The organism is Xanthomonas sp. WHRI 8932A, from assembly GCF_035012785.1.
Taxonomy (GTDB): domain Bacteria; phylum Pseudomonadota; class Gammaproteobacteria; order Xanthomonadales; family Xanthomonadaceae; genus Xanthomonas.
The window spans coordinates 1-115,343 of sequence record NZ_JAYGQQ010000012.1 but is presented as its reverse complement, the minus strand read 5'-3'; the positions used below and the strand labels follow the sequence as shown (position 1 = coordinate 115,343).

At 63.3% G+C, this 115,343-nt stretch carries 89 protein-coding genes, 2 other RNA genes and 3 pseudogenes (1 of these 94 running past the window's edge); 41 read left to right on the top strand and 53 right to left on the bottom strand.

Translation table 11 applies throughout. The features are described from left to right. Together treS and VC212_RS19320 are read right to left on the bottom strand one after the other, a co-directional pair. Positions 1-1,982, bottom strand: the 5' portion of a protein-coding gene (gene treS, locus VC212_RS19325; protein ID WP_323526593.1) for a maltose alpha-D-glucosyltransferase. 1,369 nt of this gene lie to the left of the window's left edge; 1,982 of the gene's 3,351 nt are visible here — the first part of the coding sequence; it begins with the start codon at positions 1,980-1,982; its stop codon lies beyond the left edge, outside the window. Beyond that, on the bottom strand, positions 1,979-5,092 hold the full coding sequence (locus VC212_RS19320; protein WP_323526591.1) for a maltotransferase domain-containing protein: 3,114 nt from the start codon (positions 5,090-5,092) through the stop codon (positions 1,979-1,981). Before VC212_RS19320 ends, treS begins: the two co-directional genes overlap by 4 nt. Before the next feature lie 396 nt (positions 5,093-5,488). Between VC212_RS19320 and VC212_RS19315 the strand changes: the two genes are divergently transcribed. Continuing rightward, a complete protein-coding gene (locus tag VC212_RS19315) occupies positions 5,489-6,379 on the top strand; it encodes a hypothetical protein (protein ID WP_323526590.1) in 891 nt (296 codons plus the stop codon). A 460-nt stretch (positions 6,380-6,839) separates the two neighbouring features. On the opposite strand, the gene VC212_RS19310 is transcribed toward VC212_RS19315, so the two are convergent. The 20 genes and pseudogenes from VC212_RS19310 to VC212_RS19215 form a co-directional block, all read right to left on the bottom strand. Then, positions 6,840-7,274, bottom strand: coding sequence for a hypothetical protein (locus VC212_RS19310; RefSeq protein WP_323526589.1), 435 nt, complete (start codon positions 7,272-7,274; stop codon positions 6,840-6,842). A 91-nt stretch (positions 7,275-7,365) separates the two neighbouring features. Continuing rightward, entirely contained in the window at positions 7,366-7,776 is a 411-nt protein-coding gene (locus tag VC212_RS19305) for a hypothetical protein (protein ID WP_323526587.1), read from the bottom strand. Positions 7,777-8,135: 359 nt separating this feature from the next. After that, a complete protein-coding gene (locus VC212_RS19300) occupies positions 8,136-8,495 on the bottom strand; it encodes a hypothetical protein (protein ID WP_323526585.1) in 360 nt (119 codons plus the stop codon). 936 nt (positions 8,496-9,431) lie between these two features. Next, on the bottom strand, positions 9,432-9,752 hold the full coding sequence (locus VC212_RS19295) for a hypothetical protein (RefSeq protein WP_323526584.1): 321 nt from the start codon (positions 9,750-9,752) through the stop codon (positions 9,432-9,434). A gap of 2,540 nt (positions 9,753-12,292) precedes the next feature. Further along, a complete protein-coding gene (locus VC212_RS19290) occupies positions 12,293-12,898 on the bottom strand; it encodes a hypothetical protein (RefSeq protein WP_323526583.1) in 606 nt (201 codons plus the stop codon). Positions 12,899-13,550: 652 nt separating this feature from the next. After that, entirely contained in the window at positions 13,551-13,799 is a 249-nt protein-coding gene (locus VC212_RS19285) for a hypothetical protein (protein ID WP_323526582.1), read from the bottom strand. Between the two features lie 551 nt (positions 13,800-14,350). Then, positions 14,351-14,794, bottom strand: coding sequence for a lysozyme inhibitor LprI family protein (locus VC212_RS19280; protein ID WP_323526580.1), 444 nt, complete (start codon positions 14,792-14,794; stop codon positions 14,351-14,353). A 161-nt stretch (positions 14,795-14,955) separates the two neighbouring features. Beyond that, positions 14,956-15,072: pseudogene (locus VC212_RS19275) on the bottom strand (SymE family type I addiction module toxin); the annotation flags it as partial. A gap of 654 nt (positions 15,073-15,726) precedes the next feature. Next, positions 15,727-16,080 carry a SymE family type I addiction module toxin gene (locus tag VC212_RS19270; protein ID WP_323526579.1) on the bottom strand — a complete coding sequence of 118 codons (354 nt, stop codon included), beginning with the start codon at positions 16,078-16,080 and terminating at the stop codon, positions 15,727-15,729. Positions 16,081-16,550: 470 nt separating this feature from the next. Next, the gene (locus tag VC212_RS19265; protein WP_323526577.1) at positions 16,551-17,837 is read right to left on the bottom strand and encodes a hypothetical protein; all 1,287 of its coding nucleotides are present in this window, start codon (positions 17,835-17,837) and stop codon (positions 16,551-16,553) included. A gap of 527 nt (positions 17,838-18,364) precedes the next feature. Further along, the gene (locus VC212_RS19260; protein WP_323526575.1) at positions 18,365-19,192 is read right to left on the bottom strand and encodes a DUF4393 domain-containing protein; all 828 of its coding nucleotides are present in this window, start codon (positions 19,190-19,192) and stop codon (positions 18,365-18,367) included. A gap of 78 nt (positions 19,193-19,270) precedes the next feature. Continuing rightward, positions 19,271-19,735 (bottom strand): hypothetical protein, encoded by a 465-nt coding sequence (locus VC212_RS19255; RefSeq protein WP_323526573.1) that lies wholly within the window; start codon positions 19,733-19,735, stop codon positions 19,271-19,273. A gap of 94 nt (positions 19,736-19,829) precedes the next feature. After that, complete coding sequence (locus VC212_RS19250) at positions 19,830-20,189, bottom strand: hypothetical protein (RefSeq protein ID WP_323526571.1); 360 nt, start codon at positions 20,187-20,189, stop codon at positions 19,830-19,832. A gap of 443 nt (positions 20,190-20,632) precedes the next feature. Further along, positions 20,633-21,106 (bottom strand): hypothetical protein, encoded by a 474-nt coding sequence (locus tag VC212_RS19245; protein ID WP_323526570.1) that lies wholly within the window; start codon positions 21,104-21,106, stop codon positions 20,633-20,635. A gap of 68 nt (positions 21,107-21,174) precedes the next feature. Beyond that, on the bottom strand, positions 21,175-21,681 hold the full coding sequence (locus VC212_RS19240) for a hypothetical protein (protein ID WP_323526568.1): 507 nt from the start codon (positions 21,679-21,681) through the stop codon (positions 21,175-21,177). 617 nt (positions 21,682-22,298) lie between these two features. Further along, positions 22,299-26,144, bottom strand: a complete 3,846-nt coding sequence (locus VC212_RS19235) for a LamG-like jellyroll fold domain-containing protein (protein ID WP_323526567.1) — start codon at positions 26,142-26,144, stop codon at positions 22,299-22,301. A 207-nt stretch (positions 26,145-26,351) separates the two neighbouring features. Beyond that, a complete protein-coding gene (gene pelA / locus VC212_RS19230; protein WP_323526565.1) occupies positions 26,352-27,380 on the bottom strand; it encodes a pectate lyase in 1,029 nt (342 codons plus the stop codon). Beyond that, positions 27,380-28,357 (bottom strand): pectinesterase family protein, encoded by a 978-nt coding sequence (locus VC212_RS19225; protein ID WP_115526657.1) that lies wholly within the window; start codon positions 28,355-28,357, stop codon positions 27,380-27,382. The genes pelA and VC212_RS19225 overlap by 1 nt, the downstream gene beginning before the upstream one ends. Before the next feature lie 13 nt (positions 28,358-28,370). Continuing rightward, positions 28,371-31,571 carry a TonB-dependent receptor gene (locus tag VC212_RS19220; protein WP_323526563.1) on the bottom strand — a complete coding sequence of 1,067 codons (3,201 nt, stop codon included), beginning with the start codon at positions 31,569-31,571 and terminating at the stop codon, positions 28,371-28,373. 184 nt (positions 31,572-31,755) lie between these two features. After that, positions 31,756-34,536, bottom strand: coding sequence for a TonB-dependent receptor (locus tag VC212_RS19215; protein ID WP_115552486.1), 2,781 nt, complete (start codon positions 34,534-34,536; stop codon positions 31,756-31,758). A 285-nt stretch (positions 34,537-34,821) separates the two neighbouring features. Here VC212_RS19215 and VC212_RS19210 point away from each other — a divergent pair, with 285 nt between their 5' ends. Then, a complete protein-coding gene (locus VC212_RS19210) occupies positions 34,822-35,844 on the top strand; it encodes a sugar kinase (RefSeq protein WP_323526562.1) in 1,023 nt (340 codons plus the stop codon). Between the two features lie 157 nt (positions 35,845-36,001). Here VC212_RS19210 and VC212_RS19205 read toward each other — a convergent pair whose 3' ends face one another. Both VC212_RS19205 and fabV read right to left on the bottom strand, forming a co-directional pair. Beyond that, entirely contained in the window at positions 36,002-36,301 is a 300-nt protein-coding gene (locus tag VC212_RS19205) for a hypothetical protein (RefSeq protein WP_323526561.1), read from the bottom strand. Between the two features lie 426 nt (positions 36,302-36,727). Further along, entirely contained in the window at positions 36,728-37,936 is a 1,209-nt protein-coding gene (fabV, locus tag VC212_RS19200; protein ID WP_323526559.1) for an enoyl-ACP reductase FabV, read from the bottom strand. Positions 37,937-38,252: 316 nt separating this feature from the next. Here fabV and VC212_RS19195 point away from each other — a divergent pair, with 316 nt between their 5' ends. Continuing rightward, positions 38,253-41,591, top strand: coding sequence for a winged helix-turn-helix domain-containing protein (locus tag VC212_RS19195; RefSeq protein ID WP_323526558.1), 3,339 nt, complete (start codon positions 38,253-38,255; stop codon positions 41,589-41,591). After that, positions 41,588-42,001 (top strand): hypothetical protein, encoded by a 414-nt coding sequence (locus VC212_RS19190; protein ID WP_323526556.1) that lies wholly within the window; start codon positions 41,588-41,590, stop codon positions 41,999-42,001. The genes VC212_RS19195 and VC212_RS19190 overlap by 4 nt, the downstream gene beginning before the upstream one ends. A gap of 4 nt (positions 42,002-42,005) precedes the next feature. Here VC212_RS19190 and VC212_RS19185 read toward each other — a convergent pair. From VC212_RS19185 to VC212_RS19170, 4 genes are all read right to left on the bottom strand, one after another. Continuing rightward, positions 42,006-42,078, bottom strand: a non-coding RNA gene (locus VC212_RS19185) — sX9 sRNA. A 394-nt stretch (positions 42,079-42,472) separates the two neighbouring features. Then, complete coding sequence (locus VC212_RS19180) at positions 42,473-42,724, bottom strand: hypothetical protein (RefSeq protein WP_323526555.1); 252 nt, start codon at positions 42,722-42,724, stop codon at positions 42,473-42,475. Between the two features lie 746 nt (positions 42,725-43,470). Further along, positions 43,471-44,103 (bottom strand): response regulator transcription factor, encoded by a 633-nt coding sequence (locus VC212_RS19175; RefSeq protein WP_323518237.1) that lies wholly within the window; start codon positions 44,101-44,103, stop codon positions 43,471-43,473. Continuing rightward, the gene (locus VC212_RS19170; protein ID WP_323526554.1) at positions 44,100-45,326 is read right to left on the bottom strand and encodes a sensor histidine kinase; all 1,227 of its coding nucleotides are present in this window, start codon (positions 45,324-45,326) and stop codon (positions 44,100-44,102) included. Before VC212_RS19170 ends, VC212_RS19175 begins: the two co-directional genes overlap by 4 nt. Before the next feature lie 33 nt (positions 45,327-45,359). Between VC212_RS19170 and VC212_RS19165 the strand changes: the two genes are divergently transcribed. The 4 genes from VC212_RS19165 (at position 45,360) to lldD (ending at position 49,481) form a co-directional block, all read left to right on the top strand. Continuing rightward, complete coding sequence (locus tag VC212_RS19165) at positions 45,360-45,926, top strand: PEMT/PEM2 methyltransferase family protein (RefSeq protein WP_323526553.1); 567 nt, start codon at positions 45,360-45,362, stop codon at positions 45,924-45,926. Positions 45,927-46,164: 238 nt separating this feature from the next. Beyond that, on the top strand, positions 46,165-46,557 hold the full coding sequence (locus VC212_RS19160; RefSeq protein WP_115515098.1) for a DUF2141 domain-containing protein: 393 nt from the start codon (positions 46,165-46,167) through the stop codon (positions 46,555-46,557). Positions 46,558-46,582: 25 nt separating this feature from the next. After that, on the top strand, positions 46,583-48,100 hold the full coding sequence (locus VC212_RS19155) for a carotenoid oxygenase family protein (protein ID WP_323526552.1): 1,518 nt from the start codon (positions 46,583-46,585) through the stop codon (positions 48,098-48,100). A gap of 220 nt (positions 48,101-48,320) precedes the next feature. After that, the gene (gene lldD, locus VC212_RS19150) at positions 48,321-49,481 is read left to right on the top strand and encodes an FMN-dependent L-lactate dehydrogenase LldD (protein WP_323526551.1); all 1,161 of its coding nucleotides are present in this window, start codon (positions 48,321-48,323) and stop codon (positions 49,479-49,481) included. 247 nt (positions 49,482-49,728) lie between these two features. On the opposite strand, the gene ligD is transcribed toward lldD, so the two are convergent. Genes ligD through VC212_RS19135 form a run of 3 tightly spaced genes read right to left on the bottom strand, consistent with a single transcriptional unit; the run spans position 49,729 to position 53,204 of the window. Then, entirely contained in the window at positions 49,729-51,810 is a 2,082-nt protein-coding gene (gene ligD / locus VC212_RS19145) for a DNA ligase D (protein ID WP_323526550.1), read from the bottom strand. Between the two features lie 39 nt (positions 51,811-51,849). Beyond that, the gene (locus VC212_RS19140) at positions 51,850-52,806 is read right to left on the bottom strand and encodes a Ku protein (protein ID WP_323526549.1); all 957 of its coding nucleotides are present in this window, start codon (positions 52,804-52,806) and stop codon (positions 51,850-51,852) included. Then, complete coding sequence (locus VC212_RS19135; RefSeq protein ID WP_323526548.1) at positions 52,806-53,204, bottom strand: hypothetical protein; 399 nt, start codon at positions 53,202-53,204, stop codon at positions 52,806-52,808. Before VC212_RS19135 ends, VC212_RS19140 begins: the two co-directional genes overlap by 1 nt. 152 nt (positions 53,205-53,356) lie before the next feature. On the opposite strand from VC212_RS19135, the gene VC212_RS19130 reads away from it, so the two are divergent. Beyond that, complete coding sequence (locus VC212_RS19130) at positions 53,357-53,530, top strand: hypothetical protein (RefSeq protein WP_164497826.1); 174 nt, start codon at positions 53,357-53,359, stop codon at positions 53,528-53,530. A 33-nt stretch (positions 53,531-53,563) separates the two neighbouring features. Here the strand turns inward: VC212_RS19130 and VC212_RS19125 are convergent, their stop codons facing one another. The 5 genes from VC212_RS19125 to VC212_RS19105 form a co-directional block, all read right to left on the bottom strand. After that, positions 53,564-53,956, bottom strand: coding sequence for a DUF779 domain-containing protein (locus tag VC212_RS19125; RefSeq protein ID WP_323526547.1), 393 nt, complete (start codon positions 53,954-53,956; stop codon positions 53,564-53,566). A 198-nt stretch (positions 53,957-54,154) separates the two neighbouring features. After that, positions 54,155-55,684 carry an aldehyde dehydrogenase gene (adh, locus tag VC212_RS19120; RefSeq protein WP_055852878.1) on the bottom strand — a complete coding sequence of 510 codons (1,530 nt, stop codon included), beginning with the start codon at positions 55,682-55,684 and terminating at the stop codon, positions 54,155-54,157. Between the two features lie 254 nt (positions 55,685-55,938). Beyond that, the gene (locus VC212_RS19115; RefSeq protein WP_323526546.1) at positions 55,939-56,583 is read right to left on the bottom strand and encodes a hypothetical protein; all 645 of its coding nucleotides are present in this window, start codon (positions 56,581-56,583) and stop codon (positions 55,939-55,941) included. Further along, positions 56,519-56,815, bottom strand: coding sequence for a hypothetical protein (locus tag VC212_RS19110; RefSeq protein ID WP_323526545.1), 297 nt, complete (start codon positions 56,813-56,815; stop codon positions 56,519-56,521). Before VC212_RS19110 ends, VC212_RS19115 begins: the two co-directional genes overlap by 65 nt. A gap of 150 nt (positions 56,816-56,965) precedes the next feature. Further along, complete coding sequence (locus VC212_RS19105; RefSeq protein WP_323526544.1) at positions 56,966-59,086, bottom strand: TonB-dependent receptor; 2,121 nt, start codon at positions 59,084-59,086, stop codon at positions 56,966-56,968. Between the two features lie 156 nt (positions 59,087-59,242). Here VC212_RS19105 and VC212_RS19100 point away from each other — a divergent pair, with 156 nt between their 5' ends. From VC212_RS19100 to VC212_RS19030, 15 genes are all read left to right on the top strand, one after another. Continuing rightward, positions 59,243-60,445: an amino acid aminotransferase gene (locus VC212_RS19100; RefSeq protein ID WP_323526543.1), complete on the top strand. Its 1,203-nt coding sequence runs from the start codon at positions 59,243-59,245 to the stop codon at positions 60,443-60,445. 485 nt (positions 60,446-60,930) lie between these two features. Next, entirely contained in the window at positions 60,931-61,941 is a 1,011-nt protein-coding gene (locus tag VC212_RS19095) for a class 1 fructose-bisphosphatase (protein ID WP_055852866.1), read from the top strand. Positions 61,942-62,509: 568 nt separating this feature from the next. Next, the gene (locus VC212_RS19090) at positions 62,510-62,815 is read left to right on the top strand and encodes a hypothetical protein (protein ID WP_323526542.1); all 306 of its coding nucleotides are present in this window, start codon (positions 62,510-62,512) and stop codon (positions 62,813-62,815) included. Between the two features lie 250 nt (positions 62,816-63,065). Then, positions 63,066-63,455, top strand: a complete 390-nt coding sequence (locus tag VC212_RS19085) for a hypothetical protein (protein ID WP_323526541.1) — start codon at positions 63,066-63,068, stop codon at positions 63,453-63,455. A 179-nt stretch (positions 63,456-63,634) separates the two neighbouring features. Continuing rightward, a complete protein-coding gene (locus VC212_RS19080; protein WP_323526540.1) occupies positions 63,635-65,263 on the top strand; it encodes a TldD/PmbA family protein in 1,629 nt (542 codons plus the stop codon). A 694-nt stretch (positions 65,264-65,957) separates the two neighbouring features. Continuing rightward, positions 65,958-66,425: a LuxR family transcriptional regulator gene (locus VC212_RS19075; RefSeq protein WP_323526692.1), complete on the top strand. Its 468-nt coding sequence runs from the start codon at positions 65,958-65,960 to the stop codon at positions 66,423-66,425. A 1,446-nt stretch (positions 66,426-67,871) separates the two neighbouring features. Next, a complete protein-coding gene (locus VC212_RS19070; protein ID WP_161962972.1) occupies positions 67,872-69,506 on the top strand; it encodes a TldD/PmbA family protein in 1,635 nt (544 codons plus the stop codon). Between the two features lie 14 nt (positions 69,507-69,520). Continuing rightward, complete coding sequence (locus VC212_RS19065; RefSeq protein ID WP_323526539.1) at positions 69,521-70,855, top strand: TldD/PmbA family protein; 1,335 nt, start codon at positions 69,521-69,523, stop codon at positions 70,853-70,855. Continuing rightward, positions 70,852-71,664, top strand: coding sequence for a DUF4159 domain-containing protein (locus VC212_RS19060; RefSeq protein ID WP_323526538.1), 813 nt, complete (start codon positions 70,852-70,854; stop codon positions 71,662-71,664). Before VC212_RS19065 ends, VC212_RS19060 begins: the two co-directional genes overlap by 4 nt. Positions 71,665-71,875: 211 nt before the next feature. Next, positions 71,876-72,868 carry a MoxR family ATPase gene (locus tag VC212_RS19055; protein ID WP_323526537.1) on the top strand — a complete coding sequence of 331 codons (993 nt, stop codon included), beginning with the start codon at positions 71,876-71,878 and terminating at the stop codon, positions 72,866-72,868. 10 nt (positions 72,869-72,878) lie between these two features. Further along, positions 72,879-73,775, top strand: coding sequence for a DUF58 domain-containing protein (locus tag VC212_RS19050; protein ID WP_323526536.1), 897 nt, complete (start codon positions 72,879-72,881; stop codon positions 73,773-73,775). 124 nt (positions 73,776-73,899) lie between these two features. Further along, positions 73,900-74,421 carry a hypothetical protein gene (locus tag VC212_RS19045; protein WP_323526535.1) on the top strand — a complete coding sequence of 174 codons (522 nt, stop codon included), beginning with the start codon at positions 73,900-73,902 and terminating at the stop codon, positions 74,419-74,421. Beyond that, the gene (locus VC212_RS19040; protein WP_323526534.1) at positions 74,418-75,608 is read left to right on the top strand and encodes a BatA domain-containing protein; all 1,191 of its coding nucleotides are present in this window, start codon (positions 74,418-74,420) and stop codon (positions 75,606-75,608) included. Before VC212_RS19045 ends, VC212_RS19040 begins: the two co-directional genes overlap by 4 nt. Further along, positions 75,605-77,869 (top strand): hypothetical protein, encoded by a 2,265-nt coding sequence (locus VC212_RS19035; protein ID WP_323526533.1) that lies wholly within the window; start codon positions 75,605-75,607, stop codon positions 77,867-77,869. Before VC212_RS19040 ends, VC212_RS19035 begins: the two co-directional genes overlap by 4 nt. Next, positions 77,869-79,665, top strand: a complete 1,797-nt coding sequence (locus VC212_RS19030) for a carboxypeptidase regulatory-like domain-containing protein (protein ID WP_323526532.1) — start codon at positions 77,869-77,871, stop codon at positions 79,663-79,665. The genes VC212_RS19035 and VC212_RS19030 overlap by 1 nt, the downstream gene beginning before the upstream one ends. Positions 79,666-80,150: 485 nt before the next feature. On the opposite strand, the gene VC212_RS19025 is transcribed toward VC212_RS19030, so the two are convergent. The 4 genes from VC212_RS19025 to VC212_RS19010 form a co-directional block, all read right to left on the bottom strand. Beyond that, positions 80,151-80,786 (bottom strand): DUF938 domain-containing protein, encoded by a 636-nt coding sequence (locus VC212_RS19025; RefSeq protein ID WP_323526531.1) that lies wholly within the window; start codon positions 80,784-80,786, stop codon positions 80,151-80,153. Then, entirely contained in the window at positions 80,783-81,022 is a 240-nt protein-coding gene (locus VC212_RS19020) for a hypothetical protein (RefSeq protein ID WP_311238098.1), read from the bottom strand. The genes VC212_RS19025 and VC212_RS19020 overlap by 4 nt, the downstream gene beginning before the upstream one ends. Before the next feature lie 73 nt (positions 81,023-81,095). After that, entirely contained in the window at positions 81,096-81,491 is a 396-nt protein-coding gene (locus tag VC212_RS19015) for a DUF4431 domain-containing protein (protein ID WP_323526530.1), read from the bottom strand. A 63-nt stretch (positions 81,492-81,554) separates the two neighbouring features. Beyond that, complete coding sequence (locus VC212_RS19010) at positions 81,555-82,349, bottom strand: EcsC family protein (RefSeq protein ID WP_055852826.1); 795 nt, start codon at positions 82,347-82,349, stop codon at positions 81,555-81,557. A gap of 167 nt (positions 82,350-82,516) precedes the next feature. On the opposite strand from VC212_RS19010, the gene VC212_RS19005 reads away from it, so the two are divergent. After that, positions 82,517-82,975: an SRPBCC domain-containing protein gene (locus tag VC212_RS19005; RefSeq protein WP_323526529.1), complete on the top strand. Its 459-nt coding sequence runs from the start codon at positions 82,517-82,519 to the stop codon at positions 82,973-82,975. A 13-nt stretch (positions 82,976-82,988) separates the two neighbouring features. Here the strand turns inward: VC212_RS19005 and proP are convergent, their stop codons facing one another. Next, complete coding sequence (gene proP / locus VC212_RS19000; protein ID WP_323526527.1) at positions 82,989-84,479, bottom strand: glycine betaine/L-proline transporter ProP; 1,491 nt, start codon at positions 84,477-84,479, stop codon at positions 82,989-82,991. Positions 84,480-84,927: 448 nt separating this feature from the next. On the opposite strand from proP, the gene VC212_RS18995 reads away from it, so the two are divergent. Next, positions 84,928-85,002, top strand: a non-coding RNA gene (locus VC212_RS18995) — sX9 sRNA. An 88-nt stretch (positions 85,003-85,090) separates the two neighbouring features. Here VC212_RS18995 and VC212_RS18990 read toward each other — a convergent pair. From VC212_RS18990 to VC212_RS18965, 6 genes and pseudogenes are all read right to left on the bottom strand, one after another. Continuing rightward, positions 85,091-85,420, bottom strand: coding sequence for a thioredoxin family protein (locus tag VC212_RS18990; protein WP_115552523.1), 330 nt, complete (start codon positions 85,418-85,420; stop codon positions 85,091-85,093). A gap of 157 nt (positions 85,421-85,577) precedes the next feature. Continuing rightward, on the bottom strand, positions 85,578-85,976 hold the full coding sequence (locus VC212_RS18985) for a host attachment family protein (protein ID WP_055852817.1): 399 nt from the start codon (positions 85,974-85,976) through the stop codon (positions 85,578-85,580). A gap of 106 nt (positions 85,977-86,082) precedes the next feature. Next, a pseudogene (locus VC212_RS18980) lies at positions 86,083-86,220 on the bottom strand (alpha/beta hydrolase); the annotation flags it as partial. A 227-nt stretch (positions 86,221-86,447) separates the two neighbouring features. Beyond that, a complete protein-coding gene (locus VC212_RS18975; RefSeq protein ID WP_323526690.1) occupies positions 86,448-90,170 on the bottom strand; it encodes a M48 family metallopeptidase in 3,723 nt (1,240 codons plus the stop codon). Between the two features lie 279 nt (positions 90,171-90,449). Next, positions 90,450-90,890: an NUDIX domain-containing protein gene (locus VC212_RS18970; RefSeq protein ID WP_323526526.1), complete on the bottom strand. Its 441-nt coding sequence runs from the start codon at positions 90,888-90,890 to the stop codon at positions 90,450-90,452. A gap of 216 nt (positions 90,891-91,106) precedes the next feature. Next, positions 91,107-92,318: an MFS transporter gene (locus VC212_RS18965; RefSeq protein ID WP_115552448.1), complete on the bottom strand. Its 1,212-nt coding sequence runs from the start codon at positions 92,316-92,318 to the stop codon at positions 91,107-91,109. A 213-nt stretch (positions 92,319-92,531) separates the two neighbouring features. On the opposite strand from VC212_RS18965, the gene VC212_RS18960 reads away from it, so the two are divergent. The 4 genes from VC212_RS18960 to VC212_RS18945 all read left to right on the top strand — a co-directional run bounded on the left by VC212_RS18960 (position 92,532) and on the right by VC212_RS18945 (position 95,628). Continuing rightward, positions 92,532-93,146, top strand: coding sequence for a TetR/AcrR family transcriptional regulator (locus VC212_RS18960; RefSeq protein ID WP_115552447.1), 615 nt, complete (start codon positions 92,532-92,534; stop codon positions 93,144-93,146). Positions 93,147-93,488: 342 nt separating this feature from the next. Continuing rightward, positions 93,489-94,145 (top strand): SDR family oxidoreductase, encoded by a 657-nt coding sequence (locus VC212_RS18955; RefSeq protein ID WP_115552446.1) that lies wholly within the window; start codon positions 93,489-93,491, stop codon positions 94,143-94,145. A 110-nt stretch (positions 94,146-94,255) separates the two neighbouring features. Next, positions 94,256-95,320, top strand: coding sequence for a M4 family metallopeptidase (locus VC212_RS18950; protein WP_323526525.1), 1,065 nt, complete (start codon positions 94,256-94,258; stop codon positions 95,318-95,320). Continuing rightward, the gene (locus tag VC212_RS18945; RefSeq protein ID WP_055852801.1) at positions 95,317-95,628 is read left to right on the top strand and encodes a protealysin inhibitor emfourin; all 312 of its coding nucleotides are present in this window, start codon (positions 95,317-95,319) and stop codon (positions 95,626-95,628) included. The genes VC212_RS18950 and VC212_RS18945 overlap by 4 nt, the downstream gene beginning before the upstream one ends. A 410-nt stretch (positions 95,629-96,038) precedes the next feature. On the opposite strand, the gene VC212_RS18940 is transcribed toward VC212_RS18945, so the two are convergent. Beyond that, positions 96,039-96,515 carry an SRPBCC family protein gene (locus VC212_RS18940; protein ID WP_238691690.1) on the bottom strand — a complete coding sequence of 159 codons (477 nt, stop codon included), beginning with the start codon at positions 96,513-96,515 and terminating at the stop codon, positions 96,039-96,041. 225 nt (positions 96,516-96,740) lie between these two features. Between VC212_RS18940 and VC212_RS18935 the strand changes: the two genes are divergently transcribed. The 3 genes from VC212_RS18935 to VC212_RS18925 all read left to right on the top strand — a co-directional run bounded on the left by VC212_RS18935 (position 96,741) and on the right by VC212_RS18925 (position 100,587). Continuing rightward, complete coding sequence (locus tag VC212_RS18935; RefSeq protein ID WP_115552443.1) at positions 96,741-97,913, top strand: HDOD domain-containing protein; 1,173 nt, start codon at positions 96,741-96,743, stop codon at positions 97,911-97,913. A 504-nt stretch (positions 97,914-98,417) separates the two neighbouring features. Next, positions 98,418-100,145 carry a peptidase S10 gene (locus tag VC212_RS18930; RefSeq protein ID WP_323526524.1) on the top strand — a complete coding sequence of 576 codons (1,728 nt, stop codon included), beginning with the start codon at positions 98,418-98,420 and terminating at the stop codon, positions 100,143-100,145. 34 nt (positions 100,146-100,179) lie between these two features. Continuing rightward, a complete protein-coding gene (locus VC212_RS18925) occupies positions 100,180-100,587 on the top strand; it encodes a 2-oxoglutarate dehydrogenase (protein ID WP_153066706.1) in 408 nt (135 codons plus the stop codon). Positions 100,588-100,695: 108 nt separating this feature from the next. Here VC212_RS18925 and VC212_RS18920 read toward each other — a convergent pair whose 3' ends face one another. Together VC212_RS18920 and VC212_RS18915 are read right to left on the bottom strand one after the other, a co-directional pair. After that, positions 100,696-102,987: an ATP-binding protein gene (locus tag VC212_RS18920; RefSeq protein ID WP_323526522.1), complete on the bottom strand. Its 2,292-nt coding sequence runs from the start codon at positions 102,985-102,987 to the stop codon at positions 100,696-100,698. 344 nt (positions 102,988-103,331) lie between these two features. Next, on the bottom strand, positions 103,332-104,297 hold the full coding sequence (locus VC212_RS18915) for a hypothetical protein (protein WP_115552440.1): 966 nt from the start codon (positions 104,295-104,297) through the stop codon (positions 103,332-103,334). A 164-nt stretch (positions 104,298-104,461) separates the two neighbouring features. On the opposite strand from VC212_RS18915, the gene VC212_RS18910 reads away from it, so the two are divergent. Together VC212_RS18910 and VC212_RS18905 are read left to right on the top strand one after the other, a co-directional pair. Further along, positions 104,462-105,982 (top strand): helix-turn-helix transcriptional regulator, encoded by a 1,521-nt coding sequence (locus VC212_RS18910; protein WP_115526603.1) that lies wholly within the window; start codon positions 104,462-104,464, stop codon positions 105,980-105,982. 131 nt (positions 105,983-106,113) lie between these two features. Continuing rightward, positions 106,114-106,293, top strand: a complete 180-nt coding sequence (locus tag VC212_RS18905) for a CsbD family protein (RefSeq protein WP_115514837.1) — start codon at positions 106,114-106,116, stop codon at positions 106,291-106,293. Between the two features lie 1,273 nt (positions 106,294-107,566). On the opposite strand, the gene VC212_RS18900 is transcribed toward VC212_RS18905, so the two are convergent. Beyond that, complete coding sequence (locus VC212_RS18900) at positions 107,567-108,190, bottom strand: dihydrofolate reductase family protein (RefSeq protein ID WP_323526521.1); 624 nt, start codon at positions 108,188-108,190, stop codon at positions 107,567-107,569. A 453-nt stretch (positions 108,191-108,643) separates the two neighbouring features. Here VC212_RS18900 and VC212_RS18895 point away from each other — a divergent pair, with 453 nt between their 5' ends. Both VC212_RS18895 and VC212_RS18890 read left to right on the top strand, forming a co-directional pair. Continuing rightward, positions 108,644-109,825 (top strand): MFS transporter, encoded by a 1,182-nt coding sequence (locus VC212_RS18895; RefSeq protein WP_115552439.1) that lies wholly within the window; start codon positions 108,644-108,646, stop codon positions 109,823-109,825. Between the two features lie 240 nt (positions 109,826-110,065). Further along, the gene (locus VC212_RS18890) at positions 110,066-110,512 is read left to right on the top strand and encodes a hypothetical protein (protein ID WP_164497825.1); all 447 of its coding nucleotides are present in this window, start codon (positions 110,066-110,068) and stop codon (positions 110,510-110,512) included. A gap of 164 nt (positions 110,513-110,676) precedes the next feature. On the opposite strand, the gene VC212_RS18885 is transcribed toward VC212_RS18890, so the two are convergent. Together VC212_RS18885 and VC212_RS18880 are read right to left on the bottom strand one after the other, a co-directional pair. Next, positions 110,677-111,903, bottom strand: coding sequence for a M35 family metallo-endopeptidase (locus tag VC212_RS18885; protein ID WP_161964570.1), 1,227 nt, complete (start codon positions 111,901-111,903; stop codon positions 110,677-110,679). Positions 111,904-112,177: 274 nt separating this feature from the next. Next, positions 112,178-112,684: an RNA polymerase sigma factor gene (locus tag VC212_RS18880; RefSeq protein WP_238691689.1), complete on the bottom strand. Its 507-nt coding sequence runs from the start codon at positions 112,682-112,684 to the stop codon at positions 112,178-112,180. A gap of 307 nt (positions 112,685-112,991) precedes the next feature. On the opposite strand from VC212_RS18880, the gene VC212_RS18875 reads away from it, so the two are divergent. The 4 genes and pseudogenes from VC212_RS18875 to VC212_RS18860 form a co-directional block, all read left to right on the top strand. Next, positions 112,992-113,213, top strand: a complete 222-nt coding sequence (locus VC212_RS18875; RefSeq protein WP_055852768.1) for a hypothetical protein — start codon at positions 112,992-112,994, stop codon at positions 113,211-113,213. A 60-nt stretch (positions 113,214-113,273) separates the two neighbouring features. Then, a complete protein-coding gene (locus VC212_RS18870) occupies positions 113,274-113,993 on the top strand; it encodes a hypothetical protein (protein ID WP_323526520.1) in 720 nt (239 codons plus the stop codon). Positions 113,994-114,143: 150 nt separating this feature from the next. Next, the gene (locus tag VC212_RS18865; protein WP_323526519.1) at positions 114,144-114,821 is read left to right on the top strand and encodes a hypothetical protein; all 678 of its coding nucleotides are present in this window, start codon (positions 114,144-114,146) and stop codon (positions 114,819-114,821) included. After that, positions 114,818-115,270 (top strand): annotated as a pseudogene (locus tag VC212_RS18860) (hypothetical protein); the annotation flags it as partial. The gene VC212_RS18865 and the pseudogene VC212_RS18860, both read left to right, overlap by 4 nt. Positions 115,271-115,343 lie beyond the last annotated feature (73 nt).

The following is a 115,343-nucleotide window of genomic DNA, read 5'->3' as shown; positions in this document are numbered from 1 at the left end:
CCGATCGGCAGCATGTAGGACGCGTGGTGGCCGTCTTCCAGCTCCACGTCCAGCTCCAGCAAACTCATTGGCTCATCGCCCGGCAATGGCGTGCGGCGCGAGATACGCACGCTGCGCAGCGCCTGATCCTTGGCCGAGAACCAGCGCCGCGCCGACAGCCACGCCGGCAGGATTTCACCTTCCAGGGTGGGCAGATGCGGCAGCAGCGCGTTGCTTTCGTCGGTGTCGCTGCGCAGTACCAGCGTGCGGTAGTCCGGCAACGGCACCGGGCTAGGCACATGCCAATCCGGCAAGGTGCCTTCGCTGACCAGCTGAAACGCGTAGAAGCCGAACGGCGGCACCGTGAGCAGATAGGTCAGCCGGCCGATCGGCGGGAAGCTGCCGCCGCCGATGATGTCCACCGGCACGCGGCCTTCGAACTCGGACAGATCCAGTTCCACCGCCTGTAGTGTGTGCGACAGGTTGGCCACGCACAGCACGGTTTCGTCCTGATAGCAGCGCAGATACGCCAGCATGCGGCGGTTGCCCGGGTACAAGAAGCGCAGCACGCCGCGGCCGAACGCCTGGTAGCGCTTGCGCACGCTGAGGATGCGGCGGGTCCAGGTCAGCAGCGAATGCTGGTCGCGGATCTGCGCTTCCACATTCACCGCCTGAAAGCCGTACAGCGGGTCCATCACCGGCGGCAGCACCAGCTGTGCCGGGTCGGCGCGCGAAAAACCGCCATTGCGGTCGACCGACCACTGCATCGGGGTGCGCACGCCATCGCGGTCGCCCAGATGGATGTTGTCGCCCATACCGATCTCATCGCCGTAATACAGCACCGGCGTGCCCGGCATGGTCAGCAACAAGGAGGTCATCAATTCGATACGGCGGCGGTCGCGCTCAAGCAGCGGCGCCAGGCGGCGACGGATGCCCAGATTGATGCGTGCGCGACGGTCCGAGGCGTAGGTCTGCCACAGATAATCGCGCTCCGAATCGGTGACCATTTCCAGCGTCAACTCATCGTGGTTGCGCAGGAAGATCGCCCACTGGCAGCTCTCCGGAATCTCCGGGGTTTGCCGCATGATGTCGGTGATGGGAAAGCGGTCTTCGCGCGCGATCGCCATGTACATGCGCGGCATCAGCGGGAAGTGGAACGCCATATGGCATTCGTCGGCGTTCTGGCCGAAATACTGCTGGGTATCTTCCGGCCACATATTGGCTTCGGCCAGCAGCATGCGGTCAGGGTATTCGGCATCCAGGGTGGCGCGGATCTTGCGCAGGATGGCGTGGGTCTCGGGGAGATTTTCGTTGGAGGTACCGGAGCGCTCGATCAGGTACGGCACCGCGTCCAGACGCAGGCCATCCACACCGCGGTCCAGCCAGAAGCGCATCACTTCCAGCACCGCCTCAAGCACCGCGGGGTTGTCGAAATTCAGGTCCGGCTGATGCGAATAGAACCGATGCCAGAAGTACTGGCCGGCCACCGGGTCCCAGGTCCAGTTGGACTTTTCGGTATCGCAAAAAATGATGCGTGTGCCTTCGTATTCCTGATCGGTGTCCGACCAGACGTAGAAGTCGCGCTCCGGCGAGCCGGCCGGCGCGTTGCGTGCACGCTGGAACCACGCATGCTGATCGGAGGTGTGGTTGATCACCAGCTCGGTGACCACACGGATGCCGCGCGCATGCGCCTGCGCCACCAGCTGTTCGAAGTCAGCGATGGTGCCGTAGTCCGGATGCACCGCCATGTATTCGGCGATGTCGTAACCGTCGTCGCGGCGCGGGCTGGGGTAGAACGGCAGCAACCAAATGGTGTCCACGCCAAGTTCGGCGATGTAATCCAGCTTGGAAATCAGTCCCGGAAAATCGCCGATGCCATCGTCGTTGGAGTCGAAAAACGACTTGACGTGCACCTGGTAGATGATCGCGTCCTTGTACCAAAGCTGATCTGCGATCACCGCCGATTGTTCTGCGTCGGCCTGTAAAGCGGGAACTGCATTCATGCGACCTCTCCTGCGCGGATGCGCCATAACGCGAACGGTCGCGCTGCCTCTACACGGATGTGCTGGTGTTTGCCTTGCCACTCGAACCGATGCCCGTCCCACAGATCTTCCACCGCAACGGTGGCGTGATCGGGCAAGCCCAGTTCCCACAACGGGATTTCGATATCCGCCTCCTGGCCGGCATGCGGGTCCAGGTTGATCGCCACCAGCACCATGCTGCGGCTGCGCGACAGATACCCGGCATCCAGGAACTTGCCGAAATACAGCACCTGGTCGTTATGCGCCTGATAGAAGCGCGTCCCCAGATGCGATTGCAGTTCCGGGTGCATGCGGCGCAGCTGATTGAAGCGGGTGATCTCATCGACGATGTCGCCGGGCGCCCGCTCGGGCCACGCACGCAACTGGAATTTCTCCGAGTCCAGATACTCTTCCTTGCCCGGTGCCAGCGGCGTGGCCTCGCACAGTTCGAAGCCCTGGTACATACCCCACAACCCGGACAACGTCGTCGCCAATGCAGCGCGGATCAGATGCCCGTTGCGCCCGCTGGTTTGCAGGAACAAGGGATTGATGTCCGGCGTATTGACGAAGAAGTGCGGGCGGAAGCACTCGCGCGGCACGCCTTCGTTCAACTCTTCCACATAGTCCTGCAGTTCGTGCTTGTGGTTGCGCCAGGTGAAATAGGTGTACGACTGCGAAAAGCCGCACTTGGCCAAGCGGTACATCATCTTCGGCCGGGTAAAGGCTTCGGACAAAAACACCACGTCAGGGCGACGCCCGCGCACATCGGCAATCAACCACTCCCAAAACGGGAACGGCTTGGTGTGCGGGTTGTCCACCCGAAACAGCGTGACACCTTCATTGACCCAGAACAGCACTGCGTCGCGCAGCGTGTTCCACAAGTCCGGCACCGCGCCGCTGGCGTAGAAATCGACGTTGACGATGTCCTGGTATTTCTTCGGCGGATTTTCCGCATACGGGATGGAACCGTCCGCGCGCCAGGTGAACCAGTCCTTGTGATCGCGTAGCCACGGATGGTCCGGCGCACACTGGATCGCAAAATCCAGCGCCACTTCCAGACCATGCGCACGCGCAGCCTGGATCAAGCGACGGAAACCCTCCAGCCCACCGAGCTCGGCATGCACCTCGGTGTGGCCGCCATCGGTGGCACCGATCGCGTACGGGCTGCCCGGCTCGCCATCGACGGCGGTGACCGAGTTGTTGCGGCCCTTGCGGTTTTTCGCCCCGATCGGATGGATCGGCGGCATGTACAGCACATCGAAGTGCATCGCGCGGATATGCGCCAGGCGTTCGATCACGTCGTCGAAGGTGCCGTGCCGCGCCACATCGCCGCTTTGCGAACGCGGGAACAGCTCGTACCAGCTGGCAAAGTGCGCCGCGCGACGTTCCGATTCCACCCGGTAGGTCACCGGCGTCTCGGAGCGGAACGGCTTGTCGTCGGCCAGCGCCATCGCCTGCGCGGTGTCCGGTTCCAGCACGATGGCCAGCTGTTGCAGCGGCTCACTCTGCGCACCGATGCGGGTAAGCAGGGCCTGCAAGCGCTCGGCCAACGCACCGGTGCTGCGTGCATGCGCAGCCTGCACCACGGCCACCGCCTCCTGCACGTCTACCGGCAACACCGTGTTGGCCGCGCGCTTCTTTTCCAGATCGGCATGCAAAGTGGCGAAGACATCGCGCCAGCCCTCCACACGGAATTCATAGGTACCGATGCGCTCCAGCGGGAACTCCGCGCGCCACCGGTCGTTGCCCAGCGCACGCATCGGCGCGCTGGACCAGGTCTTGGCATCGGCCGGCCGCCACAGCACCGCCACCGCGATGCGGTCGTGCCCGTCGCAGAAGGCATCCGCTTCCACGCAGATGCGGTCGCCCACCGTGCGTTTGACCGGGAAGCGACCGTTATCGACCGAGGGCGTCACCGATTCGATGCACACCCGCGGCCAGGCAGCCGCGGTCTGCGCACGCGGCCGCATGCGCGGCACTGCCAGCACATGGCTTGCCGGCACGCTGCGGTACACGCGCACTTCGCTAGGTTCCAGTGCGTCGAGCGTTGCGCCGGACAAGGTGCGGCCATCTTCGGCCACCAACGCCTCGGCATCGCCAAGCAGCCGCAACAGATCCGATGCCGGCACCGGCACCACATGTCGCGTATCGCCATTGATCAATAACAAGGCGGGTAAACCGCCCAACGGGTCGACCGCAACCGCTGTCAGGCCGGTGGTTTCGCGTAGCAGCGGGCGCAGCCGCATGCCGGCATTGCTGGTCGGCAACCCATCGGCCGCGCGAATCGACTGTGGCAAAGCATCCAGCTGCGCATCGTCCAGCAACCAGGCGCCACCCAGGGCCAGCGCCAGCTGCCAGTGCTGCTCGGGCGATGCCGCACGCTTGCCATCGGGCGCATCGAGCACAGCAATGACCTGCGATGCCAGCGCACGCAGCGCAGTGTCTTCATCGAAGAACCAACTGCCGCGCCCGTCCCACCACGCCAGCGACGAAAACGCCGCATCGAAGCCGGCACCAGACAACTGCTGCAAGGCTTCCAGACCCAACCCAGGCGTCCACGCCGCAAACACCACCTCCGGCGCCTGCGCATGCACGCGCGCGATCAACTCGCGCCAGCGCTGCACCGGCACCTGTTGCGGCTGCAATAGCCGGAAACCGCCAACTCCCTGCCCGGCCCACTCCAGCAGGCGCACACTCCACCACTCCACCAGCGCCGCGCCTTCCTGCGCATAAGCAAAGCGCGCCTCGGCCACCTCCGGCGTGCCCCGCGGCTGGCGCGGGTCCGGCACCGCCGTGCTGCGTGCACGAAACCACTGCGGGTTATCGCGCACCACCGCGCTGGCGCCACCGATTTCATCCAGGCGCACATCGATCAACAGCTTCACGCCCGCGCGGTGCGCCGCCTGCGCCGCCTCGCGCAGGTGGCCGTCGTGGACATCGGCCCCAGCCGCCGGCTCGATCAACCGACCTTCCGCATCGCGCGCGAACGGCGCCGCCATCACCACGTAGTCGCAGCCCGCCTCGTGGGCCACACTGCAGCGCTGCTCCAGCCCGGCAGACGAAGACGCCTCATTGAGAACACAGATCCGCATGGCGCCTCCTCAGCAGACCACGGCGCGCGAACGCACCGTGACGGTGGGAGACATATCGCACGCGTCATGTCGCCACGCCGCAGCGACTCGCGGAGGAAGCGCCGGTCCAACACCCGCCTGGATCACGCCTTGCCGCCCCGACCCCTGCCAGCGCGACGCCCGACCGACCCTGCTACCTGTGACTGCACTCATGCGCAACTCCGCAACGATTCTTGACCCATGCAGTCAAACACTCCCATTGCGAATTTCATGTGTCGGTCGAATTGACGAAAATCAAACAAGCGCGGCGGTGCGGGATGCCGGTCATGCATGGAATCCGGTACTTGGGTTGAACGTCGGCCACACCCTTCACGCTGCTGCAGTAAGCTGGATGCCCACCCTGCAAGGAGAGCGAGGATGCGGATCTATTTTGCGATGGCACTGCTGATTGTCGCCCTGGTTGCACACGCAACAGAGCCGAAGCTGGACTTAAAGCGCGCTCAGGAGATCGCCACGCGTTGGCAGGACTTCAGTGTTAACGATGACATCGTGAAGGAAGACTACGTAGGTTTCCTGCAGGTGGTCGATCTGGACCAGGACGGTGTCGATGAGATCGTCTATCTCAGCGCGTCGTATTGCTCCGGGTCCACGGCCGAATGCCCGAATGGCATTACCGTTCTCAGCAAACTCGTTCCCAGGAAGACACAAACGCTCAGCGTTCCCATGGATGAATGGGAAACCAGGGCGCGCAAGACCGGCTATACGCCGGATGCGAATGAGCAGATTCCCGGCGAAGTGATGAGCCTCAGCATCAAGGACAAGCGCATTGAGGTTGTCTTTGTCGTGCAGAAGCAATCGCCCATCTGCAACCGGGAACAGCGCAATCCCGACGGATCCGAGCGCTGCCCGGCGCCAGGGCGCTACACCTGGGCCTATACCTGGAAGCGCGGTACGTTGACACGTGTCGCCCAGGGCGAGCGTTACGAACGAAACACATCGACGGCCAACTTTCCGGTCCCTGTTCTGGGCACATGGGTCACTGCGGGCACCGCGTGTGGCGATCTGGATGCGGCCGACCCAAAGCACACCATCCAGGTGGAGTGGAACACCATGACCGGCAAAGGCGAGGAACGATGGCCCACGTCGGTCACCCTGCTGGCGCGCACGCCATGGACATGGCGGGTGATTACGACATCGGCACGAGCACCACACGAGGAAGTGCCTGCCGTCTTCATGCTGACCGAGACGGAATCACGGCTGATCATTGCCGAACGGGCACGGGTCAGGACGTTTGATCGCTGCCGCTGAGGCGCTGCGCCTGAGCGGGATCGTTGCCGTAGTTGGTTGGTGTCTTCAAGCCCTGTTGCCAAGTGTTTCACAAGGTTTGCGGGCTGTTCGGCCAGGAAGTTTCAAAGAGAACGGCCCTGCTCGAATGCGTGTTGCGGAAGCTCCCGCGCACACCACGGGTAGAAACGCGCAAACACTGGCCGTGCATTGATCGACCCGCATGGGTCGCCCCGAAACAGTTCGAATGAAAAGCGCACACGCGGCTCAAAGTCTGTGACCGCATCAAAAAAATAGATGCAGCACTATTTATCGCGATGTTTACGCTACTTAAAGCGGGCGGGACCCTGCACATCTAACCAAACGTTCGTCCACGCTTGGCAGCTGCGCAGGCCTTCACACGCACCACCGCCTCATAGCTCTCCCGGCCACAAGTTCACGGGCGAAGAGCCTATCAAGTTAACCAATTCCGCAGATCCCAATTCTAAGGAAAATTGTTTTCGCGATTCTTACTGGATAACCGTTCAAGCGCACGAAGGTCGTGCGTGCTTTCCAGCATCGAAGTCCTTGAGCAACTACCAAGGATTAGAGGTTGCTCGCCATGGGAATACACGAGCACATTAGAACCCTGGAGAGGAACGAAGCCATCACTGACAAAATTGACTGATTCTTCCGCCGTTGTCGTGACAGTATCGCCACGATGCAAGCTTCCCTTCCAGACTTCGAGAACACGAAGCTGCGCGAACTGAAAATTCTCTCGGCTAAAGCCAGGTGATGGATAAATCCTCTCGACACGCGCTGAGAACACATCTTGTGCGGCCGAATAAGCGTGTGTCACAGATATCGACCTGCCACATGACACGGCGGCAGCGGGCGCGGCCATCAGGGATAAAGCAAGAAGTGCGAAGACTTTCAGCATGCTTGAAATGCACCTAGGCTGATCCAGCTCACGCAGCAGGCGGGGGCCCAATGAGTTCGTTCTTCTTGTCCGGGCCGGTTTGAATCGTTGATCAGGGATCAGCCCGGTCACGAGAATTGCGCTTGAATATTGCTGCCAGCCAGCCAAACCCAAACAAAACCAAAGCTGGACCTATACCAAGACCCACGAAGCCACCTGTGTATTCGGGTTGACGCTGCACAAAGGTGTTGTAAAGGACCCAGGCAATAATGCACAGCCCGATACCAGCGCACAGCAGGCCGAACAAGGCTTGCGGCACTCCCATGACAACGCTTGCCAGCCGTAAGCGTCGGCTGGGGTTCGGAGTGTCCCGCAGTTCCTGCGCCAGATCAAACCAATAGAGGATGGAAAGAACCAGGCCAACCGGAACACCCAGGAAAAACCAGCCATTTAGGCTGACAAGCGGCAACGACAGCACTAATACAGCCAGGGAGAGCAAAAGCCTGCGCGTGGTACTGGACATCAACCTAGCACCTGAGTTAAGCCGCGCCACGAAGTGGCGCTGGTCTGCGGGAAACAGAGGCAGTTTGGTTCTCCGGCCTATTCCAAGCGTTCTGCAGCATCTTTTGCAAGCTCAGCTTTCGCTCCCTGTCTGCAAAGAAAATTCATCTGGCCACTTTAGCTGCTCTTTTTAGCACACGCCCTTTTTAGCATAGCTCCGCTCACTATCAGCTCGGCGCATCTGCTACACCCGCTGCATCTCACGCGACGGCTTGACTGCATCGAAGATACCCCGGACGAATGCTGCGAGGGTCTGCGCATGCAGGCGATCGACTGTTCTCTTGGCAAAATGTGCTGCTTGGGCGTGGTGCGCCTCGATTTTTACAATGCAGTCGTCCGGAGAAGATCATGAAGGTCTTGCGGCCCAGGCGAGATGATTGAGGTTGAACCGTTACATGTGGCCGTCAGCATGAACTCAGACTTGATTGGCTGATCCTCGATAGTGCGAACACCGTCGATGACGCATAAGACGCCGAAGAGTGTTGCATCAGCCGCTATTGCCAATGCGGCGGCAACATTCTCTTGGTCGGCAGGATCAAGACCACGATACCAAGCGGACAAGCTCACCAGAGATTGAGAGGACCTACGACCCGGCGAAGCGTTGAGAAGGTTTACGCAGTCATCAACCGCGGTATCCGCACATTCTTTTTTTAGCGCTTTAACAAAATCGCCTGGGGTCATCTTGGGTCCTGGCTGTTGAGTTGGACGGATCCGAGAAGCCGCATCGGTTAAATGAATTGCCACGGTGCGAACACCTGGAATTCAACGACATAGATCTCTTCACAGGTCTTTGTAATACGTTCCACCAGATCATCCCACGCAGAAAAATTGCTGAATCTTGCTGCCGTCCTCTCCACGGTGCACAGGTCTAGGATCAGCTGCTCGCGCAATCACCAGGCCATGATTGCTTCGCTCTCAAAGGCATGAGTGACGTTTGTGCGCAACTCGGTGTTTCTGGGCTCTCTACAGCGATCAAATCTGTTACCTAAAGCAAGAACTCCACACCTGTACCCTTTGATGTAATGAAGGTCCCAAAGGCTCACGACTAATGCACTGTGCTCCGTCCAAGAGCTTACTGACCAGTTGATGCTCTTGATGGTCGCACTCTAACTAAGGAATACTCCAGAAATTCCTTTCTTCATGAGCATGTTGATATTGAAGGCGTGACGTGTTGCAGAGCTGGTTCCCGGTCGAATGAGATGCCACAAAACGCGCTATTCATAGCCACGTCCTGCCCACAGGAAACTCGCAAAGAGACGATATGAATTGGTAACACTAAGACCCGGCCGAAGAACGAGCTCAGACTCTTACGCCCGAGCGACGGATAACGGGATCAGGTTAGATTTCCAACCCCGTTTTCCGTTGTTTGGCAGGCAATAGCGCGCTGGGTCTGCCGCGTCCACCAGGAACGCGGCCAACCGGGCGAACAGATAGGAGCGGATTGCGCGATCCCGCAAGCGAACATACAGGTAGCTTCACTCCCTACTTCCCACAGGCCGATGCCTAGGGGCCCAATCGTACAGAACGGCATTGCGCGGTGCTCCTGGCGAGCAGGAAGTCTGGCGGTAGGCAAAGCCTCAGAAGCAAGTGCTTCTCCGGGTCAGCGGGCGATTCCCGTCAAGGTGTGTAGCCCCACTGCCCGATGATCGCTTCCAGGACGGCTTGATTCGGCGTGCTCGCACCTGGACATGTCATCAGATATGTCCGGCGTGCCGCCGCCGTGGCCGGAGGATTGAAAACCGGGCTCCATACCTGGATGGCGTGGAAGGCTGTGATCGGCACTGCACATTCGGGACTCGGTGCGCCGAAGCCGGACACGGCGGCCATGCACAGAAACACCGAGCAAGGATCTGCCGTCTGGGCGCGCGCGGGGGCGCTCAGGCCAAGGCCTAAAGCCGCAGCCAGTGCGAAATTAATGGCAATGATGCGTAGTTTCACGATGAATACCTCCCTGGTAGTGGTTGAAATGACATGCCTGTCTCCGGGCCACTTGCCATGAGCGTGGCTCAGCGGGACAGCCCCGGCACCGCTTGCGATGGTGTCGGCTGGGTCACCTGATTTTCCGTCTTCGCCAGAATGGCGGTGGTGAGGGTATCACGCGACCCGCGCGCCGTGTGAGGATTCGGCACGGCCGGCTGGCCGCCGAGTAAAGTGCTTTGGTAGCCAGTCCAGTGCTAAGGCGCGACGGACAAACGCCTGCTCAGCCATCCAACGTTCTTTGGCTACGCCACAGCCACGACGGCCATGCTCAGCAATGACCTACAATCGCGGTACGAGAGCTCAGGCGTTACGACGGCCTGTGATCGTCAGGTCGAACGTTTCAAGTCCAACTGCTCTTGGCACGTGCTTGACTCTATCCGCCACTAAAGCGTTTGCCGTTGAATCGGGAGTTCCTAATGTGGGGCGGGGCCGATTCACCCACTGCCAGAGGCTGATCAAGCCGCTCGTATACTCCGGATCATGCTCGGGCGTGTACTGAAGGTTGTAAAGGTGGGAGCGTTGCCGTCATCTGTGACGGAACGCGTGAGGCGAATAATCTCTTTCGCGCACTCGCAGCTGCAAAACGCCTTGTTGTTCGAACTCCATCGCGATCATGTATGTGTGGCCCGTGACGCCAGAGCCAGGTCGTACCGCAAAGTGGCGCCGGCATGAAGGGGTTGCCGGAGGGATCTCAGTGAGTCGTTATCTCTCTAGCCCAAGCGCTACAAGTAACGCGTCCTGCTGCACGGGTGAGAACTGACATGTCTTGCCCGTCCGACTGTCACGGTAGGCAAATTGCGAAGCCTCCCAGCTCCAAGCGGCCGAGCCGGTCCAGCGAATTAGGAGGCGAAGATCTCGAATACTTTCGGGGGGCGCCGGGTGGCAGGTGCCAGGCAAGACCTTGTCTAGCGCCTGCAGCTGGCCCGGCTCGCTCAAGAACAAATACCGGTCGCTAGCCCTGGAAAGCGCCGCAGCATCCAGATCCATGATCGAGGTGCTATCGAACGAACGATAGAAAACCTTAGCATTTGGGTGGGGTGGCCGGGCGCCGCAGGCCATGCCAGTACAGGCGGAGAGCGTGAGCACCATGGCCGAACGATTGCGCATAGACCTCATCCAGCACCTTGCCCGTCAATGGGGCCGAGCCCCCACAGCGACATTGCGTTCAATGCTTTGTAGCAGCAGATCCTTACGGCGCGGTACCACGCCTGTTGCTGATGCTAAGGACCTCAGTGATCTCCAAGAATCGCTTATAGGCCCCGAGATTACAGTAGTTGCCGCCTGGGCTGAGCTTCCCCCGCACCACTATGTCAGCGGTTCCCCCGGACCGACCGGAAGCACTGCCGGATGGGATCTCAGCATCCTTGATCAGAGAAAGTAAAGCTGAGCGGACACCCCACTCTTCACCTGGAAGACTGCACCGATTGGACGATTGGTTACATTATTTTCGTATTACTGACGTACATCTTACCTTGCTAATTTTTGAGATATATTTTCCACTTGAAAGAGAGAGGATCTCGCTGCATTACAATATGATTAACACCAGATATTTCATCGCAGTCCGTTCCTGTGGTATCTATCAACTCAAACGCCTTATTTCCACTGCCTTTTAGCCAGCGCTCAACGCTAATTTTCAAGCGATAAGCATAGCCTTTAGGCCATACATCCGTTGCTTTTTGCATCTCAATTATTTGCGCTAGCCGAGCATAAATTACGCCAGTCTTTTCGTGATGGCCTGTCGGCCCCACGCACGCATCTCGGCGTCAAGATCACATGACAACTGAGCGACTTTGCTACGGAGCGGTGCGTGGTGCCGCCGAAGACAAGCGCAATGAGCGCAGCCAGGCAATAACGTATAAGGGCCAAGTACCAAGTTTTCCGCAACTTGCAACGGTGATGACTACTGCCGGCGGCCGACCATCTGCATGCCAGCGAACTGATCCCAACGCACTGCAGATTGTTGCGGAAGTTAATCATGGCAATTAGTCAAACCATGCTCCGCTCTGCATCACACAGGTCATAGGGGGTGGCTGGAATCTCCAGGCGCGTACAGAGGCGAGTAGAACCTCCTCGTACTCGCCTTGAGGCAAGGCATCTTCGCCCTGGAAATGGATGTTAGAGAACGAGATACGGGGATTTACAACTTTTCCATCTCCAGTGACTTCAAAAACCAGGTCAACTCGACCGCGGTACTTTTTCGATGAGTGCGGCAACTCAAGTGGCGCTACGTCACCTAAACGCCTCAACCCAGGATCGCATGAGGGAAAATCTGCATCTCTTACGCAAGCGGCGATAAGTACCGTTGAAAATAAAATTAAGTGCAGCTTTCGAACTAACCTCATAAGCCTACGTCCTTGATTCTCTGGCCGCGCCATCGGCTCGCATTATCCATCAAGATTTAATGCCAGCCCCATAGCACGGAAGTACGTAAGATTTTTAGACACCCATCAGTAGCACGCCACGCCGAGCTAGCGCGAGTATCAGGAAGGTCAGTGTCACTAAGGATATCCTATCTCCCGCGCCTGCTCGCACGTAAAATCGATGTCCGCCTCTGGATTGATCCTCAGGATGATGGCCTCACTGAGAGGCTGATGAGCGAATAACGCCTTTACTGCATCGAGCGCTACCGGAACCTCAAAGTAGTCTTCAGCCCACTCTTTGTAACCGGAGGGCCCGGAGACAAGCAACCACAGCATTTCATCGGCTCCGTCATCATCAAGACTGCCGAGAACTTTGCTCCAGGCGCTGTCCTCTGCTCTACGCCAATAGCAGAACGTGGCGTGTTGCATTGAGAACGCTGGCTCATTGAGAAAAGACGAAAACTCGGCCGGAACTTGAGCTCGAATTTCCTGTGGAATGATAGAGCCGCCTGCAACTTCATGGGCAAAGCCCTTGATGGCTGCGCCCGTCTGGTCCAGGAGCAAGAACCACTCATCGCCAGACCCGTTGCGCATTGATGCCATTTCCGCTTCCGCCGCCCATGCGCTATTGAAGCTGTGGTAGCGGCAATCCCATTCCGGGCTAAGAATCGCATCAAGCATGGCGAGTGATTGCGTCACGCGACGCAACTCCGGGATAGGCGGCAGATCGATTGATTCTTGCATGTGCTTAAACTTCTCAATGGAACTCTGAGTTTAACCCGCCACTGAAATCGGAGCAGGCAGGTTTTCAAACGAAACCGATGCACCTACATCGATGAGTGGAAATTTCAGACTAGCTCTCCTGCTCACCACCGCGCTGCGACCTTAAGAATTCGCTAGCTGCAGGTACCACCAACTCTCGTATCGCTTCGGCTCCTGCCAATGCCTCGCTGCAGACGTCCCATAATTTGAGCGATAGCGCGGGTGAGAGTCTGCCGCTTTGAGCAGCATGCAGAAGGCTACATAGGAGGTCGCCAGGATACCCCTCGGCTTCAAGCAGCGGATCGTCAGCCAAGGCCCCCACGGCCCTTGCGGCGACAGGCGCTGTGGCAATGTCTTGGCGTAGACAGAATGCCAACTCTGCCAAGGACAGTTCCGAGATCAGTCGCTGTTTGAGCATGTGAGCCCGCTCACTCACACCGGACTTAAGCATGGGGCGCTCTGCCAATGATGGATCTGCGTCTATGATTCTCATGACGAGTAGTACTTCATTTGGGTGCAGCCATGAGGCCGCATTGGGTCGACGTTTTTTAGGGAGAAAAGAGTTCTCGCTTAGCTTTCGAGCGTACCGAAAGGTCTCCCGCACGTAAATGACCCCGACCGCGCAAGGTTAGGCTTAAACGCTCTGCTGGTTACCCGCGCTAGCAGCGCTGCTGTAACGGTACAGTCGATAGCCGTCTCTTTGCTCAAAACCCTCAGGCCACCAGCTGCGTCCGAGTCCCCGGTCAGTGATGACAGCCATAGTGACGCCAAACGGATCGTGCAGAGTGTTGGAGATGAGCAGCTCGAACTCATCAGGACGCCCAGTGAACGCATCAATAGCCACCAATGCGGAATCGAGATCGGCACACACTTGATTGCTCATTTGGATCCTATGTCTGAGTCGGCCGATCAACGAAGCAATGCGGCATGATCAATCATCAGGGCACAAACTCGCGCGGCAAAAATGTGGCGCCAGGGCCACGGTAGAAGCTGCCAGGGATGGGGACTGCTCTCCAAGCTGGTGAACGTGCCGACTTGGACATGCTCGAGGACCCCAATCCAGCCAAGGAGGGTTCCAGGGCCGTCGTCATCCCATAGAAAGACATGCCTACCCGGCTGCGGATGCACTGATACCAATGCAATGGGATCGAGGACGTAGAACGCGGTGTCTCCACCTCTACCCCAGCCCTGAGTGTTGAGGTCAGCCCGTACGCGGGGCGTCTCTGCGGGTGGCGAGTGTCCTTGCATTGGGGCCTGGTCATCGACGGGCATGAGCGCCGCGTTCTCGTGATCCTCGGCGACTCGTTGGGCGCCGTCAATTGCTATCGCTCTTCGTGCTCACTGCCTTTCCGCGTTGATCAAACACGCTGACAACCAGTTCGTCGTTGCGCAGGCGGCATAGAAAACGCGCTCTGACCCTACTGTCTACTTAGGCTACCGATCGTCTGCTACAGACAGGTATTCTTCGAGCGTGTTGGCGCGTTCGCAGAGGCGAAAAATTTCGTTTTGCATGACTTGAAAACTGCTTGCGATTTCGCTGCCATAAAGTGACGACTCAAAGGCCTTGCTGGTGCCGTGGAGCTCGAGCCAGGCGCGCTCTGCGCGAACCAGGTTGCCCTTGGACGTATCACGCTGCTTGCTGAGCAGCAACTTATACGCAGCATTCAAGCGCACGTCTTGTCTCTTTTTCTCCGTAGATTGGCACGCAGCAAGAGCAACGTTGTCTGATTCTGCTTCTTCGATGCATTCATAGAATGCACTGGTAATGCCTTTGGGCGCTTGACGCTTGATGACCTGAGCGGTGCTTTCAGATGCTAGCGCTCCCCCGTCAACAAAAAGGACGAGGCAGATGGCGAATATTGTGGCTGCTGTCTTCATGCAGTACAAACCTCAATGGGCTAATGGGGTTGAAGGAAGTGTCTGATCGGGTGGATGAGCCGAATCGTCCCATCCGCCATCGGCGGGCGGGGTGGCCTGGATGAGGGTGAGAGGCACCTTGCATAGTATCCAGGCAAGTCGGTTGCAGGAAGCCTACCGATTCAACCTTCGGTAACCAGGCCTGTCACCAGTTCGCCGTCGCGTACGCTTACGTGCAACTTCTTGCCGATAGCGAAGCCCAGTTGTTCCAGCCAGCGGCCGCGCAGGCGCAGGGTGGGACGGGATGTCGGGAGGTTAGAAACCGCATAGAGTCGGCAGGCGTATTTCCCCGAAGGGGGTTGTCAACCGCCCTCCCGACGCAGGCATTGCGTCAGCGCGGCTTTATCATCATTCGGGCATCGAAAACATGGCACTGATGACTGAATGCTTTGCTACTTTTTGTGCCACATCAAACGTCCAACTTTGTATGAAAGCCAAGCCGCAAGCGCAGTGAAGGCTGGCAGCCAAATTATCATAGACAACCCAAATGCCCAGCTCATGGCCTCCCGATCCCCAGGCTGGGCGTTTCGTATGAAAAACTCCACACCAACAAAAGGAAGATAGACGACAGCAAAGAACAATACTGGAACGATTAAAATAGCTGCGATGCGATAAGTCACAAGGGATATAGTCATGAGAACCAAGTATGCCGGGAACCTCAAATGCTCGGAGGACGTTTAACCTAGATGAGCCCCTATGGACTCTCGCGAAAATCAAACAATATGGCACAGGGATCGAACGTTCCAAACTTTACAATCTCTGCCTCCTGCGTTTGAAAAATTTTTCCGTATCTGGTCCGATACCGAATATGTACCAAGCATGCCAGCTTTGTAGTCATCCCAGAAGCGGGTTCTCCTACCATTCATCATACGGGTATATGAGCAGTTGGCTGGTCATTCAGCAGCTACCACGCTGACAACTAGCTCGCCGTTGCGTATGCGGACTTGGAGTTTGCTGCCGATGGTGAAGCCGAGTTGTTCCAGCCAGCGGCCGCGTAGGCGAAGGGTGGGGATGCGTTGGTGGCTGTCGGGGTAGTAGCCGTAGCCGACGGTGCAGTGTTGCGGGGCACGCGGGTGGCCTGGGCGGCGCGGCTTGCTGGGATCGGGGCGGGGCTCGGGGATGGGGGTGCGTTCGAGGTAGGGCCGCGGGGTGATCGAGGGATCGAGTGAGTGCCAGCCGATCTCGGTGGGCGGCGGCACCGTGGCGCGCTTGCGCGCTGGCTTGGGACTGGACGTGGATCGACGCATGGCAAAGCCCTCCTTGACGAACAAGCCCCGCCGCCGGGTGGCGACGGGATGTCGGGAGGTTAGAAACCGCAGAGAGCCGGCGGGCGTATTTCCCCGAAGGGTGTTGTATTAGCCACCCTCCCGACGCAGGCATCGCGTCGGTTGCGCCCGCAAGACGCTGCAGGCACAAAAAACCCACCGGTTTGACGGAGGTGGGTACCGCTCTCTGAGGAGTTTCTACGCTCCTTGTGGTAGAGATTGCTGTGGGTTTGTTGGGATGTCAACTGCTTTGGCTGGCAAAGCGATGATCAAAAGCCAACAAGGTCGTCGCCCTTTCAGATGAGGCATGGAAATAACTCTGCCCCCCTATCCGGGGAACCCCAGTAAAGCGGTGATCAGGAAATACGATCTCTCACGATCGCAACTGAGTAGGCTTTTCCCCGAAGGCCTACCTCGAGGAGCTAGCAAGAGGCGATAGTTCGTGAGTCGTATCATGGTGGGATGTCTTCGGCGAATTTCCCCAGTCCAGCCTCGGTGAGCACAACGCTGAAGTCACCTAGCTCTCGCACGCCTTTTGTCTTCTTGTGGAGCGAATTCAGGAGTGATGGAAAGTCAAAGCTTCCAAGGATTTCTTCATTTCGAGCGGCTTCTACGATGATGCGTTGTGCATGAGCAAGTGAGAGCTCCGAAGCGTAAAGCGCCAAAGATCGACCAATTCTGTTTGCCTCAGCGAACGAACGCGAGGCTAGATAAAGAGTGACAAGCCGGTCGCCTACAGGCGATGGGACGTCAAACCAAAGTACGCTTTCAATCTCTTCGGTAGTAGCCCGGGCGATACGTTTTTTTGCATCGGTGGCAAATGCTTCGAAGTAAATAGCTCTTTCCAAGACATCGAAATTTTCAGCTGAAGCTTCACGAATGAACGTAAGTATTTTCTGGGAAACGTCAGCTTCAACCAACTCCCAAGCCGAGTGGCAACTGCATAAAAATTGCACTGCAAGATTCAGCTGGGAGTCCTCGAGCCGCCTGATTGCTGGTGAAATATGTGCGACAGCCGCTTCGGTCCATTGTGCAGGGTGCAAGTTTCGGACAGCTTTTAAAGCTGCGAGATGGCTTAGCTCCGCTCTGACTTCGTGCTGGCCTGTGAGGCACTCTTTTATTAGGATCGCAACGAAATTGCGAACTAGCGATTCGCGCGGCCGCTTCATTGCGCCATTAGCGAGCCAAGTCTCTGCGTCGTTTATTTTTGTAGGGAACAGCTCAGAACGCACATCAGCCATTAGGCGGTCTAAAGCGTATTTACCCTGGGCAGGTGGGTGCTTCAATAACGACGTAACGGCATTGCGAATATGCAGTCGAGCTAGTTCGCCGGGAGGCGAATAGGCTTCGCCATCCGCTACAACTGAGGGATGCGCGCAGCGATTTCTGTCATCGTAGAGCCGGCTCAGGTCAATAAGCTCTAGATGGGAAAGCAGTTCGAATGGGGTCGTAGCTTTTCTAAGTATCTCACGCTCGAAACGCAGCGCCAGACTCACGTCGCCGGTGGTTCTTATTCTCTCGATCTCGGTGACTTCAAGCTCCGCCGCGCGGTCGCCTGCTAGAGCGAGCTCATGAAATTTCTCCATGATGTCGAAGCAAACTGCGATCCAAGTTGAAACAATGGCAGCACGGAATGCACCAGCTCTATAGCTTGAAACAGCTTCCTTGATATAACTACGAGCTCGCTCGTTCCTACAATGTAGAACAAGCTCGTCCAGATCATAGAGCGGGGAGATCATACGATGTCATTCCTTAAGATTTTAATGTAATTGTCGAGCTCGTAGTCCGATATTAATCCAGAAACGGTACAGAAACGGGGTCAGGTTGACTTCTTAAGTGAAACTGCTCCCCGTTACTCCCTACCATCGCCTAACGTTTTAATTAAGCCGACCCGCGTAGCGGATTTGGCTTGAACTAATTTTTAGGATCCTTTATTGATGCGTTCCAATCCTCTTTGCAACAGGCGGCGCTCCACTTCACGTTGAGCGCAACGTTCTAGCAGTAGATAGATCATGATGTATGCAGCGATGAGCACCTGCCACAGCAAGATAGCTTGAAAAATCCACCAACTCGAGAAAGCGAGTCAGCGGATAATCGACTGCAGAAGAATAATGAAAATTATGGTCGAGGTGGCCTTGCTGCCACCCGACACTTCCTCGTAGCCTCCGCAATAATCTGATCTACTTCCGGATCAGCTTGCATTGTTGTCTCCTAATGGTACCTGGATTAATTCACGTCGCGAAGTTGCGTTTACTTGAATGAGTTTTTAACTGCGCTGCTGCAATGCCTTGTCAATTACGCACGCGCGTATGAACTGATTCCCAAGATCTGTGACTTCAACTTTAAGACGTTCAATTTCTACGCGCATACCCTCTTGGCCACTAAGCACTTCTCGAATATTTTTGATCTGTGGGAAGTTCTCAATTTCTTCGTAGACTTCGTCCATGGTGAAATACCGTTCTGGAATTATTATCATGCCGAGCCGCGCCAAGTTGTCTAGATAACTTGCTGCTAGTGGGGGATGCTCACAGCCCGCCTTAATCCCAATCAAAGAGACGTGTCGATGAGGCGTACGAAAGTGCCCCTGCTCGTTGACAATAAGTTTAATATTGATGAGGGGCTGATCGCCATCAGTTGCGAGAAATCGCATGATCCGTGCTTCGTCAGGCGACATGTTTTTGATAATGTCTACGAAACCAGGATGGGCGCGATAAGCTGTGGCCTTGTCCATAGATGTAGCTAAGAGGTTTGCGTATAGCTCCGATAGATCTGACTCAGCTCCCGTATAACGAAGTGCCTCTATTGCAGGGACGGCAATGTGGGGTTTCGGCTGCTGAACATCTTCCGGAGGCACATTCTCGAGCTTTGCCGCAATACGCTCTCGAACAAAATCTTTAATTTTTTCCACCCCCCACACAAGTCCTTCAATTGGGGTAAGCGCGGCATTAACAGCTCGCGTAACGAGATGAAGGGACTTACCAGCTTCTTTTGCCGCTGGCTGGATCGCGTCCTGATATATCGGGACTGATTTCGCAAGCTCTGCCACGGCCTTAGCAGTTTCGCCAATGGCACCACCATTCTCATTTCCAGACATCATGATCCTCCAGATGCAGCTAACATTTAAAGTAAGCCGACCGGCGAAGCCGGTCCAGTTTGAATGAATTGTCAGGACTCATCCGGCAAGCGCCGACGAACCCAATGTCAATGCCCCGAAGAACAGCTTTTTCACGAGTTCACCTACTGTGGCGCGAGCCCCAACATTCAGTGCGTCCGACAATTGCTCCGCAATGGGGCGACGCTCAACTGCTTCATTCACTGCTTCAGGGACTGCTCCAAGCAGAGTGAAGCCCTTGAGAGTTAAAACTGACGATGGAAACACCGTATCTGGTTGCTCCAGATATCGTTGATCTAAACGGCACTCCACGAACCGTTCTTTGGCGAGGAATGTCATTGCGCCAACGGAATCTTGAGTAAGCACCCGGAACTGCTCTTCCTCGTTGCTATCAAGGAGATTGGCTACTTCCTGCCCGATTGCTCGAACATCGAGTAAGACAGGATTGGGGAACTCCCGATACAGACGATCAAGGATTCTAGCAGTCAACTCTTGGAATATCTGGATGTTGCGAGGTTCCGTCATGATGATCTCTAACACCTGAGTTAAGCCGCGCCGCCAAGTGGCATCGGCTTGAATGAATTGTTATACCTCATTACGCAAAGACTTTTATGCCACTTTAATCCTGGTTAGTCAGGTTGACGCCGACAATATCGACATCAATACGAGCACTAATTTCAGAGCTGCTGATATCGTGAGAAGTTGGCAAAATGTTTACTCGAGCCTCTACCTCTATATTCCAGTCACTATCGTGGTCGTCGCCGTCTGAATCGGTGTGCTGCACAACGCACGCGCCCTTGATTCGAATAAAAATAGTGTCGGGTGCTTCTTCGCAAGAGTACTCGATCTTTTCTGGGTCAAGGCTTATGACGCTCCCTTCGTAGCTCCCGCGGTCTCCGTCGTCAACCTGGTGGCCATGTCCGATAACACGCTTGCTGATCTCCTCCACAAAAACTTCTTCAATTGATTTTGTAAACATCGGCACAACTCCTTGTGAGGCATGACGCCTGAATTAAGCCGACACGGAAGCGTGTTCGGCTTGGATGAATTGTTAGGTCCTATCACGACTGATCGTGAAACCGATGGCCTTTGGTACATCTTGACCAGTGATGAGCAATACAAGCTGATGTGGGATCTGGATTGGATAGATCGATTGTCCGTCGTGCAGTAGCGCGTCAGCATGTAAGTACACATGATGGGACGTATCTACCTTTGTACAACGAAGGAAAAGAAGATACTCTCCGGCGGGTGAGGTAAGTCGGCCACTCATCTTTGAGAAGAAGGCATGCTCACGCGCGGGAAGGATTGAGCGGAATAGCACACTGAATTTTTCGATATTCTCTGACATTGTTCCCTAACAGCTGAGTTGAGCCGCGCCGCGAAGCGGCATCGGCTTGGACGAATTGTTAGGCAACATTTCCATTAAGTGCTATTGAGGTGAAAACCATCGTAGTAGAGGTCGACAAGCTCTTTAATTACCGCTCGCGAATCCGATATGACCTTCTTCGCTTGGGTCTTGGTCTTGAACGCGCCGGAATGCACAACTGAATTGCGCTCAAAGTTTATGTCCTCTACGCGAGCCTTCAACTTCTTGACCTGTGCATGGATTGGCCCGCCTTTGGTGACGGGCAAGATGAGCTTGTCGAACTTACCGTGTATTCCGTTGGCCCAACGCAAGAGGTGATCTATAAGCGCAAGAGGCAGCCCTCGACCTTCCCCTAATTCTTCGCGGATGACGAGATTGGCAGCTATTTCCGTTGCCGTCGCTGCACGGACGATTGCACTGGACCACTCCTCGCGCTGCATTAGCCCACGAATCTTGTTCCAATTCTTCTGGATCTTTTCGATATCCGACAATTCGGCGTAGGGCTTCTTGCTCTTTTTCGCAGCCGCCATCATGTTTCCCTGTTGCCTAACGCCTGAATTAAGCCGCGCCGCGAAGCGGCGTCGGCTTGAGTGAATTGTTATGCCTCTGCCAATTCGACCAGGATGTCGACTGCAACTTTGTATGCAGCCAAAGAGATCCCCCATATCTCGTCTTGCTCTTCCCGACCCTCACAAACAAGTGCGACTGGTACGCCAGCGCCGTTGATGATGGGGGCGCCACTACATCCTTTGAAATGCAGATGCCCGGGATGCTTAAAAGGAAGTTTGAAAACATGATAGTCGCCTTCGGTGCGAATGAACGATAGGCCCTCGTAGATCCGAACCTCACCAGAAAAGTACAATTGGCCGAAGTGTTTCTCTTGGGCCGGAAGGACCATGCCACAGAAACCGAACGTGTCATCAGCGCTCGGCACTTCTACCAGGGTTAGCGCATGGACGGTGATGTGAGCTTCGGCCTTGATTTTGTTTGTCGGAACTTCGATCTCTTGCCTGTATGCAACGATGTCCTGCGGTAGCTCTACATATGAGAAATCAACATCCCGCAGCTTTGGTGACGCAAGCGTTGCCTTGGCCAGAAAGTTCATAGAGCCAAGCCGGTATAGCTCAGTGCCTTCTTGTGGGACATAGCGGAGCTGTAATGCCCAATCTCCCTGATCTCCTGTTGCGTGGGAGACGGTGAGTAGAACGCGTTTTCCTCGATAGTCGACAAGACAGGCTGAGGCGCATCCGGTAGGCAACGAATCTTGACCAATTCGGACCAATGGGGCGCTCGATAGGAGCAAGCGCATGGGATCTGTGATGCTCATCAGCGATAGATTTTCCAAGAGGCACAACTACTATTGGATCGCCTAAGCGCGGCTTAACACGATCCCCGTCGACTCCCTGCCCGTGTTCAATGGCTACGAGCGTTTGAAGCTCATCGCTTTTAAGCTGCGTCCCTCTGACGCCAGATGTTATGCCGTATCCCCAGTGCGGCTACACTCAGTGCCACGATGCTCCATGCCTTGCTCAACATTGTTTCTTCCCCCTGAAGAAATGTGTGGCTTTGCGGCTGCATTAGATACTGCGTGACTTGATCCTCGCCGAGTTTTTGGGTTGCGTCAATGCGCTTTCGCGAGTGATCGCTGGCTTTATCGGCGTTGCCCTCATCCGCCCTTCGGGCACCTTCTCCCGCGTGCGGGAGAAGGGATTGGTGAGTTGGTTATGGGCTGTTTTTCGTCGTTGGTGCGGTGGTTGGGGTTGGCAGCGACAGCGTATTGTTGAGGCCGGTAATTTCTGCAGCGTTGCCATCGGTGATGACGCGTAGTTGTGCGGTTTTTAGGCCTGCCGCGTTGGGCAGCGGCAGGCGTACCTTCGTGGTGATTGGCTGCAGATCGCGTGGTGCTGCGAGCGCCGGGAACGCGGCTCTTGCCAGCTCCTTGCCACGTGCATCCTCAAGCACCACAAACCCGGCCGGCGCATCCGCGTGCCCGAGGCTGTGCACGGTCACTTCGATGGCGTCTGCAGTCATGCGTACGTCGCCGTGACCGATGCCCAGGTCCGGGCGCAGTTCGACCGGGGTGGTGGCTGCGATGCGTTCGAGCTGCAGGATGGTGGTGCGGGCTGCGGGGAAGTCGATGTCGATGGAGGTGCTTTTTTCGAACGCCACTTCGCGCGTTTTGGCTGGGCTGTCGAGCTTGCCGTCGCCATCGCGGTCCACACCTTGGGTGATACGCCATTGGCCTGGGGCGACGTTCCAGCCGGTCATGCTGGCTTGCTGGGTCTTGCTGGAGGTGTTGTAGGCGATGACGGTGAAGCGGTCTTGCTGGGGTGCGGGGATGGCGATGGCCACTTGCGTGGCAGCCTCTGGATCAGCGAAGCGCCAGCTGACGGTGTGGCCGGGATAGGTTTGATTGCGCTTGAGGGCGACGCCGCCCAGGCGGGCGCGTTGCAGGTTGACCGTGGGGGATTCCACGCGGTCGCTCCACCAGTGGCCTTCGGTGTTCATGTAGAAGTTTTGCAGTTTCTCTCTGGCCTCGCTGCGGTAAATGGCGGCGAGATAATCGAGATTACCGGTTTGCTCCCAGGCAACAAAGTGCGGGAAGTCCGGGGCGCTGCCGTCTTCCTTGTTTGCGGCATCCAGTAGCTTGCCGCTCCAGTCGCTGCGTTTGCCCATGACGTCGAGGAAGTTTTCGTTGAGCAGCGACAGGCCATTGGGGCCGCTGTTGGCGACGCGGTAGTTGATCGGTTTGAGATAGCGCTCGTCGCCGGTGAAGCGGTAGGCGGCCCAGAAGGTGTGCAAGGTGTCGGCGCCGCCGCTGCCTTCGAACAGTTCGCCGCCGCGGGTTTTGCCGGTTTGCCAGTTGATCTCGTTGGGCAGGGCCCAGTTGCCCTTGGCATTGGTGTAGGCATGGGCGAGATAGCCGTCCGCCAGCCCGGTGACGATGCGGCGGCTGTTGGGGTCGGCATTAAAGCCGCCCAGGATGATGGCCGGGTGCACGACAGGAAACGAGTACGGTTTTTGCCATTGCCAGTTGGGCTCGCGGTAGACCTTGCGGCCGCCGAACCAGTTGCTGGCGAACAACAGGTGGCCTTGCGGGTTGACCTGGATGATGGTGTCGAAGGCTTTCACCGTTTCCATCAGGCGCTCGACGGTGCGCGGGTCGCCCCAGTTGAGATACAGCAGGGCGCTATTGAGGTTGATGCCCTCCTCGTAGGAATGCAGCTCGTCGGTTTCGATGGTGGACAGGCCGTTGGTGAACATGCCGTTGCGGTAGTTGGCATCGGACAAGGCGAGCATGGAGGCGTTGAGGATGTCCGGGTCCACGCCCATCAGGGCGACGCCGGGCCATTGCTGCACCAGGTCGGAATCGTCGGAGATGCCGCCGCCGAAATCGCCGTAGGCCACCTGGCGCTGCTCGATCCACCAGCGGATGTAGCGACGCGTGGCGCTGAGGTCTTGCAGCTGCCAGAACGCCCAGGCGGGCACGCCCTTGGGCACGGCGGGCAGCTCGACAGGCAGCGTGCCCTGGTTGGCGTAGCTGATGTCGTTCCAGTACTGGCGGCCGAGGGCGTGGTCCGGGTCGACGCGCAGCAGGTCGGTGATGTCGGCATCCAGCCGCTTGTAGAGCAGCTGGCGCTTGGAGGTGGTGTGTTCTTCCACCAGAAAGCCCCAGTTGTCCTTGACCTGATTGAAGCGGTCGGCGACGTGCTCGGTGATGGCCTCGGCGCGTGGTTTGAACACCAGCTGCAACTGGGTGCCGTCGAGTGCGTTGGCATCGAAGCCGGGCGCTGCGGCGGCGATGCTGAGCATCAGGCTGTCGTTGCTCAAGATGCGGTCGCGCAGGTCCAGCCACAGCGTGCGCGGCTGGCCGGGGGTGACCGCGACCGAGACATCGATCATGTCGCGTGCGGGCCAGATGGGATCTTTGATGCGGATGTTGAGCGGGATGCTGCCGTTGTGGGTGGCCGGCAGGTTCAGCGCCGGCAGGGTGATGGCGATGCCGTCCAGGCCGTCGTGCATGTTTTCCCAGCCGTACGACCAGCTGCGCATCAGCGCCTGGTCTGGCGGCGGGTCGCCCAGGCTGGATGGCACCAGGATGTGCACGATGGGGTGCTGCGCGGTGTTAGCAGTCTTGTCGCTGGAGCGCTTGCGGGCCGGTGCCTTGGTGGGCAACGCGACCACAGTCTGGCGCTCGCTCAGCGGGTAGCGGCCGGCGATGTAGTCGCGCAGCGGGGCGAGGTTGTCGTAGTCGGGCTGGATGTCGCTGCGCACGGTGTAGCTGAGTTGCGCGCTGCCTTTGGGCACCTCGCCCGGTTGCACGTTGTAGGCCCAGAGTTCCTGGATGGGGGTTTCCTGCGCGGTGTTGGCAAAGCGCAGCGTGCCGCCGCGGCGTGGCGCGAACTGGTCCACGCTGCGCACCACGCCTTGCTTGCGCTCGAACAGCGGCTGCGCTGGTGAATTGGGCGCGGCGTAGCTGGCCTGGCCGTAGGCGGCACCGCGCAGCTCGATGCGGTTGACCGGCTCGTCCGGCAGGGTGAGGTCCAGTGCCTTGCCGCCTTCGACGTAGGTGTTCCAGTCGGGCAGCTGGAAGTAATCGTTGCGCCCCGGCAGGCGCGAGCGGTTGTAGACGCCGGGCCAGGTGGTTTCGGCGATGCCGTCGGTGGCCTTCCACATCCATTGCTTGAGGTCGCGCGCGTCGGTGAATTCCACCTTGCGGATGCTGGTGACCAGTGCGTCCAGCACGGGCGGTGCGTGGCCGTTGTCCCAACCGAAACGGTGCAGGAAGGCGGCGCTTTGCGCGGCCTGGGTGGGCGGCTCGGCGGTGCTGGGCTCTTGCAGGCGCGCCAGTGCGGCGGCGCCGTTGGCATCGAGCATGCGGTCGTAGATGCGGATCTCATCGAAATCGCTGCCGCGCAGAAAGTTGTAGCGGCTTTGCACCTGATGCGGCGACATGACGCGGCCGGCGAGGCCGAACTGGTCGAGTGCGGCATCGTAATCGAGCGCGCCCCCGTTGGCGCAGGGTGCACCGCAGTCCACGCGTGCGGCCTCTTTGCCGTCCACGTACAGGCGCACGCCGCGGGTTTCGTCCCAGGCAAAGGCGATGTGGGTCCACGCGCTGGCGCTGGGGTTTTTATCCAGCTTGAAGGAGACGCGGGTGCGCGCGAGATTGGCATCGGTGACGAAGGCGTCGAAGCCGTGGCCGTTCCAGTCGATGCGCAGCCAGGCCATATCCCAGCTGGTGTGGTCGGCGTAGCCGACGCGGAAGATCACGAACGGCGCTTCGCCGACCGGGTAACGCGAACGCCAGAAGAAGCCGAGCGTGCCGCGCTGGGTGTAGAGGTTGCCGGGCGCATTCCACGACAGCACGCCGTCGTCGGCCCATTCGATGGCATTGCCGCGTTTGCCGGTGGGCACCAGCGCGATCTTGTCGCGGAAGTTGGGGACGCGATCGCCGCGGGCCACATCGGCCTCCAGGCTGCGATCGGCCGAGACCCGGAACAGCAACTCCGGGGCCGTGGGGGTGGCCGCACTCACCGGCAGCGCGATCAGACACAACAAACCCATCCAAACCTTCAGCACACGCACCTCGTCTCTTTCAAAACCACTGCCGCACCGCATGCGCGACAGACACTGCAACGTGCCACCGCAACGCAGCACGCGGCGCACGCTTGGCGGCGAGCACGCGGGCCGGCACGTACGAGAGTACATGCCGTGCCTGGGTGCTGCGCGCGCCAGCCTGCGCCGCGTGCGGTGGTGCGATGGCTGCGTCCACTACAGCCCGTTTGCGGCCTTCCACTTGGGAATCTCGTCCTTCAACAACTTGTCCGGCCAGGTGCCATGCCAGGCATAGCCCACGCGGCGTTCGTTGGGCACCTGCATGTAGTCGGTCAAGGCCTTGCCGTCGCGGTTGGCATACAAGGGGCGTTGATTTTGCAGGTCGTAGAAGCGTGCCCATAACGACGCACCGGGTTGCGCGACCAGGATCACGTCCTTGCCGGTTTCCTGATTGGGGTCGTCGATTTTCTTGGTGGCGAGATCGCGCATGCTGTGGGTGTCGAACCAGACACCGGCCGATTGCACCGCGGTCTTGATCTTGGCCGACGGGTTGGGCTGGCGCATCAGAAACCGCACGATGCTCACCGACTCGCTGGACGACAACGAGGCCAGTTCATACGCGCGTGCCTTGGCCGGCTTGAGCGTGACTTCGTCGTACTGCGCGCCCCACACGGTGAGCGTGCTGCCGATCTTGACCTGGGTGGCAAGCACGCATTCCAGGCCCTTGGTGACTGCCTGCACTGCGCGGGCGCCGTGGCTGCTGCGCAGTTGCGCGCCGGTGTCGCCCTTGCCCTCGCCGATGTCCTGCAGCAGGTTGAGCACACGCACCATCGCATCATCGTTGTAGGTGATCTGATGGTGGTAGGACGACAGGTCCGGGTAGAACTGTGGCCAGCCGCCGTTGGCGTACTGCGCCTTGAGCAGATAGTCCACGCCACGGCGTGCGGCAGCGATGTACTTGGCGTTCTTTTCGTTCTTGAAGGCAGTGGACAGGTACGTGATTTCGGACGTGGTCGCCTTGTTGTCGATGGTGGCGTCGTCCTTGCGCCCGGGCTGTTGCAGCTCGGCGATTTCGGCGGCGGTAAAGGTGCGGGTGTAGTCCACCGCCACGCCCTTGTACTGCTTGGACCAACCGCCGGAGGCGGTCTGCAGCAGCAACATATTGTCGGCGATCTTGTCGGCCATGGCCGACAGCGGGGCCAGCAGCAATGCGGTGGTGAATGCGAGTGTCGATAAGCGGATCATCAGAACGGCCTCCAGCTGCCCAGGATGGTGTTACGGTCCAGCGCGGCGGCCTGCGCAGCGGTGAGCTGGCGCGACCACTTCACGCGGCGCGACGGGTTGGCGCCGTTGCCGCTGCTCTGGTATTCGCTGTAGCGGGCAGTCGCCTCGTTGGCGGTGTTGCCCCAGTTGTTCCAGCCCTCGGGCAGGATGTGCGCGCCGAGCTGGCTGCTGATGAAGCTGACGCTGGCATACGGCCGCCACGGGCGCCCGAGGTGCACGCGCGAGACACCGCTGGCCGCGGTGACGCGGGCATTGCGGAACACGAAGCCGCGCGCACTTTCCTGCGGGGTGGAGGCGGCGGTGAGGTAGCCATCGCCCAACGAGTGCAGTTGCACGTTTTCGAACAGCGCGGTGCCGGCGCCGAATACGAAGTCCACCGTGCCTTCGACATAGCAATCCAAAAAGTACGACAGCTTGGCGCCGCGCAGGTACAGCGTGTCCTGGTAACCGAGGAAGCGCACGTTGCGGAACGCAGCGCGATCGCCATCCACACGTACCGCCACCGCCTGCCCCACCGGGCCTGCGTGATTGCCCAAGGCGAGTTTTTCGGCAGTGAAGTCGTTGCCGGCGATGATGACGCTGGACGAGCCGGAGGTGCCGTATTCCTTTCCGGTGGCCGGATTGATGCGCGAGGCGTAGTTGTCGTAGGTGATGATGGTCTGGGTGGGGCCGGCGCCGGTGAGCTTGAGTGCCGGTGCGTTGGACGGCACCACGATCAGTTCCTGGTAGGTGCCGGCGCCGATGTTGATCTGCGCGCGTTTACCGCCCTGTACGGCGGCGTCGATGGCGGCCTGTACGGTGCGGTAGCCGGCGCTGCCCTGCTTGGCCACGGTATAGACCGGGTCGGCGGCCAGGGCCACCGTGCTGCAGAGCGAGAGCCCCGCCAGCATGGCGGTGGCGGCGAGGTTGCGTAACACGATCCTGCGATGCAATTGCATTGCTGTGCTCCTGTTAGAACTTGTAGCGCGCGCCGACGTAGTACTGGCGTCCGGTGACGGTGTATTTGTCCGGCAGTTCCAGCGTGGAATCGACGTAGCGACGGTCGGGGGTGTCGAGGAGGTTGATCGCCTCAAAGGTCAGCGACAGGTGGTCGTTGAGCTTGTAGGACATGTTGAAATCGACGTTTTCAACGCTGTATTTGCCGGTGACATCGGCGGTGACCAGACGCTTGCCGTCCAGGTCGTAGACGTCTTCCTGGGCGAGGATGTTGTTGATGTAGCCATCGCGATAACTGGTGGACACGCGCGCACTGAAGCGGCCGTCGTCGTAATAGACGGTGGCGTTGTAGGACTGCGGCGAGAGGTTGAGCAGGTCGCGCTCGGTGGTGGTGGTGGTGATGCTGGTATTGCTGTTGCCGGCGGTACTGAACAGGTAATTGATCTTGGAATCGACCTGGGTGTAGTTGAGCTGCACGCCGAAGTTGCGCCAGAAGCCAGGCAGGAAATCGAAGGCCTGCTGATACGTCAGCTCGAAGCCCTTGAGCGGGCCGCCAGGCGTGTTGAAGTAGCTCTGCACATTGAAGATAGTGTCCGGGGTAAAGCCTGCGGGCAGCAGATCCAGCGAGTAGCCCATCGCTTCCCAGGTGGTGAGCACGCGGGTGCGCTGCACGTAACTCTGGATGTCCTTGTAGAACACCGCCGCCGACAGCAGCGAGCCTTCGCGGAAATACCATTCGGCGCTGAGGTCGTAGTTGGTGGAGCGGAACGGGTCGAGCTTGGGATTGCCCAGATTGATCGAGAAAAAGCGCCCGTCATCGAAGAACTGGGTGGGGCCGCCGCTGACGCTGGGCGACAGGTAGGCCAGCGTGGGGCGTGCCATGGTCTTGGCCGCACCGAAGCGCAGCACGACCTCATCGCTGACATCCCATGACAGGTTCAACGAGGGCAACACATCGCGGTAGTTGTGATTGACGGTGGTGGGCACCAGCAGGCGCTCGCCGGGGTTGGCGGTGGCGCTGGCCACGCCGAAGAACGACTCGCAGTTGGGCGAGATGGCGCCGGAGGCGGTGGCCGTGCACGGTGCATAGCCGCTTGCGGCGATCTGCGTCTGCACGTAGCGCACGCCCAGGTTGCCGCGCAGCGCGCGACCCCACAGGTCGGTATTGAAATCCAGCTGCAGATACGTGCCCAGGCTCTTTTCGTTGACCGCGAAATTGTTGTTGGACGAGCCGAAATGGCCGACATCGGCCAGGCGGTAATCGCCACCGGGCACGCCGGTATCGCAGTTGCAATTGATGTTGAGCAGGTCGGCGACTTTCTGGAAATCCGGAATCACCCAGGTGGTGGGAAAGTTGCCGTTCAAGCTGCGGCCAAAGCCGTCCAGCGTGGTGTTCAGATCGCCCACGCCCACGCCGGCCGGCAACGCCTGCGCCAGGCGACCATAGGAGACATGGCGCGACTCGGTCGTCTCCATGTCGTAGTTCTTGTAGGCCAGACCGGTGCGGAAGGTGAAGGTGGAATTGATGTTGAATTCCAGATCCAGCTTGGCGGTGTCGAAGGTATTGCTGACCGACTGCGGATTGAGCCGCACTTCGCTGATGTTGGTGCCGCGCGCGGTGCCATTGCTGTTGACCGGCACCGCGCCATAGCCCAGCCACTGCCAGTTGTTGGGGTCGGCGGCGTCGAACGGGAACGTCATGCTGGGGTAATCGCCACCATTACGCCGGTCGAGCACGAAACCGTCGAGGTTGGTGTTGTCGAAGCTGACCAGCGAGAACACCGGGCGCTCGTAATCGGAAGTGGAATGGCCAACCAGTGCAGTCATGCGCACCTGGTCGTTGAAGCGGTGCGCCAGGTCCAGGTTGAACTGCTTGAACTCGGTGGATTCCTCGATGGTGCTGGATTCGGTGCGGTAGTCGACGTTGTCGAACACGCCGTAGGTGAGGCGGTTCTGCTCGTCCACCTGCGCTTCGCGTACCGCAATCTGGGTCTTGCCGCCGAAGTTGGCGGTGCGGTGCAGGTTGGCGCCAACCGAATCTTCGCGCTGGTCCTTGTCCAACTTGGAATACAGCAGGTCGACGTTGAGCAAGGTGTCGTCGCTGAACTTGAATTGCAGTGCGCCAGTGACACCGAGCCGCTTGATCTCATGATCGGTGCGGATATAGCGCGGGTAGCGCGGAATCCAGGCATCGGTGGCGGTTTCGTAGGCCTGGATGTTTTCGGGCGTATTGGCCGGGCGCGCTATGCCGGTGCCGCAGCTGGTGGCACTGATGCCGTAGCTGCCCCAGCCGTTGTTGCGGTCCTGGTTGGCCTGCGAGCCCACGCCAGCGCGGGTTTCATTCGACAACGGGTTGCGCGGGGTCTGGGGGTTGTAGCCCACTGGCGAGCAGAACCCGTAGGTGCCGTTGTTGGTGGCGGTGCTCTGGTTGGAGTTGCGGTAGTTGCCGTGCTCCCAGCGCACCGGGTTGTAGCCTTCTTCGCGCAGATGGCGCTCGCTGTAGGACACCGACATCAATGCGCCGACGCGACCATCGGCCCAGATGTTGCTGATCAGGCCGGAGAAGCGCGGGTCTTTTTCGCGCGAGAGATCGTTGTAGCCGTATTGGGTGGACGCAGCGGCTTCAAAGCCATCGAAGTCGAACGGGCGCGAGCCACGCAAATCGACGGTGGCACCCAATGAGCCTTCGTCCATCTGCGCCGACTGGGTCTTGCTGATGGTGACGCGGCTGAACAATTCGGAGGCAAAGGTATTGAAGTCGAAGCCACGGCTGCGGTTGACGCCATCGCTGCCGCTGCCGGCGGTGGCCAATGCTTCCAGCCCGTTGATGCGCACGCGGGTGAAATCCGAGCCCAGGCCGCGCACGGAAATTTGCTTGCCCTCGCCGCCTTCGCGGTCGATGGAGACGCCGGCGATGCGCTGCATCGATTCGGCCAGATTCAGATCGGGAAACTTGCCGATGTCTTCGGCATAGATCGCATCCACCTGCTCCACGCTATAACGCTTGGCGTCCAGCGATTGCTGCAGGCTTTCGCGGTAGGTGGCCTTGACCTGCACACGGTCCAGATCCACCGGATCGGTTGGCGTGGTGGGCGGACCGACGGTTTGCGCGGCAGCGCCGACACCGTGCAGGGCCAACACGATGGCCACCGACAGACGCGCGGCGGACAGGCGGGCGCCTGCCGCGTGGGCAGGACGACACGAACGGGCTTGCATGATGCGGCTCTCTCCCTGGCACTGGCTGCAAAGACGCGCTCAGCCCCCCAAGGCCATCGGCGTCGCACGAAACATCTCGCCCACCGCGTTGCATGCGCGCCCGAAAAACCGGGCGCAAGACGTCATCGCGATCAGGCGTTGGAATCAGGCCCGCTGCGCGTGTGCGCAGCGGGCGGACACGCTTTTAGAACTTGTAGCGGGCGCCGAGCAGGAACTGGCGACCGGTTTCACCGTATTGCAGCGGCAACTGGCCGGTGCGCGGCGAGGACACCCACTCATCGGAGGCTTCGTTGGTGAGGTTGATGCCTTCCAGGCTCAGCTCCAGCTGCTTGCTGATCTTGTAGCGCAGCGAGGCGTCGATCATGGTGGTGCCGGTCATGCCGTGCACGCCATCGACGTTGAAGCCGGCTTCGGAACCCGGTGCCTGGGTCAGGTAGTCGTCGCGGTTGGTGGCCGACACGCGCCCTGCGAAGGATTCGCCTTCGTAGAACAACGTGGCATTCCACGACGAGCGCGACAGCCCGAGCAGATCGTTCTTCATCACCGGCGCGCCGCTGCTGGCCAGGTACTGGATCTGCGAATCGACCCAGGTGTAGTTGAGCTGCACGCCCAGGTTGGCCCACTTGCCCGGCAGGAAGGTGAAGGGCTGGGTGTAGTTGGCTTCCACGCCCTTCAATTCGCCGCCCGGGGTATTGAGCGGGATGCTGAAGGCGAAGTCGTCGTTGACGGTGGCACCGGTGCCGTCCAGCAACGAGGCCGGCAGGCCGCTGCTGGAATACGGGCGCACTTCGCGCGCGGTCTGGATGAAGCTTTCGATGTCCTTGTAGAACAGGCCGACACCGACCATGGCGCCTTCGTTGAAGTACCACTCCAGGCCGAGGTCGACGTTAGTGGCTTCGATCGGGTCCAGATCCGGGTTGCCGCCGGCCACGGTGCGCGACCCGCCGGCCACGGCCACGGTGACGCCGGGGGTGAGGCTGCCCAGGCCGGGACGGCTCATGACCTTGGCCGCACCCAGGCGCAGCAGCAGGTCGGGCATCAGCTCGGCGACCAGATTGAACGAGGGCAACGTGTTGTTGTACTTGCGGCCCACGGTGGTCTGCGTCGGGATGTTGTTGATCAACGCGAACCCGGTGGACTCCTGCTCGGTGCGCACGTAACGCACGCCGAAGTTACCCGACAGCGGGATGGACCCCAGGTCGGTGGAGAACTCGCCCATCAACCACACGCCGCGGTCTTTTTCTTCGACGCTACGGCTGTTGTTGACGCGCGGAGCCACTGCAAAGGTGCCGCTGTTGCTGTAGATGCCGAACTGATCGGCCACCGCATCCAGGTTGGGCACGACCCAGGCGTTGGGGCTGCCGTTGATGCCCTTGAGCCCGGCCTGTTCGGTCAGGTCTGCCGGCACGATGGTGGTGCCGTTGGCGAAGTTGGGCACGGCCAGCTCGTTGGCGCGGCGCAGCTCGACGGTGCTGAAGGTGTAGTTCTTGGCCAGCACGCCGCCCTTGAGGCGGAAGCCGGGGCTGACGTTCCAGTTGAAGTCGATCTGCCCGGTGTCGAAGTCGTTATCCACCGACTGCGGGCGCAAACGGATTTCGGCCAGCTCCCAGCCATTGGGATTGGTCGGGTCGATGCCGTAGTTCAGCACCGGCGCGCGGTTGTTGCCGCGGTAGTCGTAGCTGTACCCGTCGACGTCGTACTTGTCCATGATGATGGTGGTCTGGATCGGGTTCTCGTGCGCAGAGCGCGAGGTGCCCACCCGGGCATTGACGCTGAAGGCATCGTTGAAACGATGCTCCATGTCGAAGCTGATCTGCTTGAACTCGGTGTTCCACTCGTCGTGGCGGTTTTCGGTACGGATGTCGACGTTGTCGAATTCGCCGTAGACCAAGGCGTTGTTGCGGATTTCGCCGTTGCGCACGATGGTGGCCGGCTTGCCGTCGCGCACTGCACGACGCGGGGTGAGTCCGTCGCGGTTGCGGCTGAAGGAGATCGCTTCGATGTAATGCTCGTCGCGCTTGGCGTCGATCTTGGAATACAGCATGTCCAGCGACAGCGTGGTGCGATCGGACGGCTTCCACTGCAGCGAGCCGGTGATGCCCAGGCGCTGCTGGTCGTGGATCTGCTGGGTGTAGCGCGGGAAGCGCGGGTGGTAGACATCGGCCGAGCGCGCGGCGGCGAACGGCGAGGTGGCGCTGAAACCGCCGTTGCTGGTGCCATTGGCCCAGCGGCCGGTGTTGGAACCTTCTTCCAGCACTTCGCGCTCGGTGTAGGCCACCGACAGCAAGGCGCCGAAGGTGTTGTCGGCCCAGGTATTGGCGATCAAGCCGGCCACGCGCGGGTTGGCCTTTTCGGCCATCGCGTTGTAAGCGGCCTGGGTGCTGGCAGCGAAGGTGAAGCCGTTGTAGTCGAACGGACGCGCGGTGCGCAGGTCGACAGTGGCGCCCAACGAGCCTTCTTCCACATCGGCCGAGGCGGTCTTGCGCGCGATCAGCTGCGAGAACAGGTCCGAGGCGAACACGTTGAAGTCGAAGCCGCGGCCGCGGTTGGTGCCACCGCTCTGGTCGCCGGCGCCCACGGTGGTGAGCGCTTCCATGCCGTTGATGCGCACGCGGGTGAACTCCGGGCCCAGACCACGCACCGAAATGGCGCGGCCTTCGCCGGCCTCACGGGTGATCACCACGCCGGGGATGCGCTGCAGCGATTCGGCCAGGTTGAGGTCGGGGAACTTGCCGATGTCCTCAGCGACAATCGCATCGACCACGCCGGCTTCGCCGCGCTTGATGTCCAGGGCCTTTTCCACCGAGGCGCGATAGCCGGTCACCGTGACGGTGTCCAGGTCCACGGCCGGTTCTGCAGGCGCTTGGGTGGTTTCTTGTGCTGCCAGGTGGCCGCTCAGCGCCAGGCCGATCGACAACGCCAGCAAGGTAACCGGTGTCTTCCGGTTGGTGGTCCGAAATTGCATGTCCTCCCCTCCCAAGGGTCCATGAACAATGTGAAATGCGGGGGTGTGAGCGGCAATGACACCGCTGGTCAAAACGACGTTACCAGCTGAATCGTCGTTCAACATCTTGCAGCGCAGCAGAAAACGTCATCATATTTGCCCTAAAGGGGTGCAAGCGGTCGCTTCAGGTCGCATCATGACGCTCGCCCGGCAGGTTTGCTGCCGGCTAGAATGACACCGATGGTCATCGTAACGCGCCACCGGTCCCCCACCCTGTGACGCACCACACAGCCGAGGTACTACCGCATGAGTCGAGCCCGCATCCTGTGTTTTGGAGAGTTGTTGCTGCGCCTGGGGGCGCCTGGTCACGAGCTGCTGTTGCAGCAGCCGCGACTGGACGTGCATTGCGGTGGTGCAGAAGCCAACGTCGGCGTGTCGCTAGCGCATTTCGGCCACGACGTGGCCATGGTCAGCACCGTGGCCGACAACCCACTGGGTGCAGCGGTACTCGGCGAGCTGCGCAGGCATGACGTCGATACCAGCCATGTGCGGCGGGTGGATGGCCGCATGGGCCTGTACTTTTTAACCACCGGCGCGATCCATCGCCCCAGCGAAGTGGTCTACGACCGCGCCGATTCGGCGTTTGCGCTGGCGTCCGCCGATGCCTACGACTGGCCGCGCCTGCTTGAGGGTGCGCAATGGCTGCATCTGTCCGGGGTGAGCCCGGCGCTGGGCGCCGACGTCGCGCAGGCCACGCTGGCGGCAGCGCGCGCCGCGCGGGCGGCCGGGGTCAAGGTGTCGTTCGACGGCAACTACCGGCCCAAGTTGTGGCAGCGCTGGCAGGGCGATGCGCGCGGCATCCTGCATCAGCTGTTCGACTGTGCCGATGTGGTGTTTGCCGACTACCGCGATATCGGTGTGGTGCTCGGTGGCGAGTTCCCGCAGGACACGCTGGAAGCGCGTGTGGAAGCAGCCGCGCAGCAGGCGTTTGCCGCATTCCCGCAGCTGCAGTTGATGGCCTGCACGCAACGCGTGGCGCATAACGTGGACCACCACAGCCTGGGCGCGATGCTGGTGCCGCGCGAGGGCGCGGTGGCGCGCGCGCCCAGCGAAGAACTCACCCCCATCATCGACCGCATCGGCGGTGGCGATGCGTTTGCCGCCGGCGTGCTGCACGGCCTGATCGCAGGCTGGTCGCTGGACGACACGGTGCGCTTCGGCCTGGCTGCCGGTTGTTTGAAGCACTCGATTCCCGGCGATTTCAATCCGCTGTCGGTGGCCGATGTGCAGGCGTGCGTGGGCGATGCGCGGTTCGATGTGAAGCGGTGAATCGGGAATCGGGAATCGTAAGAGCTGAAGCTGGTCGCCTCATCGGTTGAAACGCTGCAGCGCATGAAGCGCGCCGCGGCGCGAACGGATCAAGAGCGGCTAACGAAACTGCTGGGCGGCCATGAGGTCGCCCGCTGCATCTGTTCCCCGCTCCACTTCAGATCGGTGCCTCACGCCCAGCGCGTGCGCGGCGCTTGTCGATGAGCCATGCCATGGCGGCGCTCACCATCAACACGCAGACCGATGCCGGAACGCTGAAGAACGCTGAGATCAGCAGTGCGTTCTGCCAGGGAGGCGCGGAGCCGTCCTGCATCACCACGACACACACCACCACTGTGGTGATCAGAAGATTGATGACGGCTTTCAGCGCGCCATGCACCCGACTAAAGCGCAACAGCACAGCGCAGACGACACTGACGACAAACGCCAGGACGAGATGGGCGATGAGTTTGTCCATTGGGTGCCAGGAGTGGGAGTGGTGATTGGGGATGGATGCCGCATTGTTGACGCAATGTTGCGTGCATCCAGGATGCGATGAGGAACACACGCGCAGGTCCCCTTTCCCTCGGGAAAAGCGGCCCGACGGGCGGAGAAGAGGAAGGCCGCTAGACGTTGCGTCATCCGCCTGGCTGGCAATGAAGGCGTTAGCGAGCGCGCCAGATGCGTCACCGGCAGCCGCGACGCGGCACTGCAGTAGCGCGCCGTATCAGCGCGTCGATAGCGCATCGCGCCGCAGAGCCACACAACCACAGCAACGCCACGGCCTGCCCCCATAAGAACGGCCGGCATCACTGCCGGCCGTTTTCTATAGCTCCGTGTGCGCGGAAATTGGAAGAGTAGGGAACCACGCTCTTGCGATTCCCCATTCCCGATTCCCGATTCCTCACCCCAACTCGATGCAATCGAAGCTCACGTCCGTCGCCACATCGGCGTCGTAATCCACGTCGTCGCGCTCGAAGCCGAACAGCTTGAGAAACTCGTGCTTGTAGCCGGCGTAGTCGGTGAGCGCGAACAGGTTGTCGGTGGTGACCTGCGGCCATAGCGCCTTGCAGGCGTCCTGCACGTCGTCGCGCAGTTCCCAGTCGTCCAGGCGCAGGCGGTTTTCGTCATCCAGCTCGGCCGGCTGGCCGTCTTCGCGGTACAGGCGCTCGCGGAACAGGCGGTCGAGCTGGTCGATGGTGCCTTCGTGCAAGCCCTTTTCCTTCATGATCTTGTAGACCATGGAGATATACAGCGGCATCACCGGGATCGCCGCACTGGCCTGGGTCACCACCGACTTGAGCACCGCTACATTGGCGCTGCCGCCGCGGGCGGCCAGGCGCGCGTTCAAGCGTTGCGCGGTGTGGTCCAGGTCGACCTTGGCCTTGCCCAGCGCGCCGTGCCAGTAGATCGGCCAGGTGATTTCGGTGCCGATATAGCTGAAGGCCACGCTGCGTGCGCCATCGGCGAGCACGCCGGCGCCTTCCAGCGCGTCGATCCACAGTTCCCAATCCTGCCCGCCCATCACGGTGATGGTGTCGTCGATTTCCTGCTCGGTCGCCGGCTCGATCGAGGCCTGGATGATGGCGTCCTTGTTGGTGTCGATGGCGGTGGCGGTGTAGGTGTTGCCGATCGGCTTGAGCGCGGAACGCTTCACTTCGCCGCTGCCCGGCAGCTTGCGCACCGGCGAGGCCAGCGAATACACCACCAGATCGACGCTGCCGCCCATCTCGGTCTTGATCAGCTCGATCACTTTTTCGCGCGCCGCATCCGAAAACGCATCGCCATTGATCGACTTGCTGTACAGGCCAGCGGCCTTGGCGTGTTTGTCGAAGGCCGCCGAGTTGTACCAGCCGGCGGTGCCGGCCTTGGTGGCGGTGCCGGGTTTTTCGAAGAACACGCCCAGCGTGTCCGCACCGAACCCGAACGCGGCAGTGATGCGCGAAGCCAGGCCGTAGCCGCTGGACGCGCCGATCACCAAGACCTTCTTCGGGCCGTCGTTGCGCACGCCGCGCGTGCGCGTTGCCGCGATCTGCTCGAGCACATTGCGCTCGCAGCCAAGCGGATGCGTGGTGGTGCAGATGAAGCCGCGCACTTTGGGATGGATGATCAACGTGGACTCCTGGTCAGCAAGATGCTGGCGGCATCTTAATCGGTGCACCGCATGCGAAACAGCCTGATGCGTAACACACGCTGCTGTATGGAGGGCGATGCGCCCGCGCGCGGCGACTGCCTGCCACGCGCGTCGCCCTGCCAGCCACCGGCCCGCCGCGCCCGACAGCACTGCCCTGCGCTCGCGCGTCACACCGTGTGAAGCGCGACGCCGGGCAATTGCCGCCACAACAGCTGTGCTATTTTTCGGGGCTGCCGTGCCGTGCCTGTTGGCGATTGTCCAGGCCCCTTCCAGTTGTACGACCGGTATCCGAGCGATGTCTCTTCGTAGCGAGCGCGTCACGCAGCTGAGCTCCGTTCCGCGGTTCCGCCTCGGCCCGCTGCTGGTCGAGCCCGAGCGGCTGACGCTGATCGACGACGGCCAGACCATCACGCTGGAACCGCGCATGATGGAAGTGCTGATCGCACTGGCAGAGCGCGCCGGCGAAGTAATCAGCGCCGAGCAGCTGCTGATCGAGGTGTGGCACGGCAGCTTTTACGGCGATAACCCGGTGCACAAGACCATCGCGCAGCTGCGCCGCAAGCTGGGCGACGACAGCCGCCAGCCGCGCTTTATCGAAACCATCCGCAAACGCGGCTATCGGTTGCTGCCCAAGGTGGTGTTTCCGCAGGAGTATCGCGGCGCGGTGATCGGCACCGGGTCGTGGGCGCAGGGCAGCCCGTACGTGGGCCTGCAGGCCTTCGACCCGGCGCATGCAGAGGTGTTTTTCGGCCGCAGTCACGCAATTGCACAAGTCGTTGCGGCGTTGCGCGCGCAGCTGCACAGCCAGCGCGGGCTGGTGCTGGTGAGCGGGGCGAGCGGCTGCGGCAAGACCTCGTTGCTGCGGGCCGGCGTGGTGCCGTTGCTGTCGCACGCCGGCGGGCTGGATGGGCTGGAAGCGGTGGCGGTGACGTACTGCAATCTGGCGCAATGCCGTGGCGGCGATGTGCAAGACACGCTCGCGCGCGCACTCGGCGACTGGTCAATCGCCGAGCGCGCGGTGTTCTCGCCCGCGCAACTGGCACGGCTTGCCGAGTGGCTGCAACACCCTGCCCCGCTGCATGCCGCAATCGTCGAAGCGCTACGGTACAGCGCCCCGGTACGCGATAGCGCGCAGACCCAACGGCATCTGCTGCTGGTGATCGACCATGCCGAAGCCATGGTGGCCGCACCCGGCATCACCGATGCCGACCGCAGCGCGCTGGCCGCTGTATTGCAGGCGCTGTGCAGCAGCGCGCATGTGGCGGTGTTACTGCTGACCCGCAGCGACTTTTATCCGCGGCTGATCGATGCCTTGCCGGACATCGTCGAACTCAAACGTGGCGACGGGCATGTGGATCTGCTGCCGCCGCGCGACGGCGAGATCGGCCAGATCATTCGCGTGCCCGCGGCGATGGCCGGGCTGCGCTTCGAAGAAGAGCACGACAGCGTTAGCCGCCTGGACGATGTGCTGCGTGATGCCACCGCGCGCCAGCCCGATGCGTTGCCGTTGTTGCAGCATTTGTTGCATGCGCTACACGCGCAGCGCAGCGACGATGGCCTGCTGACGTTTGCGGCCTACCGCGCCTTGGGTGGATTGGAAGGCGCGTTGGCGCACCACGCCGAAGCGACCTTTCGTGCCTTGCCGGCCGCCGCGCAGGCAGCGCTGGGCGAGGTGCTGACACAGCTGAGCGTGATTCATCCCGACAGCGCTGCGGTGACCGCACGCCGTGCACCCTGGTCGACATTGCCGGCCGACGGTGCGGCGCATGCGCTGGTCGATGCCTTCGTGCATGCGCGGCTGTTTGTCAGCGAACTGGTGGCCGGCGAGCCGGGGTTTGCGGTGGCGCACGAAGCCTTGCTGCGGCAATGGCCACGCGCGGCCGAGTGGATCCACGAAAACCGCCGATTACTGCAGGCACGCAAGCGCCTGCAGCTGGCCGCGCAGCGCTGGGCAAGCGAGGGCCGGCGCACCGATCACCTGCTCAACAGCGGGCGCCCGTTGAGCGAAGCGCGCGAAGCCGCACGGCGCATGCCGCAGGATCTGGATGCGGTGGATGTGGCGTTCTTGCGTGCCTGCGAGCGCTCGCAGCAACGCCGCCGCGGCCTGTATGCAACGGCCGCCACCTTGCTGGTGGTGCTAGCCAGCGCATCGCTCCTGCTCGGTTGGCAGGCGCGCCAGGCCCAGCAAGTGGCAGAAGAGCGCCGCGATCAGGCCCAGCAACTGGTGAGCTACATGCTGGGCGATCTGGCCGAGCAGTTGCGCACGGTGGGCAATCTCAAGCTGCTCGACAGCGTAGGCAGCCGCTCGCTGCGCTATCTGGAAGATCTGCCCAACGCCAGCATGCAACCGGGCGATCTGATCAACCACGCCCGGGCCCTGCGGACCACCGGCGAAGTGCTGATGAACCAGGGCAAGTTGGACGAGGCGCAGGCGGCGTTTACGCGTGCGGCCGCCACCGCCGAGCAGGCACGCCTGCGCGCGCCCGACATGCTGGATGCACATGCGGAAACCGGCCAGGCGGCGTATTGGCTGGGGAATATGGCCTATCGCAAGAAGCAGTTCGCGCTGGCGCACGCCCATTGGTCGCAATATCTGGCCGCCAGCGAGTGGCTGGTGCGCAGCGTGCCGGCCGATCCTCACTGGCAGCTGGAACTGTCGTACGCGCTCAACAATCTGGGCATGCTGGCCAACGCGCAGGGCGATGTCGCAACGGCGATCGGGTTTTTTGCGCGCGACATCGCGCTCAAGCGCGTGCTCAGCGCGCGCGCTCCGGACAATGCATCACTGCGCTACGAATTGATCGACAGCTTGTCCGGGCTGAGCCTGGCGCAGGAGAACCAGGGCCTGCTGGCGCCTGCCGAGCAGGGGTATCGCGATCAAATCGCGATGCTGCGCGTGCTGGTCGCCAAGGACCCCAACGCCGATGCCTGGCGACGACGTCTGGCGGTGTCGTTGATCCGCGTCTCCAATCTGGCGTTGGTGCAGGGTCATCTGCCCCAGGCGCAGCGCGACGCGCAAGACAGCGTACGCATCCTGCAGCCGCTGGTGGCCTTGCAGCCGGACAATCAGACCTGGCGCAGCGATCTGGGGCATGCCTATACGCAGGCCGGCTGGATCGCCGCATTGGACGGGCAGTCTGCGCAGGCCACGCAGCAATTGGGGCAGGCGCGTCACACCATGGCCAGCCTGCTGCAGCAGTCGCAGCCGCTGCCCGACTGGGAATTGCTGGATGCCATCATCGCGCTGCGCTTGCACCACATCCAGGCCGCTCACGCGGGCAGCCTGGATCAGATCGTGGCGCGCGTGGATGCACTGCATCAAGCCAAGCCGGACGATCTGTCCGCTATTTCGACATTGGCACTCGCGCTGGTCTGGCAGGGCGAACAACGCGCAGCTGCGGGCGATGACAATGGCGCACGTGCTGCATGGCAGCGCGCGGTGACGCTGTTTGGCAAGGACATCGGCAACAGCCGCGACAAGAACCTGCTCGACCCCTGGATTCGCGCCCAAGTGCATCTGGGCCAGCGCACTGCTGTTACGCAACAGCTCGGATGGCTGTACCAAGCGGGCTACCGCCACCCGGGGTTTGTCTCCTTCTATGCCCCGCTTCTCAAGGAACAGGACAAGTCATGACGGACTTCAGTATCAAGCTCACGGTCGCTCGGGTGGGATTCGGAGGAAACACGGGCGCTGGCGAATATTTCTACAGCTTTGCTCCGGATCTGCTGATTGTCGACAAGGACGACGGCGTATCGACGTTGACTTATCACTTCGATGAAACCGTTGTTCCGAAGCATTTCAAGATCAAGAGTCTGCTGACGACCGACGCGTTCAAACAGATCAGTGAACCCGTGATTGCCGCTGGCGGCCGCAGCGTCGAGGTCATCAACGCCAATAGCGTCCCCACACTGATCTTTCTGACCCTCATCGTTGAAGACCCAACCCGCAAGGACAAGAAGGGAAATAAAGTCTGGTTCAGTTGCGATCCCCAGGTCGGTAACGATCCAAAGATCAACCCGCAGGAACTCCCACCCCGGGAATAAGAACAGCTGACAAGACGTAGCGAGCGGCTGCCAGGTCGGTGTGGACGGCGCGCAGGGACCGGCAGCGTGTGGTACGTGCCCGATTCTGAGCGCCGGCCGCGCCCACCTGGCCGCCGCGCAGTGATTTTTTAGTCGCTCCTCATCTGCTGCTGCACGCGGTCTGGCAGTTCGCTGCCAGGCGATGTGCCGCTCAGCTAGGTTGAACGGTCGAGCGAGAAGGGCCGCGCAATGGGTGCGACCGTCAGGGCACTGAGCCGTGATGCGCTCACTGCTGGCAAGCGCCGCTGCGAATCAGTCACACCGGCGGCGTTGGATGCCGAAGTGCCAGTCGGTGGAGACAGACGGTCGGCACCGGGAGCGCACTGTCGTGGCGGTCTGCGTGTTTGGAAAAGACGCTATGGGTCCGCCGGTTCCCGGCAACCCTGACAGGCCGCTGTTTGCCTGCCGGTGGTTGCTCGCTCCCTGCGGTGGTCATAACCAGGCCGGGGACGCGTCGGGGCCGAGCGGATTGCAGGCATCTTTGTCGCAGACGCGGGCTGCGGCGCGCTGCCTGTCCAGCTCGCCAGAACCGAAGACCATGCGCAGAACAGGGTCGACCGCCGACGGCTTGGTCAGCAACGCGGCCTGGGCCCAGGGTGCGGGCAGTTCGGCCTGCGTCGGACCTGACCAAGCCACCATGACGAATAGAACGAAGAGCACGGCAAGGGATCGGGTATGGCGCATGACGGACTCCGCAGCAGACCGGAGCGCGGCGCGTTTCCGGGCGGCGCCAGTGGCCGCCGGATCACCTTGGTGCGCGGCCGCTCGCCAGACCTGACGGCAACCTTACGGTTGCTGGTGGAAGCTGACGGATTCTCAGAATCCTTTTTGAAACAATTAGATAGAGCAGCCGTGCGGAGTGCGGGCTGGTTGACGGACCGGCGTGCTTGGCGTCGCTGCCTGCCTTCGCCACAGCTGCGTAACCTTTAGGAAAAGGGGCATTTGGGTGCAGCTCTTGGGTCAACCCAGGGGTAAAACTGGAGTGACTGGCCGCTGGCACCGAGCCATGCGGACTGGCTGCTGGGCTGTTACTTCTCCCTTTGCACGAAGTTGCTCTGCAGGGATGGGCGAGGCTGAGGGCGAAGCCCGGTGTCATCGGATTCCACGGGTGGCTTCGCCCCGTACCCTCACCCCAACCCCTCTCCCGCAGGAGAGGGGCTTTAGGCTCCCCGTTATCTCCTCGACAGAAGAAGATTCTCTCCTCGACAGCAGAAGATTCCCCCATCGACATGCGGATCAGCCTTGGTCAACCGGAGGCAGACGACAGGCTTCCCGGTCGCCATGGAGCTCTCCCTTCTCCCATCGGGAGGGAGCTCTTTCTTCTCCCATCGGGAGAAGGTGCCCCGCAGGGGCGGATGAGGGTACGGGCGAAGCCTCGTGCCCCCACCACGCCTGCGGCCTTGCCTGGCACTCGCACCCAACCCCCGCCCTCAAATCACCCGCAAGGTGATCGCCTTCAGCACCGCGCGGGTGCGGTCGCGGGTGCCGAGCTTTTCCAGGATGGTGGAGACGTAGTTCTTCACCGTGCCTTCGGCCAGGAACAGGGTGCGGGCGATTTCCTTGTTGGAATAGCCGCCGGCCAGCAGGCGCAGGATCGCCACCTCGCGTTCGCTGAAGGTCTCGCTCGGCGCCTGTTGGTCGCGGAACTGGTAACGCGCGCGCACCGGGTCGGTGCTGACCGGTTGCAGCAGGGTCTCGCCGGCAGCGACGCGGGCGATGGCATCGCGCAGGTCTTCCGGGGCGGCGTCCTTGAGCAGGAAGCCCTGCGCGCCGGCTTCGGTGGCGCGCAGCAGCAGGTCGCTGTCGTCGAAGGTGGTCAGCAGCAGCACGGGGGTGCGGTCGCCGCGGGCGCGCAGTTGCCCCAGCGCCTGGATGCCGTCGACGCCGGGCATGCGGATATCGCTGAGCACCACATCCACCGCGGTGACGCTGAGCGCATCCAGCAATGCCTGGCCGTCGTCGGCCTCGCAGACCACCTCCACGCCTTGCTGCTGCAGCAAAGCGCGCAAGCCGGCGCGGACCAGGATCTGGTCGTCGGCCAGGGCGACTCGAAGTGAACTCATAGCGGAACTCTCGCAGTCAGATGCATGCCGCCCGTGGGGGTGAGGCCTAGATCGAGGTGGCCTTGCAGGGACGCCAGGCGTTCGCGCATGCCGGTGATGCCGTTGCCTTCGCGGATGCACTCGGCGCGGCGGCCGTCGTCTTGAATGTCCACGCGCAGCTGCGCGTTCTCGCACTGCAGATGCACCGCGACTTCATCGGCATCGGCATGCCGCACCGCATTGGTCAGCGCCTCCTGCACCAGCCGCAGCAATAACTCCGCCACGCGGGCATCGGTGATGCGCACATCCGGGTCGATGCGCAGGCGCAGCGCCGGGCGCGGGAACGGTGCGGCCAGCGCGCGCAACGCGGTTTGCAGGTCCAGGCCGCGATCGTCGCGCATGGACTGCACCACGTTGCGGATGTCGGCCAGCAGTTCGGCAGACAGCTGCTCCAGCACCGCAATGTCGTCGCGCTGCGCCAACGCGGGGTCGGCGCTGAGCAGGCGCAGATTGATGCGCATGGCGGTGAGTTTGTGCCCGGCCACATCGTGCAGCTCGCGCGCCAGGCGCAGGCGCTCGGCGTCGCGTGCGCTGTCGGCCAGCAGCGCGCGTGTGGCCAGCAGATCGGCGTTGACGTAGGCCAGCGCATCGCGCGCGCGTTCGGCACTGCGCGCGTAGTTGGCGGTCAGCGCGGCAAAGGCCTGGAAGCTGGTGTAGATGGTCACCATCAGCAGTGGGCGCGGGAGATGCGCCTGCACGAAAATCGCATACGTGGCCGCATTGATCACCAGCATCAGCGCCAGCACCTGGGGCGGTTGCCAGCGTATCGCCGCCTGCGCGACCACCAGCACCAGCAACACCGGCGAGGTCCCGGTGCGCGGCTCCAGCCAGACCAAGGCCACCGCCAGCAGTGCCTGCAGCAACAGGGCGCCCCGCTGCGGCAGCGGCCGTGGCGGCAGCAGGTAGCGCAACAGGAACACCAGGGTGAAGCCAATCAAGGTGGCCCAGCGCCATCGCGCAGACGGTGAGAGCTCCGGACCGAACGACAGCATGACCGCCGCGATGGTGAGCATGCCGGCCAGGTTGAGCGGTTTGGCGATGTCGCGCAGGGGGGATGTCATACGGCGATGCTGACCGCCGCGTGGCCGCTCGGCAATGGTGCGCCTGCAGAAAGTGACTTCCGGCAGGTGGGATCGATGACCTGCGGCCCCTGTGCCGGGTGCAGCGCCTGCGCACACTGGCATCACCAACCCACCCCATCGCCACGGAGTTACGCCATGTCTGCGTCCAGTCTGTTTCTCGCACTCAATCTGATCTGGGGCGGCTATGAAGTGCTGCTCAGCCGCCGTCGCCGCGCCAGCGATGGCGGCGCGCACGATCAGGGCACGCTGCAGCAGTTGTGGCGGGTGCTGTATGCGGCGGTGGCCATTGCGGTGGCGGTGGCCTATAGCGGGCTGGCGCATTGGCCGCAGAGCTGGCACGCGCCGCTGCAGTGGGCCGGCTGCGCCTTGATCGGCGGCGGGTTGGCGCTGCGGGTGTGGGCCATCCAGGTGCTGGCACGCTGGTTCACGGTGGATGTGACCATCCAGCCAGACCACCAACTGGTGCGCAGCGGGCCGTATCGCCTGCTGCGTCACCCGTCCTATACCGGCGCGCTGATGGCCTTCTACGGACTGGCGCTGGGCATGGGCAATGCGTTGTCGGTGGTGGCGATCGTGGTGCCGGTGACGTTGGCGTTCCTGCATCGCATCCGGGTCGAAGAAGCCGCACTGCAACGCGCCTTCCCGGTTGCCTACCCGGCCTATGCCGCGCAGCGCCGTCGCTTGCTGCCGCTGGTGTGGTGAGTTGGCAGCAGCGCCTGCAACGCTGCAGGGCTTCGCGCGCTCGCACACCGGTTCGGCCTGCGCCACATGCACGCAGGAGCAGTGCCGCACTGTCTGGTGTCGCTGCCGCATCGGCCGATCTGCGACGGCCGCCACCGCTGCCGGGTTGGCGCGCTGCGTACCATCGGGCTGCGCGCGCCGCATCCCCCATCGTTGCCAGGAGAGTTGCATGCTTGCCCGCACTTACGCTGTTGTCGCCTTGGTCAGCCTGCTTGGCAGCGCTGCCGTCAACGCCGCCGATCTGGACGTGGGCATCAGCGGCCTGCGCTCGCAACAGGGCCAGTTACGGATTGCGGTGATCGCCACCGCCGCGCAACTGGATAGCGCCCAACCACCGGTGCAGGCGCAGACGGTGCCGATCACCGGCAGCGCACCGCATATCCAGTTCAAGAATCTGGCCCCCGGGCGCTACGCGGTGATGGTCAATCACGACGAAAACGCCAACGGCAAGCTGGACACCAACCTGATCGGCATGCCGGTGGAAGGCTACGGCTTCAGCAACAACCCGACCGGCATGCGTAAACCCGGCTTCGACGAAATCGTCTTCGACCTGCCGGCCAGCGGCAAACGCCTCAGCGTGCAGATGCGCTGAGGCCCACGCGCGAAAGGAGCCATGCATGCACCGCCGCCGCTTCCTGCAATCGTTACTGGCCGCCACCGGCAGCGCTGCGCTGGGCGGCTTTGCCCTGCGCAGCCTGCCTGCACACGCTGCAGAAGCGGCCGCGTTCCAGGCGCAGTTGCAGCGCACGCCGTGGCTGCTGGGCTGGCGTAGCGTCACCAGCCCCACCCTGGGGCCGGCCACCGCAACACTGCAGGGCGCACTGCCCGAGGGGTTGGCAGGCAGCCTGTATCGCAATGGCCCGGCCTGGACCGAGCGCGCCGGGTTTCGCTACGAACACTGGTTCGACGGCGACGGCATGGTGCACCGCTGGCAGCTGGGCGGTGGGCAGGTGCAGCACCGCGGACGCATGGTGGCCACCCACAAGTTCACCCAGGAGCAGCAGGCCGGGCGCTTTCTGTATCGCGCGGCCGGCACTTCCGTGCCGGACATGCAGCCGGCGCGCAACAACGACGACGTCAACACCGCCAACATCTCGGTCACGATGCTCAATGGCCGCCTGTTCGCGCTATGGGAAGCCGGCTCGGCGATCGAACTGGACCCCGACGCGCTAAGCACCATCGGCCCGGTCACCTGGCGCGAGGATCTGGCGGCGATGCCGTTTTCTGCGCACCCATTGACCGACCACGATGGCAGCGTCTGGAATGTCGGCTCGATCAGCGTGGTGGGCTCCACCGGCGTGGTGCTCTGGCACCTGGGCGCCGATGCCACGTTGCGCAACGTGCAGCTGCTGCAGACCGATGCGCCGGCCTATATGCACAGCTTTGCGATGACCGATCGCCATCTGATCCTGGTCATGGCGCCGTATCGGCGGCTGGACGGCGACGGCGCGTTCTTCGAGCAAATGCGCTTCACCCCGGACGCGCCGTGCCGTATTGCGGTGGTGCCCAAGGATGCTCTGGACCAACCGCGCTGGTTCGAGGCCGACTTTGCGGTGGCCTATCACTTTGCCGATGCCTACGCGCAGCAGGACCGCATCGTGGTGCGCGCCATCGTGCACACCGATCCGGAAGAAGCCCGCTCGCCGATGCGTGCGGCCATGCACGGCGACCCGAACGCCAAGCCGGCAGCGGTGCAGCTACGCAGCCTGCATCTGGATCTGGCCAGTGGCCGCGCGCACTGGCAGGTGCATCCGGTGGACAACCTGGAACTGCCGCTGTTCGACCACCGCACCCCACGCACGCAGGGCGCACGTCTGTATGCCCCGTGCATCGATGGCCCGAACCAGTCGCCGTTTCTTAACGCCGTGGCCGGCTACGACCTGGAACGCGACCGCCGCCAGGTGCACCGCTACGGCCCGCATGTGCTGGCCGAAGAACATGTGTTCGTCGCCAAGCCCGGCAGCACGCGCCCGGACCAGGGCTGGCTGGTGGGAACGGTGCTCGACACCCAGCGCGCGCGCACCGGGTTGATGGTGCTGGACGCACAGCACATCGATGCCGGGCCGATCGCGCAGGCATGGCTGCCTTACGCGATTCCGCTGGGATTCCATGGGCATTTTGTGGCGGCTGCGTAGCGCGACGGAGGACCTGGCCGCGCTTGCGCCCTATGACCGCTGACAACCTGATCTATCGAGCGACGCGTGGCGCGTTGCGAACGGCAAGGCCATCACCACACTGACGAACAGCGTGGCCGTTGTAAGACACGCGTTGCTACCAACAGACGCGCCGCCCATCCCCGCAACACACCGATCGCCTTACACTCAACGGCTACCCCGCAGCTGTCGTCCGTCTTCGATGATCATTTCTGCCGCTTCCGATTACCGTGCCGCCGCGCAGGCGCGCTTGCCGCCGTTTTTGTTTCATTACATCGATGGCGGCGCGTATGCAGAGCACACGCTGCGGCGCAATGTCTCGGATCTGGCCGATATCGCGCTGCGCCAGCGGGTGCTGCGCAACATGTCCGACCTGAGCCTGAGCACCGAGCTGTTCGGCGAAACCCTGGCGATGCCAGTGGCTTTGGCACCGGTCGGGCTCACCGGCATGTATGCGCGGCGCGGCGAAGTGCAGGCCGCACGTGCAGCGGCCGCGCGCGGGATCCCGTTCACCCTCTCCACGGTGTCGGTGTGCCCGATCGAAGAAGTGGCGCCGGCCATCAGCCGGCCGATGTGGTTCCAGCTGTATGTGCTCAAGGACCGCGGCTTCATGCGCAATGCGCTAGAGCGCGCCAAAGCGGCCGGCGTCACCACGTTGGTATTCACCGTGGACATGCCCACACCGGGCGCGCGCTACCGCGATGTGCACTCGGGCATGAGCGGGCCCAATGCATCGCTGCGGCGGATGCTGCAGGCGGTGACGCATCCGCGCTGGGCGTGGGACGTGGGCCTGCTCGGCAAACCGCATGATCTGGGCAACATCTCGGCCTATCGCGGCAGCCCCACCGGCTTGCAGGACTACATCGGCTGGCTCGGCGCCAACTTCGACCCGTCGATTGCGTGGAAAGACCTGGAATGGATCCGCGAGTTCTGGACCGGGCCGATGGTGATCAAGGGAATCCTGGACCCGGACGATGCGCGCGATGCGGTGCGCTTCGGCGCCGACGGCATCGTGGTATCCAACCACGGTGGGCGTCAGCTCGATGGCGTGCTGTCCAGCGCACGCGCGTTGCCGGCCATTGCCGATGCGGTGAAGGGGCAGCTCAAGATCCTTGCCGACTCGGGCATCCGCAGTGGGCTGGATGTGGTGCGCATGCTCGCGCTCGGCGCCGATGCGGTGTTGTTGGGCCGCGCATTCGTCTACGCGCTGGCGGCCGGCGGCCAGGCCGGAGTAGAAAATTTGCTGGCCTTGATCGAGAAGGAAATGCGCGTGGCAATGACGCTGACCGGCACGCATTCGATTGCCGAGATCAGCAGCGATGCGTTGAGCCGGGTGACGCGCGAGAACGCTGTGTCGCCTTGAATCGGGAATGGAGAATTGGGAATCGGGAATCGGTAAAAGCGCTTGGCCGCATTGGTTTTGCTGGGTGCATGCCGGGCAATAAGCAATGGCGGCGTTGTCTGCCATCGCTCTGCGCCTTTTCTCTCAGCCGGCTAGAGCGGCTGCAGTCTTTGCTTGAGCGGGCACGATGCTTCGACATCGGGAAGTACGCGTACTTCCTGCGCCGCACTGCTTCTGCGTAGCAACTGCACAATCGTCGTATCAATCGTTAGCGCTTGCCCTCGCTTGTCGGCAACCGCTGCTTCACTGCCCGCACCTCCGCCCACGGGTCACTACGCTGACGCTTGGCACGTTGCACGGCCTTGTCGATCGGAAATGCATCCGGCCCGCTGATCTTGCCGAGCTCTTCCCAGTGCAGCGGTACCGCGACGGTGGCCTTTTCGCGCGCGCGCAGCGACCACGAACATACGCTGGTGTTGCCGCGGCCGTTGCGCAGCCAGTCGACAAAGATCACGCCATGCCGCTTGGCCTTGCTCATGGTGGCCACGTAACGCTCCGGCGCCTGCGTGGCCAGCGCCTGCGCGAATGCCTCACAGAAATCGCGCGCTTGCTCCCAGCTGGCATCGGGCACAATCGGCACGACGACATGCAGCCCCTTGCCACCGGATAAGCGCACTGCGCTTTCCAGTCCCGCCGCGCGCAGCTTGGTGCGGATGTCGCGCGCGGCAGCCACCACCGCGGACCAGGCGACCTGTTCGCCCGGATCCAGGTCGAATACCAGGCGGTCCGGATGCTCCGGGTCGTCGATGCACGACCCCCACGGATGCAGCTCCAGCGTGTTCATCTGCACCAGCTCGAGCAAGCCGGCTGCATCCTCGATATACAAATACTCCTCGGTACCGCTTTTCTGCTTGAGCGCAATCGCCTCGATATGCGCGCCCAGATGCCGGCCCTGGTGCTTCTGGAAGAAGCAGTCGCCACCCACGCCATCGGGGCAGCGCAGCAACGACAGCGGCCGGCGCGCAACCTCCAGCAACACCAGCGGCGCAACGGCGCGGTAGTAGGCCGCCACCTCGCCCTTGCTGATGCCCAGCGCAGGAAACACCACACGCTCGGGATGGGTGATGGTGACGCCGTCGGTGGGCAGCGCCGCCGCTGTCTTCTTCGCCGTGGCCGATGCAGTGCTGGTGACGCTCGATGCTATGGATGTACTGCTCTTGGACGCTGCCTCGCCAGCACGTGTGCGTGTGCTCGCAACGCTGCTCGTGGTCCTGGAGACTTTTTTGGTCGCGGTCTTCCGCTTCGCCACGCTCGATTTCGCTGCTGCAGCGCGTGTCTTGGTCGCGCGCTTGGCGGGTGCAACGCGGTCGCCACCCAGATCGGTCATGGGTTTATCCTGCCGTAACCGCTTGAACGCAGCTTGCCGCAACAGCCCTTGCTTGGCCCAGCCACGAAATGCCACTTCGGCGATCAGCGCCGGCCGCACCCAGTGCACATCGCGCGGACGGCCCGGTAGATGCGATGGCAGTTCCAACGTGGCGGTGTCGCTGTGCAGCGCACGCAGTTGCATGGTGATCTTGCCCAACAACGCATCATCGAAACCGGTGCCCACGCGGCCCACGTAACGCAGCGTCTTGCCGTCCAGTTGTGCAAGCAGCAAGGCACCGAAGCCACTGCGCGTGCCTTTGGGATCGGTATAGCCCACCACCACAAACTCGTCGCTGTCTTCGTGCTTGGTCTTGACCCAATCCGCACCGCGGCCGCCGCGATACGCCGCATCGGTACGCTTGCTGACGATGCCTTCCCAATCCTTGTCGGCACTGGCCGCGAACACCTCCGGCCCGCGTCCGATCACATGGTCGCTGTAAGCCAACGTACCCGGGGTGTCGCCAAGCAGTGCACGCAGCAGCTGTTTGCGCTGCAGCAGCGGCGTATCGCGCAGATCGACGCCGGCCACACCGAGCAGATCGAACACCAGATAGCGCAGCGGCTGCCGCGCGCTGCCATCCAGCGCCCGTTGCAATGCGGAGAAATCGCTACGTCCCTGCGCATCCAGCACCACCAGCTCGCCATCAAGCCGTGCGTCGCGCAGCGGCAACGCCTGCAGCGCGCTCACTACCTCCGGGAAGCGCTTCGTCCATGCCTGATCGTTACGCGAGCGCAGTTGCACACGGCCATCGACCAGGTCGGCCAGCAGGCGATATCCATCCCATTTGATTTCATGCAGCCATCCATCGCCGTCTGGGGCCTGCTCGCGCAACAGCGTGAGCTGCGCGCGCAAGTCGGTCGGACACGGCGCATCGCGTGCGCCATCCAACTCCAGTGCACGCGTGCGCCAGGTGGCCTGCATTGGCCTGCGCTTGGTAGCGTGGTCGTTCCGGCCCATCGGCTAGCCGGTCTTGCGGCGCGGTGCGGCTTTTGCCGCGGTTTTCTTGGTCGCCTTGCTCGCCGTCTTCTTGGTGGCTTTTTTGGCGACTTTCTTGGTTGCAGCCTTTTTGACCGACGCAGCGTTCGAGCCAACTGTGCCGGTCTTCTTGGCTGGTGTACGCGTATTGGCCTGCAGACTTTTCTGCAGCAAGGACATGAAATCCACCACGTTGGTGGTGGCGTCTTCATGCTGGGCGGGCTCCACCTCCACCTGCGTGGTGCCACCCTTTTCCTGGATGCGCTTGCGCAGGATCTTCTCGAGCTTGCCGCGGAATTCGTCGTGATAGTCCTCCGGCTGCCAGGTGCCGGACATCGACTCGATCAGCTGCCTGGCCATCTCCTGTTCCTTGGGCGTGATGCGGTACTCGCCCACCGCACCGGCCGGCAATTTGAAGTCCTGCGGGTCCACCACTTCCTGTTGATAGCGCAGCAGCAACAGGATCAACGCATCACCCTGCGGCATCACTGCGGCCAGGTATTCGCGGGTGCGGATCACCACCTTGGCAATACCCACCTTGCCGGTGTCACGCAGCGTTTCGCGCAGCAGCACATAGCCTTTTTCGGCCTTCTTGCCTGGCACCAGGATGTAGGGCTTTTCGAAATAGCGCGGGTCGATGTCGGCTGCATCGACAAAGGTTTCCACCTCCACCGTCTCGTGGCTTTCCGGCGACGCCGAGCGGATGTCCTGCTCTTCGACGATGACGTAGCTGCCCTTGTCGTACTCGAATGCCTTGACGATTTCCTTCCATGGCACTTCATCGCCGGTATCGGCGTTGACGCGCTCGAAGCGGATCGGCTTCTTGTCGCGCGAGTCGAGCATGCGAAAGTGCAGGTCCACCTTGCGTTCGCCGGACATCAGCGACACCGGCACGTTGAGCAGGCCAAATGACAGGGTTCCGGTCCAGATCGGTCGTGCCATCAGTGCGCCGCTCCGTGGATGGCTGCGTTAGGAATATGGTCCAGCGCCAGCCAGGCGTCTTCGACGATGGTGCGCGCATGCGGCCAGTCCAGGCGCGAGTTGCCGCGCATGCTGTCCCACTGCGCCGCCAACGCCTGTTCACAGTGCGCATCATTGCCGCGCGGCCAGTCTGCAGCGTGGGTCAGGCGGGCGAACGCATAGGCCGGCGACAGATCGCGCCAGGTGGGCCCGCCCCGGCGGCGGCGGCGCTGGTAATCGGCCAGGCTGTAGCACTGGAAGTCCTGCGCCACACCGACGGCATCAAGCGGCGGTCGCTTGCGATGGGTCCGCTTGGCCGCTGCAGGCTCCACCTGCGCACTGAACAGGCGACGGTCGGGACGGCGGTCCTGGGGGCGCATGGTCTGCTCCACGGTGCAGCGTTGAGGGCCCACATCAGTAGCGCCGCTGCCGTGATCCAGACGTGAGAAATCCGCTTATATCGTGCGATTTGCGTGCCCTTCACCGCGCACGCGCTGAACTGGCAGCCCATCCAGACACCAGGAGCGGCGCCATGTCCCGCGACCCCTTACGCGACCAACCCACCCAACCGGGCGAACAGCACGGCAAGCGCGATGCCGAGCAGTATGAGGATCGAGGTGCAGGCGATGCACCAGGCCGCTTGATCCCGGCCGATGACGACACCCCTGCCAAGACGCCGGGCAGCACACCGGCAGCCGAGCGCTGATACCAGCACGGTCGCGGGGCGAGTCTGGCGGTGCTAGGCCAGCCCCGCCGCCTGGAGACGGCGGAACTCATCATCGCTGAAGAGCCGCGAGCGCACCAAAAATCGCACGCCTTCGCCATTTTCCAGCGAGAACATGCCACCACGGCCCGGCACCACATCGATGATCAGCTGGGTGTGCTTCCAGTACTCGAACTGCGGCGCGCTGATGTAGAACGACGCGCCGCCGATCTCGCCCAGCAGCACGTCGCGATCGCCTACGATGAAGTCGCCGACCGCAAAGCACATTGGCGACGAGCCATCGCAACACCCACCGGACTGATGGAACAGCAGATCGCCGTGCCGCGCACGCAGTGTGTCGATCAGCTGTAATGCTGGCAGCGTGGCCATGACCTGTAATGGCAAGTCGGTTTCGGCAGCAGCTTGCATGGTTTCTCTCCCACGGCCGCCTCGGGCCGCAATCTATGGCGCGTTACGCCCCTGGATCAAGCGAGCGCGCATACGCGCGGCACGTCGTTGCGGGTGTCGTGTCCGGCAACTCGGCGGCCTCCGTGCCGTACTGCACGCATCGCGTGGCGCATGCAGCTGACGCACAGGCAAGTCGCGTTGCCTGTGCGCCCGGATGGCTCAGAAGAACCCCAGCGCCTTCGGCGAATAGCTCACCAGCAGGTTCTTGGTCTGCTGGTAATGGTCGAGCATCATCTTGTGATTCTCGCGGCCGATGCCTGATTGCTTGTAGCCACCGAACGCAGCATGCGCGGGATAGGCGTGATAGCAGTTGGTCCACACGCGCCCGGCCTGGATCGCGCGGCCCATGCGGTACAACCGCGACGCATCGCGACTCCACACGCCAGCGCCCAGGCCGTAGAGCGTGTCGTTGGCGATCGCCAGCGCCTCGGCTTCGTCCTTGAAGGTGGTGACCGACACCACCGGCCCGAAGATCTCTTCCTGGAACACGCGCATCTTGTTGTGTCCCTTGAACACGGTGGGCTTGACGTAGAAGCCCTCGGCCAGCTCGCCATCGAGCGTGTTGCGCTCGCCACCGATCAACACTTCGGCGCCTTCCTGCCTGCCGATGTCGATGTACGACAGGATCTTTTCCAGCTGCTCGCTCGATGCCTGCGCGCCAACCATGGTGTTGGGATCGAGTGGGTTGCCCTGCTTGATTGCGGCTACGCGCTTGAGCGCTTTTTCCATGAACTTGTCGTAGATCGATTCCTGGATCAGCGCGCGCGACGGGCAGGTGCACACCTCGCCCTGATTGAAGGCAAACAGCACAAAACCTTCCACCGCCTTGTCGAGAAAATCATCGTCTTCGGCCATCACATCGGCAAAGAAGATGTTGGGCGATTTACCGCCCAGCTCCAGCGTCACCGGAATCAGGTTCTGGCTGGCGTACTGCATGATCAGCCGGCCGGTGGTGGTTTCGCCGGTGAAGGCGATCTTGGCGATGCGCGGGTTACTGGCCAGCGGCTTGCCAGCCTCCAACCCAAAGCCATTGACCACGTTGAGCACGCCGGGCGGTAGCAGATCGCCGATGACTTCCATCAACACCAGGATCGACGCCGGCGTCTGTTCGGCCGGCTTCATCACCACGCAGTTACCGGCGGCCAGTGCCGGCGCCAGTTTCCAGCACGCCATCAGCAACGGGAAATTCCACGGAATGATCTGCCCCACCACGCCGAGCGGCTCGTGGAAATGGTAGGCGATGGTGTCGCTGTCGATCTCGGAAATGCCGCCTTCCTGCGCCCGGATCGCGCCGGCAAAATAACGGAAGTGATCCACGCACAGCGGCACATCGGCATTGAGCGTTTCGCGCACCGGTTTGCCGTTGTCCCAGGTTTCGGCATAGGCCAGCAATTCCAAATTCTGCTCGATGCGATCGGCGATCTTGAGCAGCACATTGGAGCGATCGGTGGTGGAGGTCTTGCCCCAGGCCTCTTTCGCCGCGTGCGCAGCATCAAGCGCCGCCTCGATATCCGGCGCGGTGGAGCGCGCAATCGAGGTGAAGACCTTGCCGCTGATCGGCGTGGTGTTGTCGAAATATTGGCCGCCGTGCGGCGCAACCCACGCACCGCCGATGAAGTTATCGTAGCGCGATTTGAAGATGGACTGCGGGTCGGTATTGAGCGGTTTGGTTGAGGCAAGCGCGTTCATCATGGTCTCCTGGCAGCGTGGTCCGATGCGAACGTGTATACCCCTGCAAGTGCTAGCGCAATGTCAGCGCAAGCGCTGTTGCGCTGCGTCATTTCCTGCTACGCAGAAAGACTGGTTTTCCCGCTCAAATGCATTGCAACGCATCATCGCCTATAGGCGTAAGGCGACGATCAACAGGCAGTAAAGAGCGCGTGTGGCGGCAATACCGATGGCAGCGTGACGTTGATATCGGCGTGCGGGCACTGTCGCCAGGGTCAACGCGTGGTTGTGTGTGTTCCTGACGGCATCGGCTCGTCCAGCGGCGCCTTGCAGTCGGCGACGCTTTTTTGATGGTAGGAGCGCAGCTGCCATGCAGCGGCCGGCGTCTGCTGCCATACATAGACCCAGCGATAACGCTGACCGGCATTGCACGCATCGATGGTGACTTCATCGCGCGGCTGACCGCGTACCGGCAGGGGGGCTGCCTCGCCTGCAGCGTCGGTGCGAGTGCCCAATGGACGATCGAATAAGGCAGTGCTGATACGAATAGCGCCCAAGTCGGCAGCGCTGGCCGGCGGCGCAATCTGCCGGGGCTGTGTCTTCAGCCTCGACTGCTGCAGCAACCAGCTGTGTATCTGGGCCGTGGCCGGAGTGCCGGCGGGATAGTCGCGCACGACATGCAGGTCAACGTCTGCACTGGCCACATTGCAGGCCAGCAGACACGCCACCGTCGCCGAAAAAACCAACGCTTGCTTCCAGGCTGTCATCGTCGCGCTCCTTGCGGTGAATGAGTGATCCAAACTATCACGCACGTGTTGAGTGACGACAGCCTTCTTCGCATAGCGCGACGCTGCTTCAAGCCGCCGTCGTACCTCCTGCGGCGCGCCATGCCTGCACTGCCGCAAGCACGCGGTTGCCATGCAGGGCGCTGCTATCGCGCACGGCATAGGCGTGTGGTCTGGCTTGTACCTGCGCCGCCAGCTGCGCGCAGGCGGCGTGCGCGTCTACCAACACATCGGCGAGCTCTGTTGCGTTCAACGGGAGCAGGATCGAGAAGCCGGTGGCCGACATCGTGCAGTTGATGTCCAGCCAGTAGCGGTTGTCCTCGCGCAGGAGAAACCAGTCTGCGGGGGCGTGATCGATGACGCGCATGGTGTGGCCTGGCGTTTTGCTGGAGATGCCTCTGCGCGCTGCTGTGGCGGCCACGTAGCGAGGCGTGTTATCTGGATGGCTTCGTGGCGCCCGGGTGCGCTCCTACGGGGCAGCGGGCGCGTTGTTGGACGCGCACCGCCTGCGGCCTGCTCAGCCACCAAAATCCCACTGCAGCCCCACCGTATACGTGCGATCCGGGCCCGGCTCGTAATAGCGCCCGTTGCCGTCGTTGACGATCACCGAGCCCACGTACTGCCGGTCCAGCGCGTTGTCGATGCGTGCAAACGTACGCAGCGCACCCTGCGCAGTGGTCCAGCGGCGCGAGGCTTCCAGATTGACCAACGCATAGCCGGGCGCGCGCTCGGTGGCCAGGTCGTTGGCCACGGTGGCGTCGGAGGCCACCGCTTCGGCGGCGAACTGCCACTGCGCCGGTTGCCACTGCCAGCGCGCAAACAATTGCTGGCGCGGCACGCCGGGCAGGCGCGAGCCGCTGGCCACCGGTGCGGTGGGCGTGGCGCAACCGCTGCTGGCGCAGGTGAGATAGCCATCACGCACGGTGGCGTCGACAAACGTGTAAGCCAGCTGCACTTGCTGGGTGGCGCCCAGCGGTTGCTGCCAACTGAGCTCCGCGCCCTGGCGACGGGTGGCGCCGATGTTGCGGAAGGTGCTGCGGCCGTTGGTGTTGCTGGCCACCGCCAGTTCGTCGTCAGTGTCGGCGCGAAACAACGCCAGCTGCAGCGCCGCGCCGCTCTGCGCGCGCCACTTGCTACCGACTTCGTAATTGCGGCTCGTGGCCGAGCCCAGATCCAGCGCAAGACCGGCGGCGCCATCGTTGCGATAGCCCAGCTCGTTGAAGGTGGGTGTTTCGAAGCCGCGTCCGGCCGAGGCGTAAAAACGCAGATCGTCGGTGGCGCGGAACACGATGCCGCCCACCGGCGTGGTGGCCGAATAATCGCGCCGCCCGCTATCGTCGGGATTGCGGCCCACGATGTAGTGGTCGTCCGACTTGAAACGTACCTGGCTATGCCGCACGCCCAGCAGTGCCGACCAGCGGTCGCTCCACTGCCACCAGGCCTGCGCAAACTGGTCCACGTTTTCGACCTGGTCGCGCTGATTGCGGCGCAGCGCGCCCTGCACGCCCAACGTGGCGCCGACGAAGTTTTCGTAGCCGGTGCGGTGCTGCCGTTGGCGATCGACGTTCGCGCCCACGGTGAGCTGCAGCGGCCGGCCCAGCGCCTGTCCCTGCCACGCCCAGCGCGCGTCGGCGCCTTCGTAATTGCTGTCCAGATCGATCACGCCACCGGCGTGCAGCGGGTTGCGCTGCACCGCCACCGGCACCGCCAGGAACTGCTCCACGCTGCGCTGGCCGCCATAGGCCATCAACCGCAGTGTCTGGCTGTCGAATTGCTGGGTGAAGATCGCCCCGGCCTGCGATTGACGCACCGATTTGCGGGTATTGAACTGCGTGGCCACAGATGTGGCCTGGCGCGGGTCGGCATTGAATTGCGCGCGGGTCAGGCCCAGCGGGTCCTGCGCATCGGGCGCGTCGAGATAATTGAGCACCAGATCCAGCCGGCTGCCGGGCGCCAGATCGAAACCGAGCTTGGCGTTGACCGAGTCGCGCTTGGCGCGGCTATGGTCGCGGAAGCCATCGGTTTCGAAGTGATTGGCGGCCAGGTTGTAATGCACCGCGCCCTGCTGGCCGAGCAACTGCGCGCCCACATTGACGGTGGCATTGCTGCCGTAGGTGGCACGCAGCCGCCATGGATCATCCGGCTTGCCTTCGGCGCTCCACAGCTGCAGTACGCCGCCGGAAGAGTTGCCGTACAGCGCCGAAAACGGCCCGCGCAGCACTTCCACCCGCTCGGCGCCCAGCACGTTGAAGTGCGACAACTGGCCCTGACCATCGGGCATGCTCGCCGGGATGCCATCCACCAGCAGGCGCACGCCGCGTACGCCAAAGGTGGAACGCGCACCGAAGCCGCGGATCGACAGCTGGGTGTCTTGCGCGTAGTTCTGGCGGTCGCGCGCCACCAGCCCTGGGATACCGTCCAGCAGCTCGGACACCTGCGCGCCGCGGCGGTTGTCGTCGTCGGCCGACACCACGGTGAACGAGGCCGGCAGGTCGAAGTCGTCCACCCCGTGCACGCGCGCGGCATCCACCTGCACGGCTGGCAGCAGCTGGGGTGTGGGCTCGGCGGCCAGGGCGGGCGCAACGGCGCTCGCAACGAACACGCCGCACGCGGCGGCCAACAAGGTGAGTCTGGGCATGCGCGTAGTGTCCCTCATCCGTCCTGTGGCCGTATCGTTGCGTGCGGAACGAAGCATGCTACGCCCGCCACGCCCTGCTACGATGAAGTGGTTTGGCCCAGCAGCGGTCAACGATCCGGAAGTACCCCACTCTTTCGTCCTTCAGTGAGTCATGCCGTGTCCTTCTTTGCAAACGTAGAACAGGTTCCAGGCGACCCCATCCTGGGCCTGACCGAGGCCTACAACGCCGATAGCCGCCCCAACAAGGTCAACCTGGGCGTGGGTATCTATTACGACGAAAACGGCCGCATCCCGCTGCTGCGCGCCGTGCACAAGATCGAGCAGCAGCTCGCGCAGGAAGCCAAACCGCGCGGCTATCTGCCCATCGACGGCCTGGCTGCCTACGACAAGGCCACCCAGGAGCTGCTGTTCGGTGCCGAATCGGCACTGGTGGCCTCCGGGCGCGTGGCGACCTCGCAGACCGTCGGCGGCAGCGGTGCGCTGCGCGTTGGCGCAGACCTGCTCAAGAAGCTGCTGCCTACCTCCACCATCGCCATCAGCAACCCGAGCTGGGAAAACCACCGCGCGGTGTTCGGCGCGGCCGGCTTCGAGGTCGTGGATTACACCTACTTCGACGCAGCGACCCACGGCCTGAACTTCGACGGCATGCTCGCCGATCTGGCAAAACTCGAACCGGGCACGGTGGTGCTGCTGCACGCCTGCTGCCACAACCCCACTGGCGCGGACCTGACCAAGGACCAGTGGAAGCAGGTTGCCGGCCTGTTGAAGGAACGCAACCTGTTCCCGTTCGTGGACATCGCCTACCAGGGCTTCGACAAGGGCATCGAGGCCGATGCCTACGCGGTGCGCCTGCTCGTTGCCGAAGGCATCGACAGCTACGTGGTGGCCAGCTCGTATTCCAAGTCGTTCTCGCTGTATGGCGAGCGCGTGGGTGCGCTGTCGGTGGTCTCGGCCACTGCGGCCGAAGCCAAGGCCGTGCAGTCGCAGGTCAAGCGCATCATCCGCACCATCTATTCCAGCCCGTCCACGCACGGCGCCGCACTGGTGGCCGGCGTGCTGACCAGCCCGGAACTGCGCGATGTGTGGGAGCAGGAATTGACCGAAATGCGCGAGCGCATCCACGCCCTGCGCGCCGGTCTGGTCGAGCGGCTGGCCACGCTGGGCTCGCCGGAATTTGAGTTCATCCAGCGCCAGGCCGGCATGTTCTCGTACTCGGGCCTGACCAGGTCGCAAGTGGACCGCCTGCGCGACGAGTTCGCCATCTACGCCGTGGGCACCGGCCGCATCTGCGTGGCCGCACTGAGCCAGCGCAATCTGGACTACGTGGCCCAGGCCGTGGCGACCGTCAGCCGGATGTAAGCGGCCACCGATGCGGTTGACCGCATTGGCCGACCTACACAACGCAAGCACCGGGAGCGCGCAAGCCTCCCGGTTTTTTTATGCCCGCGCAGCAGAGCCTTTGGCAGGCCTGCGGTCACACGGCGCGCTCCACAGCCCACCGCGGACACTGCACGTGACAGGGCGGCGACGCGACGCGTTCCAGGCCCGACGCCGTCGCTTGCCAGAGGCACAAGCCGCGAGCAACGACAGGTGCTGCGCCAGTCAGCGCCGCATGCGCGGGAGCAGCCACGCTATCGACGGGCGACGCGCACTGCCTGCTCCCTTCCCCCGCCCGCGGGGGAAGGTGCCCGAAGGGCGGATGGGGGCAAGCGCAGCGCAACCATCGCAGCCCCCATTCGCACATGTTCGATCAACCGCGCTCCGAAACGCGCAGCAAGTGATCGAAATCTAACGGCGCAATGGCGACAATGGCGGCCCACTTCCTACACAGGCTGCCCGCCCCCATGTCGCGTCCCTCGCTGACCCGCTTCCTGATCGAAGAACAACACGCCGGCCGTATCGATGCGGAATTGCGCCAGCTGATCACCATCGTCTCGCGCGCCTGCAAGCGCATTTCCATCGCCGTGAGCAAGGGCGCGCTGGGCGGCGTGCTCGGCGACGCCGGTACCGGCAACGTGCAGGGCGAGGCGCAGAAAAAGCTCGACGTGCTGAGCAACGACATCCTGCTCGAAGCCAATGCCTGGGGCGGCCACCTGGCCGCGTGCGCCTCCGAAGAAATGGACCACAGCCAGCCGGTGCCCGACCAATACCCCAGCGGCGATTTCCTGCTGCTGTTCGACCCGCTCGATGGCAGCTCCAACATCGACGTCAACGTCTCGGTCGGCACCATCTTCTCGGTACTGCGCGCGCCCAAGGGCACCGAAAAGCCCGGCGACGAACACTTCCTGCAGCCGGGCACGCAGCAGGTTGCCGCCGGCTACTGCATCTACGGCCCCAGCACCATGCTGGTACTTACCCTGGGCCACGGCACCCACGCCTTCACCCTGGAGCGCGAAGAAGGCAGCTTCCTGCTGACCCAGGCCAATATGCGCGTGCCCGAAGACACCGCCGAATACGCCATCAACATGTCCAACCAGCGCCACTGGGAACCGGCGATGCAGGCCTATGTGGGCGACCTACTGGCCGGCAAGGACGGCACCCGCGGCAAGGACTTCAACATGCGCTGGATCGCCAGCATGGTCGCCGACGTGCACCGCATCCTTACCCGCGGCGGCATCTTCATCTACCCCTGGGACAAGAAGGACGCGGCCAAGCCCGGCAAGCTGCGCCTGATGTACGAAGCCAACCCGATGAGCATGCTGGTGGAACAAGCCGGCGGCGCGGCCACCACCGGGCGCGAACGCATCCTCGACATCCAGCCCACACAACTGCATCAGCGCGTGCCGGTGTTCCTGGGCTCGAAGAATGAAGTGGCGCAGGCCACGCGGTATCACCTGGATGCGGATAAGGCGTAAGGCTGAGTTTCGGCTTGGCCACGGACAAGGCTTGATTTACTCAAGACACCCGCCTGGTGCGGGTGTCTTGAGGATTGTCGCCAGGAGTGGCGTATTGGTTGGTAATAGATCGCAACTGTGCCAACGACCGCAGAGGCCTGGCGACCTACACAAGCGCATGTGTCGCTAGTCTCCAGCTCTATGCCGGTTCCTGGCAGGGCCTGCTATTTGAGACAGGCGAGGAACCCAAGTACGTTGTGTACACGTACGCACAAGGTGGAACTGCACGTGTGGACATCCACAGCGCGCGTGCAGGAGATCTGCTCTGCCCCAGGCAGGACGTGCATTGCAGGCTTGATGACGGCGGCCGCATCCGCATTGGAGAACTGGCGTGTTGATCTCGAATGCGACCTTCATTGCAACGCAGCCGACATGACGTGGGCATTTGATCGCAGGGCGCTCTTGCTGGTCCTGGCAGGGGTGGCTAAAGCGAGCTTCATGATTCTTGTCATATCGATTTATGCCTGCCTTACCGCGTTGTTTTTCAGCGGCATCATCTTGTTCATTGTGTTGGCGGTTTACATCGGACATGACGATGGAGACCTGTTTCTTTCTATCCTTTCCTCTCCTTTCGTTCATCCTGGGCTTGCCTGCATTTTTGGTTCTGGCCGTGCCCGCACTGCACCTGCTTCCTTGGCTGAAGCACGCACATCCGCGCACTGCCGCACTGGTCGGGGCGGGCAGTGCACCGATCGTCGGTTTTTGCCTGTATCTGCTTGGCTATCTGCCTGAGATTACCTATTCGGAGAGGATTGCGAGATTGTTTTTCGCCGCCATCGCCCTTTGGGCTGCAATAGCCAGCTGGCTGTATCAGTACACCAGGAAACTGCGCTAGGACGCGCAGCTGCAGCGCGCGAAGACGATGTCGTTGTCCGCGCCAATAGTACGTGCACGGTACGCAGGACTTTCCTGCAGCGCCGGGTACCGCCCGCTCAACGACATGGCGTGCGTCTTAACGAAACACAGTGCGCTCTGCAACGCGAAAGGACTGCCGCTCGTTGCATGCCTGGGGGCGTTGACGCACGCGCATCCATCCACAAGTATTGGCGCGCTCGCACTCCCGCCGCGCCAACCGAACTGTACCGATGCGCATGCGCACTGCCCGTTGCCTGCTGGTTGTTGTTGGCTTGGTACTTCCGTACGCGGTACGACTGCCGTATGGCATGGACTGGTTGCGGCAATACACCGACACCGGCTGGGGCGGGTGGCTGTTGTTGGGCGGATTCAACGCAATCGCCTGGGGGGCGCTGCTGGCGATCAGTTTTGCGTACCGGCGGGCGGTCGCGCTGCTCATGCCGTGCCTGCTTGGCTTCGGTGCGTTGGCCTGGGCGCACGCCACGCTGGATCTGCGTGCCGACGCGCAGTCGGCGCTGGCGCTGATCTTCATCCCGATCTATGCGCTGCTGCCCATCGCCATCGGCGGCCTGCTGGGCTATCTGTTGGACCGGCGATTGCGGCCTCTACCTGCACGCTGAGCCCGCCATGGCGCATGGCCTGGAACCCAGGGTGTACGCGATGGGCATGACGGCGCTGCAGATGGAGCTGCCAGATGCCGCGTGGCCATTGCCCCCTTGACCGCCATCGCCCGCACCAGCCAGTCTCGGGGGCTGGCGCGGCGAGGAGTCGTGCCGCTCGCCTTCAACGGAGAACCGCTGTGGACCGTCGTACCTTCCTCACCTTGTCCGGCATCGGTGCAGCCGGGTTGCTGCTGCCGCATGCGCGGCTGATCGCTGCAGAGCAATTGCTCAGCCCGGTGGATGCGGCACGCAACCGGCGCTTATCCGATACCGCGCTGACCACGGCCAAGGCCGCCGGTGCCAGCTATTGCGATGTGCGCGTGGGCCGGTATCTGCGCCAGTTCGTGATCACTCGCGAGGCGCAGGTGGAGAACGTGGTCAATGCCGAATCCAGTGGCGTTGGCGTGCGCGTGCTGGCCGAGGGTGCGTGGGGCTTTGCGGCGACCAATACGCTGACCAGCGATGGTGTGGCCACCGCCACGCGGCAGGCGGTGGCGATTGCCAAGGCCAATGCGCGGCTGGGCGGCACGCCGGTGCAGCTGGCGCCGGTGACGCCGGCCGGGCAGGTCAGTTGGAAGACACCGATCAAGAAAAACGCGATGGAAGTGCCGCTGCAAGACAAAGTCGCGCTGCTGATGGAGGTCAACGCGGCCGCGCTCAACGCCGGCGCCACCTTCGTGGCCTCGCGCATGTTTGCGATCAACGAGCAGAAGTATTTCGCCAGCAGCGATGGCTCCTATATCGACCAGGATGTGCACCGGCTGTGGCTGCCCTTCACCGTGACCGCGGTGGACAAGGCCAGCGGTAAATTCCGCACCCGCGACGGGCTGTCCGCGCCGATGGGCATGGGGTATGAGTATCTGGATGGCGATGCGCGCGAGAAGCATGCACTGCCTGGCGGGCTGGTCGGTTATGGAAACAGCTACGATGCGCGCGAAGACGCCATTGCCGCGGCAAAGCAGGCGCGTGCCAAGCTCACTGCGCCGTCGGTGAAGGCCGGCAAGTACGATCTGGTGATTGACCCGAGCAATCTGTTTCTCACCATCCACGAATCAGTGGGACACCCGCTCGAGCTCGATCGTGTGCTGGGCTACGAGGCCAATTACGCCGGTACCAGTTTCGCCACGCTGGACAAGCGCGATGCGAAGTTCCGCTGGGGTAGCGACGCGGTGACCTTTGTCGCCGACAAGACGCAGCCCGGCAGCCTGGGTGCGGTGGGCTACGACGATGAGGGCGTCAAGACCAAGCAATGGGACTTGGTGAAGGATGGCATCCTGGTCGATTACCAATGCACGCGCGATCAGGCGCATCTGCTCGGCAAGACCGCCTCCGACGGCTGTAGTTACGCCGATTCGTGGTCCAACGTGCAGTTCCAGCGCATGCCCAACGTGTCGCTGGCAGCAGGCAAGGCGCCGCTGGCGGTGGCGGACATGATCAAGAACGTCGAGCGCGGGCTATACATCCATGGACGCGGTTCGTACTCGATCGATCAGCAGCGCTACAACGCGCAGTTCGGTGGACAGCTGTTCTACGAGATCGAAAACGGCCAGGTCACGCGGCTGGTGGAAGACGGCGCTTACCAAATCCGCACGCCGGAATTCTGGAACGCCTGCAGCGCGGTCTGCGATGCGCGCGACTTCCGGTTGGGCGGCTCGTTCTTCGATGGCAAGGGGCAACCGAGCCAGGTATCTGCGGTGTCGCATGGTTCGGCCACCGCACGCTTCGATGGCATCAACGTGATCAATACCGCGCGTTCGTTGGGCTGAAGTCTTTGGACTGAAAGCGGCTAACGGGACGGTTTGTTCGCCGGTGTAGGGCTAGGTGCCCGCAGCGCTAACGGGACGCTCAGCGCTCCCTTTGCTGGACGGCTTGGTTGGGATGTCCAAACCACAACAGGTTGTTGGACAACGGCGAACGCCTATAGAACAAGGAAACGCGCGCACGCGTACCTGGCCTGCTTGCCGACCTGATCGCCAGCACCGCAACACAGGCACCGCAATACGCGGTGTCCGACGCAGAAGATCGCGCAGCGCGCTTGCGTCGCAACAAACCGTTTTGGGAGGCAATCGATTCGGCGCAGCACCCGATCGATTGGGCTGCATAGTCCGACCCGCAGCGATGCAAGGTGCCGGCGCAACTGTATCGCCAAGCACTGGCATTACCGCCTGCGCGAGCAGCGCCGTCATTGCGCGCGTTACGCGTCATCCATTTCGATTGAATCCCGGGTAAGCGGTCATGATTGCATCGCCAACGATGCGCGAGGCAAGCAAGGGCTGCCGACTCCATGTGCCGTGAGTTGACTCACCACCGGGCAGCGGTGAGTATCGCCCTCGGGCCGGAGTGGGACGGTCTACGAGAAGTTGATCTCTACGCGCAATGCCTTGCAAGCAGTCGCCTGACTGCCCGCAGGGATCACATATCGATAAGGGAGTTCTCATGAAGACCGCATGTATTGCACTGGTGGCTGCCGTCATGTTGCAAGCCACACCCGCCGTCTCCGCACCAACCGCGCCATCGCCACTGGTTGGAACCTGGCTGCTGGATATCGGCAGCCTGCCGATGCCGGCTGCTGCACGACCCAAACGCGTTGTCCTGGATTTCAAACAAGTTCCAGGCAACAAATGGTTCACCAGTGCCGAGATCGTCGACCAAGATAACAAGACGCTGCAGGCGCAATCCACGCTGTTGCTGGACGGCACGCCGGGCAAGGCATCCGGCACTTATCTGGTCGATCGTGCCGCAGTCAAAATGCCCGAGCCCGGCGTGCTGGTGATGCAGTTGATGTACCAAGGCGTGCCGGCATCTACCCGCACCTATACGGTCAGCGCCGATGGCAAGGTGATGACCGAGATTGAGGCGTACTTCAAGGACGGCAACCCGATGATGCGCACGGCGTATTTCAAACGCGCGGCAAGCCAGACCAAGTGAGAACTGTCGAGCCGGCGCCGCACCGCGGCGCGGCTCGATTCCGGGGGAGACGTCGCAGCTCGGCGGTTGGCCTTACACAGGCCGCGTCGTCGGCTCGACACCCTGAGTAAGGTTCAGCGAAGCTCTGGACAATCCACCGAAATCCTTTAACTCCAGCATCCTGCGTACCAATGCTGCGGCTTGGTCATCTAAGTCATATGGCTTGTCCACCGCGCGCTTCGATGGCATCAAGGTGATCAATACCGCGTATTCGTTGGGCTGAACGTGTTGGACTGAAAGCGGCTGACGGGACGGTTCTTTGTTGGCCTTGGTGTGCCGCCCTCAGCTCTTACGAGACACGGCGTGCCTCCATCGCTCGATGGTTCCTTTGGGCACTCAAACCGCCACAGTTCGTCGAGGGCGCGGTGCCCTCACCGCTCGCGGGACACGCTGTAAATCCATCCTTGGGCGCTCCGTGGCAGCATCCATGCGGCCACAGGGTCCCGCAAGCGGTAAGGACACCGCACCGGCACGTTGATCGATCGCTCGTTGAAAACCAACACGCCGACCCTCTTCACTGGTCCTTGCCCGCCTACCGTCGCGGGACCTTTAGCGTCATGGATGCCGCCAAAGAGCTGACATGGACGTACTTGCAGCGTGTCCCGCGATGGTAGGCGGGCAAGGGCCCTGCAGCGAAACCGCAGCCGTAGCAGTGCGCGACTGAGACATCCACTGCGGTCATTAGGCTCAGAAGCACAGAGACGTCGAGACATGCCGCCTCTCGGATGCAGTCAAATGCCTGGTGCGTCGGGGATGCGGTGCCCTCACCGCTTGCGGGACACGCTGTGAATCCATCCATGGACGCTCCGTGGCGGCATCCATGCCGCCACAGGGTCCCGCAAGCGGTAAGGACACCGCACCGGCACGTTGATCGATCGCTCGTTGAAAACCAACACACCGACCCTCTTCACTGGTCCTTGCCCGCCTACCGTCGCGGGACCTTTGGCGGCATGGATGCCGCCAAAGAGCTACATGGACGTACTTGCAGCGTGTCCCGCGATGGTAGGCGGGCAAGGGCCCTGCAGCCAAGCCGCAGCTGTATCACTGCGCGACCAAAGCCTCCACAGCCTTTTTCCAGCTGTTTGGAACATGTAAGACAACTACTGCGCACAACGCTGCGATCTTCACGGAAGGCGCGATCGTCAACAGGACAAACGCGTGCGGCATCGATCAACCGCGTGTCGCGGCGATGATGTAGCACGCATGTGCAGCCAGTCGTGTTCGCCACGTTTCAAGACAGATCCGCCGCATCACTGACGTCATCTGGGACATCGCTTACCCACACCCCCCTGCCGAAAGTCATTTGACGCCGCATTCTTCGCCCGGCAAGAATCGGAGATACCGCGTGCAGAGCTGTGCGCGTCACCACACCACCTGCGCGCCGCGCGGGACTATTGGGGAGTTGCCGTGCAGCGACGTGATTTCCTGGCCCTGACCGGGCTGACCATGGGCGGGCTGATCGTGCCGGCCTATTTCGGCAAGGCAATTGCCGCCGAACAGTTGTTGACGCCCTTCGATGTGGGCCGCAAGAAGCGCCTGGCCGATGCCGGGCTCACTGCCGCGCGGCAGGCCGGCGCGAGTTATTGCGATGTGCGCATCGGCCGCTATCTGCGCCAGTTCGTGATCACCCGCGAAGACAAGGTGCAGAACGTGGTCAACACCGAATCCATCGGTGCCGGCATCCGCGTGATCGTGGGCGGTGCGTGGGGCTTTGCTGCCACCAACGATCTGACCGAGCAGGGCGTGGCCAAGGCCGCTGCACAAGCGGCTGCCATCGCCAAGGCCAATGCCAAGGTGCAGGGCACGCCGGTGCAGCTGGCACCCACGCCCGGTGTTGGCGAGGTCAGCTGGAAGACGCCGATCACCAAGAACGCGATGGAAGTGCCGATCAAGGACAAGGTGGATCTGCTGCTGGGTGTGAATGCCGCCGCCACCGCGGCCGGCGCCAGCTTCGTCAACTCCATGCTGTTCGTGGTCAACGAGCAAAAGTATTTTGCCAGCACCGATGGCTCCTACATCGACCAGGATGTGCATCGCATCTGGGCGCCACTGACCGTGACCGCCATCGACAAGGCCAGCGGCAAGTTCCGCACCCGCGAGGGGCTGTCCGCGCCGATGGGCCTGGGCTACGAGTATCTGGATGGCGCGGCCTCGGGCAAGTTCGTCTCGCCCAATGGCGTGGTGAACTACGGCCTGTCCTACGACATGAAGGAAGATGCCATCGCCGCCGCCAAGCAGGCGCAGGAAAAACTCAAGGCGCCGTCGGTGAAGCCGGGCAAGTACGACCTGGTGTTGGATCCCTCGCACACCTGGCTCACCATCCACGAATCGGTGGGCCACCCGCTGGAGCTGGACCGCGTGCTCGGCTACGAGGCCAACTACGCCGGCACCAGTTTCGCCACGCTGGACAAGCTCAAGGCCGGTTTCCAGTACGGCAGCGACAAGGTGCACATTCTCGCCGACAAGACCCAGCCCGGCAGCCTGGGCGCGGTGGGTTACGACGATGAAGGCGTCAAGACCAAACAGTGGGACCTGATCCGCGACGGCAAGCTGGTGGACTACCAGGCGATCCGCGATCAAGCGCATATCCTCGGCAAGACCGCCTCCGATGGCTGCTGCTACGCAGACTCGTGGTCGAGCGTGCAGTTCCAGCGCATGGCCAATGTGTCGCTGGCCGCCGGCAAGACGCCGCTGAGCGTGAGCGACTTGATCAAGAACGTGGAAAACGGCATCTACATCATCGGCGACGGCTCGTTCTCCATCGACCAACAGCGCTACAACGCGCAGTTCGGTGGCCAGTTGTTTTACGAAATCAAGAATGGTGCGATCACCCGCATGCTCGAAGACGTGGCCTACCAAATCCGCACGCCAGAATTCTGGAATGCCTGCAGCGCGGTGGCCGATCAGCGCGACTACCGCCTGGGCGGTTCGTTCTTCGATGGCAAGGGCCAGCCCAGCCAATCCTCGGCGGTCTCGCATGGTTCGTCCACCGCACGCTTCGATGGCATCAACGTCATCAGCACCGCCCGCTCGCTCGGCTGACAGGAGAAACCCACATGAGCATCCTTACCGAAGCGCAGGCCAAGGCCATCCTGGACAAGGTCATCAAACTGTCCAAGGCCGACGAGTGCACCGCCACGCTCACTGGCGCAATCGACGGCAATATCCGCTTTGCGCTCAATAACGTGTCCACCAGCGGCATTGTCGACAACACCGATCTGCAGGTGCAGGTGGCGTTTGGCAAGCGCGTGGGCACCGCCACCATCAACGAGTTCGACGATGCATCGCTGGAGCGTGTGGTAAGCCGCGCCGAAGATCTGGCAAAGCTGGCACCGGAAAATCCGGAGTTCATGCCGGCCGTCGACAAGCAGACCTACACTGCCAGCCCCACCTTCAGTGCATCCACTGCAGCGGTAGACCCGGCGTTCCGCGCGCAGGTCGCAGCCGATTCGATCGCCCCCTGCAAGGGCAAGGGACTGATCGCTGCCGGCTTTCTGGAAGATGGCCAGAGCTTTACCGCGTTCGCCAACAGCAAAGGCAACTTCGGCTATCAGCGCAACGCACGCTTCGACTACACCTGTACCGTGCGCACCGAAGACGGCCGCGGCTCGGGCTGGGTGGGGCGCAATCTGAAGGACGCATCCGACTTCAAGGCCGAGCAGGACGTCCGCATCGCGATGCGCAAGGCCAGCGATTCAGCCGAAGCCAAGGCGCTGGAACCGGGCAAATACACCGTAATTCTGGAGCCGGCAGCAGCGGCCGGGCTGATCTCGTTCATGATGCGCTACTTCGATGCGCGCATGGCCGACGAGGGCCGCAGCTTCCTGTCCAAGAAGGGCGGCGGCAACAAACTGGGCGAGCAGGTGTACGACCCGCGCGTCAACATCACCGCCGACCCATGGGACGCGCGTGCAGCAGTGATGCCGTGGGACGAAGAAGGCCTGCCGCGCGAGAAGATGTCCATCGTCGAAAACGGCAAGGTCGCCAACCTGCAGTATTCGCGCTATTGGGCGCAGAAGAACGGCAAGCGTGCGATCGGCGAGCCGGGCAATCTGCTGATGGCCGGCGGCGACAAGAACATCGCCGAGCTGGTGCGCGGCACCGAGAAAGGCATCCTGGTCACGCGCACCTGGTACATCCGCATGGTCGACCCGCAGACCGTGCTGCTGACCGGGCTGACCCGCGATGGCACCTTTTACATCGAGAACGGGCAGATCAAATACCCGGTGAAGAATTTCCGCTTCAACGAATCGCCGATCATCATGCTCAACAACATCGACGAACTGGGCAAGCCGGTGCGCGTGGCCGGCGATGAATCCAGCTATGTGATGATGATCCCGCCGATGCGGCTGCGTGATTTCACGTTTACCTCGTTGTCGGATGCGGTGTGAGTAGGAGCCGGGAATCGGGAGTCGGGAATCGGGAATGGGAGAGCAAGAGCCGCTTCTCTCAACCTGAATTTTCACGAGCGCTTCCGGCTCCCGGTTCCCTCCCGGCTCCGACATCGCGCCGCCATTTCCTGCAGCTACTGCTTGGCAGCGCCGCCGGTTTGGCGCTGCCATGGCCGGCGCGTGCGGCCGGCGCTTACGACTTCTGGTTTACGCGGCTGCGCTACGATTCCGGCGATTGGGATGTGGATGCGCGCATGCCATCCAACCTGATCACCTCGTTGATCGACTACACGCAGCTGCGGGTGGACCCGGAAGAACACGTTATCGACCTGGCCGATCCGCGCATGTTGCAAGCGCCGTTCTGCTATCTGGCCGGGCACAAACTGGTGGAATTCAATCCGGCCGAGCGGCGCAATTTCGAGCAGTACGTGCGTAACGGCGGCTTCGTGTTTGTGGACGACTGCAACCACGATATCGATGGCTTGTTCGCTACCTCGTTCGAGGCGCAGATGACCGCGCTGTTCGGCAAGAGCGCGCTGCAGAAATTACCGAAGAACCATCGTCTTTACAGCGCATTCTTCAAGTTCCCGGACGGCCCGCCCGCCACCAGCTTCGAGCTCAATGGCTGGGGCGATGATCTGGTGCACGACTACCTCAAGGGCATCAGCATCGACGGAAGATTGGGTGTGCTCTACAGCAACAAGGATTACGGCTGCGAATGGGATTACGACTGGCGCAACAAACGTTTTCTGGCCGAAGACAACACCAAGTTCGGCGTGAACATCGTGATGTATGCGTTGACCAACTGACATGCTGCGCAGCGCGCGCGATGCGGCCCACCGATAACGCGTCGCGCGCAGGCACGCTGCTACGTAAGGCACATCTGGCTGGGTAACCTCATCGCATACGCATACCACGGTGGCTTCGCAGGAACCTGCTCGCACCATGCAACACCATCGATAACACCGTACTACGCGCCAATACGCGATACGCAAGCCGCCACATCACCAGAGACTCCGCATGACCTCCCCCGACGAAGACACACTCACTGCCCAGCTCTCGCAACTTGGCGCGCTGCGCGCCGCTTTGGCCCAGGCCGTGGTCGGGCAGGATGCGGTGGTGGAGCAGCTATTGATCGGCCTGCTGGCTGGTGGTCACTGCCTGCTGGAAGGCGCCCCCGGGCTGGGCAAGACGCTGCTGGTGCGTTCGCTCGGCCAGGCATTGGAACTGCAGTTCCGCCGCGTGCAGTTCACCCCCGATCTGATGCCCAGCGACATCCTGGGCACCGAGTTGCTGGAGGAAGACCACGGCACCGGGCACCGGCATTTCCGCTTTCAGCAAGGCCCGATCTTCACCAACCTGCTGCTCGCCGACGAACTCAATCGCACCCCGCCCAAGACCCAGGCCGCATTGCTGGAAGCGATGAGCGAGCGCACGGTCAGCTATGCCGGCACTACCTATGCGTTGCCGGATCCGTTCTTCGTGCTGGCCACGCAGAACCCGATCGAACAGGCCGGCACCTACCCGCTACCGGAAGCGCAGCTGGACCGCTTTTTACTGCATGTGCGCGTGGATTATCCCAGCGAGCAGGAAGAGCACGACATCCTCAGCCAGACCACCGGCAGCGCAAGCGCGCAGGTGCCCAAGGTGATGGATGCGGCCAGCGTGCAGGCGCTGCAGCGGCAGGTGCGCGACGTGCATGTGGGCGCGGATCTGCTGACCTGGATCAATCGCCTGGTGCGGGCAAGCCGTCCCGGCCCGCAGGCCAGCGATGAGGTGCGGCAATGGATCAAATGGGGTGCCGGCCCGCGTGCCGGGCAATCGCTGGTGCTGGCGTCCAAGGCGCGCGCTTTGCTGCATGGCCGGCTGGCCGCTACGCGCGAGGATGTGCTGGCGCTTGCGGCGCCGGTGATGCGACATCGGTTGCTGCTGTCCTTCGCTGCCGAAGCCGAACAACGCAGTGCCGATGATGTGGTCGCCGCGCTGCTGCGCGCGGTGCCGTTCCCGAACTGAGCGCAGCGCCATGCATCCACCGCTGCCGGCTCTGATTCCCGCCGATGTGCGCAGCCGTTTGCGCGGCTTGCAGCTGCGCGCGCGTCAGGCGCAGGGCGGGCACGGGATTGGCCAGCACGCCAGCCGCAGCCGCGGCGCCGGGCTGGAATTTGCGCAGTACCGCGCCTACGAGCCGGGCGATGCGCTGCGCCAGATCGACTGGAAGCTCTACGCGCGCTCGGACCGGTTTTTCGTGCGCGAAGCCGAGCGCGAAAGCCCGCTGACGCTCTGGCTATTGCTCGATGCCACCGCGTCGGCCGGGCAAACCGACAGCGCGCGGCCGGAGCACACCCGCCTGCAGACGATGGCGACACTGGCCGCCTGCGCGGCCGAAGTGGCGCTGCAGCAAGGCGACCGCGTCGGCCTGTATGCCTTGCATGGCGGCGGCCTGGTTGCGGTGCCGGCGGGTGTTGGCAGCCGCCAGCGCGACCGGCTGTGGCTGGCCCTGCACGGCCTACGCGCCGGCGGCCGCTGGCCGGGGCTGGAGGCGTTGCGGCCGTTGTGGGAACGCATCGCCGCGCACGATCTGCTGCTGTCCATCGGCGATGGGTTCGATGAAGAACTTGCGAGCGCATTGGAAAAGTTCGCCGCCGCGCGCCGTGAAGTGCTGCAGCTGCAGGTGCTCACCTGCGACGAACGCGATTTTCAATTCAGCGGCGGGCACCGTTTCCGCGACCCGGAAACCGGCGAAGAACTGCTCGGCGACGGCGCGGCGATGCGCGAGGACTATCTGCAACGCTTTGCCACGGCCCAGCGCGCGCGGCAGGCGCGCTGGCAGGCGGCCGGCATCGCGCATGCCGTGCATTACCTGGATGCGCCGGCCGATGCCGCGCTGCGCCAGCTGTTCGGTCAAGGCGGGTCCCGATGAGCGCGTGCCTGCGCGGGCCGACGACGGCGCATTCCAGCTCGCGATCGGTCTCGCTGTCGGCAGTGGCGGTACAGCAGCCACCACAGCGGCAAACGCGTCCTGCAAACAGCTGGCATAGCCCGCAGTGGCAACCGCGCGTGCCGGGCCGCATCACGCATTGCATGGCGATACCAGCGCGACGTACAGCGCCATGCGCGATGTATCCGCATTACCCGGGCGACGCCTGCGCATGAGTGCAGTGCAGACCAACGTTGAGCATGCGCACGCCATGCAACTGCGCATGCCACCGCTGTTGCGATTGCAGTCGCAGTTGCGGCCGCAGTTACCTAGGCGAGGTCTTCGCATGGGTAAAACGCTGACCAACGTCGAGCACGTGCACATCATGCAACTCTGCATGCCACTGCAGTTGCAGTTGCGGCCACAGTTGCCTAGGCAACGTCTTCGCATGAGTACAACGCCGACCACCGTCGCGCGCGTGCGCGGCTTGCAACTCCGGCTGCGGCTGCGATTGCAGTTGGAGTCTCAGCTAAGGCTACAACTGCTGTTGCCGCTGAGACAGCAAACCCACCCTATCCACAGCCACCCGCACACCGGCAGCACCATGCATTCACTCGTGCACAGCGTCAGCGCAGAGGCATGGCAATGAACTTGCTGTTGCTGTTCCCCGCCGGGCTCGCGGCATTGGCTGCCCTGCTGCTGCCGCTGCTGATCCATCTGGCGCGGCGTAGCGAGCACCGGCCTACCGACTTCGCTGCGCTGCGCTGGTTGCGTGCAGTGCCACGCCCACGCCACCGCGTGCGCCTGGACGAGCTGCCGTTGCTGCTGGTGCGCCTGCTGCTATTGGCAGCATTGGCGCTGCTGCTGGCAGAACCGGCGTTGCGTGCGCATCAGGATGCGCGCCCGCGTATCGCAGTGAGCCCGGGTGTGGACCTGGCCGCCGCACGCGCGCTGCCGCAGCCCAAGGATGCGCAATGGGTGTGGCTGGCGCCGGGCTTTGCACCGATCGATGTCAAGGCAGATGTCGCCACCAGTAATGGTGCGCAGGGCGGCAATCCGCAACCGGTTGGCAGCCTGCTGCGCGAACTCGATGCCAGCCTGCCCGCAGACACGCCGCTCAGCGTGATCGTGCCCGCGCAGTGGGGCGTGGTGGATGCGCAACGACTGCAGTTATCGCGTGCAGTGCAGTGGCAGGTGCTGCCCGGTGCGTCGCCGGTGGCCGCCACGCCTGCCACCGTGCCGCTGCGCGTGCAGGCAATTGCCGACGACCGCGCCGCACCGGCCTTGCGCTATCTGCGCGCGGTGCATGCAGCCTGGGCACTGCCGGGCAGCTTGCCGGTGGGCACGCCCGCCGATGCCGTGCCGGCGCGCTGGGCACCCGGCACGGTGGTGGCGTGGCTGTCGCCCACCGCCCCGCCCGCGCCGGTGCTGGATTGGGTTGCGGCCGGCGGCCAGCTGCTGCTGGATGCGCGCACGCCGGTGCCGCCCGCACTCGCCGCGCCGCTGCAACCCGTGCTCGAAACACAGGGGCAGCCGGTGCTCGACGCCGCCGCCTTCGGGCGTGGGCGCCTGCTGCGCTGGGCCGCGCCGTTGCAGCCGCAGCAGCTGCCGGCGCTGTTGGACGCCGAGTTCCCCACCCGCCTGCACGCGGCGCTGCAGCCACCACCCATCCCGCAACGTGCCCTGGCGCAGACCCAACAGCCGCAGCGCGGCGGCGCGATCCGGCTGACCACGCCGCCATGGCCGCTGGCACCGTGGCTGGTCGGTGTGGTGTTGCTGCTGTTTGCGCTCGAGCGCTGGCTGGCCACCGCGCCACGCCGGAGCAGCGCGGCATGAGCACGCCCGCACTGCAGCGCGCCTGGCAGGCCGCACGCCGACGTCGCGCTGCCGGGGTGGTGGTGTTTGGGTGGCCGCTGGCGCTGCTGCCGGGCGCGGGTGCCTGGCGCATGGGCGCACACGCCGCGGTGGTGCCGCTGTTGCTGTTGGGCGTCGCGATGCTGGCCGCCGTCGCGCTGCACGCGGCGCGGCAGCTGGACCAGACCTGGCTGATCCGCCGGCTGGATCGCGAACCGGACCTGGACGACAGCAGCGACCTGCTGTTCGCACCGGCCACGCAACTGGGCCCGCTGCAGGCGCTGCAACGTCAGCGGCTGGAGCAGCGCCTACGCAGCACTCCGCGCGATCTGCGCCCGGCCTGGCCGTGGCGGCGCGCATGGCCCTGGAGCCTGCTCGGCCTGGTCGCCTGCGGCGCGCTGCTGCTGTGGCCGCCGCGGGCGCTGCCGCCGGCCGCCCCCGCCGACCGCGTGGCCGCTGCCCGTGCCAGCAGCGGCGCCGCGATGCTGCGTCAGGCGCAACTGCGCAGCACACCGCCGGCCTATACCGGCCTGCCCGCCGCGCGGCTGCCCGGCCTGGATGCGCGCGTGCCCGCCGGCACCCGGCTGGACTGGCAACTGCAGATCAGCCCGGCCCCGCGCAACGTAGCGTTGCGGCTTACCGACGGCCGCCTCATCCCGCTGACCCGGCAGGGCAGCAGCGACCAATGGCAGGGCCAATGGATCGCTACGCGCGCCAATCTGTACCGCATTCTCATCGACGGCACGCCCGCCGACCGCCAACTGCACCGGCTGGATGTGCTGCCGGACCGCCCGCCGCAGGTGCGCGTGCTCGCCCCCGAGCAGAGCCTGGTGCTGTGGACGCCGGCCAACGGCGCCTGGGCACTACGCTTCGAAGCCAGCGACGATTACGCCGTGGCCGCCAGCGCCGAGCTGCGCCTGACCCTGGCCCAGGGCAGCGGCGAGAACATCACCTTCAAGACCCAGCGCCGCACGCTCACCGGCAGCGGCCCGGCCACCCGCCGCAACTTCGCCGCCACGCTGCAGCCGCAGGCGCTGGGCATGGCCGCTGGTGATGACCTGATCGCGCAGCTCATCGTGCATGACACCCGCCAGCCCGGCCCGCAGGAAGGCCGCAGCGCCAGCGTGATCCTGCGCTGGCCGCCGCCGGAACAGACCATGGCCGCCGGCCTGGAGGCGAGCGTCAAACAGACCTTGCCGGCCTACTTCCGCAGCCAGCGCCAGATCATCATCGACGCCGAGGCGCTGCTGAAGGAAAAACCGCGCCTGGACGCGGCCACCTATCTCAAACGCGCCGACGCCATCGGCGTGGACCAGCGCCTGCTGCGGCTGCGCTACGGCCAGTTCCTGGGCGAAGAAAGCGAAGGCGCGCCAAAGGGCCCGCCGACCGCCGACGCACCGCCCACCAGCGACGCCCCGGCCGATGACCTGCCCACCGCCGACATGCCCACCGCCGATGCGCCGGCCGCGCCGGACGAGCACGCCCATGACGCCACGCAACCACACGCCGATCATGACCACGACCACGCCGCCGCCAGCGGTGCCGCTGCCCTGGACGACCACGACCACGATCATGCGGATGGGCGCCCCGAGCGCAGCGGCTTCGGCCAGGCGCAGGACGTGCTGACCGAGTTCGGCCACACCCACGACCACGCCGAAGCGGCCACCTTGCTGGACCCGCAGACCCGCGCCCTGCTGCGCGCGGCGCTGGACCAGATGTGGCAATCCGAAGGCGAGTTGCGCCAGGGCCACCCCGAGCGCGCGCTGCCGTTTGCCAACAAGGCGCTGGGCTTCATCAAGCAGGTGCAGCAGGCCGAGCGCATCTATCTGGCACGCGTCGGCACGCAACTGCCGCCGATCGACCCCAGCCGGCGCATGAGCGGCAAGCGCGACGGACTGGCGCGCGGCGCCGCTGCCCTGGACGCGCGCACCAGCCCGGATCCGCAACCGATGGCGCTCTGGCAGTCGCTGGGCAACGCTGCGCCCGCCCAGGATGCCGCCGCACTGGACGCGTTCGCGCGCTGGCTGCCGGCGCACGAGACCCAGCTCGATGCCCCGCTGGACCTGGCCGCCGCCGTCGAGACCCTGCGCGCCACACCCGACTGCGCCAGCTGCCGGCAACGCCTGCGCGCGTTGCTGTGGCCGGTACTGGCGCGCCCGCCGGCTGCCGTGCAACCGCGCACTGCCCCCGATGCTGGCGGCCAGCGCTATCTCGATGCCCTGCACGCACAGGAGCGCCCCTGATGCCGGCCTGGATCATCATCGCCACCCTGGTCGGCATCACGCTGCTGGCGTGGTGGCGCCTGCGCCGCGCCCCTATCGCCGGCTGGCGCAAGGCCGCGCTGCTCGCCTTGCAGCCGCTGTGCGCCGCGCTGCTGTATTGCGCACTGGTCCCGCCGTCGCTGCCCGGGCATGGCGGCACGCTGGTGGTCGCCACTGCCGGCAGCGACACGGCAGCGCTGACCACCGCGCCCGGCGACGCGCGCATCGCGCTACCCGAGGCCCCGGCCGCGCTGCGCCATGCCGAGCGCATGCCGGATCTGGCGACCGCCTTGCGTCGCCATCCCGGCACCACCGGGCTGCGCATCGTCGGCGCCGGCCTGCCCGCGCGCGACCGCGACACCGCGCGCGGCTGGCCGCTGCGCTACACCGCTCCAGCGCCCACGCCCGGCTTGAGCGAGCTGTCCACGCCATCGTTACTGGCGCCGGGGGCCGATCTGCGGGTCCACGGCCGCATCACCGGTGTGCGCGAGGCCAGGCTCGAACTGCTGGACCCGGCCGGGCGCCGCGTCGATCTGGTTGCGCCCGATGCTGACGGCCGCTTCCAGCTCGGCGGCAGCGTGCGCGCCGCTGGCGACAGCGTTTTTGTGGTGCGCGTGCTCGGGCCGGACGCCCGCCCGCGCGACCAGGCCGAGGTGCCGGTCTCCGTGGTGAAGAGCCCTGCCGCCAACCTCTGGATCATCGCCGGCGCCCCGCAACCCGAGCTCAAATATCTGCGTCGCTGGGCGCACGACGCCGGCCTGGACCTGCACACCCAGATCGCCACCGGCGGCGGCATGCAGCTGGGCGACGCGCCGCGTGCGCTGGACGCCGCCACTCTGGACCGCAGCGACCTGCTCATCCTCGACGAGCGTGCGCTGGCCAGCCTGTCGCGGCTGCAACGCGATGCAGTGCGGGCGGCGGTCGAACGCGGCCTGGGCCTGTTGCTGCGCCTCGGCGGCCCGCTCGATGCCGCACAACGCACTGCCATCGCCGCGCTGGGCTTGCCGCTGCGTGGCGATAACGCCGCCGCGCCGCTGCTGGTCGCGCCCGCATCCAATGCCTCGCGTCAGGCGCTGCATCAGCAATCGCCACAGCACGCAGCGGACGCGCGCGCTGCCACAAGCGAGGCACTGCTCACCCTGGAACGCCGCACGCTGGTTCCCGACGCCCCCGATGCCATCGCCGTGCTGCGCGCATCCAACGGCACGCCGTACGCGTGGTGGCGCGCCATCGGGCGCGGGCGTATCGGCCTGCTCGCCGTCACCGACAGCTACCGCCTGGTACTGCAAGGCCAACCCGATCTGCATGCCGCGCTGTGGAGCCAGACGCTCTCGCCGCTGACGCGCGCCCAACCCACAGCGCGCGGCCCCACCCGCGTTGGTTGGCGCGACCAACGCATCAGCGTCTGCAACCTGAGCCGCGATGCACAGCTGCTCTCGCCCGATGGCACCACCCGCCCACTGCCACCGGACACAGGCACCGGCGCGGCGGCCTGCGCCGGCCTCTGGCCCGAGCACACCGGTTGGTATCGCTGGCAAGACGCCACACGCAGCGGCGCGCTCTACATCCGCGCACCTGCCGACGCGCCTGCCCTGTTCGCCAACACGCAACGCGATGCAACGCGTGCACTCATCAACCACAGCGCCACGCCACGCCAGGCACGCCCAATACCCCAGCCCGGCCCACGCTGGCCGTGGTGGCTGGGGTTTGTCGCCGCAGCGGCGGTGCTGTGGTGGTTGGAACGGTGGCGTGGCGGCCGCTCGACACCTGCCACCTAGGCAGCGATGTGTGATGCGTGCGCGCAAGGTTTGAACGCTGCCGCGTGTACGACCAAGCGCCTAGGCTAGGAGTGAGCAGCCGCACATTGCAGCGCCGCTTGCATGAGGAAGGCACCACGTTTCAACAAACACCGGACAAGGTGCGCGCGGCGTTGGCCGAGCATTATCTGCGCAAGCCCATGATGTCCAGCGCGGAGATCGCCTTGCTGCTTGGGTTTGAAGATACCAACTCGTTCGTCCGCGCCTTCCGGGTCTGGATCGGCAAGAAAGACGCCGCAGGCGGTTCGTCGCGATACGCCGCAGGAATGATGCGATGGCGCCGCGTGCGATCCAGCGCGCGCGCTGCAGTGCGGCCATTACGACAACGCGATAGGTACCCAACAGCAGCGCTACACGGTCGGCGCCGCGATGACTGCCGCCGCTGGCGCGGATGCGGTCATCGTCGGCAACTGCGCGACCGGCGCGCATCAAAACGCCAACGCGTTCTAGCCCCGACGCCACACCCGGCAGTAGTTGTTGGCCGGCATCTCGACATCTTCCACCAGCTGCAAGCCCACCTGCGCAGCCAGCGCGTCCACGTCGGCCGCATCGCGAATGCCCGACGCCGCATCGCGTGCGCGCAACATCGCATCGAAGTCGCGATTGCTGTCGCTGGTGAAGTGACCATCGCGATTGAACGGCCCATACACCACCAGCACTGCCTGCGGTGCCATCACCTCGGGCAAGCCCGCAAACAAGGCCTGCACCTGCGGCCAGCCCATGATGTGCAAGGTGTTAGCGCTGTAGATCGCATCGAAACCACGCTGACCATCGGGCAGTGCGGGCAAGGGCGGCAGTGGCGCCAAGCCAGGCGTCGGCGTCAGCACGGCCTGCAGTGCCAGCGGCGGCGGCGTGTTGGGTAGCGCGGCGTCATCCAGCCATTGCTGCATGCCCGGCAGATGATCGGCGTGATCGCTGGCCTGCCACTGCAACCACGGCATCGCCGCAGCAAAATGCACCGCATGCTGGCCGGTGCCTGCGCCGATTTCCAGCACATGGTGGCGATCGGCGAAGTGACGCTGCAACACTGCAAGGATCGGATCGCGATTGCGCGCGGAGGCAGGCGAGAAAGGTTTGGTCATGGCCAAGGTCCGGACAGAAAGGAGGCATTGGAGCGCTCGCCATTGTCGCGCGTCGCGGCGCAGATTGCGTTGGCCGGGGGACGCAGATGCTCGCACTCGACATGCCGCTGTGTGCCGCGCGGCGTCGAACCGTCGGTGCCAAGCTGCATGTAGCGGCGCGCGCCACAGGTGCATCCGCTCACTGGCGCGCTGCGCTGCATGCGCCAGAAGTGCACTGCCTCGTCGGGATCGCCCATCACTGCCGATCGCCTGAGCTGAGCCGTCCCGCGCAACGGCGGCAGCCTGGACACAGCAGCAGACCCCAAGCGGCTAGTGCTTGTCTGACCCCTGGTTCTTGTCTGAAACGCTGGTCACCGACAGCAACACATCGGTGTAGTGGTGGCCGTTATCCGAATGAAAGAGCGTCCCGGACACGCGCGCCTGGCGGCCCTTCAACTGCTTGAACGCGCGCATGGTTGTTGCATCGAGGGACAGCTGCAACAGCGTGATGCCGGTTGCAGATGGCTCGAAGTCCTCTTTGCCATCGGTCGCCTCCACGGTGAGCGGAGCAACGAGTTTGAGCGCCGGATATCTCACCTCCGCACCATCGGGTGTCTGGCCGGTGGCACTGATGAGCATGCCCTGGAGCGTGACTTCCGGCGCGCCGTACCGGTATGACTGCGCACAGGCAGGCGCGGCGATGACGCCACACAGGATCAACAGCAAACGCTGTGCAGTTTTCATTTCACGCAGTCCCTTGCAATGGTGATCAGGGTAGATCGTAAGGCCCTATCGCGCAGGAGGCAGCGCCTCATACGCCCGCCGCACCGCCTCCTCGCCGAACTGCCGCTCCAGCCGGCGCACGATGAAGTGCCCGCGTGCCATGGCCTGGAAGTGGCGGATAAAGACCGTGTTGAGGGTGGCGCCGCTCACCGCGCCCACCAAGGGCACCGCCTGCACGGCGAGTTTCTCGCCCACGTTAACCGAGAACTTGGCGGCGATGCGCGAGACCAGCGACACCAAGGCCGGCGCGCCCTTGCTGGCGAAGCCATGCGCAGCGACATGGCGGGCAGCGGCGCTGAGCTGCTGCGCCATTGCCGCGCGCACCGCGAAATAGCCCGATTCGGCGCCGTCGTCCACCACGCTGCGGCCGCCGTGCGCCAGCACTTCCAGGCAGGCCAGCGCAGTGTCCGGGCTTTGCAGCGATTCGCCTTCGGCGCGCGCGATGTCGGCGATGGAGCGCAGCATCACGGTGGTGGTCAGCGGTAGCTCCACCATCAGGCCCGGCAGGCCGAAGAAGCCGCCGGCACCACCGGCCACGGCCACCGCCAGGGTGTGCCGGGTGGTGGAGGCCGGCTGCAGCGGCTCGGTCTTGCCGCGCAGACTCAGCAATGCCGACTTCATGGCCACCTGCAACGCGCGACGGGTGAGGCCGTCGATGCTGCGGGTCACCATCTTGGGCAGCCGCTTGGTGATCAAGCTCTCGATCGGCGCGCCCAGCGCGTTGGCCAGCTGGGCTGCCACGCCGGGGTTTTCCAGTAGCGCGTGCGCCGCGGCCAGGTCGCGCTGCGCGGCCATATCCATCACCGGTATCGGAAGCGTCGTCATGCCTGCTCTCGTCATAGGGTCTGCGTCGATGGTACCCAGCGCCGTGTGAGCGCCGGACGAGCGGCCGGCCGCAGATCGGGCAAAGCTGCAATTGGCTGGCAAAATGCGCGATCATCGGCGTCCACGCAGGCAATGCCCATCAGATGAACCGTGAGATCCGCCACAGCATCGTGATCGCCGCCGCACCGGAAGTGGTGTCCGCCGCGCTATCCGAGCCCGTGCAGCTGGCGCGCTGGTGGACGCGCGAGGTGCAGCAGGCCGATGACTGCGTGCGCCTGGACTGGAGCAGCCACGGCTGGCAAGTGGTCCTGCGCATCGACGAAGGCGCCGACCATCGGCTGGTGCGCTGGCGCTGCGAGCGCTCCAACATGCTCGACACCGCGGCCTGGGAGGGCACGGTGATGCGCTTCGATCTGATCTCCACCAGCCAGGGCACCCGCGTGGAGTTCGTGCAGTCCGGCTACCGCGATTCGCCGTGTCTGGAGGCGTGCACCCAGGGTTGGCAGTACTTCCTGGGCAGCAGCCTCAAGCGCTATGTGGAAACCGGGCAGGGCATGCCCTACCCGGACATGCCCGACACCCGCGACCCCGCAATGCGCTGAGCGCAGCACGCGCTCATGCAGTGCGCGGCTGGCCTACCGACGGCACGCCGGTTACCGGCAACTGCGCATCCACCGTGACCGGGCTATCGGCCTGCAGCAGCGCGCGCGCCTCCGCAGCGCTGGCCACCGCCGGCGGCGAGCCACGCAACGGCAACCCGGCGGTTTCGCGCACGAACAGCATCGTCACCAACCCGATCGCCGCCGCGCCCATCAGGTAATACGCCGGCACCAACGGGTCGCCGGTGCGCTCCACCAGCCAGGCAGTGACCAGCGGCGTGGTGCCGCCGAACAACGATACCGACACGTTGAAGCCGATCGACAGGGCGCTGTAGCGCACCGGCGTGTAGAACAGCGCCGGCAAGGTGGACGGCATCGAGCTGGTAAAGCACACCAGTGCCAGACCCAGCAGCATCAATCCGAGGAAGATCAGCGCATCCGAACCGCTGCCGATCAGCAGCAGGCACGGAATCGCCAGCGCAAACAGGGCGATGCACGCGCCGATGATCATCGGCCGACGCCCCAGTTTGTCGCTGAACATGCCGCCGACAATATTGAGCGGCATCATCACCAGCATGACCAGGATGATCAGCAGCAAGCCCTTGCTTTCCGCATAGCCCATGGTGACGCTGAGGTAGCTGGGCATATAGGTCAGCAGCATGTAGTCGGTGACGTTGAACACCAGCACCAGGCCAACGCACTTGAGCAGTTGCGGCCAATGCAGGCGCAGCAGGGTCATCAGGCCCTGGCCGGCGGTCTCCCGTTCGCGTTGCTCGGATTGCTCGGTGTAGGCACGAAACGCCGGGGTTTCTTCCAGTTTCATGCGCATGTACAGGCCCAGCAGCCCAAGCGGGCCGGCGATCAAAAAGGGCACGCGCCAGCCCCAATCGAGCATCTGCGCCGGCGTCACGCTCATGTGCAACGCGGTCACCGTGGCGGCACCGGCGATATAGCCGCCCAGCGTGCCGAATTCCAGCCAGCTGCCCATCACACCGCGATTGCGATCGGTGGCGTATTCGGCAATGAAGGTGGCCGCGCCGCCGTATTCGCCGCCGGTGGAAAACCCTTGCAGCAAGCGCGCCAGCAACAGCAATGCCGGTGCCCACAGACCGATACGTTCGTAGGAGGGAATCAGGCCGATGCTGAAGGTGCCCAAGGCCATCAGGATCATCGTGGCCGCCAGCACCTTCTGGCGCCCATAGCGGTCGCCCAGCGGGCCGAACACCATGCCGCCGATGGGTCGCACCAGAAAGGCGACGGTGAAGGTGGCGAAGGTGGCGATCAACTGCGCAGTGGGATTGCTCGCCGGGAAGAACACCTGCCCCAGCGTCACCGCCAGATAGCCGTACACACCGAAGTCGAACCACTCCATCGCGTTGCCCAGCGCCGCGGCGCTCACCGCGCGGCGCAGCATGTTGCGATCCACCACGGTGACGTCGTCGAGTTGCAGTTGGCGGCGGCGTTTGAACCAACCGAAGTGCGAACGAATCGCGCGCGTGTCGTGCATGTGCTTGGTCTCCAGGTGCTTTGCAGCTGCGGGCCATCGCTGCCCGCACGTCCTGACAACACACAGGACACGGCACTTCACACACACGGCAGGAGCACATGCACTGGAGAGACCGGAGGCATTCCCGGACGGCCGCGTCAACTCAGCGGCGCTGCGGGACAGATGACCAAAGGGATGGGCGTACGCCCAAGGGCTTGATCAGCCCGCTATGTTACTACAGCGAGCAGTTGGCTGCAGACGCGACCGTGCGCGACGCAGGATGTGCGCTGATTTCAGGCGTTTTTCTTGATTTTTTGCAATTGCGTCAACGGCGGCAACACCTGCTCCGCGATGACAATGACGACGTTTTGATGCAGTGGCACTGCACGCTTGGAGCAGCCAACAAAACGGTTGTGCAGCCGCCAGGCAGGCAGGCAGGCAGGCAGGCACAGCATGTGCTCAGTGCGACATGTATGACTCGTACATTGCAATTCCGAATGCGCCGTCTGCATCCACCTGACGACTGCTCACTGCATTTTTAGCCGCTCTCGGTTCGTTTGAGCGCGATGACGCGCGCGATCGGGGCAACCGCAACACATCCACCACCGCGCAGGCTGCAAGCGCAGCGCGCGTCAACCTGCGTCCAGCACCGCCAGCACGTCTTGCAGATCTTCACGGGTCTGCGGGCGCACCGCGCGTGCGACTTCTTCGCCATCGCGCAGCAGGATCACCGTCGGCCAGAGCTTGACGTGAAAGGAGCGACCCAACGGCCGCCCTTTTCCGTCTTCGAACTTGCGGTACGCCATCGCGTCATAACCACCCAGCAGTTTCTGCAACAACGGCTGCGCCGCGATGCAATGCCCGCACCAATCGGTACCGAATTCCAGCAGCTGCAGCCCGGCCTGCGCATCCACATCGCTACGTTCCGGTGCCTGTGTGGCGTAATCGCGAACAAACCCCATCGACACTGTCTCCATGACCGTAAGTGACCGATACCCTACCGCACAGGCGACCGATCACTGCGCAAGCTGCGGTCGGCAGCGCGGTGCACGAACGCCATCCCCCAGATCCCGAACGCCGGCCGCGCGGGCCGAACGGCGTTCGGTTCGATCGTTGCGCTTACGATAACGCGCGCTGGATGTCTTCCAACGGCAGGTTGGTCAGGTCCTTGGCCAGATCGCCCACCAGCCGCTGTTGGGTTTCCTTGTGCAGCAACGGACGGATGCGGCCCAGCGTGGTCGGGTCGGCCACCAGCACCAGGTGCATGTACTCGTGCTTCAGTGCGCCATCGTTCAACGCGTGCGACAGCTGTTTGGCGAAGGTCATTTCGTCTCGGTCTGCGTCGGTGAGATCCTGCGGCGCCTTGCCGGCCGGGCCGTCGTCGTCGACGTTCTGCACATCGGTGCGCGCATGCTGGCGCAGCACCACCTTGGCTTCGTTGCCGGTATTGGTGAACCAACGCGCTTCGCCGCCGTCAGCCACTACCACCAGGGCACCCTGAGGAATTTGCAGGCTCATCCGATTTCTCCTGTTTCGATGATCGGTGCGGCATGTGCTGCACCCAGTCGGTCTCAACCTAGGCGAGAAGATGTAAGCACTGTGCCTAGCCGGTGTCAGTGCCGCGTTAGCGTGGCGCGGCCAAGGTTGGCAGCGGCAGCCCCAGATGTCGGCCGAAAAAGCGGGTGATCGCGCGCAGCACCTGCTGGCTTTCCGGCAACGTGTCGGTGAGATGGAACCCGTGGCCCAACCCATCTCACACGTGCGTGCCTGGCGTTGGCAGTCGCGTACGTGCGCGATGGCGCCACACCTTGCATCTCTGCTGAAGACGATCAGCGGCAGGGATGCAGATGCACATGCAGTGGCGCACCCATCAGACGCGCGCTGTGCACGCGCATCGGCGCTCGGCGTTGGTGCGCCTTTCCCCGCACAGCGACTGCTGCGTCACCGGCACGCAGCGGAGCACTGCGTGCCAGCTACCGTGCGTCACGCTCAGCCCAGATACGGCCGCTCGTTGGTAAACAGCAAGTTCCGTGCGCCGTCGCGCCATGCCTGCGGACAGCGCTGACCGAGTAACACCGCCGCCATCGCATATGCCACGCCGCGCCCGGTCAGGCTGACACCCTTCAATGCTGCCTCGGCATCTTGCTGGCTGTTGCCGGCCTGCACGGCGGTAAAGAAATGCGAGATCGCCGTGGCGTCGTCGCCGAGATCGCGCAGGGTGGTGTCGCGCGCTGCCTGCACCGGCCAGCCCTGACGTGCGGCCAAGGCCCACGCAACGGGTGCGGTGAAATAATCGATCCCCGCCTCATCGCCGAGCGCGCGTGCCTGTTGCAGCAGTGCCGCGGTGGCGCCCTCCGATGCTGCCGCCAGCCGCACCAGCCGTGCCTGGACATCGGGGTCTGCCGCAGCGCCCGCCACCGCAGCGTCCAGTTTGCCAGCGGCCAATGCGTGATAGCCCTGGTATGGCGTGTCCTGCGTGCCCTCGCCGCTTGCCAGCGCAAGCATCGAGGCAAGCGCTGGCGAGCGCTGCGCCATCGCCGCAAGATCCGGGGCCAGGCCACGGTAACGCTGCAGCCGCACCAGCTGCGGCACGATGTCATCGGCCATCGCCGGAACCTGTGCGACTTGTTCGTAAAGCGCTTGCGCTTCCGGCAAGCGGCCTTGTTCGGCATGCACGGCGGCGGCAGCGCGTTGCAGCCACGGGTCGTTCGGCCAGCGCGCGTGCGCATCGAGGAATGCCCGATCGCGCGCCGCCGGGTCGCTGCCGCAACGGATCGCCGCGTACTGCAATGCCGGCGCGTCGGGGCGGGCCAGGGCCATCGCGGCGTGCTGCTTGCAGACCTGAGCACGCTGCTCCGGGGTGGCGGTGTCCTGCTGGACGCGCAAAGCCACCACATCCAGCGGATCGCGCTGCAGGCGCTCGGCCAGGATCGCCGGGACTGCCTGCGGCGCTGCGCGTTGTAGGCGATCCAGCCATTGCTCCAGATAGGCCGATTGCGCGCCATCCCAGCGTGCATGCGCCTGCATCAGCGCCAGATCCTGCGCGGGTGTCAGCTCGCCCAGCAGTTGGTGCGGTGGCCGATCGGACACCGCAGTCACCACATCGCGGTACTGGCTGCCCTTGCCGCTGACCGTTTGCGGCGGCTCGTTGAAGACCGCCTGCGCGGTGGTGCGTTCCCAGCGTGCGTTGTCGAGATGGCGTGTGCTGTCTTCTGCAGCCGCGCCATAGCTGGCGCGCCAGTGCAGCAGCAGCGCGGCGCCGGCCACGTTGTAGGCGAACTGGCCGCCGTGCCCGCCGCTGGGCGCATCGAAGGTTTCGATCACCCCGCCCGCCGCAGAGCGCGTGCTGATGTGGTGGCTTGCCTGCTCTGCCAGCTGGAACACATGGCGACCGTTTGGCGGCAGCGAGGCGATCTGGTCGTCGATGCGCACTGTCACCGTCTGCTGCAAGCCGTTGTAGGCCACCACCTCGGTCAGGCCGACTGTGCCGCCGGCCCACAGCACCCCGGCCACGATGGACGCGGCCACCACAACGCGCGCAACGGAGGGAAACAGGCCATCGGCGGCCAGAAAGCGCTGCCACAGGTTTTGTTTGAGGTTGCGCTGGCGCTCCTCGCCCGGCAGACGCACCGGATAGTCCGCAGGTGCCGCCGCCGGTGTGTCGCTGGTGGGGGCAGGCGCGCCGTGGCGCACCTGCTCGGCCACTGCATCTTCGGCGTGCAGCAACTGCTCCAGGCTGGCATCGCGCAGCTCGCCCAGCGCGCTCATGGTGACCTGCACCCAGCCCTTGGCCGCATCCATCCACGGGTTGATGTTGTTTTCGTCGGCCTCGGACAGCCGGAACTCCGGCAGGCACTGCTGCCACTGTTCTTTGCCCAGGGCAGCGGCCAGCGGAGCATTCAAGCGCATGTGCGCGACCTGTTCGTACACCCGGCGCAGCACCCGTTGCAGCTCATTGCATGCGGCCACCAGCTGGCGCAGCTCCTTGGCCGACACCCGGCCATCGGCGATCACGCTGTGGAAGGTCTGCAGGTACAGCAGATGCGCATCGTCCAGATCGGCGAGGGTGTGGTCGGTGTAATGCAGCACGGCCAGGTAGCCACGCAACAGCTCGGGCCAGCCGCCGCCCAGGGTGTGGGCTGCGGCCAGATGCACGCTGCGGCAGCGTCGGTCGTGGCCGCTGACCCGCGCACGCAACACCTGCAGCTCGTCATCAAGTGTTGCGATCACCGCAGGCAGTTGCGCGCGCGTCAGGCTGGTGCCTTTCCAGGTCACCACGCCGCCATTCGCGCGCAACCCGCCGTCCATCAAGGCCTGCAGGCTGGCGCGTTGCCGCTCGCGTTCGCGCAGTTGCTCAATGGCCTGGCCATCCTCAGGCAGGTACAGCCCATCCAGCGCCTGCAGCAGATCGCCCTGCGGCAGCGGATCGGCGTAGAGCTCGGCCACGGTTCGCGCAGCGCGGGTGCAGGAGCGACCCAGATACAGGCCTTGATAGCGCCGCGATAACGACAGGGCCGCAAACTCGCGTTCCAGCGCGGCCAGCGACACCTCGATGTCCACACAGATGGGCGCCTCGCCGGTGAACAAGCCAAGCGAGACCTGCTCACGCAGCGCTTGTGCGTTGCGCAGCACGTCCATCGCCGGGCGGGCGTCGATCGGGCAGGCGATGTAGTGACGCTTGAGGTTTTCTTCGCGCGCTGCGCTAGGCGGATGGGTGGCCCACATCTGCGAGGGTTGGGCGATGTCGTTCTGAAACAGCCGGTACGCGTGCGCCGCATCCTCGGGCACCGCCGGTACCACGCCGTGGCCGGGGTCGTTCAAGACCACGCGCATGTGTTCGATGGTGCGCGACTGGATGGCGAACAGATCCTTGACCGGGCGGTCCTGCGCAAACTCGCGCCCGGCAAAGCGCAACGCGCGCTGCCAGCTGTCGTCGGCCGCTTCCAGCTTGTGCAGCGCGTGGACGAGGGCGTCGCTGCCGGTGAGCGAGGCGGCTACCAAATCGGCCTGGTATTCCATCTCGCGCGATAGCGCACGCTGCGCCAGCACCACGCCGCGGAAGGCGATCTCGACCAACGAACGGATCGACCACACGATCAACGACAGCCCCCAGCCGATCCACGCCACGCGCAGGTCGATCCGCGACAGCGTCGCCAGCAGCTTGTCCAGAGCATCGCGCTTGCCCACGATATGCGCGGCGATCTGCTGGGCGATGTAGACCCAGCGGCCGACCGCCATCGTGCGTTGCGCGAAGTGGCCGAATTCGTGCGCGAGCACGGCCTTCAATTCGCCCAGGTTGAGCACATTGACCAGGCCCAAGCCGATATCTAGGTTTTTGCGTGAGGGCAGCAGCAGGTTGAGCAGCGACAGGTCGTAAAACACGCCGGCGTTGACCTGTGCCGACAGGTAGACCTTGTGCGGACGCGGCGCACCGGCTTCGTCGGCCAGCCGATGCAGGAACGCGAACAACTCCGGTTGCTCGGCCGGGCGCAGTTCCAGCGCGCGCGTATCGCGTTCGGCACGCTTGTTGAACACCAATGCCTTGGCCATGAACACCGCCAGAAACGCGGCGCCCGCGGCCACCAGCCACATCCACACGGCCTGCTCGCCGCCGGAGCCCTGCAGCAGCCCGGACGCCAGCCGATACGCCGTCCAACCGAACCACCCCAGCAATCCCAGATACACGGCGATGAAGCCGCCCAGCCCGAGCATGGCCAGCCAGGCATTGCGTCGGTATTTGCTGCTGGGTGCGGTGAGCCGTTCCGGCACTACCGCCGGGCCTTGCGGATAGAGCGATTCCATTCTTCGTCCCTGTAATGAGTGACCGGGCGCGACGCAGTCAATCGGCATCCCGGCCGTGTGATTCGATGTCCAGGTGCGATCTCCCCTCGCCCCGGACGCGCCAAAAATAACGGACTGCTGCTGCAAAATCCATGCGTGCCGGCGGGCGCCGCGCGTGCGGCCACGCGCGGCCCGCAGCAGCAACACGTGTCAGGCGGGCTGTGCGTCCCGTTCCGCCTGGAGCTGCTGCACCGCCTGCCTCGCCGAGCGGGTCAGCGGCGTGGGTAGCGCATCCAGGGCAAACCAGCCGATATCCAGCAGCACCTGCGGTTCGCGCAGTTCGGCGGTTTCGCTGCCTTCGATGGTGGCCAGATACACCGGCGCCACCCAATGCTGCGGCGGGTCCATGTCCGGCTCGAAGTGGCTGACCACGCACAGCACGCGCTGCGGATGCACCTGCAGGCCGGTTTCTTCCAGCACCTCGCGCACTACCGTGGCTTCCACCGTTTCCATCCAGTCCACCTTGCCGCCGGGCAGTCCCCAATGTCCCTGCTCGGGCGCCCGCCCGCGCAACACCAGCAGCAAGTGGCCATCGGCGCGTTGGATGAAGGCACCGCAACCAACGCGGGCACGCAGATCGGAATGGGGCATGAGCTGTCTCGTGAGCGGGCCGGCAATTGTCCCAGATGTGGCCGTACGGGTAACGCGTCACGCGCAGGTTGGCATTGTTCCGGCGTGGGTGACGTCCCCGTCCACCGCTCACGTCTTCCAGGTACAGCTCACCTGCATCGCGCCTGGGCGTCAGCGCGTGCCTTGCCGCGCAGCGCCACCGCCGCCTGACACTGGGCGCAATGTCCCTCGCACGCGCTAGTGGCCAGGAACCGCTGCGCGCGCGCCGGCCGCAAATCCGTGGGCGCGTGCGGACCATGCAATCGCCCATCCGATTGCCAGCAACACTGCCATGGCGGTCGGAAAGCTCTGCGCTCCCCAATGCTCCAGCAGCACTCCGCCCAACACGCCACCGCCGGCGATGACGCTGTTCCAGGCCACGACATTAAGCGACAGCGCGACATCGGCGCCGTCGCCTGCGCTATCGGCAAGCGCGGTTTGCAACAGGGTCGCCGCACCGCCGAAGGTCAGCCCCCAGAACGCGACGCACGCATACACGACCGGCTGCACTCCCTGCAGCAAGGCCAGCACCACCGACACCCCAAAGAACGTCGCCAACGACACCAGCACGGTGCTGCGCAGATGCTGTTCCACCAACTTGCCGGCGATAACGATGCCCACCAGGGCCGCCATGCCGAAGGTCAGCAGCAGCACGTCCACGCGATGGCCCAGGCCTGCACGTGCGGCGAACGGTGCCACGTAGGTGTAGAGAATGTTGTGCGCCAGCATCCAGGCCATCACCGTGGCAAGCACCGGGCGGACGCCGGGCGTGCCGAGCACCTTGCGCAACGGCACCCGCTGCGTTGCGGTCTGGCCGGGGTAGTCCGGCACCTTGAGCAACACCCAGACGATCAGCGCGACCGTCAGTGCCGACATGGCCGCGAACGCGGTGCGCCAGCCGATCAGCCCGCCCATCCAGGTTCCCAGCGGCACGCCGAGCGACAGCGCAATCGGTGTGCCCACCATCGCAATCGCCATGGCCTTTCCCTGCTGTTCCGGTTGAACCATGCGCCGGGCGTACCCGGCAAGCAGGCTCCACGCCAGGCCCGCCGCTGCGCCAGCGAAGAACCGTGCCACCAGGGTCAGACCATAGTGGGTGGATAGTGCGGTGACGGAGTTGAACACCAGGAAGCCGACGATGGTGAGCAACAGGACGCGACGACGACGCCAGTGCTGGGTGGCGATGGTCAACGGGATCGCCGCCAGCAGCGAGCCCACCGCATAGGCGGTCACGGTCTGCCCGGCGAGCGCGGGGGTCACTGCCAAGCCGTCGGAGATCTGCGGCAGCAAGCCAGCCGGCAGCGTTTCGGTCACGATGCAGATGAAGCCGGTCATGGCCAAGGCCAGCAGCGCGGCGATGGGTAGCGGAGCAGCACCGGCAGGTGCCGGCGAGGCAGTGGAAGAAGTCACAAGATGTCCTTGGTCATGAGCAATGAAATTCTTTATTTATGTATCGATCGATACATATCTGAGAAAAAAAGAGACCCGCTGCGCAGGCCTGTCGACATTGTCATCTCGCGACGTCGCAAGATATGTATCGATAGATATAAATCTAGGTCGGTAGTCCTCGGTTGTCAATGACATATGTATCGAATAGTATTTATCTAAGCGGCGGAGCGCGTTATGGCACAGATGGGCAGACCACGGACCTTCGATCGGGATGTCGCGGTGGAGGAGGCACTGCATTTGTTCTGGGAACAGGGTTACGAGTCGACGTCGCTAAGCCAGCTCAAGGCTGCGATCGGCGGCGGGATCACCGCGCCCAGCTTTTATGCAGCCTTCGGTTCCAAGGAAGCGCTCTACAAAGAATGCATGGAGCGCTATCTGACGACTTACGCGCAGGTCACGCATTGTTTGTGGGATGCGTCGCTTGCGCCAAGACAGGCGCTGGAACTTGCGCTGCGGCGCTCGGCCAAGATGCAGTGCGAACGCGGGCATCCAAAGGGCTGCATGGTTGCCTTAGGGGTCATGAGCGCACCCTCCCCGGAACGGGCTGCGATCTCGACCCCGCTGACGCGGTCGCGCGCGCGGACACGTGCGGGCATCCGCGCCTGCGTGGAGCGGGCAATTGCCAGCGGAGAATTGGCAGCCGACCTCGATGCAGCCGCATTGACCTGCGTCTTCGACAGCTTCCTGCTTGGGCTTTCCACGCTCGCCAGGGATGGCGTGGGCTTCAAGCTGATGGATGCAGCCATCGCGCAGGTGCTGCAGCTTTGGGATCACAACAGCGCTGGATAGCCGATGCCTGGCAATCGTTCGGTGCGGCAGCGCGCATGCATCGCCCGCCGCGCCGCGTCCACGGCAGCGACAACACGTATCGCTTGATGGCGGCTCCCATCAGAGAACGGTGACACCGCATGGCGAGCGCTCATCAGCTTGGGATGGACGGTGTCGTGCCCCGACAGTGCTGCGCTCTGCTCACTGCCTCTGGTCGCTGACAGCGTTCTTCGTACCTGCAAACCTTGCCCGCTCGATCCATCGGAAGACTCGCACGCCTCTGCGCTGACATCGTCTTAGCGTCGCATTGGCGAGGATGATCGCCCTCGGCGCTGTGTCGGCGCGCATCGGTTGGAGTTGTGCATGTCTCGTATCCTCGTCATCGGTGGCCACGGCAAGGTGGCACGTTTACTCACCCCACTGCTGTTGACCAGCGGGCACCACGTCACCGCACTGTTCCGCAATCCCGAGCACGAAGGCGATGTGATTGCCGATGGCGCCACGCCGGTGGTGTTCGACATCGAACACGCCGACACCGACGCCATCGCCGCGCAGCTGGCCGGCCACGATGCGGTGGTGTGGTCGGCCGGTGCCGGTGGCGGCGATGCCGCGCGCACCTATGCGGTGGACCGCGATGCAGCCATCCGTTCGATGCATGCGGCCGAACAGGCCCGCGTGCGCCGCTACGTCATGGTGTCGTATCTCGGCGCCGGGCTGGAACACGGCATCGGCCCGGATGACGGGTTCTTTGCCTACGCGCAGGCCAAGGCCGCGGCCGACGCGCATCTGCGCAGCACCCATCTGGACTGGACCGTACTCGGCCCCGGTCGGCTGACGCTTGATCCAGCGTCGGGCCGCATCACCCGCGACCCGGGCAGCGATGCCGACGGCGGCGTCTCGCGTGCCAACGTGGCCCAGGTGATCGCCGCGGCACTGGCAACGCCGGCCACCATCGGCAAGACCGTGGGCTTTATCGACGGGCAGACCCCGATCCAGGAGGCCTTGACGCAGCTGGACTGAACGCCAGGCCTGTCGCAACCCGCTGCACGGGCGCAACACGACCAGGCCTAACGTTTTCCTAAACCAGGCCTCGGCATAGTCGCGGGCACACCCCACTGTGGAGTCCGCTGATGTCTGCGCCCCTGGCCCCGCGCCGTGCCGGCATCCTGCCGCCGTATCTGCTGGACCATATGGCACAGGCGGCGCCCGAACATGCACGCCATTGCGCGCAACTGTCCCGCCAGATCACCGCCCACCTGCGCCAGCAGCGCGCGCGTGGGCTGCTGGCACGCGGACAGGCCCTCGCAGCGGATGCCGCACCGGCCATGCAAGCGGTGCGGCGGCGCATCTACGATGCGCAACAGGGCACCGCATTGCCCGGCATCCTGGTCCGCGACGAGGGCGCTGCGGCCACCGATGATGTGGCAGTGACCGAGGCCTACGATTCTCTCGGTGCCACGCACGAGTTCTTCCAGACCGTCTACGGGCGCAATTCCATTGATGGCGCAGGCATGCCGTTGATCGGCAGCGTGCATTACGAGCGTAGCTACGACAACGCGTTCTGGGATGGCAAGCAGATGGTGTTCGGCGATGGCGATGGCGAGGTCTTCAACCGCTTCACCATCGCCATCGATGTGGTGGGCCATGAGCTCGCTCACGGCGTCACCGAACGCACCGCCAACCTGATCTACCAGGGGCAATCGGGCGCATTGAACGAATCGGTGTCGGATGTGTTCGGGGTGCTGATCAAGCAGTACACGTTGCACCAAACCGCAAGCGAGGCCGACTGGATCATCGGCGCAGGCCTGCTGATGCCTGGCATCAACGGAGTGGGCTTGCGCTCGATGCGGGCGCCCGGCAGCGCGTACGATGACCCTGCACTGGGAAAAGACCCGCAACCGGCCACGATGGCCGACTACGTCAACACACAGGAGGACGATGGCGGCGTGCACTACAACTCCGGCATCCCCAATCACGCGTTCTATCGCGCTGCGGTCGCGATCGGTGGCGCTGCGTGGGAGACAACCGGCCGCATCTGGTACCGCACGGTCACCGGTGGCGAACTCGCCGCAACTGCGGATTTCGCCACCTTTGCCGCACGCACCGTCACTGTCGCCAGCACCGATTACGGCGCTGACAGTGCAGAGACACGCGCCGTGCAACAGGCCTGGCGCGACGTAGGCGTCCTCGCATGAGTCCACAGCGGCCGCCGGTGGAGTTGGGCGTGACGCTACGTCTTGCACGCGAGGGCGGTGTGGCGGCGTTCCCGGCCATGCGCCGCGAGCGGCAACTGCCAATGGATGCGTTGGACGATGCGCAGCGGCTGCACCTGCGCGCGTTGCTGGACCAATGCCTGGTGCATGCGTTGCCGCGCCCGCAGGCTGGTGGCGGCGACCGGCGCTATTTCAGCATCGCCTGGGACGGTGCCAGCGAACCGTTGCGCATTCCCGAAGAACACGCGCCGGCCGAAATCGTGCGGCTGTGGAAGCAGGGCACGCTGTAGCGCGGTGTGCTGCACTGAGCGTGCGCTTGGTGCACCGCGCGCGTGCACATACCGCGCAAACGAAGACACCGTGCAGTGCACGGTGTCTGTAGAAGGTGGTCCAACTGCGGATGCCTGCACCCTTTAAGCTGCCTAGATGCTCTAGAACTGCACAGCTGGTGACGCATGGTGGGGATCGGTGCGTTAGCGCAACGTGCAGCGTAGGGGTCAGCTTGAAGACACGCCCATCATTGCTGCGCTGCAGCCATCGCTGCAGACACCGTCCCACGCCCTTGCAGCAGCTGACACTGCGCGCCTCCTGCACGCCCGCCTGCTGTTACGCACCCCAACAACACGATGCACGCGTGATCAGTACCGGCGCGCAACGCCGGGTGCGCCGACGCTGCCACGCGCACTCGGATCCGGCGCGCTCAGTGCTCTGTCTGCGCCTCTACCAGATGCGCCAGCAGCGTCAGCGAGTCCTGCCATCCCAGGTAGCAGGCGTACAGCGGAATCTGCTCGGGGATGCCGTCCTGCACGATGTGCACATCGGTGCCGCAGGGCAGCGCGTGCAGCTGCACGGTGGTGAGCATGGTGCCCGGCAACGCCGGGTCGTCGAACACGTCGTTGTAGCGCAGCAAGGCGCTGGGCTGCAGCTCCAGGTACGTCCCGCCAAACGCATGCCGCTGACCATTGGCGAAGTTGGTAAACGCCATCCGGAAGGTACCGCCCACCTGCGCATCCAGATGCTCGACGGTGCCGGTGAAGCCGGCAGGCGGCAGCCACTTGACCAGCGCATCGGCATCGAGGAAGGCGCGGTAGATGCGCTCGGGGCTGGCACGTAAGACGCGGTGGAGCGTAACGGTGGACATAGGACACCCGCTTGGCTGGCAGAGGACGTCCATCATGCTACCGGTCGATGACGCTGGAGTGCAGCTGCAACGCTGGTGGGCGCGGCGGCATCGCCGCATGCGCCCTCGCCGCGGAGACATCGTTATGGCGGGTCGTTGCAGCCTGCCACGCCGCGCTTCTTCCTGGGCGCCTGCGGTCATGCGCTGCGCCCATCACTGCACGCGACATTGCCGCCGCGCCCGCCATCGCCGATAGTCGCGGCATTCATCAGACAACGACCTATGATGCTCGCGATTGTGTTGCTGCTTATTGCCGGACTTGTCGCTGTGGCGATGATTGTCGGTGCCATCGTGTGGTGGATGCGCATGCGCCAGCACGCGCCCGAGGCCTCTGCCCCGGCAGGCGATGGTTCCGCTGCGCCCGACGCGCCGGCCGCGCGAACCCCGGTCGCACCGGCACCGATCGCGATGGACGAGCAAGCGCCGCCGCAGCCAGCGCCTGCCGCAGCGCAGCCCTTGCAGGCCGAGCCGCCACCGATGCGTCCGCTCTTGCGCCGCATGTATGCCGCCGTGATGGCCAACCCATCGCTGGCCGACGGCAGCCTGCCCAGCGACCCCGCACAGGTCGCCGTGCTGGAAGTGGCGACCGCCGCGCTCGACCATGTCGACCTGCGCCCGCAGCTGTTGCCGCGTCGCCCGCATCTGCTGCCGCAGCTGATGCGCGCGGTCAACGACCCGGACGCGTCCGGGCGCGGTATCGCCGCCATCATCGCGCAAGACCCCGCGCTGTCGGCCAACCTGCTGCGCATCGCCAACAGTGCGCTGTACCGCCCGCAAGGCGCTCCGCTGGAAAGCCTGGAGCGCGCGGTGGTGCACATCGGCACCGAGGGCGTGCGCCAGATCGTTGCCGCGGCGGTGATGCAACCGGTGCTGAGCCTGGATGGCGGCCTGCACTCGCGGCTGCCCGCGGCGGTGTGGGACTACGCGCTGCGCACTGCCACCGCAGCGGCGGCCTATATGCGCGAACGCGGCGGCGACACCTTGTCGGCGCAGCTGGCCGGCCTGCTGCAGGGACTAGGCGCGGTGGTGATCCTGCGCGTGCTGCGCGACGCCTATGCCGAACGCCCCGGCCTGCCCTACAGCCTGGAGGTGGCTGCCGCCCTGGTCGAACGCCATACCGCTGCGGTGGCTAAAACCATCGCCACCACCTGGGAGCTGCCGGCAGTGCTGGGCACCGCACTGGACGAACAGCGCCCCGAGCACGACACCACCTTGCTGGCTACCAGCCTTGGGCGCGCACTGCGCTACGGCCGCCTGGCCGCCGCGCTGGCCATGCTGGCCCGCTGCGGCGCCGAGCAGGAGGACCATGCCCTCAGCGTGCTCGCCACGCTGGAACCGGATGAAGACGCCAACGCGGCGTTATGGCAGCGGCTGGTCGCTGCCAGCGTGGAGTAGATCGGCAGCTGCCTGCCGTTGGCTCGCGCATCGCCTGCATTGGCCGTCATCCGCGCAAGCGTTGCGCTGCTGGCCTGCACCGATGCGCCGACCGGCTGATCACGCCGCCAGGCCGGACACATCTGCCTGACCCGCTCCCCGCTCAACGCTCCCCGCTCAACGCGCATGGCATCGGCGCGCAGCCACACGAAACAACCTGATCAACTGATCGACCGGGCGGTCTGCCGCCGAACGCAGCGCGCGGGAGCGATGTCGAGTCGATCACAACGCGTTGCACCGGCGCTGGCCAGCGCAGTTTCCGCTTCGCTCGCCACGCTGTGGCTTCGCATCGCAGTCTCCGAGGCGGCCGGCAGTCTCCACAAGCTAAGCACCGGTCTGATCCGCTCGCTGCATCACGACCTTGGGATGACATGCCGGCTGCAACGCACGTGCGCAATGACCGTGCGCGGCGGGGTGCGTGTGATCGCCACACCCTCGCAGCGCCTCCTCTGCCACAGGTGCACCATGTCCCAGCGCAATGCCGGTACCGTGCGACACCCGCTTGTCCTGCTGTTTGGTCTCTTGCTGGCCGTGCCGCTATGCGTTGGCGCGCAGCAGCCGGTGCAGGCGGCCAGTGCCAACACCCCGTATATCGATCGCATCGCCTATTCGGTCAAGGCCGATGCCGGGCTGGATGCCAGCGTCGCCAACGAGCGCTCTGCGTTGATGCATTACCTGTGGCGCGGCAAGCAGGACACCGTGGCCTACAGCGTACGCACCGGCCACCTGATTGCGCGCGACGCTGCCGGGCAACCGCAAGCGACCTTGTCGTATGTGGCCTACACCGCGCCGGCACGCAACGGCAAACCGCGGCCGCTAACGTTTTTCTACAACGGTGGTCCCGGCGCATCGGCATCGCTGTTGCATCTGGCCTCGTTCGCACCCAAGCGCATGGCCACCGCAGCGCCCAGCTTCGGCAGCTGGCCCAATTACCCGATGGTGGACAATGCCGAGAGCCTGATCGCCAGCACCGACATGGTGTTTATCGATCCGCCGGGTACCGGCCTGTCGCAAGCGATCTTGCCCAACACCAATGCCAGCTTCTGGGGCAGCGATGCCGATGTGCGGGTGATGCGCGACTTCATCCAGCGCTATGTGCAGGTCAATCGCCGTGCCAATGCACCGCTGTATCTGTTCGGCGAATCCTATGGCACCACCCGCTCCGCCATGCTGGCGCTGGCGCTGGAATCGGCTGGGGTACGTTTGCGCGGCATCGTGCTGCAGTCCTCGATCCTGAACTACTACGCCGACACGATTGCGAGCGGTGGGCTGTATTACCCGGATTACGCAAAGGGCATGAAATACAGCGGCGACACCATCGGCGGCTATTTCCCCAGTTATGCCGCAGTTGCCGCGTATCACAAGCAGACCGAGGTCAGCGCAAGCGATGAGTTCTATGCGCTGCAGATGCGCGCGTTCGTCAGCGTGGTGCATGCGGAGTTTCAGCGCTACGGCCCCACCTGGGTACTCAGTCAGTACGGGTTTCCAACCATCCTGGGCAAGCCGGTACAACCCGGTGCAGCGGTGCTGACGCGGTGGCGGCCACTGTCCGGGTTGACCACGCAGGCCTTGCAAGGCTACTTCTCGCTGGCCTCGTTCAATCAAGGCCTGCTGCCCGGCACTAGCATCGGCCGCTACGACGGGCGCGTCAGCCTGCCCAACAGCGACGGGCGACTGAAGAACGATAACGACCCGTCCAACATCCTGATCGAGCGCCCCCTGACCAACGCGCTGGCGCAGCAGTTCCGCACCTATCTGGGGTATAGCGCGCCCAACGCGACCTACACCTCGCTCAACATGGACATCATCAACGTCTGGGACTTCCGCCATGCAGGCCGGCTGCTGCCAGATACCCTGCCAGACCTGCTCGGCGCGCTGCGCCTGAATCCTGCGCTCAAGGTCTTTGCGGTCAGCGGTTATCACGATCTTGCAACGCCGTTCTACAGCAACGAAAAACAACTGGCGCGGCTACGCACCATTCGCAATCTCGATGCCGATGTGCAGGTGGCCACCTACGCGGGCGGCCACATGATCTATCTCGACGACAACTCGCGCCCCAAGTTGCAGGCCGACCTCACCGCCTACTACGCCAACGCGCCGATCGCCGATGCCGTGCCGTTGGCCTTGCTGGATTCGCCATGGCCGGACAACCGCAACGTCAATGCCGCGACTGCTGCAACCGCAACGCCATGATCGCGCTCCGCTCATCCATCGCGAGGAACTCCTGATGCGCCTGCTCCGCTGCCTCCGTTACGCCACCGCCATGCTTGCCGTGGTGGCGACCACCGTCAGTGCGCAAGCGTTGCCGCCGCAACGCGTCGCGTCCATCACACCCAACGCCCACCACGGAGGGATCGATGGCCCATTCATGCCCATCGCGCAGCTCGGCCCCGAAGCGGAGCGCACGGACAGCACCGGCGACACGCTGGAAGACCAGGCGCAACAGCGCATCACCAGCACGCTCGACGAGAGTGGTGCACTGGCGCATCGCGATGCGCTCACCAAGCAGCAGGCGCAAGCGCGCGGGCTGGGGTTTGTCGCCACGCACTTCGAGCAGATCGATCGCAGCGGCAGCGGTCGCGTCACGCTGCAGGACATCGAGGCGTACTTGCGCGATCAACGTCGCGACAAGTGATGCAGACCACTGCAGCCACCAGTGAACACCGCCTCTGCCATGGACACATGGCTGCCGCAGGGTCGCGGCGCAGGCACTCGCCGCGCGAGCGAGTTCCTGCCCGCACACTCACCCCTGCGTGGAAATCAGTTCCTTCACCCGCGCGGTCAGCACGCTCACGCTGAAAGGTTTGGTCAGTACCGCCATGCCCGCTTCCAGGTGGCGGTCGTCCAGCAATGCGTTTTCGGCAAACCCGGTAATAAAGAGCACCTTGAGACCTGCGCGGTGGGCGCGGCCGGCATCGGCCATCTGGCGGCCGTTCATGCCGCCGGGCAGGCCTACGTCGCTGATCAACAGATCGATGCGCGCGTCCGATTGCAGCAGCCCGAGGCCTGCCACGCTGTCGCCGGCTTCGATGACGGTGTAGCCCAACTCCTGCAGCACCTCGCCCAGCAGCAGACGGATGGACGGTTCGTCGTCGACGATCAGCACCGTCTCGCCGGCATCGGTGGGAGTGAGTTGCAGCGGGTGGGCATTGGCATCGGGCTGCGCTGCATCGCCCAGGTGACGCGGCAGATAGAGACACACACTGGAGCCCTTGCCCACTTCCGACTGGATCCGCACCTGCCCGCCGGACTGCTTGGCAAAGCCGTAGATCATCGATAGCCCCAGCCCGGTGCCTTCGCCTAGCGGCTTGGTGGTGAAGAACGGATCGAACGCGCGCGCCACCACGTCCGGCGGCATGCCGGTACCGGTGTCGCCGACGCAGAGCCACAGGTATGGGCCCTGCCGCATGCCCAGTTGCCGCGCCAGATCGTGGTCGATCCAGTGGTTGCCGGTCTCGATCCGCAGACAACCGCCATTGGGCATGGCATCGCGCGCGTTGATGCACAGATTGAGCAACGCATTTTCCAGCTGCGATGCGTCTACCAACGCAGGCCACAGTGCGGCGTTGGGCGTGTACTCCACATGGATGCCCGGGCCCACCGTGCGCTGCACCAGCTCCAGGATATCGACGATCAACTGGCTGACATTGGTCGGCTTGGGCAATAACGTCTGCCGCCGTGCAAACGCCAGCAAGCGGTGCGTCAAGGCCGACGCGCGGGTGGTGGCGCTCTGCGCGATGCCCAGATAGCGCGGCAGCTCGGGAAAACGCTGCTGCTCCATGCGCAGCGTCATCAACTCCAGTGCGCCGGAAATGCCGGCCAGCAGATTGTTGAAGTCGTGCGCCAGCCCGCCGGTGAGCTGACCCACCGCTTCCATCTTCTGCGATTGGCGCAGCGCTTCTTCGGCAACCATCAGCTCGCGCGTGCGCGCGGTGACGCGCTGTTCCAGCGTCTCGCTCAGCTCGCGCAACGCGGCCAATGCGCGGTCGCGCTCTTCGGACAAGGCGTGCCGCGCATCGATGTCCAGCAACACGCCCGGAAACCGCAGCGGCGTGCCGTCGGGCGCATGTTCGACGCGGCCATTGGCCTCCAGCCAGTAGTAATTGCCGTCGCGACGCTTGACCCGGTACTGGTGCGCATAGGCGCCGCCACGTGCGGTCGCTTCGCTGATCGCCGCGCGCAGGCCGTCGCGATCGTCCGGATGCACCGTGGCGATGACCTGCTCCAACGGCAGGCCGGTGCGACTGATGGACGGATCGAAACCGAACGTGTCGGCAAAGGCCTCGTCCACCGAAAACGCATCGGTGGGCAGGTCCCAGATCCAGGTGCCGATGATGGCGCCGGCCGCCAGTGCCAACTGCACGCGCTCGGCATTGCGGCGCGCGACGGTCTCCGCTTCCAGCGCGCGATCGCGCTCGCTGGTACGGCTCACCACTTCATGCACCAGATGCGTGTTCGCATTGCTCAGCATCGCGTTCTGAATCTCGCGATGGCGCTCGGCCGCCACTTGCGCGGTGGTTTCGATGGCGATGTTCAACAGCCCCACGATGCTGCCGTCTTCGCCGCGGATGGGCGAGGCAGTGGAATTCCAGTACGTGGTTTCGCGCACGCCGTTGCGCACCATCGGCAACGAAACAACGCCCTGGCCGTAGCCGTCGCCGGTCCGCATCACCTGCGCAAAGTCCTCGGCGATGGGCGCATAGGTTTCGCCCCAGACCTCGGCCACCGGTTGCCCCAGTGCGTATGGATGGCGGTCGCCCAACGATTGCAGATACACATCGTTGTAGAACAGGCGCAGTTGCGGCCCCCACAGCACCGCACCCAACAACTTGGCATTGAGCATCATCGACAACGCCGAGCGCAGCGATTGCGGCCAGGTCTGCGGGTCGCCCAGCGGCGTGGCCGCCCAGTCGTGTGCACGGATCACCGCGCCCATGACGCCACCGCCGGAGAGGAATTCCAGACCGCTCGGCTCGATGGCGGGGTGCGCTGTGCTCACGTGATGGCGGCCGTGCCTGGTTGGAAGTGGCCGCATTGTGGCATGCGCTCCTGCGCGGGATGTGCAGTGCCTGCGCGGCGGCGGCCGGGTGAGGCGGCCGGTGTCTGCGGTGGCGTGGGCGCCGTGGTTGCCTGCGGTTCCCGCTGCGACATGGCGGCAGCTAACCAGGCCTGTCGGCACCCACACCGCCCCGACGCGACACCCAAAAAAACACCGGGCCATCCCTAGATGGCCCGGTGTCGAGCGAGTCGCGGCATCCATTGCCGGGAAGGGTTACCCCTGCACCTTGCTCACGTCCTGCTCCTTGTCGACAGCGCCGGCTTGCGCACGGCGCCCTGCTGCAGGCCACGGTCCCCACCGTGTGCCTTCAACGCAAGCGCTTATACCTCGATGATCGGGTCGGTGCGGCGGCCGATACGGCCAGCGCCAAACGCGATGCCGGCGCCCAGGATCAGCAACACCAAGGTGGTCCAGGCCGCGCGCGACACGCCACGGGCAGCTACATCACCGGCCTCACGGGCCTTCTGCTCGGCGGTGCGCTTGAGCGATGCGTACTGCGCCATGGCCTGCTGATAGGTCTGCGCGTAGTTGTCGGCAATCTGCTCGGACTGCGCGCGCGGCTTGCCGGTGCGGGCCATGATCAGGTTGACCAGGGCATCGCGGTCGGCGGCATCAATGGCCGGCTTGGCCTGGGCACGCACCCGGTCGAACCAGGCGGCAAAGGCGTCCGGTGCTGCCTGCGGGGTCTGCGCCGCGTCGCTGGCGGTGGCCTTGCCATCGGTGGTGGCACCTTCGGCCTGGTCCTTCAAGCGCTCGGGGTTGAGCTCGGCCTTGCCGGTCTGGCGCAGCACCGTTTCCAGCTGGCCGCGCAGGTCGCCCCATTCCAGGTCGATGCCCTGCTTCTTGAGTTCATCCTGCACGCCGTTACCCAGCGTCGGTGCGGCGGCGGCAATGCCCTGACCGGTCAGCGACAAGCCCTTGCCGACCACGCCGGACACCGCGCCCACCGCGCTGCTGGCCAGCGCGGCCACCAGCCAGAGGGTCACCAGCGAGGTCACCGCCCAGCTCAGCAGGCCGTGCGTGCCGCCGCGGGAGGTCGCAAGCCGGCCGGCGACAAATGCGCCCACCGCCATCGAAATCAGGGTGCTCGCGCCCAGCCAGATGCCGGCGCCGGTGCCCAGCCCGCTGACCGGGTTGACCTCGCGCAGCGGGTCGATGGTGGACGCGCCGATCGCGGTGCCCAGCACGCTCAGGGTCAGATAGGTCACCAGCGCGACGGTGCAGCCGGCGAGCACGGCGCCCCACGACATCTTGGGAGCGTAGGAATGACGGATAACCTGTGCCATGGCGTGGCCTCGTTACAGTGGAAAAGTGCGGCTAGTGTGGAAGTGGCACCGGCTGGACGCCTGAGCCGAATGCACCAGTGCAGCTAGTGCATTCGCGTCAGGCAGCCGCTACCGTGAGCGCCCACTGTTGGTTTCTACCGCCGTTGTTTGCCCGAGGGTCACCCATGTCGTCAGGCAGTGAAGCCGCATCCCCCAGCAGCCCGCCCAGTTCCACCAATCGCCGCCAGTTGCAGCAGATCATCACCGGCCTGAGCGAAGGGGTGATCCTGATCGAGCCGGATCAGACCATCACCTGGGCCAACGAGGCCGCGTTGGCCATGCATGGCGCCAGCGAACTTGCCGAGCTCGGCGCCACCGTCAGCGACTACCGTGCGCGCTTTCAGTTGCGCTATCGCAACAACCATCGCTTGAATGCCGGCAACTACCCCATCGACCGCGTGATTGCCGGCGAAGTCTTCAACGACGTGGTGGTGGAGGTGGTGCGCGAAGGCACCGATGCGCAATGGGTGCACCGCGTACGCAGCCTGGTGCTCACCGACGCGCAAGGCGAACCGGATTGCCTGGTGCTGATCGTGGCCGACGCCAGCGATTGGGCCAGCGCCGAACAACGCTTCGAGCGCACCTTCAACGCCAATCCTGCGCCGGCCTGTATCTGCCGGCTCGACGACAAGCGCTACATCAAGGCCAATCAGGGCTTTCTGGAAATGACCGGCTACACGCGCGAAGCTGTGGTGGGCAAGAGCGTGTTCGAAGTGGACGTGATGGAAATGGCCGACCGCCGCGAGCTGGGGCTGGAGCGGCTCAACGAAGGCGCCACCATCCCGCAGATGCAGGCCGAACTCAGCCTGCCCGATGGCACCACCAAACTGGTGGTGGTGGCCGGCCAGCCGATCGAAATCGGCGAAGAAGCCTGCATGCTGTTTACCTTCATGGACCTTGAGCCGCGCCGCCGCGCCGAGGTGGCGTTGCGTCAAAGCGAGGAGCGCTTTGCCAAGGCGTTTCGCATCACCCCGGTGCCCACCCTGATGTGCAATGCAGAAACCTTGCAGATCGTGGAAATCAACGACGCCGTCTCGCAGATCACCCAGTACGCCACCGAAGACATCGTCGGAAAGCCCATCGAAGACATCGGCCTGTTTCCCAGCCGCCAGGCCTACCAACAGTTTCATCGTGCGCTGGCCGAGACCGGCAGCATGCTCAATGTCGAATACGCCATCGCGCGCAAGGACGGCGAGCAACTGGACTGTCTGGTCTCTGCAGAGACCGTGAGCATCCACGGCGTGCAGTGTTATCTGCTGTCGTTGATGGACATCACCGACCGCAAACGCACCGAGATGGAACTGGTCACCGCCATCGAAGCAGTGATGCAGGACGCCTCGTGGTTCAGTCAGAGCCTGCTGGAGAAACTGGCCAACGTGCGCCGCGCCAATCGGCCCAGCCAGACCAGCGGCTGCGGCATCGCCGAGCTCACCGACCGCGAGCGCGACGTGCTCGGGCACATCGCCGAAGGCCTGGCCGACAAACAGATCGCGCAGGAACTGGGCGTCTCGCCCAATACGGTGCGCAATCATGTGGCGGCGTTGTATTCAAAGATCGACGTGCATAGCCGCGGTGAAGCGATCGTCTGGGCACGCGAGCGCGGCTTTGTCGGTCGCAGCGCCAAACCGGCAGCGCGCAAGAAGTAACTGCACACGTGGCGCGAATGCACTAATGCATTTAGTGCATTCGCAACTGGGCCGGCCAAGCGCGAGCGCACATCATGCTCACACCGGCCCGGAGACACTGGCCGGGTTCCCCAAACTACGAGAAACGTCCCATGGATAAGAACCGTATCGAAGGTACCGCCAAGCAGATCAAGGGCTCGGTCAAGGAAGCCATCGGCCGTGTCACCGGCGACAAGAGCACCGAGCTGGAAGGCGCCGCCGAAAAGAATATCGGCAAGGTCCAGGCCAAGGCCGGTGAAGTGGCTGACAAGGTGCGTGACGCTTCGAAGTAAGCGTGGCGTGAGGGTTTGCGAGGTTGCAAGAGTGCGAGACTTGGCGCGATAAGTTGATGGTGCGACAAGTTGCAAGCGTTAGCCGAATAGCAGCTTGTCGATGCCTAGGATCAAGTAGCAGTGTCGTTGTGCCGAGCAAGAGCTAAGGCTGTTCCAGGCAAGAGCTTAGTTGGCCGAATCGAGTAGCAACTTGGTTGGCTGGATGAGGTGTCTGGATAGATGATGTGTCTGGATCATCTGCTTGCCACGACGGATTATCTGCTCGTGTCGACTCGCGTTACCCATTAACTCGCGTTGCACAGCGTTAAAACGCTGGACACCCTCTCCACCAAGCGCCAAACAAACAACGACGCCCCGACTAAATCGGGGCGTCGTTGTTTTTATCGTATCCAGTCAAAGCCCAAGTTACTTGGTCACGCGAAACCCAGCTAACGTACGCCCGGCAAGCCAACCAAAGTACGTACAGCCTCCCTTCTCCCCTCGGGAGAAGGTGGCCCGAAGGGCCGGATGAGGGTACGGGCGAAGCCTGATGTAACTGAGACATCCAGTGTGGCCCGTACCCTCACCCCAACCCCTCTCCCGCAGGGAGAGGGGCTAGTCAGCGCGTACATCCAACCCATCCGTCTGCGCCCTGAGGCAATCACGCCGTTCATCGCTCGCATCGCGCCACGGCCATCGCGCTGGTCTAGCGTTCGTATGCAAACCAACCAAAGCACGTGAAGCCACTCCCTTCTCCCTTCGGGAGAAGGTGGCCCAAAGGGCCGGATGAGGGTACGGGCGAAGCCTGATGCAACTGAGCCATCACGTGTGGCCCGTACCCTCACCCCAACCCCTCTCCCGCGGGAGAGGGGCTAGTCAGCGCGTACATCCAACCCATCCGTCTGCGCGCTGAGGCAATCACGCCGTTCAGCGCTCGCATCGCGCCATGGCCATGGCGCTGGTCTAGCGTTCGTATGCAAACCAACCAAAGCACGTGAAGCCACTCCCTTCTCCCTTCGGGAGAAGGTGGCCCGAAGGGCCGGATGAGGGTACGGGCGAAGCCTGGTGCAACTGAACCACCAAGCATGGCCGTGCCCTCACCCCAACCCCTCTCCCGCTGGGAGAGGGGCTAGTGCCCGCGTACTTCAACAAGCGCTGTCACAGCGCCTTTTTCCTGTGTCACGTGGTGCGCGTCAATGGTTGCTATCGCTGCAGCCATTGACGCGCGGCGCTGTTGTTATGGTTCGCCCGATGCCAGCAACTGTGCACTGGAAGATGACGCCGACACCTTTACTCACACCGGCCGATACGTCTGCGCCATAAACCCGCTTGGGAAGGTCTTGGTGCCGATCAGCGTGAGCGGCCGTGGTGCGGGCAGGCCATCGAAGATCGGCAAGCCCTTGCCCAGCACGATCGGGTACACGCCCAGCACGTACTCATCGACCAGATTGTGCGCAATCAGACTGCGCGCAAACGCCGCACCGCCATGCGCGATGATCGGCTTGTCACCGTGCGCCTTGAGCTTGGCCACTTCTTCAGCGAGATCGCCACTGGCCACATAGGTCTGCGACCAACTCTGCGCACCAGCCTGCAATGGTGCGCCTGCCGCGTCGGCCTGTGCCTGCGCAGCCTGGAGCGCGGTAACAGCCGCGTCCAATACTGCTGCGCCCTGCGCAGAAAACACTGCCTTGGGAATCTGATTCATGGGCGGCGCAAACGGGGAGGTGGCCGTTGGCCAGAAAGTCGCCATGCCCTGAAAGACGCGACTGCCCATGATGTGCAGGCTGGCCTCCCACGCAGTGGCGACCTTCCAGGCGATCGCCTCCTGGTCACCGCTGAATATCCAGTCCACCTCGCCATCGGGCCCACTGACAAAGCTGTCCAACGACACCGACATCATCAATTTCAGCTCACGCATTGCAGTTTCCTCGTGCGCCCCGGCATGAGCGAGACGTTGGTGGGCGGGATGCCAGCCTTGCAACAACGGCGAGGGGACTGTACGAAATTCGACATGCGTCTGCACCGCGTTGCCTGCTGCCATACAGACCGTCCGGCAGCGAGCGCGGCCTTGCGCGGCAAGGCTGGGACAGTCTTGGTCCCCGCTTCTGACGATCAAAGGAGCTTCGCTGGCATCTTTTGGGGTGCTGCCGCGTCATCTGTCCAGGCATACCTAATCGACTAGCGAGCGAGAGCAGCGGGCAGGCACCTGCAGTAAGCTCATCGCCACTACACGACCGCGTCTGATTGGGTCCCGTGCCATGCAAGCAGCCGGAAACACCAGGCATTACTCACCTTCAGCTCGGCGTCCGCGACCAACATTGCGATGCGCACCCATAAGGCGCATCCGATGACACACGCCGTACCAGCACCCATGCGACCCAGCACTGCGCTGGTGGTGATCATCGTGGCGCAGTTGCTGGGCACCTCGTTGTGGTTTTCGGCCAATAGCGCGGCCGACGACGTGATGCGGCAGTGGGGCGTGGGTGCGGCGGCCATCGGGTTGCTGACCATGGCCACGCAGGTCGGTTTTATCCTCGGTACGTTGAGCTTTGCGCTGAGCGGGTTGGCCGACCGGTTTGCGGCCAGCCGCATCTTTGCCAGCTGCGCGGTAGGCGGGGCGGCGTGCAATCTGGGCTTTGCGGTGTTTGCCAGCGATGTCGCCACGGGGATGGTGTGGCGTTCTGCGGTGGGGCTGTGCCTGTCTGGCATCTACCCGATCGGGATGAAGCTGGTGGTGCAGTGGGCACCGCAGCATGCGGGCAAGGCACTGGCATGGCTGGTCGGCATGCTGACGCTGGGCACCGCGTTGCCGCAGGGCATCAAGGCGATAGGCGGCGCGTTGCCGTGGCAGACACCGATCCTGGTGGCGTCGGTACTGGCGGTGATTGCGGCAGTGATGATCCTGCGCCTGGGGCAAGCTGCGTCTGCGCCGCGACGGGCGGGCGGCAAGCTGGCGTTCGGTGCGGTGTTGCAGGCGTTTTCGCTGAAGGACTTTCGCGCAGCCACATTTGGCTACTTCGGCCACATGTGGGAGTTGTATGCGATGTGGACGCTGACGCCGCTGCTGATCACCCGCGCCGGGTTGGCGCAGGCGCTTGGGCTGAGCACGGCCATGTTGGCGTTTGCGGTGATTGCCGCAGGGGCGGTGGGCTGCGTGTTGGGCGGGCAGTTGAGTGCGCGCATCGGCAGCGCGCGCGTGGCAGCGGTGGCGTTGCTGATGTCGGCACTGTGTTGCCTGGCGTTTCCGTGGGTGGGTGCGCAGTCGGGCTATGCGGCACTGACGTTGATGCTGGTGTGGGGCGCCAGCGTGGTGGCGGACTCGCCGCAGTTTTCTGCATTGGCTGCACGCGCGTGCCCGCCTGCCATCGTGGGCAGCGCGTTGTCGATGCAGAACGCGATTGGCTTTGCGATCACGGTAGTGGCGATCGGCGTGACCACGCGGTATGTGGACGCGCTGGGGCTGCACATCGCGTGGGTATTACTGCCGGGCCCGTTGCTTGGGTTGGTGGCGCTGATGCCGTTGTGGCGCAAGCGGCCAGCAACTTCAGCGTGATGTGATGCCAGAAGCGAGCGCCGCGCGGTGTGGCGCAGTGCCCCACACGGCAAGGGCATCGCAGTCGGCAGAAATGGCGCTAGATGCCGCGCACACGGTTGAGGGGGCCGATCTTTCGTAGCCGCATCCTTGTGTCGTCGTAGCGACAGGTGCCAGAGACAGGCCCTGAGTACCAAGCGGACTGAAGCACCCGCGCATGCAACGTGTGGGCTAGGATCGCTGCGGACCGGGGAGAACACCATGGACAGGATCACCATCGCGCGCCGTGTCGCGCTGACGCTGACAGCGCTGTGCATGCTCGCGTGCGCACAAGGCGCGACGGCACAGAGCATGCGCTCGGCCACGGGCAAAGCGACGAGCAAGTACATCCCGCCAACGCGGCAACCGTACAACTCCATGGCGCGCGACACCACGCCCTTCAATTGCGAGCAGCACCGCGCGCACCCGCATCCGGGCATGGTGCGTTACTGCCAGAGCATCGAGAACATGATGCTGCGTAACGAGGCACGCAACCAAGGGCGCCCTGCTCCGTCGGATTCCATCATTGCGCTACCGGGCCTTGGCACGGCAGAGGCCAAACAGCTGGGTTACGCCTGCGTGGGCGGGCAAGCGATGAAGCGGCTGCGCAATGGATGGGAGCAGGTATCGGCTGCTGCGGGTGGGTGGCAGCGGTGTCGGGGTGGGTAAGCACCCCGACAACTCCCATTTTAGTTTGTGGGACTGCAGCTTCAGGGAGGGAAATTAAACCTTCCTCGCTATGCTTCGTGTGCAAGAACAGATCGTGCGTCTTTCTTAAGGCCTTTTTCGAAGCCGCAGCCGCTAAACACATCAATCCTAAGCTAGGATTTAATTCAATTAAAGTTTAAATTTAGATAATAGAATTTGTAGGATTGGGCATTTCGTACCGCGCGAGTGCGATTGCCAGCCAGCGCCTTCGTTCCGGCATATGTGTACCCTGATGGGTCATCAATGGTGCCGTCTACGATATCGTCTGAAAAATGTGTAATTTCGTGTAAAAACGTTCCTACTTGAGAGAATTCATCGTAAACCGTTGGGAACTGGGGCGATTCAAAAAAACGAGGACATAAATTTACTTGGTATAGCGTTCCAGGCGTGACCCAAGCTAGAGTATCCGGAGAGATATTATCTTCCACAGGGTCGCACTGGCAGGTAATAGAGACCGGTGGCTTAGGATTCATTGAATCGTTGGTTAATCGATACCATGTGGCAAATACCATGCTGTCATTATATTGGTCATCCGGAAGGTAGTCATCAGGATCACCATGAACGCCGAACCAAGTCGTAAATCGCGCGGTCGGTTCAAACGACATATCAACATACGGCGGAACATCGAAGGTTTGGACCTTCGTCTGCTGACCGTATTCAGTAAGAGCTTCGTAAGCAATCGCGGTCGATTGCGGTATAACATTTTGCCCAACGTGCTGGACCTGAGCTGCGCTGCAAGATGCAAATTCAGTATCGGTTGTCTTGCGACGACTCGTCTCCGGAGAAGCCAATCCAACCTTTAGCTGCTCGGCAGCAAAAATTCTAACATCATTTGACGACGCTTCAAGCCACGATGCCCGAAGTGAGTCTCGAGATGCATTCTTATAAGCTATTTTAGGCCTGTTCAAATAGCGAGAAGGATATCTCAGGCTGACCGTGTAGTGCCGCCCTGGCTTGAGACGATAATTCAATTCAATATTTACATCTACCACCTTCTTCTGCTTTGGGCCCACTTTGACATATACATCTTCTGGCGCGCCATCCAAGTTGACGTAGATGCCAAAATAAGAGGCTTCGGTTCCATCGTCTGCCATGACACGAAAAACATTGTTCATCAAAAGACCTCTTTTGTTGGTCTTTGGAAACGACTGGTCTACGATTTCGATATCCTGATCGCCCAGATTACTAGCAACGACTCGTACATCCGTCTCATTCTGCTTGTTACTCACAGGCTTATCGCCATTAACAGCTTTGGCTGCTTGCTCAAGCTTAATGTTCAATCGCCCTGCAGCTGATGCCGAGTGAGACAATATTATTAACACGGCTATTGCCGTTACTTTCCATGCACGCATTTCCGACTCCTTGTTAGTAAGCAAACTTCGTCGATTATTTTTAATGTTTCGATAGTGCTTTAGCATAAAATCATATTTATAGCATAGCGTCAACGGAACCCGATTTATCAAGACACAAACATAGGTTGCCTAATGGATAGAGACGGCAAATTTCTGCTACCTCGTCTAGATGACAACGGTTTCCCGCATCACCAGGCTAGCCGTCGTGATTGCCTAGTGCATTCATCGAGTTGATCGTGACGCACCGCCACCTGCGCGATGCATTGCCCTGGCATCACTCGCCCACCGCCGCGCGGCAGGCGGTCAGGGCGCGGCTGATGTGCTTTTCCACCATCTTGACCGAGATGCCCATGACGGCGGTGACTTCCGGGTAGGTGAGGCCGTCGAAGCAGTTGAGCATGAAGGCCTGGCGGCATTTGGGCGGCAGCGCCGGCAGCGTATGGGTGTACAGGTGCTGCAGGGTGCGGCGGGCGTCCACCAGCTGGTCCACCGCCGTGCCGCCGGCGGCGAGCGGTTCGCTGCCCTCCAGCGGCACATGGCGGGAGGCGTGCCTGCGGTGGCGCGTGCGCCAATACTCCAGCACCACGTTGTGGGCGATGCGGTACAGCAGCAGCTTGTAGCTCTGGATGTCTGGCGTGTCGCGGTAGGCCAGCAGGCGCAGCAGCGCTTCCTGGGCGAGGTCGGCGGCGGTGTGTGGGGCGTTCGGGCGCCGCCGCATGTACGCCAGTATCTCTGCATGCAACTGCACGATGGCCTGGTCGAACCACTTGCTGGCCGGCACGCGCTCCTCTAGCACGCAGCGTCTCTACACAACGGCCTCCGTATCAACTTGACCATGCCCCTCTCCACCCGCACACTTCTGATCGGAGCCTAGAAACTCCACACACAGCGGCACCCACCTCCGACATCCTGGTGGGTTTTTTATGCCTGATCGAAAGATTTGGCATGGCTCGGCGTTTCTGCGCCGGGAGGGCGGCGAATACAACACCCGCAAGGGGAATAAGCCCGCCGGCTGTGTGCGGTTTCTAGCCTCCCGGCATCCCGCTGCGTTGTGCAGCGGGAGTCGTCCCAGGCCAAGGAGATGCGCCATGCACGACGAACCCGGCTACTGGATGTCCGAAGGCACGCAATACCACCTGCTGCGCGTACGCGACCAACTGCGCCTGCTTGCAACCCTGGCCACACCGCGAACGCGTGAGGAAGACGCCATGAGCATGCCGGCCATTCCGCTGCAGCAATGGGCGCATTGCCTGCAGCACCTGGCCGAGCAGGTGGACGATGTGCTTGAGGATTTGAGTAGCGCCCCCTAGCGCTGTGCCTGTCTCGATCAGCGTGTCAGCTCTGCAGCCGATGGGTTGGCCTGTTTGGACATGGGCGAGTACCTTGCCTTGTATCAACGCGCCGCGCAGGCATACAAGACAACAATGACCAGCTTTCGCTCATTCACGCTGCTGCTTTGCTTGGCACTGATCTCGGTGCTGTCGAGCGCGTGCACCCGGCCGCCTGAGAACGCGAGCGATCTGCCTGCTGCTCCATCGCCCACACCCACAGCACGTTCTGCGCCAACCACCGTGACGCAGAAGGCCACTTTTAGCATCCGTCAAATTGAAGCCGGGCTTTTGAGATTTGCAGCGTCGCTGGAACGACCCGGCGACATGAGCCACAAGCGGGTGGAGGAAATGCTGGGTATCAAATTCGATCCACCGAAGGATCTTGCGGTGTCACGGCGTGTGCTGAGGAGCCTTCCTCTGGCGAATGGCTATACGTTGTATATGTCACATAGCCCGGAGAAGAAGGGATTTTCCTTTATCAACATGCTGGTCGGGTTGCCAGACAAGCACGACCCGACGCGCGTGCCGGATGCAGCGTGCATCTGGGATGCGGCTGACCTCTCAGCCAAGCTTGAGGCCATGGGTTACAAGCGTAGCGGACAGCGCCCGTTCCAAGGCGGCATCCAGCGGCAGCATTGGCGTGCCATCCAGAATGGAGCGCAAGGCTTTTCGGTTGCCTTGCTGATCTACGCGACCACAGCCAGTGGCACAAGGCGCGAGTGCGTGTATGGCGCTCAGATCGATGGAGGTGATGCGTGAGGCTTGTTGACCTACGAATCGATAAGATCAGACATCAGTGCGTCGCCACCGCAGAACTCTTCGCTTGATCAGTGCAAGCCATCGCTTTAGCCTGCGGCAGTACGACCAAGATGGCGTGAACCAGTAGGCCGGATACACAACAGGACAATGATGAAGCGTTCTCGCTCAGTGACTGTACCGCTCTTGCTAGCGCTCTTAGCTACGCTATCCAGTGCATGTGCCCGACCTTCCGAAACAGAAGCCCACGCGCATCCTGCAGCGGCCAAGGTGTCTGCGCCTCAAGCGACGGCAGAGGCCACTACAAGCGGAATCAATGCCGGCACCACCAGCATCAGCGTCCAGGAGCTGGAAGCCCGGCTGCTGCGCTTTGTCGATGCATTCAAGACTCCAGCGGACATGAGTAGCAGGCGTCTGGAAACCGCGCTGGGAATCAAGCTGGGGCCGCCCTTGGACACGTCGGATCAGTGGTACCGGGTGAAGGATGTACCACTGGCCGATGGCTACACGCTTTACGCTACGCATTTCCCGATGAAGCGTGGATTCTCGCGAATGGAGATTTCAGTGCGCTTGCCTGATGGCAAGGATCCTACTCGCAAGCCCACTGCAATCTGCATCTGGGACGCGGCAGCACTGTCTAAAAAGTTGGAGGCGGTGGGATATAGGGCGGGCGGAAGGATGCCTTTTCAGAACGGGTGGATACGTCAGCATTGGCGCTCCATCAACAATGGAAAGCAAGGCTTTTCCGTCGCGTTGTTGATCTATCAGAGTGGCGAAGAACCATCGCGGGAATGTGCATTTGGCCTGCAAATCGACGGAGGTGATGCGTGACACCAGTCGATGCGCGGATTGAACCTTTGCTCGCCGAAATGGCCAAGGATCCCAACCTACCCAAGGAAGCGGAATCCAGCATTCGCCAGACCCTTGCAACATCACCCTATCTCTCGAATTTGCTGGGTAATGCCATCGAGAAGGGGCAGATTGGTGCTATTGCCGTCTCACATGGACACAACAACGGCGGCCACTTTCAAGACGGTAAGGATGGGAAGGCCGGCACCCTCAATATTAGCGATGCAGCTTTCAGTAATCTGAGCGGCGAGCGGCGTCTCGACTACCTGGCGGAGGTCATGGGTCACGAGACGATGCATAGTGTATTGGCTGAGCACCGTACCCAGGCGCTGGCGGAGTTTGCGAAGACCATGGGCGGCCGCATGCAGGAAGCTCACGATAACCGCGAGAATCAGGTCGATCTCACGCAGCCGACACGTGTTTACTTAGAACCTGTTCACGATCTTTTGAGTAATAGCGCCAGGAAGGCCAAATGGATGAACTGCAGGCTGGTGTTGAGTTTGC

What these genes read in the sequence shown, in the direction of transcription:
- VC212_RS18925 (WP_153066706.1), top strand. Translation starts at nt 100,180, where the DNA reads ATGCGCCTGCTCCGCTGCCTCCGTTACGCCACCGCCATGCTTGCCGTG.
- VC212_RS19170 (WP_323526554.1), bottom strand. Translation starts at nt 45,326, where the DNA reads ATGCCAGTGTGCGCAGGCGCTGCACCCGGCACAGGGGCCGCAGGTCAT.
- VC212_RS19270 (WP_323526579.1), bottom strand. Translation starts at nt 16,080, where the DNA reads ATGCGTCGATCCACGTCCAGTCCCAAGCCAGCGCGCAAGCGCGCCACG.
- VC212_RS19095 (WP_055852866.1), top strand. Translation starts at nt 60,931, where the DNA reads ATGTCGCGTCCCTCGCTGACCCGCTTCCTGATCGAAGAACAACACGCC.
- VC212_RS19315 (WP_323526590.1), top strand. Translation starts at nt 5,489, where the DNA reads ATGCGGATCTATTTTGCGATGGCACTGCTGATTGTCGCCCTGGTTGCA.
- lldD (WP_323526551.1), top strand. Translation starts at nt 48,321, where the DNA reads ATGATCATTTCTGCCGCTTCCGATTACCGTGCCGCCGCGCAGGCGCGC.
- VC212_RS19050 (WP_323526536.1), top strand. Translation starts at nt 72,879, where the DNA reads ATGCATCCACCGCTGCCGGCTCTGATTCCCGCCGATGTGCGCAGCCGT.
- VC212_RS19175 (WP_323518237.1), bottom strand. Translation starts at nt 44,103, where the DNA reads ATGAGTTCACTTCGAGTCGCCCTGGCCGACGACCAGATCCTGGTCCGC.
- VC212_RS19005 (WP_323526529.1), top strand. Translation starts at nt 82,517, where the DNA reads ATGAACCGTGAGATCCGCCACAGCATCGTGATCGCCGCCGCACCGGAA.
- pelA (WP_323526565.1), bottom strand. Translation starts at nt 27,380, where the DNA reads ATGATCCGCTTATCGACACTCGCATTCACCACCGCATTGCTGCTGGCC.
- VC212_RS18920 (WP_323526522.1), bottom strand. Translation starts at nt 102,987, where the DNA reads ATGCGGCCACTTCCAACCAGGCACGGCCGCCATCACGTGAGCACAGCG.
- VC212_RS19300 (WP_323526585.1), bottom strand. Translation starts at nt 8,495, where the DNA reads ATGACCCCAGGCGATTTTGTTAAAGCGCTAAAAAAAGAATGTGCGGAT.
- ligD (WP_323526550.1), bottom strand. Translation starts at nt 51,810, where the DNA reads ATGCAGGCCACCTGGCGCACGCGTGCACTGGAGTTGGATGGCGCACGC.
- VC212_RS18975 (WP_323526690.1), bottom strand. Translation starts at nt 90,170, where the DNA reads ATGCTCGGGCTGGGCGGCTTCATCGCCGTGTATCTGGGATTGCTGGGG.
- VC212_RS19215 (WP_115552486.1), bottom strand. Translation starts at nt 34,536, where the DNA reads ATGCAATTTCGGACCACCAACCGGAAGACACCGGTTACCTTGCTGGCG.
- VC212_RS18910 (WP_115526603.1), top strand. Translation starts at nt 104,462, where the DNA reads ATGTCGTCAGGCAGTGAAGCCGCATCCCCCAGCAGCCCGCCCAGTTCC.
- VC212_RS19110 (WP_323526545.1), bottom strand. Translation starts at nt 56,815, where the DNA reads ATGCGCGTCATCGATCACGCCCCCGCAGACTGGTTTCTCCTGCGCGAG.
- VC212_RS19190 (WP_323526556.1), top strand. Translation starts at nt 41,588, where the DNA reads ATGACGGACTTCAGTATCAAGCTCACGGTCGCTCGGGTGGGATTCGGA.
- VC212_RS19310 (WP_323526589.1), bottom strand. Translation starts at nt 7,274, where the DNA reads ATGCTGAAAGTCTTCGCACTTCTTGCTTTATCCCTGATGGCCGCGCCC.
- VC212_RS18885 (WP_161964570.1), bottom strand. Translation starts at nt 111,903, where the DNA reads ATGCGTGCATGGAAAGTAACGGCAATAGCCGTGTTAATAATATTGTCT.
- VC212_RS18890 (WP_164497825.1), top strand. Translation starts at nt 110,066, where the DNA reads ATGGACAGGATCACCATCGCGCGCCGTGTCGCGCTGACGCTGACAGCG.
- VC212_RS18950 (WP_323526525.1), top strand. Translation starts at nt 94,256, where the DNA reads ATGTCTGCGCCCCTGGCCCCGCGCCGTGCCGGCATCCTGCCGCCGTAT.
- VC212_RS18970 (WP_323526526.1), bottom strand. Translation starts at nt 90,890, where the DNA reads ATGCCCCATTCCGATCTGCGTGCCCGCGTTGGTTGCGGTGCCTTCATC.
- VC212_RS18935 (WP_115552443.1), top strand. Translation starts at nt 96,741, where the DNA reads ATGATGCTCGCGATTGTGTTGCTGCTTATTGCCGGACTTGTCGCTGTG.
- VC212_RS19240 (WP_323526568.1), bottom strand. Translation starts at nt 21,681, where the DNA reads ATGAACTTTCTGGCCAAGGCAACGCTTGCGTCACCAAAGCTGCGGGAT.
- VC212_RS19235 (WP_323526567.1), bottom strand. Translation starts at nt 26,144, where the DNA reads ATGGGTTTGTTGTGTCTGATCGCGCTGCCGGTGAGTGCGGCCACCCCC.
- VC212_RS18905 (WP_115514837.1), top strand. Translation starts at nt 106,114, where the DNA reads ATGGATAAGAACCGTATCGAAGGTACCGCCAAGCAGATCAAGGGCTCG.
- VC212_RS19010 (WP_055852826.1), bottom strand. Translation starts at nt 82,349, where the DNA reads ATGGATATGGCCGCGCAGCGCGACCTGGCCGCGGCGCACGCGCTACTG.
- VC212_RS18955 (WP_115552446.1), top strand. Translation starts at nt 93,489, where the DNA reads ATGTCTCGTATCCTCGTCATCGGTGGCCACGGCAAGGTGGCACGTTTA.
- VC212_RS18940 (WP_238691690.1), bottom strand. Translation starts at nt 96,515, where the DNA reads ATGATGGACGTCCTCTGCCAGCCAAGCGGGTGTCCTATGTCCACCGTT.
- VC212_RS19155 (WP_323526552.1), top strand. Translation starts at nt 46,583, where the DNA reads ATGCACCGCCGCCGCTTCCTGCAATCGTTACTGGCCGCCACCGGCAGC.
- VC212_RS19105 (WP_323526544.1), bottom strand. Translation starts at nt 59,086, where the DNA reads ATGCCCAGACTCACCTTGTTGGCCGCCGCGTGCGGCGTGTTCGTTGCG.
- VC212_RS19030 (WP_323526532.1), top strand. Translation starts at nt 77,869, where the DNA reads ATGCCGGCCTGGATCATCATCGCCACCCTGGTCGGCATCACGCTGCTG.
- VC212_RS19115 (WP_323526546.1), bottom strand. Translation starts at nt 56,583, where the DNA reads ATGGCAACCGCGTGCTTGCGGCAGTGCAGGCATGGCGCGCCGCAGGAG.
- VC212_RS18875 (WP_055852768.1), top strand. Translation starts at nt 112,992, where the DNA reads ATGCACGACGAACCCGGCTACTGGATGTCCGAAGGCACGCAATACCAC.
- VC212_RS19260 (WP_323526575.1), bottom strand. Translation starts at nt 19,192, where the DNA reads ATGTCTGGAAATGAGAATGGTGGTGCCATTGGCGAAACTGCTAAGGCC.
- VC212_RS19025 (WP_323526531.1), bottom strand. Translation starts at nt 80,786, where the DNA reads ATGACCAAACCTTTCTCGCCTGCCTCCGCGCGCAATCGCGATCCGATC.
- VC212_RS19280 (WP_323526580.1), bottom strand. Translation starts at nt 14,794, where the DNA reads ATGAAGACAGCAGCCACAATATTCGCCATCTGCCTCGTCCTTTTTGTT.
- VC212_RS19035 (WP_323526533.1), top strand. Translation starts at nt 75,605, where the DNA reads ATGAGCACGCCCGCACTGCAGCGCGCCTGGCAGGCCGCACGCCGACGT.
- VC212_RS19130 (WP_164497826.1), top strand. Translation starts at nt 53,357, where the DNA reads ATGTCCCGCGACCCCTTACGCGACCAACCCACCCAACCGGGCGAACAG.
- VC212_RS19225 (WP_115526657.1), bottom strand. Translation starts at nt 28,357, where the DNA reads ATGCAATTGCATCGCAGGATCGTGTTACGCAACCTCGCCGCCACCGCC.
- VC212_RS19090 (WP_323526542.1), top strand. Translation starts at nt 62,510, where the DNA reads ATGACGATGGAGACCTGTTTCTTTCTATCCTTTCCTCTCCTTTCGTTC.
- VC212_RS19220 (WP_323526563.1), bottom strand. Translation starts at nt 31,571, where the DNA reads ATGCAAGCCCGTTCGTGTCGTCCTGCCCACGCGGCAGGCGCCCGCCTG.
- VC212_RS19180 (WP_323526555.1), bottom strand. Translation starts at nt 42,724, where the DNA reads ATGCGCCATACCCGATCCCTTGCCGTGCTCTTCGTTCTATTCGTCATG.
- VC212_RS19210 (WP_323526562.1), top strand. Translation starts at nt 34,822, where the DNA reads ATGAGTCGAGCCCGCATCCTGTGTTTTGGAGAGTTGTTGCTGCGCCTG.
- VC212_RS18960 (WP_115552447.1), top strand. Translation starts at nt 92,532, where the DNA reads ATGGCACAGATGGGCAGACCACGGACCTTCGATCGGGATGTCGCGGTG.
- VC212_RS19040 (WP_323526534.1), top strand. Translation starts at nt 74,418, where the DNA reads ATGAACTTGCTGTTGCTGTTCCCCGCCGGGCTCGCGGCATTGGCTGCC.
- VC212_RS18870 (WP_323526520.1), top strand. Translation starts at nt 113,274, where the DNA reads ATGGGCGAGTACCTTGCCTTGTATCAACGCGCCGCGCAGGCATACAAG.
- VC212_RS19285 (WP_323526582.1), bottom strand. Translation starts at nt 13,799, where the DNA reads ATGAGCAATCAAGTGTGTGCCGATCTCGATTCCGCATTGGTGGCTATT.
- VC212_RS19165 (WP_323526553.1), top strand. Translation starts at nt 45,360, where the DNA reads ATGTCTGCGTCCAGTCTGTTTCTCGCACTCAATCTGATCTGGGGCGGC.
- VC212_RS18945 (WP_055852801.1), top strand. Translation starts at nt 95,317, where the DNA reads ATGAGTCCACAGCGGCCGCCGGTGGAGTTGGGCGTGACGCTACGTCTT.
- VC212_RS19290 (WP_323526583.1), bottom strand. Translation starts at nt 12,898, where the DNA reads ATGCAAGAATCAATCGATCTGCCGCCTATCCCGGAGTTGCGTCGCGTG.
- VC212_RS19255 (WP_323526573.1), bottom strand. Translation starts at nt 19,735, where the DNA reads ATGACGGAACCTCGCAACATCCAGATATTCCAAGAGTTGACTGCTAGA.
- proP (WP_323526527.1), bottom strand. Translation starts at nt 84,479, where the DNA reads ATGCACGACACGCGCGCGATTCGTTCGCACTTCGGTTGGTTCAAACGC.
- VC212_RS19205 (WP_323526561.1), bottom strand. Translation starts at nt 36,301, where the DNA reads ATGGACAAACTCATCGCCCATCTCGTCCTGGCGTTTGTCGTCAGTGTC.
- VC212_RS18865 (WP_323526519.1), top strand. Translation starts at nt 114,144, where the DNA reads ATGAAGCGTTCTCGCTCAGTGACTGTACCGCTCTTGCTAGCGCTCTTA.
- VC212_RS18915 (WP_115552440.1), bottom strand. Translation starts at nt 104,297, where the DNA reads ATGGCACAGGTTATCCGTCATTCCTACGCTCCCAAGATGTCGTGGGGC.
- VC212_RS19265 (WP_323526577.1), bottom strand. Translation starts at nt 17,837, where the DNA reads ATGATCTCCCCGCTCTATGATCTGGACGAGCTTGTTCTACATTGTAGG.
- VC212_RS19305 (WP_323526587.1), bottom strand. Translation starts at nt 7,776, where the DNA reads ATGTCCAGTACCACGCGCAGGCTTTTGCTCTCCCTGGCTGTATTAGTG.
- VC212_RS19140 (WP_323526549.1), bottom strand. Translation starts at nt 52,806, where the DNA reads ATGGCACGACCGATCTGGACCGGAACCCTGTCATTTGGCCTGCTCAAC.
- VC212_RS18930 (WP_323526524.1), top strand. Translation starts at nt 98,418, where the DNA reads ATGTCCCAGCGCAATGCCGGTACCGTGCGACACCCGCTTGTCCTGCTG.
- VC212_RS18900 (WP_323526521.1), bottom strand. Translation starts at nt 108,190, where the DNA reads ATGCGTGAGCTGAAATTGATGATGTCGGTGTCGTTGGACAGCTTTGTC.
- VC212_RS19320 (WP_323526591.1), bottom strand. Translation starts at nt 5,092, where the DNA reads ATGCGGATCTGTGTTCTCAATGAGGCGTCTTCGTCTGCCGGGCTGGAG.
- VC212_RS19135 (WP_323526548.1), bottom strand. Translation starts at nt 53,204, where the DNA reads ATGCGCCCCCAGGACCGCCGTCCCGACCGTCGCCTGTTCAGTGCGCAG.
- VC212_RS19020 (WP_311238098.1), bottom strand. Translation starts at nt 81,022, where the DNA reads ATGGGCGATCCCGACGAGGCAGTGCACTTCTGGCGCATGCAGCGCAGC.
- VC212_RS19195 (WP_323526558.1), top strand. Translation starts at nt 38,253, where the DNA reads ATGTCTCTTCGTAGCGAGCGCGTCACGCAGCTGAGCTCCGTTCCGCGG.
- VC212_RS19250 (WP_323526571.1), bottom strand. Translation starts at nt 20,189, where the DNA reads ATGTTTACAAAATCAATTGAAGAAGTTTTTGTGGAGGAGATCAGCAAG.
- VC212_RS18990 (WP_115552523.1), bottom strand. Translation starts at nt 85,420, where the DNA reads ATGGGGTTTGTTCGCGATTACGCCACACAGGCACCGGAACGTAGCGAT.
- VC212_RS19245 (WP_323526570.1), bottom strand. Translation starts at nt 21,106, where the DNA reads ATGGCGGCTGCGAAAAAGAGCAAGAAGCCCTACGCCGAATTGTCGGAT.
- VC212_RS19055 (WP_323526537.1), top strand. Translation starts at nt 71,876, where the DNA reads ATGACCTCCCCCGACGAAGACACACTCACTGCCCAGCTCTCGCAACTT.
- adh (WP_055852878.1), bottom strand. Translation starts at nt 55,684, where the DNA reads ATGAACGCGCTTGCCTCAACCAAACCGCTCAATACCGACCCGCAGTCC.
- VC212_RS19065 (WP_323526539.1), top strand. Translation starts at nt 69,521, where the DNA reads ATGAGCATCCTTACCGAAGCGCAGGCCAAGGCCATCCTGGACAAGGTC.
- VC212_RS19125 (WP_323526547.1), bottom strand. Translation starts at nt 53,956, where the DNA reads ATGCAAGCTGCTGCCGAAACCGACTTGCCATTACAGGTCATGGCCACG.
- VC212_RS18985 (WP_055852817.1), bottom strand. Translation starts at nt 85,976, where the DNA reads ATGAGCCTGCAAATTCCTCAGGGTGCCCTGGTGGTAGTGGCTGACGGC.
- VC212_RS18895 (WP_115552439.1), top strand. Translation starts at nt 108,644, where the DNA reads ATGCGACCCAGCACTGCGCTGGTGGTGATCATCGTGGCGCAGTTGCTG.
- VC212_RS19085 (WP_323526541.1), top strand. Translation starts at nt 63,066, where the DNA reads ATGCGCATGCGCACTGCCCGTTGCCTGCTGGTTGTTGTTGGCTTGGTA.